97 protein-coding genes and 1 pseudogene (1 of these 98 running past the window's edge) are annotated in these 115,343 nt (G+C 69.7%); 54 read left to right on the forward strand and 44 right to left on the reverse strand.

Features of this window, described 5'->3' with window-relative positions; genetic code table 11:
• The 3 genes in view from AC07DC_RS14660 to AC07DC_RS14670 are tightly spaced (at most 34 nt apart) and all read right to left on the reverse strand, a layout consistent with a single transcriptional unit that may run on beyond the window.
• Positions 1–430: the start of a NifU family protein gene (locus tag AC07DC_RS14660; RefSeq protein WP_478914749.1), read on the reverse strand. 566 nt of this gene lie to the left of the window's left edge; only the first 430 of its 996 coding nucleotides appear in the window; it begins with the start codon at positions 428–430; its stop codon lies off the left edge, out of view.
• Complete coding sequence (locus tag AC07DC_RS14665; RefSeq protein WP_478914750.1) at positions 423–2,216, reverse strand: nickel-dependent hydrogenase large subunit; 1,794 nt, start codon at positions 2,214–2,216, stop codon at positions 423–425. Before AC07DC_RS14665 ends, AC07DC_RS14660 begins: the two co-directional genes overlap by 8 nt.
• Before the next feature lie 34 nt (positions 2,217–2,250).
• Complete coding sequence (locus AC07DC_RS14670; RefSeq protein ID WP_478914751.1) at positions 2,251–3,306, reverse strand: NADH-quinone oxidoreductase subunit B family protein; 1,056 nt, start codon at positions 3,304–3,306, stop codon at positions 2,251–2,253.
• Between the two features lie 288 nt (positions 3,307–3,594).
• Between AC07DC_RS14670 and AC07DC_RS14675 the strand changes: the two genes are divergently transcribed.
• Positions 3,595–3,924 carry a hydrogenase maturation nickel metallochaperone HypA/HybF gene (locus tag AC07DC_RS14675; protein ID WP_478914752.1) on the forward strand — a complete coding sequence of 110 codons (330 nt, stop codon included), beginning with the start codon at positions 3,595–3,597 and terminating at the stop codon, positions 3,922–3,924.
• A 3-nt stretch (positions 3,925–3,927) separates the two neighbouring features.
• Positions 3,928–4,728, forward strand: a complete 801-nt coding sequence (gene hypB / locus AC07DC_RS14680; protein WP_478914753.1) for a hydrogenase nickel incorporation protein HypB — start codon at positions 3,928–3,930, stop codon at positions 4,726–4,728.
• A 101-nt stretch (positions 4,729–4,829) separates the two neighbouring features.
• Here the strand turns inward: hypB and AC07DC_RS14685 are convergent, their stop codons facing one another.
• Both AC07DC_RS14685 and AC07DC_RS14690 read right to left on the reverse strand, forming a co-directional pair.
• Positions 4,830–5,405 carry a GNAT family N-acetyltransferase gene (locus AC07DC_RS14685; protein ID WP_478914754.1) on the reverse strand — a complete coding sequence of 192 codons (576 nt, stop codon included), beginning with the start codon at positions 5,403–5,405 and terminating at the stop codon, positions 4,830–4,832.
• Between the two features lie 103 nt (positions 5,406–5,508).
• Entirely contained in the window at positions 5,509–6,732 is a 1,224-nt protein-coding gene (locus AC07DC_RS14690) for a GDSL-type esterase/lipase family protein (RefSeq protein WP_478914755.1), read from the reverse strand.
• A 127-nt stretch (positions 6,733–6,859) separates the two neighbouring features.
• On the opposite strand from AC07DC_RS14690, the gene AC07DC_RS14695 reads away from it, so the two are divergent.
• From AC07DC_RS14695 to AC07DC_RS14710, 4 genes are all read left to right on the forward strand, one after another.
• Positions 6,860–7,129, forward strand: a complete 270-nt coding sequence (locus AC07DC_RS14695) for a hypothetical protein (protein ID WP_478914756.1) — start codon at positions 6,860–6,862, stop codon at positions 7,127–7,129.
• 154 nt (positions 7,130–7,283) lie between these two features.
• The gene (locus tag AC07DC_RS14700) at positions 7,284–8,531 is read left to right on the forward strand and encodes an epoxide hydrolase family protein (protein ID WP_478914757.1); all 1,248 of its coding nucleotides are present in this window, start codon (positions 7,284–7,286) and stop codon (positions 8,529–8,531) included.
• A gap of 40 nt (positions 8,532–8,571) precedes the next feature.
• Complete coding sequence (locus AC07DC_RS14705; RefSeq protein ID WP_478914758.1) at positions 8,572–9,195, forward strand: isochorismatase family protein; 624 nt, start codon at positions 8,572–8,574, stop codon at positions 9,193–9,195.
• Between the two features lie 129 nt (positions 9,196–9,324).
• The gene (locus AC07DC_RS14710) at positions 9,325–10,191 is read left to right on the forward strand and encodes an LLM class flavin-dependent oxidoreductase (RefSeq protein ID WP_478914759.1); all 867 of its coding nucleotides are present in this window, start codon (positions 9,325–9,327) and stop codon (positions 10,189–10,191) included.
• A 127-nt stretch (positions 10,192–10,318) separates the two neighbouring features.
• Here AC07DC_RS14710 and AC07DC_RS14715 read toward each other — a convergent pair whose 3' ends face one another.
• The 5 genes from AC07DC_RS14715 to AC07DC_RS14735 all read right to left on the reverse strand — a co-directional run bounded on the left by AC07DC_RS14715 (position 10,319) and on the right by AC07DC_RS14735 (position 15,006).
• Positions 10,319–11,095 carry a polysaccharide lyase family 7 protein gene (locus tag AC07DC_RS14715; protein WP_478914760.1) on the reverse strand — a complete coding sequence of 259 codons (777 nt, stop codon included), beginning with the start codon at positions 11,093–11,095 and terminating at the stop codon, positions 10,319–10,321.
• 350 nt (positions 11,096–11,445) lie between these two features.
• Positions 11,446–12,360 (reverse strand): SDR family oxidoreductase, encoded by a 915-nt coding sequence (locus AC07DC_RS14720; protein ID WP_478914761.1) that lies wholly within the window; start codon positions 12,358–12,360, stop codon positions 11,446–11,448.
• A 484-nt stretch (positions 12,361–12,844) separates the two neighbouring features.
• Positions 12,845–13,642, reverse strand: coding sequence for an NPP1 family protein (locus AC07DC_RS14725; protein ID WP_478915128.1), 798 nt, complete (start codon positions 13,640–13,642; stop codon positions 12,845–12,847).
• A 58-nt stretch (positions 13,643–13,700) separates the two neighbouring features.
• Positions 13,701–14,078, reverse strand: coding sequence for a hypothetical protein (locus tag AC07DC_RS14730; protein WP_478914762.1), 378 nt, complete (start codon positions 14,076–14,078; stop codon positions 13,701–13,703).
• Between the two features lie 31 nt (positions 14,079–14,109).
• The gene (locus AC07DC_RS14735) at positions 14,110–15,006 is read right to left on the reverse strand and encodes a LysR family transcriptional regulator (RefSeq protein ID WP_478914763.1); all 897 of its coding nucleotides are present in this window, start codon (positions 15,004–15,006) and stop codon (positions 14,110–14,112) included.
• Between the two features lie 223 nt (positions 15,007–15,229).
• On the opposite strand from AC07DC_RS14735, the gene AC07DC_RS14740 reads away from it, so the two are divergent.
• Positions 15,230–16,366 carry a M20 family metallopeptidase gene (locus tag AC07DC_RS14740; protein ID WP_478915129.1) on the forward strand — a complete coding sequence of 379 codons (1,137 nt, stop codon included), beginning with the start codon at positions 15,230–15,232 and terminating at the stop codon, positions 16,364–16,366.
• Between the two features lie 40 nt (positions 16,367–16,406).
• On the opposite strand, the gene AC07DC_RS14745 is transcribed toward AC07DC_RS14740, so the two are convergent.
• A complete protein-coding gene (locus tag AC07DC_RS14745) occupies positions 16,407–17,663 on the reverse strand; it encodes a YncE family protein (RefSeq protein ID WP_478914764.1) in 1,257 nt (418 codons plus the stop codon).
• Between the two features lie 297 nt (positions 17,664–17,960).
• On the opposite strand from AC07DC_RS14745, the gene AC07DC_RS14750 reads away from it, so the two are divergent.
• Positions 17,961–19,073, forward strand: coding sequence for an RsbRD N-terminal domain-containing protein (locus AC07DC_RS14750; protein ID WP_478914765.1), 1,113 nt, complete (start codon positions 17,961–17,963; stop codon positions 19,071–19,073).
• Between the two features lie 43 nt (positions 19,074–19,116).
• Here AC07DC_RS14750 and AC07DC_RS14755 read toward each other — a convergent pair whose 3' ends face one another.
• Positions 19,117–19,611, reverse strand: a complete 495-nt coding sequence (locus tag AC07DC_RS14755) for a DUF6328 family protein (RefSeq protein WP_478914766.1) — start codon at positions 19,609–19,611, stop codon at positions 19,117–19,119.
• A gap of 129 nt (positions 19,612–19,740) precedes the next feature.
• Between AC07DC_RS14755 and AC07DC_RS14760 the strand changes: the two genes are divergently transcribed.
• A complete protein-coding gene (locus tag AC07DC_RS14760) occupies positions 19,741–20,775 on the forward strand; it encodes a cation diffusion facilitator family transporter (protein WP_478914767.1) in 1,035 nt (344 codons plus the stop codon).
• Between the two features lie 45 nt (positions 20,776–20,820).
• Here AC07DC_RS14760 and AC07DC_RS14765 read toward each other — a convergent pair whose 3' ends face one another.
• The gene (locus tag AC07DC_RS14765; protein WP_478914768.1) at positions 20,821–21,228 is read right to left on the reverse strand and encodes a DUF2690 domain-containing protein; all 408 of its coding nucleotides are present in this window, start codon (positions 21,226–21,228) and stop codon (positions 20,821–20,823) included.
• A gap of 304 nt (positions 21,229–21,532) precedes the next feature.
• Between AC07DC_RS14765 and AC07DC_RS14770 the strand changes: the two genes are divergently transcribed.
• The gene (locus tag AC07DC_RS14770; protein WP_478914769.1) at positions 21,533–22,519 is read left to right on the forward strand and encodes an NAD-dependent epimerase/dehydratase family protein; all 987 of its coding nucleotides are present in this window, start codon (positions 21,533–21,535) and stop codon (positions 22,517–22,519) included.
• Between the two features lie 209 nt (positions 22,520–22,728).
• On the opposite strand, the gene AC07DC_RS14775 is transcribed toward AC07DC_RS14770, so the two are convergent.
• Positions 22,729–23,097, reverse strand: coding sequence for a chaplin (locus AC07DC_RS14775; protein WP_478914770.1), 369 nt, complete (start codon positions 23,095–23,097; stop codon positions 22,729–22,731).
• A gap of 367 nt (positions 23,098–23,464) precedes the next feature.
• Between AC07DC_RS14775 and AC07DC_RS14780 the strand changes: the two genes are divergently transcribed.
• From AC07DC_RS14780 to AC07DC_RS14805, 6 genes are all read left to right on the forward strand, one after another.
• Positions 23,465–23,737, forward strand: coding sequence for a WhiB family transcriptional regulator (locus AC07DC_RS14780; protein ID WP_478914771.1), 273 nt, complete (start codon positions 23,465–23,467; stop codon positions 23,735–23,737).
• Positions 23,738–24,104: 367 nt separating this feature from the next.
• The gene (locus AC07DC_RS14785) at positions 24,105–26,375 is read left to right on the forward strand and encodes a HAMP domain-containing protein (RefSeq protein WP_478914772.1); all 2,271 of its coding nucleotides are present in this window, start codon (positions 24,105–24,107) and stop codon (positions 26,373–26,375) included.
• A 57-nt stretch (positions 26,376–26,432) separates the two neighbouring features.
• Positions 26,433–27,668, forward strand: a complete 1,236-nt coding sequence (gene pgsB, locus AC07DC_RS14790) for a poly-gamma-glutamate synthase PgsB (RefSeq protein ID WP_478914773.1) — start codon at positions 26,433–26,435, stop codon at positions 27,666–27,668.
• Entirely contained in the window at positions 27,665–28,147 is a 483-nt protein-coding gene (locus tag AC07DC_RS14795; RefSeq protein ID WP_478914774.1) for a poly-gamma-glutamate biosynthesis protein PgsC/CapC, read from the forward strand. The genes pgsB and AC07DC_RS14795 overlap by 4 nt, the downstream gene beginning before the upstream one ends.
• Before the next feature lie 25 nt (positions 28,148–28,172).
• Entirely contained in the window at positions 28,173–29,276 is a 1,104-nt protein-coding gene (locus AC07DC_RS14800) for an NlpC/P60 family protein (protein ID WP_478914775.1), read from the forward strand.
• A 40-nt stretch (positions 29,277–29,316) separates the two neighbouring features.
• Positions 29,317–30,273, forward strand: a complete 957-nt coding sequence (locus AC07DC_RS14805) for a hypothetical protein (RefSeq protein WP_478914776.1) — start codon at positions 29,317–29,319, stop codon at positions 30,271–30,273.
• Between the two features lie 36 nt (positions 30,274–30,309).
• On the opposite strand, the gene AC07DC_RS14810 is transcribed toward AC07DC_RS14805, so the two are convergent.
• Positions 30,310–31,371 carry an alpha/beta hydrolase family protein gene (locus AC07DC_RS14810; RefSeq protein WP_478914777.1) on the reverse strand — a complete coding sequence of 354 codons (1,062 nt, stop codon included), beginning with the start codon at positions 31,369–31,371 and terminating at the stop codon, positions 30,310–30,312.
• A 114-nt stretch (positions 31,372–31,485) separates the two neighbouring features.
• On the opposite strand from AC07DC_RS14810, the gene AC07DC_RS14815 reads away from it, so the two are divergent.
• Both AC07DC_RS14815 and AC07DC_RS14820 read left to right on the forward strand, forming a co-directional pair.
• Complete coding sequence (locus tag AC07DC_RS14815) at positions 31,486–32,112, forward strand: GNAT family N-acetyltransferase (RefSeq protein ID WP_478914778.1); 627 nt, start codon at positions 31,486–31,488, stop codon at positions 32,110–32,112.
• An 89-nt stretch (positions 32,113–32,201) separates the two neighbouring features.
• Positions 32,202–33,020 (forward strand): PaaX family transcriptional regulator C-terminal domain-containing protein, encoded by an 819-nt coding sequence (locus tag AC07DC_RS14820; RefSeq protein WP_478915130.1) that lies wholly within the window; start codon positions 32,202–32,204, stop codon positions 33,018–33,020.
• Positions 33,021–33,064: 44 nt separating this feature from the next.
• On the opposite strand, the gene AC07DC_RS14825 is transcribed toward AC07DC_RS14820, so the two are convergent.
• Both AC07DC_RS14825 and AC07DC_RS14830 read right to left on the reverse strand, forming a co-directional pair.
• Positions 33,065–34,030, reverse strand: a complete 966-nt coding sequence (locus AC07DC_RS14825; protein ID WP_478914779.1) for an aldo/keto reductase — start codon at positions 34,028–34,030, stop codon at positions 33,065–33,067.
• A gap of 171 nt (positions 34,031–34,201) precedes the next feature.
• Entirely contained in the window at positions 34,202–34,324 is a 123-nt protein-coding gene (locus AC07DC_RS14830) for a hypothetical protein (protein WP_478914780.1), read from the reverse strand.
• 298 nt (positions 34,325–34,622) lie between these two features.
• Between AC07DC_RS14830 and AC07DC_RS14835 the strand changes: the two genes are divergently transcribed.
• Positions 34,623–35,555 (forward strand): GNAT family N-acetyltransferase, encoded by a 933-nt coding sequence (locus AC07DC_RS14835; RefSeq protein WP_478914781.1) that lies wholly within the window; start codon positions 34,623–34,625, stop codon positions 35,553–35,555.
• A 30-nt stretch (positions 35,556–35,585) separates the two neighbouring features.
• Here AC07DC_RS14835 and AC07DC_RS14840 read toward each other — a convergent pair whose 3' ends face one another.
• The 4 genes from AC07DC_RS14840 to AC07DC_RS14855 form a co-directional block, all read right to left on the reverse strand.
• On the reverse strand, positions 35,586–37,130 hold the full coding sequence (locus tag AC07DC_RS14840; RefSeq protein WP_478914782.1) for an ABC transporter substrate-binding protein: 1,545 nt from the start codon (positions 37,128–37,130) through the stop codon (positions 35,586–35,588).
• The gene (locus tag AC07DC_RS14845) at positions 37,127–39,205 is read right to left on the reverse strand and encodes a hypothetical protein (RefSeq protein WP_478914783.1); all 2,079 of its coding nucleotides are present in this window, start codon (positions 39,203–39,205) and stop codon (positions 37,127–37,129) included. Before AC07DC_RS14845 ends, AC07DC_RS14840 begins: the two co-directional genes overlap by 4 nt.
• Before the next feature lie 739 nt (positions 39,206–39,944).
• Positions 39,945–40,220, reverse strand: a complete 276-nt coding sequence (locus tag AC07DC_RS14850; protein ID WP_478914784.1) for a hypothetical protein — start codon at positions 40,218–40,220, stop codon at positions 39,945–39,947.
• Between the two features lie 90 nt (positions 40,221–40,310).
• Entirely contained in the window at positions 40,311–40,556 is a 246-nt protein-coding gene (locus AC07DC_RS14855) for an MmyB family transcriptional regulator (protein ID WP_478915131.1), read from the reverse strand.
• Between AC07DC_RS14855 and AC07DC_RS14860 the strand changes: the two genes are divergently transcribed.
• The 6 genes from AC07DC_RS14860 (at position 40,440) to AC07DC_RS14885 (ending at position 47,152) form a co-directional block, all read left to right on the forward strand.
• Complete coding sequence (locus tag AC07DC_RS14860; RefSeq protein ID WP_478915132.1) at positions 40,440–41,012, forward strand: aldo/keto reductase; 573 nt, start codon at positions 40,440–40,442, stop codon at positions 41,010–41,012. The genes AC07DC_RS14855 and AC07DC_RS14860 overlap by 117 nt on opposite strands.
• A 305-nt stretch (positions 41,013–41,317) precedes the next feature.
• Positions 41,318–42,700, forward strand: a complete 1,383-nt coding sequence (locus AC07DC_RS14865; protein WP_478914785.1) for a family 2B encapsulin nanocompartment shell protein — start codon at positions 41,318–41,320, stop codon at positions 42,698–42,700.
• Positions 42,687–43,955 carry a SufS family cysteine desulfurase gene (locus AC07DC_RS14870; protein WP_478914786.1) on the forward strand — a complete coding sequence of 423 codons (1,269 nt, stop codon included), beginning with the start codon at positions 42,687–42,689 and terminating at the stop codon, positions 43,953–43,955. The genes AC07DC_RS14865 and AC07DC_RS14870 overlap by 14 nt, the downstream gene beginning before the upstream one ends.
• 170 nt (positions 43,956–44,125) lie before the next feature.
• Complete coding sequence (locus AC07DC_RS14875; protein ID WP_478914787.1) at positions 44,126–45,298, forward strand: hypothetical protein; 1,173 nt, start codon at positions 44,126–44,128, stop codon at positions 45,296–45,298.
• Positions 45,276–45,968: a hypothetical protein gene (locus AC07DC_RS14880; RefSeq protein WP_478914788.1), complete on the forward strand. Its 693-nt coding sequence runs from the start codon at positions 45,276–45,278 to the stop codon at positions 45,966–45,968. The genes AC07DC_RS14875 and AC07DC_RS14880 overlap by 23 nt, the downstream gene beginning before the upstream one ends.
• 167 nt (positions 45,969–46,135) lie before the next feature.
• Complete coding sequence (locus AC07DC_RS14885; protein WP_478915133.1) at positions 46,136–47,152, forward strand: LacI family DNA-binding transcriptional regulator; 1,017 nt, start codon at positions 46,136–46,138, stop codon at positions 47,150–47,152.
• Positions 47,153–47,212: 60 nt separating this feature from the next.
• Here AC07DC_RS14885 and AC07DC_RS14890 read toward each other — a convergent pair whose 3' ends face one another.
• Positions 47,213–48,484, reverse strand: a complete 1,272-nt coding sequence (locus AC07DC_RS14890; protein WP_478914789.1) for a D-arabinono-1,4-lactone oxidase — start codon at positions 48,482–48,484, stop codon at positions 47,213–47,215.
• A gap of 114 nt (positions 48,485–48,598) precedes the next feature.
• Here AC07DC_RS14890 and AC07DC_RS14895 point away from each other — a divergent pair, with 114 nt between their 5' ends.
• Positions 48,599–49,648, forward strand: coding sequence for a LacI family DNA-binding transcriptional regulator (locus AC07DC_RS14895; protein WP_478914790.1), 1,050 nt, complete (start codon positions 48,599–48,601; stop codon positions 49,646–49,648).
• Between the two features lie 94 nt (positions 49,649–49,742).
• Here AC07DC_RS14895 and mmsB read toward each other — a convergent pair whose 3' ends face one another.
• The 6 genes from mmsB to AC07DC_RS14925 form a co-directional block, all read right to left on the reverse strand.
• Entirely contained in the window at positions 49,743–50,996 is a 1,254-nt protein-coding gene (gene mmsB, locus AC07DC_RS14900) for a multiple monosaccharide ABC transporter permease (RefSeq protein WP_478914791.1), read from the reverse strand.
• Between the two features lie 3 nt (positions 50,997–50,999).
• Positions 51,000–52,547 carry a multiple monosaccharide ABC transporter ATP-binding protein gene (gene mmsA / locus AC07DC_RS14905; protein ID WP_478914792.1) on the reverse strand — a complete coding sequence of 516 codons (1,548 nt, stop codon included), beginning with the start codon at positions 52,545–52,547 and terminating at the stop codon, positions 51,000–51,002.
• Between the two features lie 125 nt (positions 52,548–52,672).
• Positions 52,673–53,770 carry a multiple monosaccharide ABC transporter substrate-binding protein gene (gene chvE, locus AC07DC_RS14910; RefSeq protein WP_478914793.1) on the reverse strand — a complete coding sequence of 366 codons (1,098 nt, stop codon included), beginning with the start codon at positions 53,768–53,770 and terminating at the stop codon, positions 52,673–52,675.
• A 380-nt stretch (positions 53,771–54,150) separates the two neighbouring features.
• Positions 54,151–55,029 (reverse strand): hypothetical protein, encoded by an 879-nt coding sequence (locus AC07DC_RS14915; protein WP_478914794.1) that lies wholly within the window; start codon positions 55,027–55,029, stop codon positions 54,151–54,153.
• Complete coding sequence (locus tag AC07DC_RS14920; protein WP_478914795.1) at positions 55,029–55,553, reverse strand: SigE family RNA polymerase sigma factor; 525 nt, start codon at positions 55,551–55,553, stop codon at positions 55,029–55,031. The genes AC07DC_RS14915 and AC07DC_RS14920 overlap by 1 nt, the downstream gene beginning before the upstream one ends.
• A gap of 112 nt (positions 55,554–55,665) precedes the next feature.
• A complete protein-coding gene (locus tag AC07DC_RS14925; protein ID WP_478914796.1) occupies positions 55,666–56,067 on the reverse strand; it encodes a hypothetical protein in 402 nt (133 codons plus the stop codon).
• Between the two features lie 461 nt (positions 56,068–56,528).
• Between AC07DC_RS14925 and araB the strand changes: the two genes are divergently transcribed.
• From araB to AC07DC_RS15030, 21 genes and pseudogenes are all read left to right on the forward strand, one after another.
• Complete coding sequence (araB, locus tag AC07DC_RS14930; protein WP_478915134.1) at positions 56,529–58,178, forward strand: ribulokinase; 1,650 nt, start codon at positions 56,529–56,531, stop codon at positions 58,176–58,178.
• 45 nt (positions 58,179–58,223) lie between these two features.
• Entirely contained in the window at positions 58,224–58,937 is a 714-nt protein-coding gene (locus AC07DC_RS14935; protein WP_478914797.1) for an L-ribulose-5-phosphate 4-epimerase, read from the forward strand.
• Positions 58,934–60,439 carry an L-arabinose isomerase gene (araA, locus tag AC07DC_RS14940; RefSeq protein ID WP_478914798.1) on the forward strand — a complete coding sequence of 502 codons (1,506 nt, stop codon included), beginning with the start codon at positions 58,934–58,936 and terminating at the stop codon, positions 60,437–60,439. Before AC07DC_RS14935 ends, araA begins: the two co-directional genes overlap by 4 nt.
• A gap of 78 nt (positions 60,440–60,517) precedes the next feature.
• A complete protein-coding gene (locus tag AC07DC_RS14945; RefSeq protein ID WP_478914799.1) occupies positions 60,518–61,546 on the forward strand; it encodes an ABC transporter substrate-binding protein in 1,029 nt (342 codons plus the stop codon).
• Between the two features lie 85 nt (positions 61,547–61,631).
• On the forward strand, positions 61,632–63,161 hold the full coding sequence (locus AC07DC_RS14950) for a sugar ABC transporter ATP-binding protein (RefSeq protein ID WP_478914800.1): 1,530 nt from the start codon (positions 61,632–61,634) through the stop codon (positions 63,159–63,161).
• Positions 63,161–64,288 carry an ABC transporter permease gene (locus AC07DC_RS14955; protein WP_478914801.1) on the forward strand — a complete coding sequence of 376 codons (1,128 nt, stop codon included), beginning with the start codon at positions 63,161–63,163 and terminating at the stop codon, positions 64,286–64,288. The genes AC07DC_RS14950 and AC07DC_RS14955 overlap by 1 nt, the downstream gene beginning before the upstream one ends.
• Entirely contained in the window at positions 64,285–65,295 is a 1,011-nt protein-coding gene (yjfF, locus tag AC07DC_RS14960; RefSeq protein WP_478914802.1) for a galactofuranose ABC transporter, permease protein YjfF, read from the forward strand. The genes AC07DC_RS14955 and yjfF overlap by 4 nt, the downstream gene beginning before the upstream one ends.
• 232 nt (positions 65,296–65,527) lie before the next feature.
• Complete coding sequence (locus tag AC07DC_RS14965) at positions 65,528–68,761, forward strand: LamG-like jellyroll fold domain-containing protein (RefSeq protein WP_478914803.1); 3,234 nt, start codon at positions 65,528–65,530, stop codon at positions 68,759–68,761.
• Positions 68,762–68,995: 234 nt separating this feature from the next.
• The gene (locus AC07DC_RS14970; RefSeq protein ID WP_478914804.1) at positions 68,996–70,024 is read left to right on the forward strand and encodes a pectate lyase family protein; all 1,029 of its coding nucleotides are present in this window, start codon (positions 68,996–68,998) and stop codon (positions 70,022–70,024) included.
• A gap of 179 nt (positions 70,025–70,203) precedes the next feature.
• Positions 70,204–70,854, forward strand: a complete 651-nt coding sequence (locus AC07DC_RS14975) for a GntR family transcriptional regulator (protein WP_478914805.1) — start codon at positions 70,204–70,206, stop codon at positions 70,852–70,854.
• Complete coding sequence (locus AC07DC_RS14980) at positions 70,854–71,759, forward strand: dihydrodipicolinate synthase family protein (protein WP_478914806.1); 906 nt, start codon at positions 70,854–70,856, stop codon at positions 71,757–71,759. Before AC07DC_RS14975 ends, AC07DC_RS14980 begins: the two co-directional genes overlap by 1 nt.
• Entirely contained in the window at positions 71,756–73,477 is a 1,722-nt protein-coding gene (gene araD / locus AC07DC_RS14985) for an L-arabinonate dehydratase (RefSeq protein ID WP_478914807.1), read from the forward strand. Before AC07DC_RS14980 ends, araD begins: the two co-directional genes overlap by 4 nt.
• A 138-nt stretch (positions 73,478–73,615) precedes the next feature.
• Complete coding sequence (locus AC07DC_RS14990; protein WP_478914808.1) at positions 73,616–74,521, forward strand: carbohydrate ABC transporter permease; 906 nt, start codon at positions 73,616–73,618, stop codon at positions 74,519–74,521.
• A complete protein-coding gene (locus AC07DC_RS14995; protein WP_478914809.1) occupies positions 74,518–75,420 on the forward strand; it encodes a carbohydrate ABC transporter permease in 903 nt (300 codons plus the stop codon). The genes AC07DC_RS14990 and AC07DC_RS14995 overlap by 4 nt, the downstream gene beginning before the upstream one ends.
• Positions 75,421–75,425: 5 nt before the next feature.
• The gene (locus tag AC07DC_RS15000; protein ID WP_478914810.1) at positions 75,426–76,583 is read left to right on the forward strand and encodes a Gfo/Idh/MocA family protein; all 1,158 of its coding nucleotides are present in this window, start codon (positions 75,426–75,428) and stop codon (positions 76,581–76,583) included.
• A complete protein-coding gene (locus AC07DC_RS15005) occupies positions 76,583–77,413 on the forward strand; it encodes a DUF6807 domain-containing protein (RefSeq protein WP_478914811.1) in 831 nt (276 codons plus the stop codon). The genes AC07DC_RS15000 and AC07DC_RS15005 overlap by 1 nt, the downstream gene beginning before the upstream one ends.
• Before the next feature lie 177 nt (positions 77,414–77,590).
• The gene (locus AC07DC_RS15010) at positions 77,591–78,931 is read left to right on the forward strand and encodes an ABC transporter substrate-binding protein (RefSeq protein ID WP_478914812.1); all 1,341 of its coding nucleotides are present in this window, start codon (positions 77,591–77,593) and stop codon (positions 78,929–78,931) included.
• A 139-nt stretch (positions 78,932–79,070) separates the two neighbouring features.
• Complete coding sequence (locus AC07DC_RS15015) at positions 79,071–80,363, forward strand: pectate lyase family protein (protein ID WP_478915135.1); 1,293 nt, start codon at positions 79,071–79,073, stop codon at positions 80,361–80,363.
• Between the two features lie 84 nt (positions 80,364–80,447).
• Positions 80,448–81,566 carry a pectinesterase family protein gene (locus tag AC07DC_RS15020; RefSeq protein ID WP_478914813.1) on the forward strand — a complete coding sequence of 373 codons (1,119 nt, stop codon included), beginning with the start codon at positions 80,448–80,450 and terminating at the stop codon, positions 81,564–81,566.
• Positions 81,563–82,606, forward strand: a pseudogene (locus tag AC07DC_RS15025) (pectinesterase family protein); the annotation flags it as partial. The gene AC07DC_RS15020 and the pseudogene AC07DC_RS15025, both read left to right, overlap by 4 nt.
• A gap of 27 nt (positions 82,607–82,633) precedes the next feature.
• Positions 82,634–83,425 (forward strand): rhamnogalacturonan acetylesterase, encoded by a 792-nt coding sequence (locus tag AC07DC_RS15030; RefSeq protein ID WP_478915136.1) that lies wholly within the window; start codon positions 82,634–82,636, stop codon positions 83,423–83,425.
• A gap of 90 nt (positions 83,426–83,515) precedes the next feature.
• On the opposite strand, the gene AC07DC_RS15035 is transcribed toward AC07DC_RS15030, so the two are convergent.
• Genes AC07DC_RS15035 through AC07DC_RS15050 form a run of 4 tightly spaced genes read right to left on the reverse strand, consistent with a single transcriptional unit; the run spans position 83,516 to position 87,757 of the window.
• A complete protein-coding gene (locus AC07DC_RS15035; RefSeq protein ID WP_478914814.1) occupies positions 83,516–84,538 on the reverse strand; it encodes a LacI family DNA-binding transcriptional regulator in 1,023 nt (340 codons plus the stop codon).
• A 32-nt stretch (positions 84,539–84,570) separates the two neighbouring features.
• A complete protein-coding gene (locus tag AC07DC_RS15040; RefSeq protein ID WP_478914815.1) occupies positions 84,571–85,494 on the reverse strand; it encodes a carbohydrate ABC transporter permease in 924 nt (307 codons plus the stop codon).
• Positions 85,491–86,453, reverse strand: coding sequence for a carbohydrate ABC transporter permease (locus AC07DC_RS15045; protein WP_478914816.1), 963 nt, complete (start codon positions 86,451–86,453; stop codon positions 85,491–85,493). The genes AC07DC_RS15040 and AC07DC_RS15045 overlap by 4 nt, the downstream gene beginning before the upstream one ends.
• A 2-nt stretch (positions 86,454–86,455) precedes the next feature.
• The gene (locus AC07DC_RS15050; RefSeq protein WP_478914817.1) at positions 86,456–87,757 is read right to left on the reverse strand and encodes an extracellular solute-binding protein; all 1,302 of its coding nucleotides are present in this window, start codon (positions 87,755–87,757) and stop codon (positions 86,456–86,458) included.
• A gap of 177 nt (positions 87,758–87,934) precedes the next feature.
• On the opposite strand from AC07DC_RS15050, the gene AC07DC_RS15055 reads away from it, so the two are divergent.
• The 6 genes from AC07DC_RS15055 (at position 87,935) to AC07DC_RS15080 (ending at position 93,889) form a co-directional block, all read left to right on the forward strand.
• Entirely contained in the window at positions 87,935–89,944 is a 2,010-nt protein-coding gene (locus AC07DC_RS15055) for a beta-galactosidase (RefSeq protein ID WP_478914818.1), read from the forward strand.
• Positions 89,945–89,988: 44 nt separating this feature from the next.
• Positions 89,989–91,554 (forward strand): glycoside hydrolase family 53 protein, encoded by a 1,566-nt coding sequence (locus AC07DC_RS15060; protein WP_478915137.1) that lies wholly within the window; start codon positions 89,989–89,991, stop codon positions 91,552–91,554.
• Between the two features lie 255 nt (positions 91,555–91,809).
• Positions 91,810–92,214 carry a hypothetical protein gene (locus AC07DC_RS15065; RefSeq protein ID WP_478914819.1) on the forward strand — a complete coding sequence of 135 codons (405 nt, stop codon included), beginning with the start codon at positions 91,810–91,812 and terminating at the stop codon, positions 92,212–92,214.
• A complete protein-coding gene (locus AC07DC_RS15070) occupies positions 92,211–92,975 on the forward strand; it encodes a transcriptional regulator (protein WP_478914820.1) in 765 nt (254 codons plus the stop codon). Before AC07DC_RS15065 ends, AC07DC_RS15070 begins: the two co-directional genes overlap by 4 nt.
• Positions 92,976–93,054: 79 nt before the next feature.
• A complete protein-coding gene (locus AC07DC_RS15075; RefSeq protein WP_478914821.1) occupies positions 93,055–93,447 on the forward strand; it encodes a roadblock/LC7 domain-containing protein in 393 nt (130 codons plus the stop codon).
• Positions 93,448–93,514: 67 nt separating this feature from the next.
• Complete coding sequence (locus AC07DC_RS15080) at positions 93,515–93,889, forward strand: hypothetical protein (RefSeq protein ID WP_478914822.1); 375 nt, start codon at positions 93,515–93,517, stop codon at positions 93,887–93,889.
• Positions 93,890–93,951: 62 nt separating this feature from the next.
• Here AC07DC_RS15080 and AC07DC_RS15085 read toward each other — a convergent pair whose 3' ends face one another.
• The 7 genes from AC07DC_RS15085 to AC07DC_RS15115 form a co-directional block, all read right to left on the reverse strand.
• Positions 93,952–94,665 (reverse strand): glycoside hydrolase family 12 protein, encoded by a 714-nt coding sequence (locus AC07DC_RS15085; protein ID WP_478914823.1) that lies wholly within the window; start codon positions 94,663–94,665, stop codon positions 93,952–93,954.
• Entirely contained in the window at positions 94,623–96,935 is a 2,313-nt protein-coding gene (locus AC07DC_RS15090; RefSeq protein ID WP_478914824.1) for a glycosyl hydrolase family 95 catalytic domain-containing protein, read from the reverse strand. The genes AC07DC_RS15085 and AC07DC_RS15090 overlap by 43 nt, the downstream gene beginning before the upstream one ends.
• Positions 96,932–98,929: a beta-galactosidase gene (locus AC07DC_RS15095; protein WP_478914825.1), complete on the reverse strand. Its 1,998-nt coding sequence runs from the start codon at positions 98,927–98,929 to the stop codon at positions 96,932–96,934. Before AC07DC_RS15095 ends, AC07DC_RS15090 begins: the two co-directional genes overlap by 4 nt.
• A 25-nt stretch (positions 98,930–98,954) precedes the next feature.
• On the reverse strand, positions 98,955–101,129 hold the full coding sequence (locus AC07DC_RS15100) for a 1,4-beta-glucanase (protein WP_478914826.1): 2,175 nt from the start codon (positions 101,127–101,129) through the stop codon (positions 98,955–98,957).
• A gap of 65 nt (positions 101,130–101,194) precedes the next feature.
• The gene (locus AC07DC_RS15105; RefSeq protein ID WP_478914827.1) at positions 101,195–102,148 is read right to left on the reverse strand and encodes a carbohydrate ABC transporter permease; all 954 of its coding nucleotides are present in this window, start codon (positions 102,146–102,148) and stop codon (positions 101,195–101,197) included.
• The gene (locus AC07DC_RS15110) at positions 102,145–103,185 is read right to left on the reverse strand and encodes an ABC transporter permease (protein ID WP_478914828.1); all 1,041 of its coding nucleotides are present in this window, start codon (positions 103,183–103,185) and stop codon (positions 102,145–102,147) included. Before AC07DC_RS15110 ends, AC07DC_RS15105 begins: the two co-directional genes overlap by 4 nt.
• The gene (locus AC07DC_RS15115; protein ID WP_478914829.1) at positions 103,182–104,864 is read right to left on the reverse strand and encodes a type 2 periplasmic-binding domain-containing protein; all 1,683 of its coding nucleotides are present in this window, start codon (positions 104,862–104,864) and stop codon (positions 103,182–103,184) included. The genes AC07DC_RS15110 and AC07DC_RS15115 overlap by 4 nt, the downstream gene beginning before the upstream one ends.
• Positions 104,865–105,181: 317 nt before the next feature.
• On the opposite strand from AC07DC_RS15115, the gene AC07DC_RS15120 reads away from it, so the two are divergent.
• Positions 105,182–108,049, forward strand: a complete 2,868-nt coding sequence (locus AC07DC_RS15120; protein ID WP_478914830.1) for a glycoside hydrolase family 3 C-terminal domain-containing protein — start codon at positions 105,182–105,184, stop codon at positions 108,047–108,049.
• A 115-nt stretch (positions 108,050–108,164) separates the two neighbouring features.
• Here AC07DC_RS15120 and AC07DC_RS15125 read toward each other — a convergent pair whose 3' ends face one another.
• The 5 genes from AC07DC_RS15125 to AC07DC_RS15145 all read right to left on the reverse strand — a co-directional run bounded on the left by AC07DC_RS15125 (position 108,165) and on the right by AC07DC_RS15145 (position 115,066).
• A complete protein-coding gene (locus tag AC07DC_RS15125) occupies positions 108,165–110,201 on the reverse strand; it encodes a glycoside hydrolase family 31 protein (RefSeq protein WP_478914831.1) in 2,037 nt (678 codons plus the stop codon).
• A gap of 95 nt (positions 110,202–110,296) precedes the next feature.
• Positions 110,297–111,307, reverse strand: coding sequence for a LacI family DNA-binding transcriptional regulator (locus AC07DC_RS15130; protein WP_478914832.1), 1,011 nt, complete (start codon positions 111,305–111,307; stop codon positions 110,297–110,299).
• A 447-nt stretch (positions 111,308–111,754) separates the two neighbouring features.
• Entirely contained in the window at positions 111,755–111,937 is a 183-nt protein-coding gene (locus AC07DC_RS15135; RefSeq protein ID WP_478914833.1) for a hypothetical protein, read from the reverse strand.
• 262 nt (positions 111,938–112,199) lie between these two features.
• A complete protein-coding gene (locus AC07DC_RS15140) occupies positions 112,200–112,814 on the reverse strand; it encodes a hypothetical protein (RefSeq protein ID WP_478914834.1) in 615 nt (204 codons plus the stop codon).
• A gap of 176 nt (positions 112,815–112,990) precedes the next feature.
• Positions 112,991–115,066, reverse strand: a complete 2,076-nt coding sequence (locus tag AC07DC_RS15145) for an RICIN domain-containing protein (protein WP_478914835.1) — start codon at positions 115,064–115,066, stop codon at positions 112,991–112,993.
• Positions 115,067–115,343 lie beyond the last annotated feature (277 nt).

Below are 115,343 nucleotides of genomic sequence, written 5' to 3' on the forward strand. Positions count from 1 at the left end.
CCACACCGTCGTCGGACACACCGAGCAGTTCCACGTCGCCGCCGTGCGACCCAAGATAGGGCCGTACGCTCTCCAGCGCCTTCTCGACGCGGGTCTCCACGCTGTAAGGGTGCAGGCCGTGCACGAGCAGGAGGCTCGCCACCAGCTCGTCTGCGGCGAAGGAGGCCAGGACATCGTCGTTGAGATGCTTCTGCTCGTACAGGAGGTCGAGCAGCCGTTCCAGCCCGGCACCGTAGAAATCGGAGACCAGCCGGACCAGTTCCTCGCTCCGTTCGCGAGCGATGGCACCGCCCGATGCGCTGGCGGTGATCAGGGTGTCGATGCGCTCACCGGTCGCACGCCAGTCGGAGGAGGCGGGTTCGGACGGCGCCGTGTCGGACGGCGTCACATCGGGCGCGTTGGACGCGCAGTGCTCCGCCACTTCATTCACTGCCCGCGGACTGGGTGGGGGAGTGCAGCCGTTCCAGCTTCTTGCCCTCGCCGAGATACATGTGCACGCCGCACGGCAGACAGGGGTCGAAGCTGCGCACCGTGCGCATGATGTCGATGCCCTTGAAATTCTCCCGGTCGTTCTCCTCGAAGATCGGCTGGCCCTGCACCGCGTCCTCGTACGGTCCCGGTGTGCCGTAGGAGTCGCGCGGGCTGGCGTTCCACGGGGTCGGCGGATACGGGTGGTAGTTGGCGATCTTGCCGTCGCGGATCACCATGTGGTGCGAGAGGACGCCGCGCACCGCCTCGGTGAAGCCGCAGCCGACCGCCTCTTCCGGGACCTCGAACTTCTCCCAGGTCTTGGTCCGTCCCGCGCGGATCTCCACGAGGGCCTTCTCCGCGAAGTGCAGTGCGCAGGCGGCCGCGTAGGCCTGGAAGTAGGTGCGCGCCCGGTTGCGCTCAATGGTGTTGCTCCACTGCGGGATGCGCCATTCCAGTTCCACCGGACCTTTGAGCGCGGTCTTGGGCAGATTGATCTGCACGCTGCTGCCGGTGGCCTTGATGTAGCCGATGTCGACCAGTCCGGCCAGCGCCGTGGTCCACAGCCGTGCCAGCGGTCCGCCACCGGTGTCGAGGGCGAGATAGTCCTTGCCGTCGAACCAGCGCGGTGACATGACCCAGCTGTACTTGTCGTCCAGGTTCCGCTTCTGCGGCCGTGGGTTGGTGTGCTGGTTCCACGGGTGCCGACGGTCGACCGGATTGCCCAGCGGGTCGTGGGTCACGAACATTTCCTGCTCTTCCCAGTCGCCGTAGTACGACGAGCCGAGCAGAATGCGGATGCCCAGGTTGATCTCGACCAGGTCGGTGGTGACGAGTTTCCCGTCGACGACGACGCCGGGGGTCACGTACATCTTCCGGCCCCAGTCGGTCATGTCCTTGTACTCGAAGTTGCAGTGTTCGGGATCCTGGAACGAGCCCCAGCAGCCGAGCAGAATACGCCGGTTCCCAACCATCTCGTACCCGGGCAGCGCCTCGTAGAAGAAGTCGAAGAGGTCGTCGTGCATGGGCACGACCTTCTTCATGAACTCGACGTACCGCTGGAGGCGCGTGATGTAGTCGGTCATCAGCTGGATCGTCGCGACGGTGCCCACCCCACCGGGATAGAGCGTGGAGGGATGCACATGCCGGCCCTCCATCAGGCAGAACATCTCCCGGGTCATGCGGCTTACCTGGAGTGCCTCGCGGTAGAACTCGCCGGTGAAGGGGTTGAGCGAGCGCATGATGTCGCCGATGGTCTTGTACCCATGGGCGTCCGCGTGTGGAGAATCGGTCCGATTGGCCTTTTCCAGCACGCCGGGGTTGGTCTCGGCAACCATCTTCTCGCAGTAGTCGACCCCCACCAGGTTCTCCTGGAAGATGTTGTGGTCGAACATGTATTCTGCGGCTTCACCGAGGTTGACGATCCATTCGCCGAGATGCGGCGGCTTCACTCCATAGGCCATGTTCTGCGCGTAACAGGAGCACGTGGCGTGGTTGTCGCCACAGATCCCGCAGATCCGGCTGGTGATGAAGTGCGCGTCGCGCGGGTCCTTGCCCTTCATGAAGACCGAGTAACCGCGGAAGATGGAGCTCGTGCTGTGGCATTCCGCGACCACACGCTGCTTGAAGTCGATCTTCGTGTAGATGCCCAGGCTGCCGACAATGCGGGTGATGGGGTCCCACGCCATCTCCACCAGTTCGTCCTTGCCCTGGTTCCCGCTGCCACCCTTGCGTTGCGTCGCGGTCATTGCGCCGCCTCATCTTTCTGTCTGTTGCGGTGAGTCACCAAGTGCGGGTGGCACCGGTCGTGAGATCTTTTCCGGGCTTGCGCCACTTGGGCTCCCGGTCGAGCGTGTGCGTGGTGATGCGGCGCAGGCGCCGCATGGTCGAGCCGTACAGTCCAACCGCGTTCGTGGAGAGTTTGCCGCCAGGTGGCTCATCCATGAAGGGCATGAACTTGTCCGGGAATCCCGGCATGGTGCAGCCGATGCAGATTCCACCAACGTTGGGGCAGCCACCGATACCATTCATCCAGCCGCGCTTCGGAACGTTGCATTTGACGGTGGGGCCCCAGCAGCCGAGCTTGACGATGCATTTGGGCGAACCGTATTCCGTCGCGAAGTCGTTCTGCTCGTAGTAGCCGGCCCGGTCGCAGCCCTCGTGCACCGTCTGGCCGAACAGCCATGCCGGGCGCAACGCATCATCGAGGGGGATCATCGGAGCCTGGTCGGTGGCCATGTACAGCAGATACGTCAGCGTCTCCGACAGGTTGTCCGGCTGGATGGGACAGCCCGGGACACACACGATCGGGATTCCGGCCTTGGACTTCCAGTCCCAGCCCAGATAGTCCGGCACTCCCATTGCCCCGGTCGGATTACCCGCCATGGCATGGATACCGCCGTACGTGGCGCAGGTGCCGACCGCGACGATGGCGGTGGCCTTCGGCGCCAGCCGGTCGAGCCACTCGCTGGTCGTCATCGGCTGACCGGTGGCGGGATCGTTGCCGAAGCCCGACCAGTAGCCCTCCTCGTGCAGCTGCTCGTTGGGGATCGACCCCTCGACGACCAGCACGAACGGCTCCAGCTCTCCTCTGTCGGCCTTGAAGAACCACTCGAGGAAGTCATCGGCGCCGCCGGTGGGGCCGCATTCGAAATCGATCAGCGGCCAGTGCACGGCGACCTGAGGGAGGCCGGGCAGGGCGCCGAGCGCGATCTCCTCGATGCTGGGCTGGGTGGCGGCGGTCAACGCCACCGAGTCGCCGTCACAGCTGAGACCCGCGTTGATCCAGAGCACATGGATCAAAGTTTCTTCTGCCTTTATTGCAGCCTCTGTCGGCATAGTGCCGCCGCCTTCCGGGGCCGGTGGCCGATCCGTCGCGTCTGTCGGATCGCCTTCGGCTCACGCGTATGGTGTCGCTCAGATTGTTACCATCTAGACTCCGTCAGAGCGCTCTGTCAACACGAGAATCCGCCCGATGAGACCACCCGCAAGGGCGGGTTTACCGGTAACCACGGAGGCTCGGATTGGGCCGAACGAGTGATTCGCACAAGAAGGACGGCCGGTCGGAAGTAGAACGGTCGGCGACAGGTATTGCGACCTGGATAGCGACGCTGAAGCGAGGCGCTGATGCATGAATTGTCGATCACGCAGAGCGTCGTGGACGCGGTATGTGAACGCGCCGCTGGTCGGCCGGTGCATGTGGTGACGGTGCGGGTGGGAATGCTCACCGCGGTGGTGGCCGACTCGATGCGCTTCTGCTTCGATCTGGTTACTGCCGGGACGGTTGCCGAGGGTGCGCTCCTCGAGATCGACCAGCCCGCCGGAGCTGGACATTGCTGTGCATGTGACGCCGAATTCACTCTGGCCGACCTCATCCTGCTGTGCCCGTGTGGCAGTGCCGACGTGGAGATCACAGCGGGACAGGAACTGCAAATCATTTCGATGAAAGTGGGCTGACGTATGTGTGGTACCTGCGGCTGCGACGCGGAGGGCGGGACCGGAGGCGGGATCAGGGTTTCTCTGCCGTTGGCGGATGTTGTGTCGGCGCACAGTCACCCGCGTGGACATACGCCGGCACATTCGCATGCGGACGGGCACGGCCATCCGGCGAACAACGGCGAAACCATCACCCTCGAACAGAGAGTGCTCGCCAAGAACGAGACCATCGCGGAACGCATCCGCGACTGGCTCACGCTCCAGGGAATTGTCGCGGTGAATCTGATGAGTTCACCGGGAGCCGGAAAGACCACCTTGCTGGAACGCACCATCGGTGACCTCGCAGGCAGGCGAGCGGTGGCGGTCATCGAAGGCGACCAGGAGACCACGCTCGACGCCGACCGGATCAAGCGGGCCGGATGCGCGGTGGTCCAGGTGAACACCGGGGCGGGATGTCATCTCGACGCGGAGATGATGCACGGCGCCCTCATGTCCCTGTCGCCCGCCTCCGGATCGCTGATCCTGGTCGAGAATGTGGGAAACCTGGTCTGCCCTGCTCTGTTCGACCTGGGTGAGCGCAGCAAGGTCGTCATCATCTCGGTCACCGAAGGCACTGACAAGCCACTGAAGTACCCGTACATGTTCGCCGCCGCGGATCTGGTCATCATCAACAAGATCGATCTACTGCCCTACGTCGACTTCGACATCGAACGCTGCGAGGGATACGCACGTTCGGTGAATCCGAATGCGCGGGTGCTGACCGTGTCCGCGACGACGGGTGAAGGCATGAGTGACTGGTACGACTGGGTGGCGGAGCAGTACTGAGGGCCTTGCCGGGGCCGTCCCGCGACTGCTCCGGTGGTCGGCGCGCCCGGACGTCGGTGCCGTTGATCTGCCGGGTTCTCCGGGTTGCGGACGCTAGGGCCCTACTCCTTCGGCCGGGAGGGTTCGGCGGGACGCGCGGAACGCCATTCCGAGGCGAGCACGGACCAGATCTCCGTGTCCTGCCACACCCCTCGGTAGAGGGAGTTCTCGCGCTGCACTCCGTCGCGGCTCATGCCGAGCCGCTTGGCCACGTTGATGCTCGGAATGTTCTTGGAGGACACCAGCCACTCCACACGGTGCATTCCCCGTACCTGGATCGCCCAGTCGATGATCACGCCGGCCGCACGGGTGACCAGCCCGCGTCCGGAGGCGGCCGGCTCCAGCCAGCAGCCGGCCTCGCAGGTGCCGCCCGCCGCGTCGAAGACCCGGAACAGGACGCCGCCGACGAGGAGCCCGTCGAGCCAGATGCCGTACAGCCGGCCGGCGTCGGCCGCGGTCTTGTCGGCGTACGACTGGAGCCAGCTCCGCGCGGAGTCGAGGTCGGCCGTGACATCCGAGAGCCCCACATGTTGGCCGATGAATTCGCGGCCACGGTCCATGTGGGCGAGGAACTCCTCGGCCTGCCAGGGCTCCAGCGGCCGCAACTCGGCCCCGTCACCCAGCGATATCGCGAACATTCTCGTCCTCCTCGGCGGTCTTGCGCGGTCTCTGGATCCTTGCACGGCCACCCGTGCGCACCGGTGGCGCCCCGCGGGCCTGCTTAGTCAGGAAGCGGTCGCCTCAGGCAGGTTTCGCGGCGAACGGGCCGCCGGTGCCGAAGGCGAGGGCTGCGAACCGTTCGCCGATGCGGCGGTGGGTGGCGGCGTCCGGGTGGAGCTGGTCGGGCAGCGGCAGCTCGGTGATGTCCGCCTCGCCGTAGAGGTCACGCCCGTCGAGGTAGCGCAGGTTCGGGTCGTCGGCCGCCCGCTGCGCCACGACGCGGGCCAGCTCGTCCCGGATGACGTTGAGGGTCAGCTTCCCCGCAGCCCGTTCTGCGGGGTCGCCCGCGGCCACGAACCGGATCTTCCCCTCGCTGATGTCGCTGAAATCCGGGGCGCTGGGGCCGGGGGTGTCCTCGTGGATGGGGCACAGGATGGGCGAGACGACCAGCAGCGGCGTGGTGGGATGGCCCTCGCGGATGGTGTCGAGGAAGCCGTGCACCGCCGGACCGAACGCGCGCAGACGCATCACGTCGGCGTTGACCACGTTGATGCCGATCTTGACGCTGATCAGGTCCGCGGGCGTGTCCCGCATCGCGCGGGCGGTGAACGGGTCGAGCATGGCGCTGCCGCCCAGACCGAGGTTGATCAGCTCCACGCCGCCGAGGGAGGCGGCCAGTGCCGGCCAGGTCGTGGTGGGGCTCGCGGCGTCGGAGCCGTGGCTGATCGAACTGCCGTGGTGCAGCCACACACTGCGGCCCGTGTCCGGTGCGGCCTCGACCGGGGCGTCGGTGCGCAGCGCGACCAGCTGGGTGATCTCGTTGTACGGCAGCCAGATCTCGACGTCCTTCACACGGTCCGGCAGACCGGGGAACCGGACGGTGCCCACCGGGCCGGGCCGGGTTTCCACAGACCCGGTGGTCATGTCCACCATCAGGACGTTGCCGCCGGTCACGCAGGCCTGGCCGGCCGGACGGCCGTCGACGAGCAGGTCGTACACGCCGTCCGGACGGGGCGGGGCGCCGTCGTAGTCCAGCTTGGTGCGGAGGGTGTCCAGCTCGACAGTGGTGGCGCGGGTACGGAACGCCACCCGTACGCCGGAAGGCTGGGCTTCCACCATGGCCAGCTGCCCGTCGGAACACTGCGCGCGGGCCCACGCGGGCAACCGGTGCGGCAACACCCCGTGCTCCGTGCGCTCCAGGTCGAGCGCGCCGCGCACGAGGTCATCGGTTATGGGCGTGGTGGTCCAGTCCGTCGCCCGGGTGGGGAAGGCGGAGCCGGGGGAAGGGTCGGGCTGAGGCGTCATGATCCCAGACTGTCAACCGGATACCCGATCCGCACACGGTTTGCCGCTGGTCATGCGGATATTCCTCGGCCGCGACGACTGCTTCGCGCGCGACCACCCGTAGCGGGACCCGTTCCGGTCGGGGAGAGTGTGGGCCGTCACCTGTCTGATCACCCGCGCCGACTACCGGCGGAGCGGCGTCACGTACGCGCTCACGCGTGCTGCCGTCGACTTCGCGCGGGAGCGGGGTGCCCGTGCTCTGGAGGGGTACCCGATGATCACCCAGCCGGGGGTGGAGATCGCGTGGGGCGAGCTCCATGTCGGCAGCCGCAACGCTTTTGCCGCTGCCGGCTTCCAAGAGGTGAGCAGACCGACGAAGCGTCGGGTCGTGATGCGGATCGATCTCCAGGCGTCGTGACCCCGGGCGAGCGTAGACGTAGTTGATCCGGGGCAGATACCGGCCCCGTCCGCTCCGCGCCCTCGCCGCTGAACCGCACCTGGCTCGACGGCGGATGCGGACGCTGCACGGGCTCTGAAGAACTGACGTCCTGTCACAGAGGAAGGAATCGACCGTGGTGGACACAGCACGCTTCCCGCTGGATCCCACGCCCGTCCACGTACCCGACGCCGTACTGGACGACCTCAAGGCGCGACTGCGGCTCACCCGCTGGCCCGACGACGCCGGAAACAGTGACTGGTTCTACGGCGTCGGCCGTGCCTACCTCCAGGAACTGGCCGACCACTGGCTCCACCACTTCGACTGGCGCAAGGCCGAGGCCGCCATCAACGCCTACCAGCACTACCAGGTGCGCGTGAACGACGTACCGGTCCACTTCCTGCGCAAGCCCGGAGTCGGCCCCGCCCCGATCCCGCTGATCCTCACGCACGGCTGGCCCTGGACCTTCTGGCACTGGTCCAAGGTCATCGACCCCCTCGCCGACCCCGGCGCCTTCGGCGGCGACCCCGCCGACGCCTTCGACGTCATCGTCCCCTCTCTGCCAGGGTTCGGCTTCTCCACCCCACTGCCCGACCACCCGGACATGAACTTCTGGAAAGTCGCCGACATCTGGCACACCCTGATGACCGAGACCCTCGGCCACACCCGGTACGCCGCCGGCGGCTGCGACATCGGCGCCCTGGTCACCGGCCAGCTCGGCCACAAGTACGCGGACGAGCTGCACGGCATCCACATCGGCTCCGCCCAGAAACTCACCTTCTTCAACGGTGACCGGGCCTGGGACCTCAGCGGAGGCCAACCCATCCCCGACGGCCTGCCCGACGACATCCACGCCCGGATCCTCACCTTCGACCGCCGTTTCGCCTCCCATCTCGCCACCCACGTCCTCGACTCCAGCACCCTCGCCTACGGCCTGAGCGACTCGCCCGTCGGACTCCTCGCCTGGATCCTGGAACGCTGGGCCAGTTGGAGCGACAACCACGGCGACATCGAGAGCGTCTTCAGCAAGGACGACCTCCTCACCCACGCCACGATCTTCTGGGCCAACAACACCATCGGCACCTCGATGCGGTACTACGCCAACGCCAACCGCTATCCCTGGACCCCCGCCCACTCCCGCACCCCGGCCGTCGAAGCACCCACCGGCATCACCTTCGTCGGTTACGAGAACCCGCCCGGCGTCACCACCACACAGCAGCGCGTCGACAACTTCCTCGCCGGCGACCGCGCCGACTGGTACAACCACGTCAACATCTCCGCTCACGACGAAGGCGGCCACTTCATTCCCTGGGAGGTCCCCGACGCCTGGATCGACGACCTGCGCCGCACCTTCCGCAGCCGCCGCTCCGGGGGCGGTTCCTAATCATGTGGAGGCGGGCAGCGCCGCCCGTCATGATCAGGCCATGAGCAATCGAGCGTTTCCCGTGGAGAGCCTGATCGTTGTGGACGTCCAGTCGGCCTTCGTCGTCGGTGACGGGGCGGTACCCGCGGCGGCCCGGCTCCTGGACCGGACGACGGATCTGATCGCGCGGGCACGCGAGAGCGGAGCGCTCATCGTCCATCTTCAGAACGATGGGCGGGCCGACGCGGAGGACGAGCCCTATACACCGGGCTGGGAGCTCCACCACCCCATCGAGGCCGGCCCCACGGAGGTCGTGATCCGCAAGCCCAGGGACGACGGTTTCGACGGAACCTCGCTGCGGCGCCTGCTGACCGACTCGGGGGTGCGTGCGCTCGCCGTCTGCGGCGTGATGTCCGAGATGTGCGTGCAGGCGACGGCCCGCACGGCCCTGGCACTGGGGTATCGGGTGGTCCTGCCGCACGACGCCCACGCGACACAGGACATCCCGGCGGCACCCGGAATCAGTGAGGGGGTGCCGGCCGCCACGGTGTCACGGGTCGCCGAATGGGCCCTCGGCAGCGAGGTCGAGATCACCGCCCACGCCTCGGACGTCACGTTCGCGGCCCTGCCCGCACGGTCCTCCGATGGGCCGGCCTTCGGCTTGCTGCAGCCGGAACCACGCTGACGGCCCGGACCTCTGACGATCCGACACCACAACGGCCCCGGGTCACCCCGAGTTGTCCGGCGACGCGCCACGAGAGGGTCTTACCGTTAACTGATTGCTGCGCCTCTTGCGAAGGAGCAGTATGCGGGGATGCGCTTTTCGATCAACATTCCGAACTTCGGGGACTTCGCCGATGCCCGGACGGTGGCGGCGGTTGCCGTAGCGGCGGAGCAGGCGGGTTGGGACGGGTTGTTCGTCTGGGATCACGTGGTCCACGACAAAGTGCAGCGCCGCGGCCAGGCATTCGGGGATCCGTGGATGCTGCTGACCGCCGCGGCGCTGGCGACCTCCAGGATCAGACTGGGCACGCTGGTCACCCCGGTCGCCCGCCGGCGCCCCGAGCAGCTCGCCCGCCAGGTGGCCACGCTGGACGCGCTCAGCGGCGGGAGAGTGATCTTCGGTACGGGCCTGGGTGGGCCGGTCGAGGACGAGTACGGCAGCTTCGGGGAGACGACCGACCCGGTCGTGCTCGCCGAGCGTCTGGATGAGGGCCTGGACCTGCTGGAGCGCTATTGGTCGGGCGAGCCGGTGAACCATCACGGGCGGCATTACCAGGTCCGGGACGTGACCTTGCTCCCCGCCACGGTGCAACGCCCCCGTCCGCCCGTCTGGGTGGGCGGATTCTGGCCGAACCGTCCGCCGATGCGCCGGGCCGCCCGCTGGGACGGCGTGGTTCCGTTGTTCGCCTCTGCCAAACACGGACAGATCCCGCCTGTTGACGAGGTCATCGACCTTGTCGCCTACGTCCAGCAGCACCGTGACGACCGGCACGAGCCTTTTGAATTCGTCCTCGGCGGTGCCAGCCCCACCGACACCGCGAAGGCACACGACGTGATCGGCCCGCTCATCGACGCCGGTGCGACCTGGTGGGACGAGCGGCAGCTCCAGACCAGCGACGAGCTCGACCGGCTCGCACCGGTGATGCGCCGTATCGAGCAAGGCCCACCGCCCTTCTAGATGCCCCTCTGGGGACTGGCCGGGTGCGGGTGCAGGTGCACTCGAAAGGCCCGGTGTCGCGCACGGTGGACGACTCAGGTGAGTCCGCCCGGTCACCGGGCCTTTCGAGTGTCGTGCCGCGGACCGCTCAGCTGTGGGAGACGGTCAGCCCGTAGAAGGCGACTCGCGCGCCCTTGGTGGTGCTGCTGGAGGACGACTGGTTGTACGAGCCGGCCTTGAAGTACTGCTTGTACGCGTCGAAGGACGACGGGATGGCGTAGTGCGTCGTACTGCCGTTGACCGTCAGGTCGATCGTGTGACCGCCGGAGACAGCGATGGTGTAGGTCCACGTCTTGCCGACCGATACGTGGCCCACCGTGTGCGCCGTCTGGCCGCCCGACGGCGAGTTCTCGGTGCCCGCGACGATGTCGCCGTTCGCGTGGTAGTAGAGCTCGATCAGCGGCTTGGTGGACGAGCCGCCCGTGCCGAGGTGGATCTGTCCGACGCAGACGTTGGACGTCACGGACACCACGCGCAGCGTCGCGTTGAGCTTGTGGCTGCCGCTGAGGGACCAGTTCGCGGAGCTGCCGTTGGAGTTCATCTCACGGAGCTCGGAGCGGGCGTAGTTCGAGTTGGGGGTGGTGACGCCCTTCTCCGGTGCCCAGAAGGTCATCGCTCCGTCGCGCGTGTCGGTGTAGAAGTACGAGTCCTGGAACCCGTTCGGGCCCTGGAGCCGGGACGACGAGATGGTGGTCGGCGAGCCGGGGGAGCCGACCGGCTCCTGCAACTGCCAGAGGGACAGGTTGAAGTTGCCACCGGGCGCGACCGAGGGGGAGGCCGCGTGGGCGTTGGCACCCAGGATGCCGATCGTGCCTGCTATGCCTGCGGCGGTGGCCAGAGCCACGAATGTGGAACGAGATTTCATGTGGGGGGCCTTTCAGCGCTGTGTTCAAGGACGTGAACTAGGTCTAGTCCAACGGGGCGCCAGATCTGAATAGCACGGCCTGGTTTCGGCGTCAACGATCCGCTTCGCGCGTAGAGTTCATCGCTGCAGTTCAACGACTCCCGCTGGCTGAGAAGTCAGGCCATGGGGAGCGAGGATCCCCGGATTCGAGCGCGACGTGCTCTCGTCCGCGTGAGCTCGGCGAGGACTCCCCACGGTTCATGTCTGTGAACACAGAACTGCCCAACGGACACAGCGTGTTCATCGAGTGATCGGTGCGGTCCTGAGGCGGAAACCCCCGACGGCGTCCGACCGTCGAGTGACACCCGCTGTCACAGTGGCTCGCCGAGCGGCCCGTACTCCTTCTCCAGAGTCCGGGCCCAGTGGGCGGCGAAGTCCGGCTGCGTGCCGTCGATGTCCGTGAAGCCGTACTCCTTGTACAGGCCCCAGGTGGCCAGCGCCCGACCGCTTTTGGCCATGATGTCGGGGTCGGCCGCCAGCGCGACGACCGCCCTCCCCAGATAGGCCGGGGTCTCTGAGTACGCGAAGTTCGGGTCCTTGGCCGCGCCCTCGCGCCAGTTGTCCTCGGTGACCTCGAAGAGTTCCAACATCGCCTCGGAGCGCAGGAAGCCCGGCGTGATCGCGACGGCGGCGACGCCGTGCGGCTTCAGCTCGGCCGCTTGCGCGACGGCAAGGCGGATCACCGAGGACTTCGCCAGGTCGTAGAAGAACGACCCGCGATAGCGGGCGGTGTTGCCGTCGGTGACCTCGACGACCAGGCCACTCCTGCGCGCGACCATCAGCGGCAGCGCGAAGCGGCTGGTGATCACATGGGTCTCGACCGCCTGCCGCAGCAGTCGCATCCCCGTGTCGAGATCCTGCTCCCACAGCGGGTGTTCCCAGTCGGTGAGCGGATCCCCGCCCCATACCGAGTTGACCAGGATGTCCAGCCGGCCGCCCTGTTCCGCCGCGATCCGGTCGACCAGGGCGCGGACTTCATCCGGCCGGCTGTGATCGGTCCGAACGGGGATCCCGAGGCCGCCGGCCGCGGTGACCTTCTGCGCGGTCGCCTCGATGGTCTCCGGCCGGTCCAGATCGGAGCGTCCGGCCCCGCTGCTGCGGCCGGTGACGTACACCGTTGCGCCCGCGGCTCCGAGCGCGACAGCGATACCCCGCCCGCCGCCCCGAGTACCGCCGGCGACCAGAGCCACCTGCCCGGTCAGCGGCCGCATGTCATCGCTGCTCATGACGTCTCCAGAATGGACGGGTCGAGAGGCTGGAGGTGAGGGGAGAGCGCGGCGTCGATTTCCCGCCAGAGCCGCTGTGCCAGGCTGCCCTGACGATCGAGCGGTCGAGCGCTCACACCAGGCCCGTGCCGCGATGGCTGCCCGCACGGATCCGGTCAGGGCGAGGGTACCCGCCGCTGCGCGGAGCACGCCGGTGGACACGGCCTCGGGATCCCTCTGCGCCCAGGAGGACGGTTGCGGGCGAGTTAGCCGAGGTCCGGCCGTCGTTCCCCCCACGGGACGACGACCGGACCTCCGCTGTCGCTGCTGGCCATGTGCAACGAGAACTGAACGTACGCGAGTGCTCTACGCACGGCTACCGTTTCCGGGGAATGTGGCCGAGAATGAGCCGGAAAGACCCGAACATCTGCCCAACGCCCCCGGCTTCCCGCCCCCATGGCGGCAGGTGGCTCCTCCAGCGGAGCGCGTGGCGGCCGACCCGATGTCAGGCGTAGGGGTTGAACGGGATGCCGGCCGGCTTGGAGTTGTTGAGAGCGTCGTTGAAGGCGCTGTCCGAGATCTTGATCGTGGCTGAGCCGAAGTCCGCGTTCATGAGCTTGTCGCGCAGACCGGTCGGGTAACCGTTCCAGCCGACGAGGCGGGGATAGAACCAGCCACCGGTGACGTTCTCCGGCGGTTCGTCATTGCTGTTCGCGAGGCGGAAGAAGTGGGTCGAAGCGCCGTCCTTGTGGTAGACGACCTTCGGGTGGGTGCCGTCGAACCGCACCTGCGATCGGGGGTACCACTTCCAGCCGCTGTGCTGAGACGTCGAGACGTACTGGACCTCGTTGTTGTTGATCCACACCACGACGTGCTCCCAGTCGTGGCGGTGCCCGATGGCCGCGGGGCCGAGAGTGGCCTGATCCTTCTCGAAATAGCCGGCGTACACGACCGCGCACCAGTCGTTGTTGCACTTCTCGCGCGAGTACGTGTTGGAATTCGCCAGTTCGGGATAGTCGTGGCAGTGGCCGTTCACGTCTCCGCCAGGCTTCAGCCCGGGGTTGAGAGTGCCGTCGACGCCAATGGCGGCGGTTGCGTAGCAGCCGTCCCCGTCGTAGTCGTAGGCCGGGGAGAAGGACTGCTCGAGACCGTCGGCGTTCTGGGGCAGGGATTGCAGGATGGAGGCGTTCGCGTCCGTCGGGACCGCCATGACCAGGGCCGCGGCACTGAGGACGCTCGCGAGCACGGACCGGCGGAGCCTGCCAGGACGCTTCGGGCCGGCCGGCGCTGTGCGGGGGTGCATCGTCGACGACAGCATGCTGTGCACATCAACTCCATAGCAATACATATGGGGGCGAGACTCATCGCCTGAATTCCCTGCTGGGAATTCCGCAGACTCTACGGCGGTGGAGTCGACGGTGGCAGTCCCCGAGGCGAAAGGCCTGGTGTCCCCGACGTGAATTGCCTGTCTCCGCCGGGTTGTTGTCGTGGTCCGGCTGACGGGTCGTCGCGTCGTACGTAGCCGCACCGGCGATCATCAGGCCCCCGAGCACGCCGCCGGGCGGCGCGTCCAGCCCGGCCTCCTCCGCTCGGCGGCGGATGAGCAGCATCGCGGAGGGGTACACGGCGGAGCTGCCGATCACGATCAGCATCCGGGCCACGACCAGGGTGGTCAGGTCCTGACCCGCCCCGCCCACGATCCCGCCGGCCAGGACGATCAGGGTGCCGGTCAGGAACACCCGGCGCGGTCGCGGCCGCGTCGGACGGCTCTCAGCGGGCAGCGGCCCCGGCGTTGTCGTGGAGCTGATTTCGCAGGGTGAGGGCTGCGGGCAGGGGAGTGGCGGGCAGCGCGGTGTGGATGGTCCGGTGGGCGAGGGGGTCGGCCAGCGGGCGCAGGACGAGTTCGGCCGGGACTGCCCAGGCGGCCAGTGAGGGCACCAGTGCGACGCCCAGCCCGGCGGCCGCATAGCCGAACTTCCCGGTCCACTCCGCGATTCTGATGAGCTTCTTGGGAGTGAAACCCGCCCGGGCGCAGGCGTCGTCGAGGATGGTCGGTCGGCCTGCGGGCGGGTCCTGGAGCCACGCCTCGTCGCGCAGGTCGTGCAGCTCGATCGTTGCGGCCGCCGCCAGAGGGTGCTCGCGGGGCAGGACGACGAACAACTCGTCCTGGAGCAGCTCGGTCGTCGTCACACCGTCGGCCGTCGGGAGACCTGACGGGTAGTCGCTGACCACGGCCAGGTCCAGGGCCCCGTCCGCGAGGCGTTGCATCAACGCGTTGCTGCGGCCCTCCACCGATATGACGTCGATGTCCGGCCGGGACTGCCGGAAGGCCCGGAGGGCAGCGGGCATCAGCGAGATGTTCGCGGTCGCGAACGCGCCGACGCGCAGCGTCCCGCCGTGGCCCGCGTGGATCGCGGCGACCTCCCGCTCCGCTCGCGACAGCCGCTCCAGTACCTCCACGGCATGGCGATGCAGCGCATGACCTGCGGGATTCAGCCGCACGCCGCGGGGGAGCCGTTCGAACAGCGGACCGCCTGCCCGCTGTTCGAGCGATGCGATCCGGCGGGACACCGCGGACTGGGTGTAGTTGAGCCGGGCCGCGGCCCGGGTGAACGAGCCGGTGTCGGCGACGGTGACGAGCAGACGCAGTGCGTCGATCTCAAACACATTCCCCCCGTGCATGATTAGGATGCATTCTAGTCGCTGGTGGAATGCCTTGTCCGGCCCTAGCGTCGGATCCGTGGCCGTGACGTGGTCGTGCCGGCAGGATCGGCACGCAGCAACGTCGCCACCCCCACCATCGGATCCGAGGAGGCAGCGTGCGGTTGATACTGCGAGTCGAGCTGGGACCGGGCCGGTGACCGCGGGAGCCGCGATCGAGCTGCCGGCGATGCTGGCGGATCTGGAGCAACTCGTGGTCTGCGAGTCCTTCTCCGCCGACCATGCCGCCCTGGCCCGCAGTGCGGAGGTGGTCGGCGCCCTGGGTACCCGGCTGTTGGGGGCGGCGCCGGAAAGGATCGTGCTCGACGGTGTGACGCACCTGCGGTGGATGTTCGGTACGCCGCGGGTGTTGCTGGTGGGGCATCACGACACGGTGTGGCCCATGGGGTCGTTGCAGAGCCATCCCTGGTCGGTGGCGGGCGGAGCGGCTCGGGGACCGGGGGTCCTGGACATGAAGGCGGGGCTGGTGCAGATGTTCCATGCGTTGGCGTCGCTGCCGTCCCTGGAGGGGGTGTGCGTGGTCGTCAACGGGGACGAGGAAGTGGGATCTCCGACCTCCCGTGAGCTGATCGAACAGTCGGCGCGTGAGTGCGCGGCCACCTTCGTCCTGGAGGCATCCGCGAACGAACAGGGCGCACTGAAGACCGCCCGCAAGGGCACATCACGCTACGAGGTGATGGTGCACGGCAAGGCCGCGCACGCCGGTCTCGAACCGCACAAGGGGGTCAATGCCGCCATCGAGGCCGCCCACCAGGTGCTGGCCATCGCGGAGCTGGCAGCCTGCGTGAAGAGCGCCGGCTCCGTCCTGGGACCGGCGAGCATCACGCCCACCCTGCTGTCGGCCGGCAGCACGCTGAACACGGTGCCCGCGCTGGCGCGGATATCGGTGGACGTGCGGGTGCCGAGCCTGGCGGCGCAGGACCGGACGGACGCCCTGATGCGAGGCCTGAGCGCCCGAACGTACGGGTCACGGCTGGAGGTGTCGGGCGGCAGAGGGCGACCGCCCATGGAACCGGAATCCTCCGCCGAGTTGTTCGCTCTGGCCACCGAAATCGCCGCGGAACTGGGCCAGGAGCCGCTGCGAGGGGTTGCCGTCGGCGGTGCCTCGGACGGCAACTACACCGCGGGCGTGGGCTGCCCCACGCTGGACGGCCTGGGCGGCGTCGGCAGCGGAGCCCACGCGGACTCCGAACACGTCGTGGTCGCCCAGATCGTCCCCCGCACCCGGCTGCTGGCCCGACTGATCGCGCGGACATTGCCGGCCACGTGCACGGCGCCGAGGCGGCTCAGCAGATGGTCGAGATGAACACCCGTGAGCCGGCCCCGGCGCTGTGGGAGACGCGTGGTCAGCCGGTGGTCGGGCCGGTCCAGTCGGCGGGGACGTGGCCGAGGCGGACACGCTGGGGGTGGTAACCGACGGGGACGGAGAGGACCTTCTGGCCGGTCGCGAAGTCGATCGCGGTGATCTGGTTCGCTCCGCTCTCGGAGATGACGCAGTATTTGCCGTCGCCGCTGACCGTGGCCCAGTACGGCTTCGACGCCGGGACGAGCGGGTCCTCCTGCAGGGTGGTCCGGTCGACGACCGTCGCGTAGTTGTCCACGGTGCCGGCCACGCACAGCTTGGATCCGTCGGGGCTCATCGACAGGCCGTGGTCGCGGGAGTCGTTGGGCCAGGTGGTCCGGTCCGGACTGGTGGCCGGGTTCTCCGGCAGCGTCTTGACCCGGGTGATCTGGTCCGTGGCCACGGAGTACTCGACGAAGCCGTTGAAGAACGACACCTGGAAGTACAGCTTCGACCAGTCCGGGGAGAACGCCACCGGCCGTACGGAGTTGGAGAGGTCCGAGCGGCCGAACGCGTTGAGGCGGGCGCGCATGTCGATGGTCCGGACCGGCTGGTACGTGGTGCCGTCGACGACGGTGATGTGCCGGTCGCCCTTGGTCCAGTCCCACAGCGGGTCGTCGAGGCTGGTCTGCACCTCGCCGATCGACATGTTCCAGAGGTACTTTCCGTCCTCCGTGAAGACGTTCTCGTGCGGCTTGTCGCCGGTCTGGAACGAGCCGAGCTGCCGACCGGTCTGAATGTCGATCACGTAGGCCGCGTTCGCCAGGGAGGCGGAGACCACGACGCGCCGGCCGTCGGGGGAGAGCGCCATGTGGTCGGAGCGGTAACCGGCGACCGGGTAACGCCAGTTGACCTTCCCGGTGGCAAGGTCGAGCGAGACCACGTCTCCGAAACTGGGCCGCGAGACCACCACGGACTTTCCGTCGGGCGTTGTGTACATGTCGTCGACGTACTGGTCGTGGCCCTCGCCGGGTCCCTGCTGGATGGCGAGGTAGATGGCGAGCCGCACGGGGTTGAGGTAGATCTCGGCGAGCCGCAGGTTCTTGTCGGGGATCACATTGAGGTGCCCGATCTTCGCGAAGGTGCCGGTGGAGCGGACCACGTCGGCGGTGCCGTCCCAGTTGTTGCCGACGAACAGCACCTCTTTGAGGGGGTCGGGGGCACGAGTGTCGGCGCCGGCCGGGGCCGTGCACAGGCCGGCGAGGGCCAGGGTTGCGGCGAGCAGTACGAGAGTGGTCCTCGGGCGCTTGAATACGGTCATGGAAACTCCGGGTGGGGTGGGGGGTACTGCTGCCGCGACGACCGGTCGCGGAGGTGCGCCGGCCGGCCTGTTCGACGCGTCGTCGGCTCCGAACGGCGCGACGGGCGCGGCACACTGGTGTTACTTTCCGGTAGTCCAAAGGAAACCAACGGGGCTCTCACCACCGATAGGCACCGGTCGCCAATGACACGACGCTTGGTTGTGGATCGTTCCCAAGCGTCCCTGGATCCCGGGCGGAGGCGGTAGAACGTGGTGGCTGAACCGGGCCGTGGGGCCCTCAGTGCGGTGTTCCGGGCCATGGCGTTCGACCCTGCCGTGGTCGACGAGGTCGTCGCGGCGGCGCGTGCCGACTCCGAGGAGGTGGCCAGGCTTCCCCTCGCGGAGAACCGGCGGCACGTGACGGTGATGCTCGCCGCCGGGCTGGCCGCGTTCATCCGACCCGGGGAACCGAGCGAACCGGACTTCGAGGCGGCCGCTCTACTGGGCGCCGACCGGGCCGCACAGGGCGTGCCGATCACCGCCCTGCTGCGCGGCGTCCAGGCCGGCCGCATCCGCACGGTCCAGATCGCGATGGAGCGCGCTCGCGCTGCCGGCGTGCCGGCAGAGGTCATGCTGGAGGTGCTGCTGGAGTCGGACAGCTACACCGGTGCACTGGAACGGCATGTCATCACCGGCTACCACGACGCCGAGTTGGAGCTGGCGCGTACGGCCCGCGACGCCCGCACGCAATTGCTGCGCAGGCTGCTGCTCGGCGACGCCTGCCCGCTGTCCGCCGACGAAGTGGCCGAGACCGGGCTGCAACCGAAGGGGCAGTACCACTGTGTGCTGTCGGACGTGACCGACCCGGTGCGCGCCCGCGCGCTGGAGCGTCAACTCGCCACCAACCCCGGAATATTCGGCCTGGTGGACGGCAAGCTGACCGGGATCGCCACCCGGCTCCCCGCCTCCGGACTCCTCGACACCCAGGCGCTCGTGGTGGTCGCGCCCCAGGCCCCGCTGCACCGCATCCGCCCGCTGTACGCACTGTGTTTGAACGCCCTGGGAACCGCGGAGGAGTTGGGGTTGCGTGGTCTGCACCACGTCACCGACCTCGCCGGGCAGACCGCACTCGCCACCCAGCCCGCGATGGCGGACTTACTGAGCCGGACCCTGCTCGGCGCACTCGACCCGGCGGAGAGCTTCCACCGGCAGCTCGCGGCCACCGTGCTGGCCTATCTCGATCACGGGCAGCGGTTCGACCGGACTGCGGTGGCCCTGCACGTCCACCCGAACACCATCCGCTACCGGCTGACCCGGTTCGAGGAGATCGTCGGGACATCCCTGGAGGTCATCACTGTGGAGAGCCGAACGGCCGTCACGGACACGCTGCACTGGTGGTGGGCGCTGCGGACCTGGCTCGAGCGGCCTTGACCAGCGACAACCCTCTGCCACGGCGCTCGTCCCGGGGCGCGCTTCACGAATCGCTGCGCTCGCGGTGGCGCAGCCACACGGCCGGCACGAACCAGCAGATCGCGAACCACGCCACCATGACGGTGACCCACACCGCGGCGGCGGTGCCGGACGCGGTGATGCGCAGGATCAGCAGCAGTGCCGAGGCGACGGTGCCCAGCAGGAGAAGCAGCCCGACGAGGGTGAAGCGGGAGCCCCAGACCACCGCCTCGGGTTTCAGCCGGTGGCCGGTGACGATGCGGTGCAGGGAGACCGGTGCGATGAGCGCGCCGGTCGCGGCAGCGCCCAGCAGGACCGTCGTGAGGTAGATGTTCCGGTCGACGCCGTTCAGGTCGGCGAAGCGTGGCGTGAACGCCACGGTCAGCAGGAAGCCCAGCAGGATCTGCACACCCGTCTCGGCGACCCGGACCTCCTGCAGCAGATCGAGCCACTGCCGGTCGGCGCGCTGATCCCGATCCTCGTCGCGCCTCGTCGGCGCGCTGTCCCTGTGTGCGGTCATCCGTCCTCGCGTGGTTTCGGTCCCGTGTTCACGCCTTCCCGAGCGTGGCGAGACAAAACGGGTCAGGGTGTTCCATTGGACCGGACGGGTAGGCGAAGCCGACAGCCGCGACCCGAGTGGAGTCCGCCCATGTCACAGCAGTCCGAGAACGCGGCCACAGGCCCGTCCGCGGAGGACCGCAAGACCAAGGTCACTGTCCTCATGGCGCTCGGCGCCAATCTGGTCATCGCCGTCGCCAAGGCCCTCGGGGGGCTCTTCGCCGGTTCCCCCGCTCTGCTGTCCGAGGCAGCCCACTCGGTGGCGGACAGCATGAACGAGGTCTTCCTGCTGGCCTCCCTCAAACGCAGCAAGCGCGCCCCGGACGCCGAGCACCCCTTCGGCTACGGCAAGGACCGCTTCTTCTGGTCGCTGCTCGCCGCAGTGGGAATCTTCACGATGGGCGGCTGCTTCTCCGTGTTCCAGGGGGTGGAGGCCCTGCGGTCCAGCGGTGAGGAGAGCCGTTCCGGCTATCTGGTGGGACTCGGAGTCCTGGCCGTCGCGCTGCTCGCCGAGGGCACGTCGCTGGTGAAGGCGCTGCTCCAGGTGCGGGGTCAGGCCCGCGAGGCGGGCAGGGGTCTGCTCCGGCAGATCCGGGCGGCCGACGATCCGGCGCTGCGGACCGTCATGGCCGAGGACGCGACGGCCGTCATCGGCGTGCTGCTGGCCATCGCCGGCATGGCGCTGCACATGACCACGGGGCAGGTGCAGTGGGAGGCCGGCGCGTCGCTGGCCATCGGTGTCCTGCTCATCTACGTCGCCTACCGGCTCGGGAAGGACGCCCGTGGCCGGCTGATCGGTGAGGCCGTGGATCCGGGGCTGCAGCTGCGGATACGGTCCTTCCTGGCCGAACAGCCCGAGATCGACGCCGTCACGTCGCTGCTGACCATGCGGCTGGGCATGGATTCCACGCTGATCGCCGCACGAGTGGATCTGGTGGGCGGGCTGGACAGCGAGGAGGTGGAGGAGATCTCCGGGCGGATCAAGGACGAGATGCGGGAGAAGTGGCCCGCGGCCGACCAGGTCTTCCTGGACATCACCCATGCCTCGGAGGAGGACCGCTCGCGGGCCGGTCGGGACCGGGTGGCGCTCGACGGGGCGGCCGCGGAGCACCCCGCCGGCCGGTAGCGGCGGTCGGGCGCGGACTACGGCCGCGGTCCCGGCCACCCCCCGCTAGTACCAGCCGGTGCAGATGACCGTGCCGTTGTAGCCGCAGGCCCGCATGACGTAGCCGGCGTCGTTGAAGGCAGGTGTGTAGGTGCCCGTGCCCGATCGCAGGTAGGTCATTCCCATCGGCCCCGTCCAGGTGGCACCACCGTTGGACGACCGGTCCACCCACACCTGATTGCCCAGCTTCGACCTGCTGATCCGGCCCCACGCGCACCGGGTGGACGCGTTGTAGCGCAGCTCGATGATCATGTTTCCGTTGTGTGCGGTCTTCTTGGTCACCGCGCTGCTCGTCTTGCACACCACCGGCGCGCCGGCTGCCGCGTCGGCGCTGGGGGCAAGCGTGACCAACGCGCCCCCGATGACGGCGATGGCACCGAGTCCGGCGGCAATCCGGCGCTTGAACACAGACATCCACGGTCCTTTCGATAGCTGTCGGGCCCGGTCGGCACGGACCGACTCCGACAACGGCTATTCCCGAAATGAGGGATGAACGGGGATAAGTCTCTCTTATCGGGGGTCCCTTGCCCACTGAATCCGCCGCGTGTCACCCGCCCGAGCCACGGGCTCCGGAGCCACCCGGCAGCGGGGGTACTGAGGAGGTCGCGCGGTCGGAGTCCTCCTGGGTCTGCCGGGGGACCGCTCCGCTCTCGGCGTATCTGTCAGCTGTCGGCGAAGTACGGGCGCGCAGGCTTCCCGCCGGTGTTTGAGTGGTCCGATGGAAATCTTGGTCTTGGGTGGGACGGCATGGGTGGGTCGCGAGGTCTCGCGACAGGCATTGGAACGCGGGCACCGGGTGACGTGCCTGGCCCGCGGGGAGAGTGGCGAAGTGGCCGAGGGCGCGACCCTGGTCGCCGCGGACCGGCGCGACGCGTCGGCCTACGAGAGTCTGGCGGGCCGGGACTGGGACGCCGTGATCGAGGTGTCCTGGCAGCCGGGCTTCGTCCGTGGGGCGCTGGCGGCACTGGGCGAGCGGGCGGCCCACTGGGCGTACGTGTCGTCGGTCAGCGCGTACGCATCGCAGGGGGAGCCGGACGCCGACGAGTCGGCCGAACTGCTCCCGGCGGCCGACGGGGACGAGGTCGATCGCGAGGAGTACGGACAGGCCAAGGTGGCGTGCGAGCAGGCCTCGACGGCCGCGGTGGGGGACCGGCTCCTCATCGCGCGGGCGGGACTGATCGGCGGCCCAGGTGACCACAGCGGCCGTACCGGGTACTGGGTCGGGCGGGCGGCCCGCGAACCGCTGGCACCGATGCTGGTACCGGATTCGCCCGGCATCCCGACGCAGGTGGTCGACGCACGGGACCTCGCGGCGTGGCTGCTCGACTGCGCGGAGAAGGGGACGACCGGGACGTACAACGCGGTCGGCCCGATCGTGCCGTTCGGGCAGTGGGTCGCGCTGTCGCGGGAGATCGGTGGCCACACCGGGTCGGTGGTGGAGGCCGATCCCGGTTGGCTGATCGGACAGAAGGTGGTCGAGTTCATGGGCCCGGAGTCGCTCGCGATGTGGATGGTCGATCAGGACTGGGTCGGCTTCAGCGCCCGCAACGGCGCCGCGGCGAGCGCGGCCGGCCTGCGCCACCGGCCGCGTGCCGAGCTGCTGGTGGACACCCTGCGGTGGGAGCGGCAGGAGGGCCTGGACCGACCTCGTCGAGCGGGCCTGAGCATCGAGCGCGAGCGTGAGCTCCTCGCCGCACTGAAGTAGGAGGGCGCCACGGGGACCCGCCGCGGGACCGGGGCGGCGGGCCCCAACTGGCGTGCGGCGAACCGGACATGCGGGGCGCGTACCTGTGGTGGGAGGGCGGCCGGGCGCCGCACACTGGCGTCGGTGTGCCGGGTCGGTGTCCGCGATGAGAGCCTCGTCCGCAAGGTGGTGGCCGGACGAGGCTCTCCTGTCCGCGGACAGGCCGCGAATCAGTGGTGGCAGTCGTCCTTCTTGCCACCGTGGCTCTGGGTCGACTGGCTCGACTGGCCGGCCTGCTGACCGTGCTGGCGCGGACCGCCTGACGGGCCGTGCTTGTCGTCGCCGGTCATGTGGTGGCTGGAGGAGTTCTCGCAGCTGTTGCCGAACGCGGGGTTCAGCGCACCGATCACGTTGATGGTGTTGCCGCAGAGGTTGATCGGAATGTGTACAGGGATCTGCACCACGTTGCCGGACAGGACGCCGGGCGAGCCGATGGCAGCCCCCTGCGCTCCCGCGTCGGCGGCGGCCATGCCCGCACCGCCGAACAGGGCGGCGCCCATGACGGCGATGACAGTGGTGGCCTTGGTGAAACGCGACATCGACAACTCCTTGATCGTGAGAAAAGCACCGCACCGGTTGCGGCGCAGACCCCACGATCAACACCACACAAATACGATGAAGACCTGCCCAACACGCCCATTTTGCGTGGACGAGAACGGCATCTCACCGCAACAGCGCACTCTCACGGGGGTCTGGCGCACTCCGGATGCGACGTGCGCGCGGCTCGCCGCGCGGTACACACACGGTGGTCGGTGCCGTGCGCGCAGTGGTGCCGGGCTTGATCATCCGGATTGCCGGGCGTCCGCACCTATGGATCTTGAGAGTTGGGGCACGCGTGACACACGGCATCGAGCGGGATCCGATCGGCGGACCCGCCGCCCGCGACACGCATCGGAGGGATTCCCCATGAACTGGCGACACCGCGCGGCCTGTCGTGTCGAGGACCCCGAACTGTTCTTCCCCGTCGGCAGCTCCGGCCCGGCCCTGCTGCAGATCCGAGAGGCCAAGGCGGTGTGCCACCGCTGCCCTGTCCAGGAGGAGTGCTTGCGCTGGGCCCTGGGGGCCGGTCAGGACGCCGGCGTGTGGGGCGGGCTGAGCGAGGACGAACGGCGAGCGGCGAAGCGCAGGGCGGCCCGCGGCCGCACGGCTGCCTCCCGCAACCCTGAGCCCACCGTCTGAGAGCTACCGGCGCGACTCCGCAGCCGGCCGGTAGGCCGGCTCTGCCCGGAACAGCGCGAATAAGACATACCGCTAAATCCGGGATGTGCGATGACGTAAAGTCCCATTTATGGCATACGGGCGGGCCGAAGGTGTCCAAGCCTCAACTCCCCCCGTTTCCGGGGGACATGGGCGAATTCTGCAAAAGTGGTGAGAGATTCCTAACTCCCCGTTTTGCATTCTTTGGCTATCCGACACTTAAATGTGATCATATTCGGAACATCGTCAGGGACACTTCAACGTCGAACGAAGTGCCCCACCGCACGTCGCCGAACTGCATACCGTCCAACCGATCAGTGCGCGAAGCGCGCCCCAGAGGGAGCCCCTTGTGGTCAGCGCTTCGCGCGCACCGGTCCGCCGCCACCGCATCAGGCGGCGCGCCGACATGCCCCTTCTCGGCGGCATCCGGCCGCCGGTCGCCGCGTTGCTGGTGCTCCTGCTCTCGGTGGCGGCCGCGACCGCCCTGATCCTCGGCCGTACCGACTCCTCCGACGTCTCCCGGGCGGTCCTCGCCTCGCAGCAGCACGTGGCCGAGGACGGGGCGACCGCGCTGCGCGCCTCGCTCGACGAGTCCACCAGTGACCTGCAGCGCGCCGCCGCGCTGGCCAACGCGGCCGCTCCCGCCACCCCGGACGAGGTGCTCTCCACACTCGGATCCGTCTACCAGAAGTGGCGCGGCACGGCCGTGGTCGACCCCGCGGGCGGGGTGCTCCTGGCCGCGCGTGGCGAGAACGTGCCCCTGTCCGGCGTCGACGTGAACAGCCTTCCCGCTGGACTGCCGCCGCGCCTGGTCACCACCAAGTCCGGTGAGACCCGGCTGCTGGTCTTCGCGGTGCTCAGCCAGCCCGCCGGCAAGCGGCTGCTGATCGCCTCGGACACCTTGAGCGTGCCGAGCATCACCACCGGCGACGGTCGCTCGCTCATCGTCCTCGACTCGTCGGGCACCATCCTCGCCTCCGACGGACCCGACGCACGGGGCAGGGCCGCCCGGCAGCTCGCCACCGACGCCGCCCGGAGCGCACACGGCAAGCGGCCCTCCGAGACCGCCGCCTCCGGCGGGTTCGACAGCCCCAGCGGCAGCCTGGTCGGCGAGACGGTCGACGGACGCCGCACCGTCGCGGGGTACGCGTCCATCACGTCCGGAATCGACGCCAACGGCAAGACCACGCAGCAGAAGGCCGCCAGCTCGGGAGAGCTCGGCCTGAGCGTCCTCACCACCGTGCAGGTCGCCCAGGGCGCGGCGCCGGGCAGCCACCGGCTCTTCGCCGTCATCGCCGCCGGCGTTCTGCTCCTCCTGGCCGCTGCGGTCACCTGGGTGCTGTATGTCGTGCTGCAACGGCCCCTGCTGCGGCTGCACCTCGAAGCCCGCCGGCTGAGCAACAGAGAGCTGTCCCGGCCCGTCGACGTGCCCCGGTTCGCCGAGTCCGGCCGCATCGGGGCCGCCCTGGAGTCGATGCGCCGCGAGCTGACCGGCACGCCGCAGGCGCCCGCTCCCGAGGCGCGGGGCAGAAGGGGCCTCGGCGGGACCCGGGCCGTCCTGATCGTCTGCGCCGTCGTGCTGCTGTCGTGGGCCGCGCCCCTGCTGCTCCTGTTCAACCGGGCCGAGCAGGTGGCCGTGGTGCCGCAGCAGCTCGTCATCGACCAGCGGCAACGCACCGAGACCGCCGCCGACCGGGTCCGCGAAGGGCTCAACGAGGGGTACGCGGATGCCGCGGCCGTCGCCACCGTGGTCGGTGACGGAGCCAGCGCCGAGCAGGTGCGCCGCGTCCTGGTGAGCACGCTCGCCGTGCATGCGCGCTACCGCTCCCTGTACGTGGTCGACAAGGACGGCACGGTCGTGGCGCGGGCCGGCGACTCCCCGCACACGCCGACGGCGCTGCGGACGAAGCGCGGCGTCAGCCTCGTGGACGACACCCTCAATCAACCGGTCATCGCCGCTCGGGCGCCGGTCGCCGGCAAGGACCGGCGAACCGTCGTCGGAGAGTTCGACATCCCGTACCTCGGCGCGATCATGGACCGCCCCGGCCTCGGCAAGGTGTGGCTGGTCGACAACGACAACCGCATCGTCGCCTCCAACCAGGGGTTCCGTGCCTTCCAGGGCCTGGACTCGGTGCGGCTGGAGGGCCTCGCCAAATCCGCGTCGAGCAAGTCCTCCGGAGCGCTGCTGAGCAGCGGCGAGCACGCACTGGCGGCGGCCGCGCCGCTCACCGGCGGCGGTGAGGCGAACGGTCTCAGGACCTGGCATGTGGTCTCCGAGCAGCCCGCCGGATGGCTGGACCTGCCGGAGTACGTCACCCAGCGCCGTACCATGCTGGCCGGAATGCTGGGGCTGGCGGCAGCCGCGACCTGCCTGGGCTGGCTGCACATCGTCATCGTCCGGCCGTTGCGGGCCATGGCCGACAGCGCCGAGGCGCTTGCTCGCGGCGACCGCAAGACCGTGCTCTACCCCGCCAACCACGACGAGGTCGGGTCGGTGGTCCGCAGCCTGGAGCTGATAAGGCAGCAACTCGTGGAACGGCACCGGGCACACACCGCCCTGTTCGTCCCCGGGCAACGCGGCCCACACGCCCGCCGTCACTCGCGCGGACCGCACGCGTAGCGCCGGTCCGGCCCGTACCGCACGCCCAGACCTCACTGAAAGTACAACGAGACTCCTGTGCTGTTCCTCTACTGCGTCCTGCTGATCTGCTGCGCCGTGCTGCTCGTGGCCGGCATCGTCGAGCAGCGACGGCACTTCGTCAACCTCGACCAGATACCGACCCGGGTGCTGGTCAACGGCATCCGCGGCAAGTCCTCCATCACCCGCCTGTGCGCCGGAGCGCTGCGCGGCGGCGGTCTGGTGACCGTCGCCAAGACCACCGGTACCGCGGCCCGGTTCATCCACCCGGACGCGACGGAGGAGCCGGTCTACCGGAAGTTCGGGATCGCCAACGTCGTGGAGCAGATCGGCATCGTGCGCCGGGCCGCGAGCTACCGGCCGGACGCCCTGGTCATCGAGTGCATGGCCGTGATGCCCGCACTCCAGGAGGTCAACCAGACCAAGCTGATCCGCTCGACGATCGGCGTGCTGTGCAACGTCCGCGAGGACCATCTCGCCGAGATGGGGCCGACCCTGGACGACGTGGCACGTTCGCTGTCGCGCTCCATGCCGGTCGGCGGGATCTGCGTCACCGCCGAGCGCGACCGCTTCCACATCCTCAGGGAGGAGGCCGCCGACCGCGACTGCCAGCTGATTCTCGTCGAGCCGGAGACCGTGAGCGACGCGGAGCTGCGCGGGTTCTCGTGGTTCACCTTCAAGGAGAACGTGGCGATCGCCCTCAAGGTCGCCGAACTGCTCGGGGTCGATCGTGCCGTCGCCCTGCAGGGGATGTACGACGCCCCGCCGGACCCGGGCGTGCTCTCGGTGGAGCGCTATGCGACGGCGGACGGCAAGCGGCTGCGCTTCGCCAACGTCTTCGCCGCCAACGACCCCGAGTCGACGCTGATGAACGTGAACCAGTTGCTGTCGCTGGGCGCGATCCACCGGCCCCTGCACGTGGTGATCAACTGCCGTCCGGACCGCGTCGAGCGCAACGGTCAGATGGGATCGATCATCCCGCAGCTGGACCCGGACACCGTCTTCCTCATCGGCCACCCGACCAAGAGCGCCCGTGACGGCATCCCGGCCGGCTGGTCGGGGCGCGTCGTCGATCTGGGCGGCGACCGGCGCGACCCGGCGACGCTCACCAGGGAACTGCTGGCCGAGCTCGGCCCGGACTCGTCCATGGTGGCCATCGGCAACATCCACGGCCAGGGCGAGCTGCTGCTCGAGCACCTGGCGGAACTTCCCGCGGACGTCCCGGCCGACCCGCCGGCCGCAGCGGTCTCGTACGCCTACGGAGAGAACCAGTGATCCCCGCCATCCTCACCCCCGAGATCGCCGCCATCGGCATCGCGCTGGGGCTTCTCTTCTCGCTGGTCTGCTACCTGACGACCAACCTCTCCCCGGGCGGCATGATCACCCCGGGCTGGCTGGCGCTGACCCTCATCGAGGACCTCCAGCGTGCCGCCATGGTGGTCGGCATCACGCTGCTGACCTACCTGTGCACCCGGCTGCTCCAGCGGAACGTGATCCTCTACGGCAAGCGGCTGTTCGCCGCGGTGGTGCTGACCGGCGTCGTGCTCCAGGCCGGCGTCTACCTGGTCATGCAGACGCAGTTCCCGCTGATGTACGCCAACCAGACGCTCGGCTTCATCGTGCCGGGCCTCATCGCGTACCAGCTGGAACGGCAGCCCAAGGGCGCCACCCTGCTGTCGGTGTCCACCGTCACCCTCGCCAACTACGTGGTGCTGATGTCCGGGCTGCTGCTCGGCCTGCTGCCCAGCGCGTGATCGTTCCACGGACAGGAGTACGCCGATGAGCCCGAAGAAGCGCCGCAGCAAGAGCCGTGTCGTCCTGAACGCGGTCGTCCTCGTCGCCCTGCTCGCGACGAGCGGTTGGCTGACCGTGCAGATGAGGCAGCGCAACGACATCGGGCAGCTGCCCGCGCTCGGCTCGCTGCGGGCCGAGTCCACCGCATCGGACGACGGCACCGCCGCCAAGGCCGCAGCGGGTCAGCTGACGTATCTGCGGCTGGCCCATCCGGCGCGCACCGTGGCGCGCGACACCGACGGCGAGGTCGTGGCCACCTTCACCGACGGTGCCCGCACCGCCGTGCTCACCGGTCCCAGCCGGACCTTCGCCGAGCCGCGCACCACCAAGGCGACCGTGGTGACGGACAGTTGGGTGCGGCTGCTGCCGCGCGCCTGGGCCAAGGGCAGCGAACAGCAGAAGTGGTTCGCGACCTGGTTCCACCAGTACCGGGGCAGCACTGCCGACGACGTCTTCGCGATCGCCCTGCAGTACGGCGACGGGGCGAAGCCGGCGAAGAACGCCTTGGGCCTGCGCTTCCGGGGCGACTCCCAGTTCGGTCCCCCCGATGTGGCGAACCAGCGCAAGGAACAGTCCGACTTCTACGACTACCTGGGCACCAGCTGGAAGTTCAAGGACGGCCTGCGCGAAGCACCCGAGAAGAACAAGTACGGCGCCCTCGACTGCTCCGGCTTCGTCCGCATGGTCTACGGCTACCGCAGCGGCTACCTGCTCAACGCCACCGACGCGTCGACCGGTGCCGGATTGCCCCGCACCGCCAACGGCATCGCCACCGGCAAACCGGGGCTGCCGATCCTGCCGCTCGTCAAGACCGGCAACACCAGCAACCCGCTCTACTACTACGCCCGGCCCTCGTCCATCGACGTCCTGCAACCGGGCGACCTCCTCTTCTTCGAATTGGACAAGCGCACCGGGACCCGCCTCGACCACATGGCCATCTACCTCGGCCTGGACACCGACGGGCACGCCCGTTTCATCTCCAGCCGCAAGGAGGCCAACGGCCCCACTCTGGGCGACCTGGGTGGCGACTCACGGCTGGACGGCGACGGCTTCTACGCCAAGTGGCTGCGCAGCGCCAAGCGGATCTGACGACGTGGCGGCACGCACCCGCCGCCGAGGACGGGACCACATGACCCCCTGGAACCGAAGTGCCGATCCGCTCCGATCCGCCCTGCTGGGCGGTCTGGTGCTACTGGCGATGACCGTCGTCACCGTCTCTGTCGTCGTCCTGCCCCGGTCGCACGGAACACCGCCACAGGAAAGCAAGGGCGGCCCGCCGCCGGTCGACCTGGTCGACCGGATCGGCTCCTTCGTCGCCGGCTTCACCGGAGCCGACGGCTACCGCACCCCCGACGCGGCCGAACGCGCGCGCCTCAGCCGGGGCGTGGAACTCGTACTGGACGGCAGGACGGCCGCGGCGAACAAGGAGCTGTCGGGCGTCGGCTTCACGGTGCGCGTCCTGCACCTGACGGGATCGGGTCGTCAGGTCGCCGAAGTCGCCGAGGAGCGGACCACCGCACGAGGTTGGGGGCGGGTCTACGTGGATCTCAGCCGCCCGGCCAGGTGGAGCGTGCAGGTCCCCCACCCGCGCTCCGACCTGCGCAGCGAGCTGATCGGCGCGGACCTGTTCAACAGAGTCCCCGGTGGCGTCCTGGTGCTCGCCGGCGCGCCGCGTGACGTCGGCGAGGGAAACGCCGCGGATGTCGCGCACCGCCGGGACACCGCCTTCAACGCCGTCTGCGACCTGCTCGTCGCGCGCGGGTTCCCCGCCGTACAGGTGCACGGGTTCGCTGACGAGAGCTCGCCCGGTCATGACGTCGTCGTCTCTCCCGGCGCCGCGTCCGCGGGGTCCGACGTACGGCGGGCAGCCGACCGGATCGCCGCGGCCGGGGAGCGCGTGTGCCGTGTCTGGGAGCAGTCGTGCGGCCGGCTCGAAGGCACCACCAACGTGCAGAGCGCGGCCGCCGCCGGCCGCGGCGTCCCCTTCCTGCACGTCGAGAACAGCCGTGGGGTACGCGACGACGCGGCAGCCCGCGCGAGGGTCGCGGGCGCCCTGGCCGAGGTGGTCCTGCACTGGAACCGCTAGGAGGCCCTGCCGGACCGGTTCACCCGGCGGCGTGGATCACCGGGTGGTTCCGCCGGCGGTACGGAGATTTCGCAGGAACTGCCGCTGGTCGTCGAGGAAGCCGTCCGCGAAGAGAGCGCGCGGGGCGAAGAGCGCGGTGAGGGTGATCCTGAGGTCCGACCGTTCGACGGAGTGCTTGACCAGCGAGTGATTCGCGTCGGCGTAGCGCTGGACGGTCAGTTGGCCGGCCGCCGCCAGGACCTTGCGGTAGACGGCCTCCGTGTCGGCGGTGTCCACGTTGACGTCCTGGCCGGCGAGGGCCAGCAGCACCGGTATGCCGCGCAGCGCGTGCAGATCGGCCGTGGCGTCCGAGGTGTAGTTCCTGGAGATGAAGCCCCAGCGGTCGGCCGTCATCCCGTCCGCACCGCCCATGGTCCGCACGTACTGCTCGAAGGTCGCCCGCCGTTCCAGCAGGCGGCGTGTCGTGTCGCTCCTGGCGGTCTCCTGCTGGACGCGTGCGGGCGTGGCGCCCTCCGCGGCCAGCTCGGCGAGGAGGTTGAAGCGGCCCTGCCGCAGCCAGTTGATCGCGGGGGAGAGGGCGATGGCGAAGGCCACGGGTGTCCGTGCGGCGATCTTCGGCAGTACCCAGCCGGCCTGGCTGGCGCCCCACAGGCCGATCCGTCCGATGTCGATGTCCGGACGGGTGCGGGCCCAGGCGATGGCAGCCGCGGCCTCGTCCGCCCGGTCGTCCATCGACTGGCCGAGCCAGTTGCCGGGGGTGCCGCCGACGCCGGGCTTGTCCCAGGACAGGGACGCGTAGCCGCTTTGGGCGTACGCCTCCCACATGGGTTCGTACCCGCCCTCGTGGGTGGCGTCGACGGGACCGTCACCGTGGACGAACACCACCAGCCCGTGTCGGGTGCGGCCGTCCCTGGGTGTGGTGAGGACGCCGCTGAGGGTGTGGCCGCCCTGGCGGATCGCGACCCGGTGCTCGTCCATGTCGTAGGAGTTCTGCCACAGCACCACGCCGCCGAGGCCGGCGGCCACCAGCAGCATCGCGACGAGCGACCAGACGGCTGCGCGCAGCCGTCTGCGTGGGGGCCTGTTCCCTGACCGCATGGATCGCCTCCTGAATATCGAATGAGAAAAGAACTATCACATACGATACGATAGTCGCGAGTTAGATAGTTAGTGAAGTGCTGGTTGATGACGACGAGGGCGGGTGCGGACGGCATGGGAGCTGACGCGCGGACAGAAGTGACGATCCGGCGGGGTCTCGCCGCCGGTTCCGAGCGGCGGGCGGCCGAGCTGTACTGGGAGGCGTTCGGCCGCAAGCTCGGCCCCGCGCTGAATCCACGGGAGCGGGCGGTGCCGTTCATCGCGAAGCATCTGAACTCCGACCGGGCCGTGTGCGCCTACGTGGATGGGTGGCTCGTGGGCCTCGCCGGCTACCAGCACGGCGGCCGGGCGCTCACCGGTGGGACGGCCTGGGACGTCCTGCGCGAATACGGCCTCCTGGGCGGCCCGCACCGCCTCCTGCTCCTCTCCCTGTTCGAACGCCGGCCCACAGATCCCGGTCAGCTCGTCATGGACGGCATCGCCGTGGACCCCCAGGTTAGGAGCCGGGGTGTGGGCAGCCTCCTCATCGAGGAGATGGCCGCCGTGGCCGCGGATCACGGTTGCCACGAGATCAGGCTGGACGTTATCGACACCAATCCGCGCGCCGCGGCGCTGTACGGGCGGCGGGGGTTCTCAGCCGTTCGGACCGAGCGGACGCCCTACCTGCGGTCCCTCCTGGGGTTCGGCGCCGTGACCACCATGCTGCGCGCGATCCCGGCCTGTCAGGATGGGACACCGTGACAGATCATCAGCCGCCGCCGTCCCGGCCGGACCACCCCGGGTCCCCGTCCGACACCGGGCCGGCCGGCCCCGTCGAGGTCCCGACCCGCATGCTCGTCGACGCGTTGATCCGCGAGGACGGCACCGTGGACGCCGGCGAACTGTACGACGTCGCCAACGCGCTCGCCATGAGCGACCAGCAGGTACGCCTGTGCATCAAACGGCTCGTCACCGAAGGAGCCTTCACCCACGAGGGCCGCGGCCGTAAGGCGCTGCTGCGCGCCACCGCCGACACCGTCCGGTCGATCGCACCCGACGTCGACTTCGTCCGGTACGCCTTCCAGCAGGACGCCGGGCACGCGCCCTGGGACGGCATCTGGCACGTGGCTGCCTTCGCGGTGCCCGAAGCGTCCCGTACGGCCCGTGACACCCTGCGGGAAGCGCTGCTGCGCCTGGGCGGAGCGGTCCTGCAGGGTGGCCTGTACGTCAGCGCGAACGCGTGGGAACCCTACGTCGAGGACGAGGCGCGGCGGCTGGGCGTACTCGACCGCGTCACTTTTCTCACCACCGACGACCTGCGCAGGGGCGACCTACGGGAACCCGCCGACCTCGCCCGCGGACTGTGGCCCCAACAGGCCATCGCCGACCGGTACCACCGCCTCGACGCGGTTGCCCGGCCTCGTCTGGAGCGCCTCAGCGATCCCGCGGAACTCTCCTCCGCGGAGCTGCTCACCATCGCAGTGGAGATCGCCGCCGAGTTCACCCGCGCCATGGAACCCGACCCGCTGCTCCCGCCGGAGCTGCTGCCCCAGCCCTGGGCCGGCACCCAGGCCCGCCGACTGGTCTCCCGCTGCTGGTCGTTGCTCCGCGAACGGGGCCGCGGCGCGGCCGGGCCGCAGATCTTCCGGCTGTACGCGAACGTCATGTAGGAAGTCGCCGCGGCGGCGGGCGATCTACGCTCGCCCACCGCCGGTCAGGCGTAGAAGCTGCGCTGCCAGCGGTGCTTGGCGAGCACGGCGAGTCGGTCGGCGGTCAGCGGGCGTCCGTCGCTCACGGCGGTGTTGCGTTCCACGTTCCGCACGGTACGCATGCCGGGGATGACGGTGGACACGGCCGGTGCGCTGAGCACGAACCGCAGCGCCGTTTCCGCGATCTCGTCGGGGGCGATGCCGAGATCGGCGACGATCGCGTCGACATGCCGCTGGACCTGCGCGGGCCGGTCGCCGCGGAAGTAGCGGCTGCGGAAGTCGCCCTCGGGGAACGTGGTCCCGGCAGTGATGCGCCCGGTCAGGCCCCCTTCGTCGAGGGCCACCCGGACGATCACGCCGACCCCGTGTTCCTCGCAGGCGGGAAACAGGGCGTCGGCCGGGGCCTGGTCGAAGATGTTGTAGATCACCTGCACGGTGTCGACCACGCCGCTGCGGACCAGGGCGAGGGCGCTGTCGGGCTGGTGGTCGTTGATCGACACGCCGAACAGGCGGATCTTGCCCTGTTGCTTCAGGTCGGCGACGGTCCCCAGCCAGTCGCCCCGGCCGACCCATTCGTCGTTCCAGACGTGGAACTGCAGCACGTCGAAGTGGTCCAGGCCGCTGACGCGCAGGCTGGTCTCCAGGCTGTCGCGGATATGCGTGCCGGGGAAGGTCTCCGCGGGGTCCAGGCCGTCGGGCGCGGGCCAGACGCGGTTCTTCGGGGGCACTTTGGTCGCCACGTACACCTGGTCAGCGGCGCGTTCGCGCACCACCTGGCCTACGATCCGCTCGCTCTCGCCGTATCCGCGGGCGGTGTCGATGAAGTTCACGCCCTGGTCGATGGCGTGGTGCAGCGCACGTACGGACTCGTCCTCGGTGGCCCCCACCCAACCCGACTCGCCGATGCCCCAGGCCCCGTAACCGATCTCGGACACCGACATTCCACTGCGTCCCAGCTGACGGTTGCGCACAGTCGTCCTCCACGTCATCGTCGTAGCCCCGCTGCTGCGGATCGCTCCGCCGGGACGACCCTAGGCGACGGGCAAGGGCAACGGTCAAGGGAGTTAAGGGGCCGGGCCGAACGGTGGGCGGCGGCGCGCGCCCCCACTCGCAGGAGTGGGGGGCGCGCCGCGGTCGTGTTGTCAGTGGGTGTGCGGGATCCAGAGGGCGGCGTGATAGGTGGAGTTGACGGTGTCGGGGTCGGTGGTGGTCGCGGCGGTCCCGACGACAAGGCCGCGAGCGTGCGTGCCAGACCCCGCCGGCATGGGGGCACCTCCCAGCGGTAGCTGGGGGAGGGACTGTGAAGACACGACCTAGACGTCCACGGGAGCAGCGTGACAGGACCAGTGAACGCCCGAGTGGCCGCAGACCCAACATCCGAGGGCACCTCTCCCACACGCGTGAGAACGGCGACGAGCGCTACGGGGCACCTGCGCGATCCTCCCAGGTCGCGAGAGACGCTGGTCCGCGACCGGGTGTGCGCGCTAGGTTCGGCGGGCAGCAGCGATCTTCACGATCGTTCCTCTCGATCGAATTCGCGCCCCCGAACGGACAAGGCACTCCGTGACACTCATTCGCATCGCCCGCACCGACGAACTCCCCGCCCTGGTGGAGCATCCCAGTGATGCCGAGCGCAACGCCGGGACCCGCGAGTATCTCCGCGGGCTCCTCGACAGCGGGTGCACACGGCCCCAGTGGTGCCTGGTCGCCGAGAGCGGTGACGGGCAGCCGGCCGGCAGCGTGGTGCTGTGGACCATACCGGGGCATGAAGTCCCGCTCGCCATGGTGCTGTTCGAGGCGCCGGAAGACTCCCCGGAGACGGGTGTCGCGCTGCTCGACGCGGCGACCGCGAAGGCCAAGGAGCTCGGAGCGACCGAGCTGGAACACGTCGTGGACTCGCCCGCCCAGGCGCCGCAGTTCCAGCGAGACCCCCAGCGCAGGGAAGAGCTCCTGCGCGCCGCGGGCTTCGAGCTGATCCGTGACGGGCTGCGCTTCCGCCGCGACCGGTCCGGGGAACTGCCCGCAGATGACGACCGGCTGGACTTTCGTTCGCTCGCCGTCCTCGGCCGGCAGCCGTTCGTCGACGCGTTGCAGGAACTGCTCGCCGAGACAGCTGACGCGCGCCTGGCCGCCGACGTGCGCAAGCACGGGCTGCGGCAGGCGGCGGAACTGCTCTTCGAGGAGACGTCCGAGCTGCGGCACGAACCCGAGTGGTGGGAGATCGGCTACGACGCGGACGGCACCCCCGCCGTGGTCAGCCTGCCTGCCGAGAATCCCAGTGTGCCCGTGATCGGTTTCGTCGGAGTCACCCCGGCCCACCGGGGCAAGGGGTACGCGGTGTCGGTCGTGCGCCGGAGCACGCGCATTCTCGCGGCGAACGGCGCCACCGAGATCCGTGGTGACTGCGACCGCGCCAATGTGGCCATGGCCAAGGCGTTCCGCAGCGCCGGATTCGAGAACTTCGCTGGTCGACTGGAGTTCAGCCGTACCTTCTGATCCCGGACACGGGCGAGCGGGACCGCCTCCTCAGCCGCCGGTGCGGATCGAGCAGTTGGCGTCCGGGGCGCGCCCGGCGGGCCAGGCCAGACGGTCGAAGGCGGCGGACTTGGTGGCCGGGTCCAGGTGCACGATGGCGACCGCCTTGTTGTAGGGGTTGCCGTACTGGTCCAGACAGATCCACCCGCTGGCGCCGTTGACCCGGTTGCCGCCGTGCAGCCGGAGCCAGCTGTTGGCGACCTCGTCGAGGGTGGGCATTTCCACCTTGCCCACGGTGTCGTTGCGGATGCCGCTGATGGCGGTGGTGACGGAGTCGTACGTGATGATGGTGCGCGAGTCGGAGAGCGAGGTCGGGCCGATGCCGGTGGCCGCGGTGGTGCCGAACTTCGCCGCGAGGTCGGCGAGTTCCTTGTAGGCGGACCGGGAGCCGCCCGGTCCTTCGGCGCCGTCGCCGCCCCAGGCGTCGGGGTGCGCGAGAGCGGCGTAGCGGACGGTGATTCCGGCGCCCGCGGTGAGCGAGCCCCACTGGTCCCGGAACTTGCTGTCCACGGTCAGGGTGGAGGCGTGCGAGCCGCTGATGACCGTGTAGTGCTTGGCGCAGTTGCGGCGCCCCAGCTCGATCAGGAACTGCCGCAGCTGCACCGGCCGACCGGCGAAGTAGATGGTCTTGGCGTCGGAGGAGCAGATGTCCGGGACCATCTGGTGGAAGTCGTTGGCGAGGTTGCCCTCGTCATTGAAGTCGGTGGGTGACCGGAAGGTCTCCGGGGCATGCGGCGCCCCCTTCGCGAGCTTCTCGAAGGCTTGGCGCAGGGTGGTCAGATAGTTGTCGTCCTGCCGGACGTCCTCCACGACCATGGTCTCGGACGGTTTGATGCCCGAACCGAAGGAGCCCAGGGCGGCTGCCTGGTCGGAGTTGCTGGGAGCGACGCGGGCAAGGCCCGGGTAGGCGTGCGGACGGGCGGCGCTGTTCATGATGTCGTCTGCGGTCATGGGCCCGGCGACCACGGGAATGCCCTTGGCCGCGGTGAGGAAGGCGATGGCTTTCTCGGTCTCCTTGAGACTGATGTTGATGCCCGTGACGGCCCGGAGGTTCTCGGTCGGTGAGACCGCGGCGTCGGCGAGCTGCTGGGCCACCGGCTGCCAGAACTCGTAGTTGCGCCCGGGGTTCGCGAGCAGCAGCCGGATCGGCGGCCGCTGCCCGTTGGCCTGGTGGTTGGCGCGGTACTGGGCGAGATAGGCGCCCTGGACCTGCTCGGTGAACTCGTGCTGCTCGGCCGGGTTGTCCGAGATCATCGGGATCATCAGGGCGATCGTGGCCGGCGACTTGTCGGCGATGCTGTCGTTCTCGGCCTTGATGCGGTCGAAGACCGGTGCCAGTGCGTCGGCGAAGTGGAAGCTTCCGTCGGTGACTCCGGTGCATTCGCTCTTCGTACCGCGCTGCTCGACGCCGTCGGCGCACGAGGCGTCGTCCGTGACCAGAGAGGTCACGAGGAAGTAGATGCCCAGGCCGAGTACGAGGGCCGTGGCGCCGAGCACCAGGGCGCGGTAGAGCCTTCCGTCGGGCAGTAGCTTCATGTGCCGGACACTCCATAGGTCTGCAGGTTGGGCGCCTGGGTCCAGTGGTGCAGTTCTTGCGGCCACTCCTCGTGGGCGCGGAAGAAGATCTTCTGGGCCTCGGGTCCGCTGTTCTGGGCCAGGGTGAGCAGCTGCAGCCCGATGCTGTTGATCGTGGCCGCGGTGGGGATCGACAGCGGCTGGGACAGGTGCCACAGCTGGTTCACGAGGAGCCCCACGGACTGATGGACGAGGTCGGTCGTCCCGGAGGTGCAGCTCAGGCACGCCAAGCTGTCGGCGGCCGGGGCGGGCAGGCTGTCCGGGGGCCGGGGTGCCGCACAGATGAGGTTCACGGCGGACAGCCACTCCGAGGCGTCCTGCTCGGCGAACCGGTGGTGCAGGCAGCGCACGACGAGATCCGTCTCGCCCAGGGCGAGCGAGTGGTGCAGATAGCGCGTGTCGGGGCGGCGGGCCGCGCCGCCCTGGTCGTGGGGGTCGTACAGGGACCGGCAGCGCAGCTGGATGTTCTTCCACGGTTCGGCGCCAGGCGCCCGGCCGGTGCGGACGCCGAGTTCGTGCAGCAGCAGAAGCCGCAGCGGGGAATCGCCGACGAACGGCCCGTCGATGCCGGGCCACGGCAGTTGGGACCACTGGTTCTCCCGCAGGTGGGCCTTGGCCATCTGGACGGGGACACCGCCGGGGTCCTGCGGCGGGTAGTGGGTGCCGAGCCGGAACGCCGCCGTGTCGTCCAGAGCCGGCGCGTAGTAGGTGAGTCGCTCGCGGGCCACCTCGTCGGGTATCAGCCGCTCCAGGAGCCTGCTGCCCACGGTGGGCTCCGGATCGGCGGCGGCCGGGATGTCGAGGAGCTCCGTCAGGCTGATCGCCTCACGCAGGCGGACCCGCCGCGCGACGGCCGCGACCAGGCTGTGGGCGATACCCGCCCGCCCCCCGCTGAGGCGCAGGATGAGGTGGGCGGCGCCCAGCGGCGGGTGGTCCTCCTCGAACATGTCCTTGACTTCGTCAAGATCCAGTTGCGCGAGCCGCAGCGGCACGATCCAGTCAGCCGGCGCGTTCGGCCGGCTCTCCTGCCAGCAGGAGTCGATCACACGCCGTGTCGAAGGCTCGGTGTCGTCCTCCCGCACCGGCGGGACCTCCTGCAACGCCGTGGCGACGACGACCGGTCGCATCACCCGGCGGGAGCCTGCCGCCTCCTCGTGCCACACCCGCACCAGCTCGTCCAGGAACACCCGGCCGAGCGGGCTGTGGACGTTGTCCAGGAGCAGCAGTGGACGCGGTACGCCGTTGGCCACCTGAAGGAATCCGTAGTGGTCGGCGATGTCCGCGAGCAGCGCGGCTATCAGACACCGTTCGGCGAGCTGCCGGTCCTCGGCGTCGCCGCGGAACTTCATCGCCAGTTCGGTCAGTTGGTCGTGGGCGTCGCCCTGCTGGGCGACCCGCCGACCGGCCCACCACGCCAGGCCGCCCCGGTGCGCGCGGGGGCTGAACAGCTCCGCCGCGACGATCCGCATCAGGGCCTGCACCATCGCGTCCATGCCCGCGGGCAGTGGTAGCGGGCCGACTGCCTGGATGACCTCGTCGACCCAGGCCGCAGCCTTGTCCCTGCGCCGTTGCTGGTCCGGCTGGCTCGCTCTGAGCAGTTCCGCGAGCCGCCGTTTCGCGGCCGCCAGTTCCTCCGGCCGCACCGCGTGCCCGGGGTTGTCGGCGCCTTCCGCCTGCCACCCGCTGACGGCGAGCAGCCCCTGCGTCAGCCGGGGGAAGGACATCTTCCTGCCGAATTCCGCGGGTTTCCTGCTCAGTCGGAAATTGAGGTAGAAGAGCAGATCAGAGGTGCGGGAGGCGTTCGCCGTGGTGTCCTCGGCCAATGCGGCGAGCCCGGGTTGGCCGAAATCGATCGCTGCGAGATCCGCGTGTGCCTGCGGTATGCGCTGTGCGTACTGTTCCGCGAGGGCCGTCAGAACGGCGCTCTTGCCCGTGCCCCGGCCGCCGACGCACTTGATCAGCAGCGGGTGACCCTTCCGTGGTGGGTCGATGCGCCCGGTGCCGCTCGGCTTGAGCCCGACCAGCGAGGGCACCACGGTTTCCAGTAAAACCGTCCCCCCGTACAGCCTTGACATGATGCCCCCAGTCACCCGCCCCAATGATGCGCAGCTGCGGTGAAAGGAGAATAGGCGACCTGGCCATAGCCCGTACTTGGTACCGGAATTGACGCACGATCAGTTACCCATTTGTGACTCGTGGGGCAGCAGGGAGGACAGTGGTCAGAAATCGAACGCGGGTGGTCCCGTGCTGCTGGAGTTCCGGGCTCAGCAGGGTTCCGGTGGCCAGGATCTTCGCCCAGCGCCGCAGGTCGTCAACGGTGGAGACGGCCGCGCCCGCCGACCATGCCAAGGAGGCGGTGTCGTGCGTGGCGTTCCTGGGGTTGCCTGCCGACCAGTCCGCCCACGCCGCGTCCTTCCCGGTCAGCACCGGAGCGGTCAGGCCGCGAGGCCCGGACGGCGGCGGGCGGGACGGCGGCCGAGATTCCGGGGGTGGCGAGCGCGGGGGGCCACGGCGAGCGCGATCGCGCCGGTCATGAGCATCGCGGTCAGGGGGCGCGGCGACAGGCGGCGCCGCCCGGTGCGGGACCCGAGAGTGCCCGAGCCCGGTCCGCCGGGCACGGTCCGTGACAGTCGTCTGGCGTGTATGCGTGAGCCACGTCCGGTGCAAGGGAATGATCACGCATGATCTGGCACCGGCCTTGACCGTCGGCGCGGGTTCCACCGTCGGTGGGCGTGGCGTCGGGCGGTCACCCCGGCCGGGGGCCGGGGACCGGGGTCACTGATGTGGGACGGTGTCGGCCGTGCCGGCGCGCACCGCTGCGACCACGTCGTCGTGCAGTACCCGGCTCTCTGCCTCCGAAGGGCAGGGGATGGGGCTGCCGGTCATGGTGAACCAGTCCGATGAGCCGCTGTACTGCACCGCGACGCGCGCTTCATCACCGGACCACGTGGTGTGCACGGTGAGGTCGCCCGTCAGGACTCCCGCCTCATCGGTGTGCACGCCGCCGCGACCCGCGAAGACTCCTGTCGTAGTCCAAGAAGCCCAGCTCATGTCTCCACTGTCACACTTTCGGCGGATCCCTGCGAGCGGGGGTGCGGTCCGGGACGGACGAGATTTTGGCCGGGGTCGGCGCGAGGCCTGTCAGACGGCTCGGCGGTCCTGGGCGATGTGCCGCTCGATGGTGGACGTGCCGGTCCAGCCGGCGAGGAGGTCGAGCGCCTCGGCGGAGGGGGAAGCGGGCTCGGGGGTGTAGATGACGAGGCTCTGTTCCTGGTCCCCTTCGACCGTCAGGACCACGTAGTCGAGCGTCAGGTCGCCGACCAGCGGGGCAGCGACGCCGAGTCGATCCGCACCATCCACCGGGCACTCGACCTGGGCGTCACCCACCTCGACACCGCCGAGTTCTACGGCCCGTACACCAACGAGGAGCTGGTCGGCCAGGCCCTCAAGGGCCGCCGCGACCAGGTCGTGCTGGCGACCAAGTTCGGTTTCGTCTCGCACACGATCCGCTCCGTCGACGACATCGCCGACGACGACTGGCGCAGGACCAACCCGCGTTTCACCGGCGAGAACTTCCAGCGCAACCTGCGCATCGTCGACGAGGTCAGGGCCGTCGCCGCCGAGGCGGAAGCCACGCCGGCACAGATCGCCCTGGCCTGGCTGCTCGCCCAGGGTGACGACATCTCCCCGATCCCCGGCACCAAGCGGGTCGCCCGCGTCGAGGAGAACACCGCCGCCGACGCGATCCGGCTGACCGACGCACAGCTCGAACGACTCGGCAACCTCACTCCGGCCGCCGGCGAGCGCCACGACGAGGGGAACATGGCTGTCATCGACCGCTGACCGGCGGCGTCTCGGAGGGAGTCCGTGAACTGTGGTTCCTTGGGGCGGAAAGTCCTCCAAGCGGGCCTTTCAGGATCGCAAAGGTTCAATAATGGAGCAAATTACGTCATAAATAAGCGCCGAAAGAAAGGGTGCATCCGGCATTTCCGAGGCCACGAGGGTGCACCTTTCGCGAAACGCACATTTCACGCCCAGTGCTCACAATGCCGCCTTGTGACAGGCCGATGCCGAGACGACGATCACCTCGTTCCGGCGTCATACCGGGCCACCGTCCGGATGTGACGCCCGTCTTCGAGGAGGCTCCTGTGAACGATCGACTGACTCTCGGCCCGGATGCGGCACGACAGCTGGCCACCGCCACCAAGACCACTCCGCAGATGCGCGGCATCACCCCGCGCTATCTGCTGCGCGCGCTGCCCTGGGTGGACGTCGAGTCGGGTGTCTACCGCGTCAACCGCCGTCGCACCTTCGTCCTGGGCGACGACCTGATCAGCAGCTACACCGAGGACGGCACCCACCGCATCGTCCCGGAGGACCTGCGGGAGGTGCCGTATCTGCGGGACGCCGACGAAGCGCTGCTCACCGAACTGGCCGCCGCGTTCACGGAGGTCACCTTCGAGTCCGGACAGTTACTGGCCGCGGCGGGTGACACCGCCGACCGCCTGTGGGTGCTCGTACAGGGCCGGGCCGAGAAGCGTGCGACCGGTCGATACGGCGAGGACGCACTGCTCGAAGTGATCGGGGACGGCCAGTACTTCGACCTCGACGCCTGGACCCGCGCCGAGCCGATGACCTACAGGATCCAGGCCCTCACCCCCGGGGTGGCGCTCTGCGTCGACCGCAGCGCGCTGGACGGGTTGGCCACCCGGAGCGAAGCTCTGCGGGCGGGGCTCGACTCCTACCTGGCCGGCGACATGCCGGTGCCGGGTGCCGAGGTGTCGGTGGATGTCACCTCCGACCACGTCGGAGAACCGGTACTCCCGGGAACGTTCGTGGACTACGAGGACACTCCGCGGGAGTACCACATGAGCCTCGCGCAGACCGTGCTGCGGGTGCACACCCGCGTCGCCGATCTGTACAACGGGCCCATCGACCAGACCCGTGCCCAGGCCAATCTGACCATCCAGGCGCTACGGGAGCGACAGGAGTCGTCGATGCTGAACCACCCGGAGTTCGGGTTGCTCAACACTGTCGCCCCGGGACAGCGCATCCAGGCGCGCACGGGATCGCCGACCCCCGATGACCTGGACGAGTTGCTGGCGAAGGTGTGGAAGCAGCCCGGCTTCTTCGTCGCGCACCCCAGCGCGATAGCCGCCTTCGGGCGGGAGTGTACGCGGCGAGGGGTGCCCCCGTTGACCGACAGCAGGTTCGGCAGCCCGCTGCTGACGTGGCGGGGCGTACCGCTGCTCCCCTCCGACAAGGTGGGGTTCACCGGCCGGGGCGGCGCCGGCACCACCTCGATCCTGCTGATGCGGGTGGGCGAGGCCGAGCAGGGCGTGGTGGGGCTGCGGCCCACGAAGGTCCAGGACGAGGTCGAACCGGCGCTGTCCATGAGGAACATGGGCGTCGACCAGAAGGGCATCACCTCGTATCTGATGACGGCCTACTTCAACACCGCGGTGCTGGTGGAGGACGCCACCGCCGTGCTCCGGAACGTCGAGGTGCACAACTACCATGACTACTCCTGACGTTACGGAGCGCGCGGCCCCGGGCAGGAACCACGGCGCCTTCTCTCCCGAGATGGCGCGGCGGGACATCCCGATACTGCAGCGCCCCGTCAACGGCCGTCCGCTGGTCTGGCTGGACAACGCCGCCACCACGCAGAAGCCGCGCCAGGTGATCGAGGCGCTCACCGCCTACTACAGCGCGGCCAACTCCAACATCCACCGCGGCGCGCACACCCTGGCGCGAGAGGCGACCGAGGCGTACGAGGCGGGCCGGGCCGCGGTCGCCGAGTTCCTGGGCGCCGCTTCCCCGGAGAACATCGTCTTCGCACGCGGCACCACGGAGGCGATCAATCTCGTCGCCCAGAGCTGGGGGCGGGCCAACCTCGGCCCGGGGGACGACATCCTGGTGCCGGTCCTGGAGCACCATTCGGACATCGTCCCCTGGCAGTTGATCGCCAAGGAGACCCGGGCCCGGGTGGTTCCGGTCCCGCTCCGGCCGGACGGGCAGATCGACCAGGACGCCTACGCCGACCTGCTCTCCGCACGGACCCGGCTCGTCGCGGTCAGCCAGGCGTCGAACGTACTCGGCACGGTCCCGCCGGTGCGGGAGATGACGGCACTGGCGCACCGCTACGGGGCCAGGGTGCTCGTGGACGGGGCCCAGGCGGTCGCGCACTTCCCCGTCGACGTCCAGGAGTTGGATGCCGACTTCTACGTGTTCTCCGGGCACAAGATCTTCGCCCCCACGGGCATCGGTGTGCTGTACGGGAAGCCGGACGTGCTGGAGAGCATGCCGCCGTGGCAGGGGGGCGGCAACATGATCGAGTCGGTCAGCTTCGCCCGCACCGTCTACGCGCCCGTTCCGCAACGGCTGGAGGCAGGCACCGGCCATATCGCCGGTGTGGTCGGACTGCTGGCCGCGCTGAACTGGCTGACGTCGTTCGACCGGGACGCCGTCACCGCCTACGAGCAGCAGCTGATGGGTTACGCGCAACAGGCCCTGTCGATGGTTCCCGGCCTCGACATGGTGGGCGCCGCACCCGAGAGGATCGCCGTGCTGACCTTCACGCTCGCGGGCCAGGACCCGGCCGCGGTCGCCGACCGGCTGGACCGCGACGGCATCGCCGTCCGTGCCGGCCACCACTGCGCCCAGCCGGCACTGGCCCACTACGGCCTCGAATCCGCGGCGCGCGCCTCGCTCGCGCTCTACAACACGCCGGAGGAGGTGGACCAACTGGTGTCGTCCTTGCGTCGGCTCACCGGCAGCGCCTCCTGAGCCCCCCCTGCTTGTAACATCCTGGGCGGATGAGCACGGCGTCCGCCCAGGCCGCCGCATCGAGGGTTGGCGGGCGGTGTCGTCACGCGGTGCCGAGGGAAGGCTGAGGACGCGGCCCGGGCAGAGCGACACCGGGCACGAGGTTTTCGGGGGAGACGATGGAAGAGCCGGTGACGTACACGATTGTCACGCTGGGACCGTCAGGGGCCGGCAAGACGGTCTATCTCGCGGCGCTGTGGCACATGCTGAAGCTGGAACATCCGCAGCTCAAGTGCTATCTGAAGCCGGAGGGGCGGCAGCAGGAGCACAAGCTGGCCCAGATCTACAACGAGGTCGCGGGCCCGGGGGAGTGGCCGCTGCCCACCGACGGCAATGTCTTTCCCGAATGGACATTCTCGTGCAAGGTCAAGAGCCAGCACGGCACGTACACCGCGTTGAAGGTCCGCTACATCGACTATGCCGGTGACCGGCTCACCGACCCGCAGTCGGGCAGCAGCGAACAGGACCGGCTGGAGGACACGCTGCGGTCGGCCGACGCGCTGTTGGGCCTGCTGGACGGGCGCAAGGTCCTGAAACTCATGCAGGGCAACGGTGAGTTCCTCGATCGCGACATGACGCAGGTGTTCTCGCTCATGCAGGACTGTGACGGCCCGATCCACTTCGTCATCACCAAGTGGGATCTGCTGGCCGGCCACTACTCGCTGCGACAGATCCGCGAACGCCTCATGGAGCACCCGGACTTCGCGACCCTGGCCATGAGCAGGAAGGACTGGCAGGTCCGGAGGATGCCGGTCCCGCCGGGGCGGATGCGGCTGATACCCGTCAGCTCCGTGGGCCGTGAGTTCGCCGTTCTCGGCGCCGACGGAGGGATGCACAAGCGGCACAACGCCCGGCCGAGGCCGCTCAATGTGGACATGGCCTTCGCCGCGGTGTTGCCCGACCTCGTCTCCCGTGCCTACCGGGCCGCCAAGGCGGAGCAGGACCGGTTACGGCAGGAGGAGCGGGGCCGGCGGCAGGGGGGATGGTTCTCCGACCTCACCAGGATTCTGGCGTCGTCGGTCGCGACGCCCTTGTCGACCGTGCTGGCCACCAGCGGCATCCAGGTGCCCGTGCATCTGGTCGCCGCGCTCCTGTCCTCCGGTACGGGCGCGGTCGCGAACGCTGTGAACCTTCCGCCCAGCGAGCTGCGCAAGGCCCGCCGTCTGCAGAGGTCCTTCCGCAAGCGGAGTGTCAACGCGGTCACCAATGACGCCGCCGCGGCGCAGTTCGTCCTGCACCGGCTGGTCGAGGAGCTGCAGGCCTTCGAGAGGAGTCCGGAGAATGACGGCACAGTCCTCAGCTGAGGAGTTCTGGCCGTTCCTGATCAGCCGCGGCCATGTGACGACCTACCGGGTGGTCGTGGCCCCGCAGTTCCTCCGCGAGGCTGATCTGGCGGGCCTGCTGTACGACCTGGCGGGCGGTGAGCCCACGCCACCGGGCCATGCCAGGTACCGGGTCGTAAGCGGCACGGCCGCCGGTGACTTCGTGCTGCTCTTCCGGGTCCGGTTGGGCGAGCTGGAGGGGGGCGCGGGACGGCCGGGAGTGCCGCTGCGGGACGAGCACGGCCGGCGGATTCCCGTGATCGACGGCGTCGTGGAGCGCGTCCGGTGCTTCGACCCGACGACGGGTGCCGGCGTCCTGGACGAGGGCCGGCGCCGCTGCCGGCAGCGGTTCCGGGAGTTCTGGGAGAGCGGTGACGGCTCGCAGGCGCCCTACCCGTCCGCGGCGTTCGCCGCCTCCCGGGCCCAGGGCGGCGCCGTGCGCTGGGAGGCGCTCCCGGAGTATGTGGTGGCCCGGCTGACGTCCACCGATACGCCTTCCGGTACGGACCGCGAGCGCGAGCGCGAACCGGAGCCGGGCGAGTCGCCGGACGGCCCGGTCCGGTGGCCCCGCCGGCTGACGGTCGGCGCGGCGTTCGGGCTGGCGGCCGGTCTCGCGGGCTGGGCGGTCAGCTGGAGCCGCTCCCACCACTGAGTGTGCCGGCAGGCTCCGCGCCTGACCGGCGGTGGCGGGCCCGGTGGCCGCGCCTTGTTCTGTGATCGCGAACAAATAGACTCTCTCCTATACCCGTGCGAAGGTCCCCCCAGGGCGCGCAGCCGCGGGTACTCGCCGATGAGGGGCTGACAGTGGGCAGTGGACGGATGGATCCGGAAGAGCGTCCGCCGGTGATGGCGGACGTGGCTCGGGTCGCGGGGGTGTCCCACCAGACGGTCTCGCGGGTTCTCAACGGTGCGTCGCATGTGCGCGAGGAGACCCGGGACCGGGTGCTCGCCGCGATCCGCCAGCTGGACTACCGGCCCAATTCGGCGGCCCGCGCCCTGGTCACCCGCCGCTCCCAGACGCTGGGCGTCGTCAGCTTCGGCAGCGTCCTCTACGGGCCGGCCTCGATGCTCGACGGGATCGAGCAGGCGGCGCGCAGCGCGGGCTACTTCGTCAGCGTGGCGAGCCTGCGGTCCCTGGACAGCCGCTCGGTGCAGGAAGCAGTGGACCGGCTCCGCGACCAGGGCGTGGAGGGCATCGCGGTGATCGCGCCGCAGACCTCGGCGGTGAGCGCGATCGGCAAGCTCTCGACCGTCGTGCCGGTGGTCGCGGTCGGTTCCGGCAGCGAGTCCCGCGTGCCGATGGTCGCGATCGACAACGAGTCGGGTGCGCTCGCCGCCACCCGGCACCTGCTCGACCTCGGGCACACCACCGTGCACCATGTCGCCGGCCCGCCCGGCTGGCTGGAGACCACGGCCCGCCAGGACGGCTGGCGCAAGGCGCTCAAGGAGGCGGGAGCGCCGGTGCCGCCGGTCCGCAGCGGGGACTGGAGCTCCCGCTCGGGATACGAGGCCGGGTTGGGGATCGCCGCGGACCCCTCGGTGACGGCGGTGTTCTGCGCCAACGATCACATGGCACTGGGGCTGCTGCGGGCGCTCCACGAGTCGGGTCGCGCGATCCCGGGCGACATCAGCGTCGTCGGATTCGACGACATCTCCGAGGCCGCGTACTTCTCCCCGCCGCTGACCACCGTGCGCCAGGACTTCGGTGAGCTGGGCCGCCGCGCGCTGGAGCTCCTGGTGGAGGAGCTGGCCGGGTCCGGCCACGCGCCCCACCACATCCTGGTGGCCCCGGAAATGGTGCTGCGCCGGAGCACGGCCCCGGCCCCGTCCCGCTAGAAGTCGTAGCTCAGCCCCGGCCGGGTGCCGGGGCTGAGCTACGACCGGGCTACGACCGGGCTACGACCGGGCCGGGAACAGGCCGTCCACGAAGGCGTTTCGGAAGACCCCGGCAGGATCATGCGTGGTCATCAGCTGCCGGAAGTCGGCGGCCCGTTCGTAGAGCCCGATGACGTTCTCCGGCGCGATCGTGGTCAGCTTCCCCCAGTGGGGCCGGGCCCCGAGCGGAACGAGCAGGTTCTCGATGGCGGCGACGACCGGCAGCACGGCCGCCGTGTCCTCGGTCCAGGTGAAGTGCAGGGCAACGGAATCCTGCCGGTAGGCGGGGCTGAGCCAGAGGTCGTCCGCCGCGACGGTGCGGATCTCCGAGGTCTGCAGGCAAGGGCGCATCAGCGTGCCGAGGTGGCGCAGCACCGTGAAGGCCTCGCGGGCCGCCGCGCGCGGGAGGATCAGCTCGGACTGCAACTCCGCGCCGCTGCTCGGTGTGAAGTCCGGCCGGAAGTGCGGGAGCCGCTCGTGCCACGGTCCGGCGACGCCCGACTGCGCGGTGCAGGCAACCGCGTCCATGCCGGGGATCGGGTGGCACGCACGGTGGGCCGGCCGGGCGCCCAGCCAGTTGTCGCCAGGGTTCCCCGGGTTCGGGCGGTCCGTCCGCTTCTTGAGCCAGACCTGGGCATCATCGGTATGCCAGTCGGTGAACACGCTGACGCTGTAGGCGGCGCCCGAGATCTCCTCGAAGCCGGCCGACAGCCGGTCCAGAGTCAGCCCTTCGTAGACCCACTGCGCGATGTCGAAAGCCGGCTCGATGTCCAGCGTGACATCGGTGACGACGCCGAGCGCGCCCAGCCCGATCACCGCGCCGGCCAACCGGTCCTGCGGATTCTCGCGGCGCAGCTCCGTCACCCGGCCGCCGGGACCTACCAGGCGCAATCCCGCGACGGCCGCGCCCAGACCGGGCAGGGCGTTGCCCGAGCCGTGCGTGCCGGTGGCGATGGCGCCCGCGACGGAGATCTGCGGCAGCGACGCCAGATTCGCCAGGGCGAAGCCTTCCTGGTGCAGCCGCCCGGCGACCTGCGCGTACCGCAGTCCGCCGGCGACGGTCACGGTCGACGCCCGGCGGTCGATGTCGATGCGGCGCGGCAGGCCGTCGAGTCGCACGAGGTCGCCGTCGGTGTCCGCGACGAGGTTGAAGGAGTGCCCGGTCCCGAGCGCTCGGACGCTCTCCGACGAGGCCACGATGCGGCTCAACTCCTCGACCGAGGACGGGCGGTGCACCCGCCGGGCCCGGAAGGTTACGTTGCCGGCCCAGTTGGTCGGCGAAGTGATCGTCATCGGCTGTCTTCCTGATCGTTCTCGGCGGGCCGGCCCGCACAACCCCGGACTGGCAACTTTGTTATCGTTAACAACGCACATCCGTGCTTCATCGTGTCAGCTCCAGGAGGGTCTGTGCCGCTGTCTGCCGAAGACACCCGTCCCCCTACCATGGCGGACGTGGCCCAGCTGGCGGGGGTCTCCCATCAGACCGTGTCCCGGGTGCTCAGCGGCCATCCGAACGTGCGCGAGGTGACCCGGGCGGGCGTACAGAAGGCGATCGACGAGCTGGGCTACCGGCGCAACTCCACCGCGCGGGCCCTGGCCACCCGCCGTACCCGCACACTGGGCGTCGTCGCGGCGGACACCACGCTGTTCGGTCCCGCCAGCACGGTCGCGGGGTTGGCGGAATCGGCTCGGGCCGAGGGATACATGGTCTCGACCGTGAGCGGGCGGGCACTGAGCCGGCACAGCCTGACCGAGGCGTTGAAGCACCTCGGTGAGTGGGGCGTGGAAGGGGCTGTGGTGATCACCCCACAGCGCGAGGCGGCGGCGGCGCTCTTCGAACTCCGGCACCCGTTCCCGGTGGTGACCGTCGAGGGCGGCCACGACCTGGAGATTCCCAGTGTGTCGGTGGACCAGAACCTGGGTGCCCGGCTGGTCACCGAGCATCTGCTCCAGTGCGGTCACCGCACCGTATGGCACGTCGCCGGGCCGCAGGACTGGCTGGAGGCGGCGGCCCGCATGGCGGGCTGGCGCGCGGCCCTGGGGGACGCGGGCGCCGACGTGCCACCGCCGCTGATCGGGGACTGGAGCCCGCTCTCCGGCTACCGGGCCGGCCAGGTGCTCGCCGGCCGCGTCGGCCGCCGGGGAGCCGGCGGCTCCGATCTGACGGCGGTGTTCGCCGCCAACGACCAGATGGCGCTGGGCATCATGCGCGCCTTCCGGGAGGCCGGGGTGCGGATCCCGGTGGACGTGGCGATCGCCGGTTTCGACGACATCCCCGAAGCGGAGTTCTTCGCACCTCCGCTGACCACGGTCCGGCAGGACTTCGCCGCGGTCGGGAGGGCCAGCATCCGGCTGCTCCTGGACCGGATCGAGGGCGGCGACCGCGGAGCGATCCCGCACCATGTGATCGAACCCCAGCTCATCGTGCGCGGCAGCACGACGACTCCGGTGGTCTGAACCCGCCGGGGCGAAGACCGGCCGCGGCACGCCGCCGGCCCCCGGGAACAGGTCTCGGAGGCCGGCAGCGGTCACGGGGTGGGAGCGGGACAGGTCAGGAGCCGACCTTGCGCTTGTTGTAGACGTCGAAGCCGACCGCCGCCAGCAGCACCAGGCCCTTGATCACCTGCTGGTAGTCGGTACCGATGCCCACCAGGGACATGCCGTTGTTCAGCACTCCGAGCACCAGACCGCCGATGATCGCGCCGAGGACGGTGCCGACGCCACCGGCGGCCGAGGCGCCGCCGATGAAGGCCGCCGCGATCGCCTCCAGTTCGAAGTTGATACCCGCCTGCGGCGTACCGGCGTTGAGGCGGGCCGCGAAGACCATGCCGGCCAGCGCGGCCAGGACGCCCATGTTCACGAAGGCCAGGAAGACCACGCGCTTGCTCTTCACACCAGACAGCCGAGCGGCCGGCTCGTTCCCGCCGATCGCGTAGGTGTGCCGCCCGAGGATCGAGTTGCGCATGAGATAGCCGAAGCCGACCAGCAGGGCGCCCAGGATGAGCAGGACGATCGGGAAGCCGTGGTAGCTGGCGAGCAGCAGGGTGAACACGGTCACCGCCGCGGTGATGGCCGCCAGCTTGGCGAGGAAGAAGCCCAGCGGAAGCAGTTCGAGTCCGAAGTCGGCGGCCTGCCGGCGGCCGCGAACCTCCTGGAGCAGTGCGATGGCGAGCACTCCGATGCCGAGCAGCAGCGTCAGGTTGTGGTAGTTGGTGTGCGGGCCGACCTCCGGCATGAACCCGTTGCTGATCTTCTGGAAGCCGCGCGGGAACGGGGCCACCGACTGGCCCTGCAGCAGGATCTGGGTGCCGCCGCGGAACAGCAGCATGCCCGCCAGCGTGACGATGAAGGACGGGATACCGACGTACGCGATCCAGAACCCCTGCCAGGCTCCGGCGGCGGCGCCGATCAGCAGCGCGGCGACGAGCGCCACCGGCCAGGGCACCTGGTGCTTGACCATCATGACCGCGGCGGCCGCGCCGACGAAGGCGGCGAGCGATCCGACCGACAGGTCGATGTGGCCCGAGATGATGACGATCATCATGCCGATGGCGAGGATCAGGATGTAACTGTTCTGCTGGATCAGATTGGTGACGTTGAGCGGCTTGAGCAGGGTGCCGCCGGTCCAGATCTGGAAGAGCAGGACGATCAGCGCGAGAGCGACCAGCATGCCGTACTGGCGGATGTTGCCGCGCATGGCCTGGGCCAGCTGCTGCCCCACCCGGCCGGCGCCGCCCTCGGAGCCCGTCGGCTTACCGTCGGTCGGCGTGCTCGCCTCGATGCCGGAGGTCTGTGTCTGGGCCATGCGTCACACCTGCTCGTTCTGGGTTGCCGCGCTCACGGTCATGAGGCGCATGAGTGATTCCTGGGTGGCGTTCGCGCGGTCCGTCTCGCCGGTGAGCCGGCCTTCGGCCATCGTGTAGATGCGGTCGCACAGGCCGAGCAGTTCGGGCAGTTCCGAGGAGATGACCAGCACCGCTTTGCCCTGCGCGGCCAGATCGGCGATCACCGTGTAGATCTCGGCCTTGGCGCCGACGTCGATACCGCGGGTGGGCTCGTCGAGGATCAGTACCTCGGGCTCGGAGAAGATCCACTTGCTGAGGACGACCTTCTGCTGGTTGCCGCCGCTGAGCTTGCCGGTCTCCGCGAAGACCGAGGGCGCCTTGATGTTCATCGAGGCGCGGAACTTCTCCGCGACCCGGGTCTCCTCGTACTCGTTGACCCAGCCGCGCCGGGAGACCTTTCCGAGGGCGGTCAGCGAGATGTTGCGGCTGATGTCCTCGGTCAGGTTGAGCCCGAGCTGCTTACGGTCCTCGGTGACGTACGCGAGGCCGTGGCCGATCGCCTCCGGAACCGTACGGGTCCTGATCTCCACACCGTTCAGCAGCACCCGCCCTCCGGTGTACCGGCCGTAGGAGCGGCCGAAGACGCTCATCGCGAGCTCGGTACGGCCGGCGCCCATCAGCCCCGCGACCCCGACGATCTCGCCGCGCCGTACATGCACCGACACGGCGTCGACCACCTTGCGCTGGTGGTCGATCGGGTGGAGGACGGTCCAGTCCTCGACGGCGAAGGCGACGTCGCCGATGTCGGGGGTCCGTTCGGGGTAGCGGTGGTCCAGATCGCGGCCGACCATGCCGCGGATGATGCGGTCCTCCGAGATGCCCTCCTTGCCGACGGCGACGGTCTCGATGGTCCGGCCGTCCCGCAGGATGGTGACGGAGTCCGCGACGCGGGCGATCTCGTTGAGCTTGTGCGAGATGATGATGCAGGAGATCCCCTGCGCCTTGAGCTCGAGGATGAGGTCGAGCAGCTTGCGGCTGTCCTCGTCGTTCAGAGCGGCCGTCGGCTCATCCAGGATCAGCAGCTTGACCTCCTTGGCCAGCGCCTTCGCGATCTCGACCAGCTGCTGCTTTCCCACCCCGATGTCCGCGACCCTCGTCTGCGGGTTCTCCCGCAGACCGACCCGCTGGAGGAGCTTCTTCGCGTGGGTGAGGGTGCGTTGCCAGTTGATGAAGCCGCGCGAGGCGTGCTCGTTGCCCAGGAAGATGTTCTCCGCGATGGACAGATAGGGCACCAGGGCGAGCTCCTGGTGGATGATCACGATGCCACGCTGCTCGCTCGCCCGGATGTCCTTGAAGGCGCACGACTCACCCTCGAAGAGGATCTCGCCCTCGTACGAGCCGTGCGGGTACACCCCGCTGAGTACCTTCATCAAGGTCGACTTGCCGGCGCCGTTCTCACCGCAGACGGCGTGGACCTCGCCGGGCGCGACGCTCAGATTGACGTCGGAGAGGGCCTTGACGCCGGGGAAGGACTTGCTGATCGAACGCATCTCCAGGACGGGTCCGGCCATGATGTGCATCCGTTCGGGTCGGGTGGCGGGGCGGCCGGCCGGATCTTCGGGGGCCGCCCCGCCACGTGTTCTGGAGGCCCGGCGACGGGCCGCCGGGGACTGGTCGGGACAGGTGCCCCGGCCGGCTACTTGAGCTGACCGGCGGAGAGCTGCCCGCTGTCGACCAGCACCTTGAGGTAGTTGTCCTTGTCGACGCTGATCGGCTGCAGCAGGAAGGCCGGCACGACCTTGACCCCGTTGTTGTACTGCGTGGTGTCGTTCACCTGGGGCTTTCCGCCCGTGAGCAGCGCATCACCCATCTGCACCGCCACCTTGGCCAGCGCGCGGGTGTCCTTGGACACGGTCTCCGTCTGCTCGCCGGCGATGATGGACTTCACCGAGGCCACTTCCGCGTCCTGGCCGGTGACGATGGGCAGTTCCTTGCCCGAGCCGCCGTACCCCACGCCCTTGAGGGACGACAGGATGCCGATCGAGATGCCGTCGTAGGGGGAGAGCACGGCGTCGACCCGGGCTGTCGTGTAGGACTTGCTGAGCAGGTTGTCCATCCGGGACTGCGCGAGCCCGCCGTCCCAGCGCAGAGTGGCGACCTGGTTGAAGCTGGTCTGGCCGCTGCGGACGACGACCTTCTTGCTGTCGATGTACGGCTTGAGCACGCTCATCGCGCCCTTGAAGAAGAACGGGGCGTTGTTGTCGTCCGGTGAGCCGCCGAACAGTTCGACGTTGAACGGGCCCTTGCCGTCCTTGAGACCGAGCTTGTCGGCGATGTAGGTGCCCTGGAGGACACCGACCTTGTAGTTGTCGAAGGTCGCGTAGTAGTCGACGTTCTTGGTGCCGAGGATGAGCCGGTCGTAGGAGATCACCGGGATGTCGGCGTCGGCGGCCTTCTGCAGCACGTCGGTGAGCGAGGAGCCGTCGACCGCCGCGATCACCAGCAGCCGGGCGCCTTTGGTGATCATGTTCTCGATCTGGGAGACCTGGTTCTCCACGATGTTGTCGCCGTACTGGAGGTCGGTCTTGTACCCCTTGGCCTGGAACTGCTTGACCATGTTGGCGCCGTCGTTGATCCACCGTTCCGAGGACTTGGTGGGCATCGCGATGCCCACCAGACCGCCCTTGGCATCAGCGTCTTTCGCGTGGGCGCCGACGCCGTTGGTACTTTGCCCGCAGGCTGCCAACAGTGCTGTCAGCGCCACTATGACGAGGCCGATCGAAACTTTCCGCACACTTCCTCCAGTGATGTGCCGCGATCATCGGGGCCCGTGTACGGCCTCCGTATGACCCCGGTGTTCTCGGACCGGTCCGCTCCCCGTGTTTTCCGGGATGAGGGCGCAGGGGCCGCCGCACGGATCACGCTCGCCGACAAGGGGCGCAGCGGCTGTGGCGAGAGCCCCGCCGATGCTCGGCCGGGCCATGTCACTGGCCTGGCGTTACAAGAGTGTTAACGCTAACAGAAAGACCGTCAAGGCCCCGATGGTCACCGTTGTGTATCGCACCGCGGCCCAGGGCCCGACCGGCGTCGGGCCGCCCCTCCGCATGATGAGGGACTGGGCACGGCCGGGCACGGCCGCTGAGACCGGGCCCGCCCGAGGGAGCCCCCTCCCGGTCAGCTGCCGGGTGCGAAGGCGCCCCGGACCGAGGGTTTCGCGTCCGTCGTACCGGCATCCGCCCGGTAGGTGTCGCCCCTGGCGTCCCGGCCACCCGCGGCGTGGTCGTACTGGCCGGCGAAGACGTGCTGTCCCACGGGGACGGTCCTGCCGGGTTTGAGCGTCCAGCGGTAGACGAGTGCGCCGCCGTCCTCCCGTACGGAGAGGGTGAAGTCGTCGCCGGGCAGCGTCTGCCAGCTACCGGTGCTCCTGACGCCGCCGGTCTGGGTGATGCGGAGTTCCACGGCCAGCGCGGTCAGCGGCTTTCGCGTCTTGACGGTGACGTTGCTCTGGGCCCAGAAGCTGTTGCTGTGGGGATCGACGGACCCGTCCGCCCACAGGGGCCCGTCCTCGGTCTGCGCGGGGCCGGGTGGGGTGGCTGACGTGCGGCCGGGTTGGGGCGTGGTGGCCAGCGGGGACGGCCGACCGGACCCGGAGAGTGGCGGCGTGCCGGCCGGCTCCTGGGTCCCGGGGGCGTGGGGCGCAGCGGGGTGCGAGGAACCGGGTGAGGGGGACCGGGGTGTCCCCGGACTGCCGATGGCCGCCTCCTGCCGCGGTTCGTGGTTCCGTACCACGGCTCCGACGGCGAGGCCTCCGACACCCAGCGTCGCGGCGGTCGCGAGTGTGGTGAGCGCGATCTTCGGCCAGGACAGGGTGACCCGGCTGCGGTGTCGGGCGTTCCGGGCGTCGGCGCGATCGGCGGTGGTGAGATCGGGGGTCGTGAGGTCGGTGGCGGTGGAGTACGGGATCATGCTCCGTTGGACGCGGGCGAGGATGCGCGCCCGGTTCGGTTGGTGGGCGGCGGCGGCCTGTCGCAGCTGATCGTGCAGATCGTCCATCAGTTCCTCCTCCCCGCCAGTTCCTCGGTGGCGCGTCTGCTGAGTGTTCGTTCCAGTTCCGCCAGGCCCTTGGAGGTCTGGCTTTTCACCGTACCGACCGATATTCCCAGGGCGAGCGCGGTGTCCTTCTCGGAGAGGTCGAAGGCGTGCCGCAGGACGACGCACGCGCGTTTGCGGAATGGCAGCCGGTCGAGCGCGGCCCGTACGTCCATGACGGCTGCGATGTCCGGGTCCTCCGCCCGGTCGCTGTGCCGGGCCCAGAACAACGCGACGCGGCGGCGCTCACGGACCGCGCCACGGATGCGGTTGCGTGCCATGTTGGACACCACGCCCCGGGCGTAGGCGAGTGGGTGGTCCGCTCGTTGCACCCGGTCCCAGCGATGCCAGAGCGCGGTCAGCGCGTCCGCGGCGAGGTCGTCCGCGGCGTCCGCCTCGCCCGTCAGGAGATGGGCGAGGCGGGCCAGCTCGGCATAGTGGCGCTCGAAGAAGTCGTGGAACTCGGCGGATGCGTCTTCGAGAAGCATGTCCGGGGTGACCTCCTCAGGTATGTGAGCGTTCACATCAAATGGGGAGGCGGCAGCATAGCAACCAGTGAGCTCGGGGGCGGAACCTCGGGGGCACGTTCGGATGACGCCGTCAGGCGGTGCCTCCCGCCGCGGTGAGGATGCCCGCGCCCGCCGTCCTGGCGAGCTTGGCGGGCAGGCCGGTGGCGGGCTCCAGGCCCGCGGTTATGACCCCCTTGATCTGGATGATCCGCGGTGCGTCGGTGGGGCCGGCCTTGAGGGCCTTGGCCAGCTGGGGCCGGGTGGAGACGGTGAAGGTGTGGGCGGAGTCGGCGGCCTGTCCGCCCGTGGTGCCCGGGCCGCCGGCGGCCCAGCCGTCGTTGGCGGGCAGGGCCGAGTGCGCGAGGTCGACGGCGGCGGCGCCCGCACCCATGGTCAGTGGTATGGCGGCGAGGCCGGCGGTCGCCAGGGAGGCGGCGCCGATCAGAGCGACGAGGCGCCGGGAGGGCGGGCGGCGGTGCGAGGGGACAGACACGTGATGTCGTTCCTTTGGTGCGGAGGGACCGTCAGCCCTCCAGTTGCCGCCGCCGCTGTGAAGGTTGCCGCCGTCGGGAGACTTCTTCGGCGCCGGCGCCCGATGGGCGGATGGAAGGTGCCTCGGGGCTCCGGCCCGAAGGCGCCCGTTGCTGATTTGTGACCTGCTCAGAGCATTGACGACATCAGTTGTTAACGCTCACACTCTGGGGGTCGGAAACCTCCGTGCGCCCTGCGCGCCGAGGTGGCCGGTGTTCTGGTCGGGCTGATCGCATCGGGTTTTCGCCTGCCGGAGTGGCTCGCGCACCCCATTCGGGCGCGGGCAAGGCGCCCCAGCCCCATCATCGAACGGAGAACTTGACTGTGGTTGTTAACGCTAACAATCCTGTGGATGCTGCTGCACCCGCCAGCACGGGGGCAGAGGCTTCCGGGTCGGCCGACACCGCACCGACCGACTACGTCCTGGGTATCGATTTCGGCACGCTCTCCGGGCGCGCCGTCGTCGTCCGTGTCGCGGACGGTGCCGAAATCGGCAGCGCCGTCCATGAGTACTCCCATGCGGTCATCGACGACCGGTTGCCCGGCAGCAACGCCCCGCTTCCACCGGACTGGGCGCTCCAGCATCCGGAGGACTGGCTGGACGTGATCCGCCAGGCCGTCCCCAAGGCGATCACCGCCGCCGGGATCGACCCCGCCGCGGTGATCGGCATCGGCACCGACTTCACGGCCTCCACCTGCCTTCCCACCAGCGCTGACGGCACCCCGCTCTGTCTCCGTCCGGAGCTCGGGACCCGGCCGCACGCCTGGCCGAAGCTGTGGAAGCACCATGCGGCCCAGCCCCAGGCCGACCGGATCACCGCACTGGCCCATGAGCGCGGTGAGGAGTGGATCGCCCGCTACGGCGGCCTGATCTCCTCCGAGTGGCAGTATGCCAAGGCCCTTCAGGTGCTGGAGGAGGACCCGGACACCTATCGGCGGACCGACCGCTGGATCGAGGCGGCCGACTGGATCGTCTGGCAGCTCACCGGGGTCGAAACCCGCAACACCTGCACGGCCGGATACAAGGGGATCCACCAGAACGGCGGCTACCCGTCGGCCGAGTACCTGGCCGCCCTCAACCCCGGCTTCGCGGACTTCGCGCAGACCAGGTTGGAGCACCCGCTCTCCCCGCTGGGCGGCCGGGCCGGGGGCCTGACGGCCCGGGCCGCCGCCTGGACGGGACTCCCGGAGGGCATCGCCGTCGCGGTCGGCAACGTGGACGCCCACGTCACCGCCCCGGCGGCCAGGTCGGCCGGGGCCGGCGAGCTGCTCGCCGTGATGGGCACCTCCACCTGCCACATCCTCAACGGTGAGCAGGTCGCCGAGGTCCCCGGCATGTGCGGGGTGGTCGACGGGGGAGTGGTCGACGGGCTGTGGGGTTTCGAAGCCGGACAGAGCGGCGTCGGCGACATCTTCGGCTGGTTCGTCGAGCACGGCATCCCGCCGACCTACCACGCGCAGGCCGCCGCCGAGGGCATCAGCCTGCACGAGCTGCTGACCCGGCTGGCCGCCGGGCAACCGGTCGGCGGGCACGGACTGGTGGCGCTCGACTGGTGGAACGGAAACCGCTCGGTGCTGGTCGACCACCGGCTCTCCGGGGTGCTGGTCGGTGCCACCCTGGCCACCCGCCCGCCGGAGATCTACCGGGCGCTGCTGGAGTCGACCGCCTTCGGCACCCGGGTCATCGTCGAGGCCTTCGAGAACTCCGGCGTTCCTGTCACCCGCTTCACCGTGGCCGGCGGCCTCACCAGGAACGCGCTGCTGATGCAGATCTACGCGGACGTGCTGCGCCGCCCGCTGAGCGTTGCCGCCTCCGAGCAGGCGCCGGCTCTGGGCTCCGCCATCCACGCGGCGGTGGCGGCCGGGGCCTACGACAGCGTGCCGGCCGCCGCCGAGGTGATGGGCCGCGTGCACAAGGACCAGTACCTCCCGGACGCCGCCCGCGCCGACGCGTACGACCGGCTGTTCGCCGAGTACCGCGCTCTGCACGACCTGCTCGGAGGCGAGCACAGGGGCGTGCTGCACCGGCTGCGCGAGTTGCGCAACGAGACCAGCACCTCTGCCGCCAACTGACGCGCACGGAAGGCCGTTTTCATGACCGATCCCAGGAACGATCCCATGACCGATCCCACGTTCGTCCCCGAGACCGACGCAGCGATCAAGCTGATCCGGCAGCAGGTCAGTGATCTGCACCAGGAACTCGTCCGCTACCAGCTCGTGGTGTGGACCGCGGGGAACGTCTCGGCCCGCGTGCCGGGCCACGACCTGATGGTCATCAAGCCGAGCGGTGTCTCCTACGACGACCTGACACCCGAGAACATGATCGTCTGCGATCTGGAGGGCAAGGTCGTCGAGGGGGCGCACAACCCGTCCTCGGACACCGCCGCCCACGCCTTCGTCTACCGCCACATGCCCGAAGTGGGGGGCGTGGTGCACACCCACTCCACCTACGCCACCGCTTGGGCGGCCCGCGGTGAGGCGGTGCCCTGCGTCGTCACCGCGATGGCGGACGAGTTCGGCGCGGAGATCCCCGTCGGCCCGTTCGCGCTGATCGGCGACGACTCGATCGGCCAGGGCATCGTGGCCGCCCTCCGGGGACACCGCTCGCCCGCCGTGCTGATGAAGAGCCACGGTGTGTTCACCATCGGCAAGGACGCCAAGGCCGCCGTCAAGGCAGCCGTGATGTGCGAGGACGTCGCCCGCACCGTCCACATCTCCCGTCAGCTCGGGGAACCGGTCGGCATCGCCGCGCCGGACATCGACTCGCTCTACGACCGCTATCAGAACGTGTACGGCCAGCAGCCCGCCGGCCGCGAAGGAGCTCAGCAATGAAGTCGCTCGAAGGCCGTGAAGTCTGGTTCCTCACCGGAAGCCAGGGGCTCTATGGACCGGACACGCTCCAGCAGGTCGCCGAACAGTCCCAGCAGATCGCCGCGGCCCTCAACGAGAGTCCGGACCTATCGGTCCGGGTGAAGTGGCTGCCCGTGCTCACCGACGCGGAGGCGATCCGGCGGGTCTGCCTCGACGCCAACGCCGCGGACGACTGCGTCGGCGTGATGTCCTGGATGCACACGTTCTCCCCCGCCAAGATGTGGATCGCCGGCCTCGACGCGCTGCGCAAGCCGATGCTGCACCTGCACACCCAGGCCAACAGGGAACTGCCGTGGAGCTCCATCGACATGGACTTCATGAACCTGAACCAGGCGGCCCACGGGGACCGCGAGTTCGGGTACATCCAGTCCCGGCTGGGAGTGCCCCGCAAGACGGTCGCCGGACACGTCAGCAACCCGTCGGTGACCCTGCGCATCGGTGCCTGGGCCCGAGCCGCGGTCGGGCACAATGCCCTGCGCACGCTGCGGGTAGCGCGGTTCGGTGACAACATGCGCGACGTCGCCGTCACCGAGGGCGACAAGGTCGAGGCGCAGCTGCGGTTCGGCGTCTCGGTCAACACCTACGGGGTCAACGACCTGGTCGCCGTGGTGGACGCGGTGGCCGACGCCGACGTCACCGAGCTGACCAAGGAGTACCAGGAGAGCTACCGCCTCGCGCCCGAACTGCGCCTCGGAGCGGAGCGGCACAACTCGCTGCGGTACGCGGCGCGGATCGAACTCGGCATGCGGGAGTTCCTCACCGACGGCGGTTTCCAGGCGTTCACCACCAACTTCGAGGACCTCGGCGGGCTGCGCCAGCTGCCCGGTCTTGCCGTGCAGCGCCTGATGGCGGACGGCTACGGCTTCGGCGGCGAGGGGGACTGGAAGACCTCCGCGCTGCTGCGCACGCTGAAGGCGATGTCCGCCGGTCTGCCCGGTGGGACGTCGTTCATGGAGGACTACACCTACCACCTGGAGGCCGGCCAGGAGGTCATCCTCGGCGCGCACATGCTCGAGGTCTGCCCGTCGATCGCCGCCGAGGTCCCCTCGTGCGAGATCCACCCGCTGGGCATCGGCGGCCGGGAGGACCCCGTGCGGCTGGTCTTCGAAGCCACCCCGGGTCCGGCGGTGGTCGTGGGCCTCGCCGACATGGGGGACCGGTTCCGGCTGGTCGCCAACGAGATCGACGTGGTCGCCGCCGCCGAGCCGCTGCCCAACCTCCCGGTGGCCCACGCGGTGTGGAAGCCGCAGCCCGACCTGCGGACCTCGACCGAGGCATGGCTCACGGCCGGCGGTCCGCACCACACCGTGCTCTCCAGCGCCGTCGGGAGGGAAGAGCTCGAGGACTTCGCGGAGATGGCCGGAGCGGAACTCCTGGTCATCGACGCGGAGACCACGATCCGCCAGTTCACCAAGGAGATCCGCTGGAACCAGGCGTACCACCGTCTGGCGCGGGGCTTCTGAGCGGCTGCGGCCGCATTCGCAGTCGTACCACCAGGTCACACATCGCAGGGTTTTTTCCGGCTCAAAGGAGAGTGCACGATGTCCCTCACCGCCTCCACCCCAGCAAGACTCCGTACGCGCAACACCGCCGCGGCCCTGCTGGCCGTCGCTCTGTGCGTGTCCCTCGCCGCCTGCGGCGGGGCGGGCAAGAAGGCCGCCGCGGGCAGCGGCACGGACGCGAACGGTGCCAAGAAGCTGGTCTTCGGCTTCTCGCAGGTCGGCTCCGAGAGCGGCTGGCGCGCCGCCAACACCAAGTCCATCCAGGACGCGGCGAAGGCCGCCGGCTTCGAGCTCAAGTTCTCCGACGCGCAGCAGAAGCAGGAGAACCAGATAGCCGCGATCCGCACCTTTATCCAGCAGAAGGTGGACGTCATCGGCTTCTCGCCGGTGGTCGTCACGGGCTGGGACACCGTACTGAAGGAAGCCAAGACGGCCGGAATCCCGGTGATCCTCACCGACCGGGCGATCGACACGCAGGACAAGTCCCTCTACAAGACGTTCATCGGCTCCGACTTCGTCAAGGAGGGGACGTCCGCCGGCCAGTGGCTGCTGGACGCGGAGAAGGGCAACACCGGCCCGGTGAACATCGCGGAGCTCGAAGGCACCACCGGGTCCGCCCCGGCCATCGACCGCAAGAAGGGGTTCGAGGACCTGGTCCTCAAGGACCCCAAGTTCAAGCTGGTCGCGGACCAGACCGGTGACTTCACCCGTGCCAAGGGCAAGGAGGTCATGACGGCCTTCCTCAAGGCGCACAAGGACATCAACGTCCTCTTCGCGCACAACGACGACATGGCCATGGGTGCCATCCAGGCGATCGAGGAGGCCGGTCTCAAGCCGGGCAAGGACATCCGGATCGTCTCGATCGACGGCGTCAAGGATGCCTTCCAGGCGATGGTCGACGGCAAGATCGAGGTCGTTGTCGAGTGCAACCCGCTGATCGGCCCGCAGGTCATGGACCTGGTACAGAAGCTGAAGGACAAGGCCGAGGTGCCGGCCCGGGTCGAGTCCAAGGAAGGCGTCTTCACCAAGGACAAGGCAGCCGCCGAACTCCCCAACCGCCAGTACTGATCCGGTGATCCGGGTCGGGGGTGCCCGAGGGGGGCACCCCCGACCCCCGGCCGGACCGGCAAGCGGCCCGAGGAGAGGAGCTCCCATGTCGACGCCGCAGCTCACCCCCGCTCAACCCATCCTCCGGATGACCGGCATCACCAAGGAGTTCGCCGGCGTCCGGGCCCTATCTGAGGTCGATCTCGAGCTGTATCCCGGTGAAGTGCACGCCCTGATGGGCGAGAACGGCGCCGGGAAGTCCACGCTGATCAAGGTGCTGACAGGCGTGTACGAGGCCGAGGCCGGGACCGTCACGCTGGACGGCAGCCCGGTCCGGTTCGCCGGCCCGCTGCAGGCGCAGCGGTCCGGCGTCAGCACCGTGTACCAGGAGGTCAACCTCTGCCCGAACCTGTCGGTCGCGGAGAACATCTTCCTGGGCCGCGAGCCCCGCAGGCGCGGCCGCATCGTGTGGTCCGAAGTGCGCCGGCGCGCCCGTGAGCTGCTGTCCGACCTCGACCTGGACATCGACGTCCGCGCTCCGCTGGACACCATCCCGCTCGCCCTGCAGCAGATGGTCGCCATCGCCCGCGCCGTGGACATCCGGGCGAAGGTGCTGATCCTCGACGAACCCACCTCCAGCCTGGACCGCGAGGAGGTGACCCAGCTGTTCAAGGTGATCCGCCGGCTGCGCGGCGAGGGCGTGGCGATCCTGTTCGTGACGCACTTCCTGGACCAGGTCTACGACGTGTCCGACCGGATCACCGTGCTCCGAGACGGGCGTCTCGTCGGGCAGTACCGCACCGCGCACCTGCCGCAGATCGAGCTGGTCTCCGCGATGCTCGGTCAGGAGCTCGGTGAACTCACCGACCGTGGCCGGGGTGACCGCGCCCGGCCGGCCGGGACCCCGTTCACCGAGGCGCACGCTCTGGGACGCAAGGGCGCCGTCGCACCGTTCGACCTCACCGTGCGCCCGGGGGAGGTACTGGGCCTCGCCGGGCTGCTCGGGGCCGGGCGTTCCGAGACGGCCCGGCTGCTGGCGGGCGCCGACCGTGCCGACACCGGCAGTCTCACGGTCGACGGTCGGACCGTCGTCCTGCGCAGTCCGCGCGCCGCCATCCGCCGTGGCATCGCCTTCTGTTCGGAGAACCGCAGGACCGAGGGCATCATCCCCGACCTGACGGTCCGGGAGAACATCATCCTCGCCCTCCAGGCCGCCCGCGGTTGGATCAGACCGCTTCCCGTCCGCAGGACGGAGGAGCTGGTCGCGCACTGGATCGCGGCGCTGCACATCCACCCGCAGAACCCGGAAGCGGTCGTCCGCAACCTGAGCGGCGGCAACCAGCAGAAGGTGCTGCTCGCCCGCTGGCTGATCACCGAACCCAAGCTGTTGATCCTCGACGAACCGACCCGGGGCATCGACATCGGGGCCAAGGCCGAGATCCAGCGGCTGGTGGCCTCGCTCGCGGAGGACGGCATGGCGGTGGTCTACGTCTCCGCCGAACTCGAAGAGGTGCTGAGCCTCTCCGACACGGTCGCGGTACTGCGCGACCGCGAGCTCGTGGCGACTCTCGCCAACACCGCCGATCTCACCCTGGACCGGCTGATGGAGACCATCGCGACCGGAGGGACCCACTGATGCCGCCCATCGTCGGCAGGCTGGCCGGCCACCGGCTGTTCTGGCCTCTCGTGCTGCTTGTTGCGCTGCTGATCACCAATGTCATCTACACCCCGGACTTCTTCTCGATCCAGATCCGCGACGGCCACCTCTTCGGCAGCCTGATCGACATCCTGCGGCTCGGCTCCCCGCTGTTGCTGGTCGCCGTCGGGATGACCCTGGTCATCGCGATCGGTGGGATCGATCTGTCGGTCGGCGCCGTGGTCGCCATCTCCGGCGCCGTGGCCTGTCTGAACATCAGCGAGCTCACCGACCAGAAGAGCGTCGGCGGTGTCGTCGTCGCGGTGCTGCTCGCACTCGCCGTGTGCACCGCTCTGGGAGTGTGGAACGGCGTGCTGGTCGCCGGGATCGGCATGCAGCCGATCATCGCCACCCTGATCCTCATGGTGGCGGGTCGCGGCGTCGCACAGATGATCACCAGCGGCCAGATCATCACGGTCAACAGCGAGCCCTACCACCTGATCGGGGGCGGGTACGAACTCGGCCTCCCGCTGTCGGTACTGATCGCCGCCGCGGTGCTCGTACTGACCGGCCTCGCCGTCCGGCGCACCGCACTGGGGCTGCTGCTCGAGTCGGTCGGCGGCAACCGGGAGGCCAGCCGGCTGGTCGGAATCCGGGCCCGGGGGCTCACCATCGCCGTCTACGCGTTCTGTGCGCTGTGCGCCGCGGGCGCCGGACTGATGATCAGTTCCAACGTGGCCGCCGCCGACGGCAACAACGCGGGTCTGTGGATCGAGCTCGACGCGATCCTCGCCGTGGTCATCGGCGGGACCTCGCTCACCGGTGGTCGGTTCCACCTCGGCGGGACCGCGATCGGCGCCCTCGTCATCCAGACGCTCTCCACCACGGTCTACACCGTCGGCGTGCCGCCCGAGACGACGCTGGTGTTCAAGGCGCTGGTTGTCATGGCGGTCTGTCTTCTGCAGTCCCCGGCGTTCCGCGCCAAGGTGCTGTCACGCAAGGCGCCCCGCACTCCAGGCACCAGCGGTGGCGTACTCACGGACGCCACCAAAAACGGCTCCGACTCCTCCCGGAGCCACGCACCGGCGAACGCCGCCCAGAGCCCGAAGGAGGCGACCACCCTGTGAGCGCGACCCAGCCCCGCGCAGCCGCCGGCCGCGGCGTGCGCACATTCCTGGCCCAGCACCGCGACTACGTCCCGGTCATGGCCACCGCTGTCCTGTTCGCGCTGACCCTCGAAGCGGGCAACTACCGTTACCTGGACTTCCTGGCCGGCCAGACCATCGCCAACCTGTTCGTGGACAACGCGTTCCTGCTGGTCATCGCGGTCGGTATGACGTTCGTGATCCTCACCGGTGGCATCGACCTCTCGGTCGGAGCCGTCGCCGCGCTCTCCACGATGCTGTGTGCCACGCTCGTCCAGCAGCACGGATGGCCTCCGGCCCTGGTCATCCCGCTGGTGTTGGTGGTCGGGGCCTTGATCGGTGGCGCCATGGGCTACGCCATCCATCACTTCGAGGTACAGCCCTTCATCGCGACGCTGGCCGGGATGTTCTTCGCGCGGGGCCTGTGCTACCTGATCAGCACCAACGCGATCCCGATCGACAACGCGGTCTTCACGACCCTGGCGCAGTCCCATGTCACCTTTCCCGGCGGAGTGTTCATCTCCTGGTCGGTGGTGATCGCCCTGGCCGTCGTCGCCGTGGCCTTCCTGACGCTGCACTACACGGGCTTCGGCCGCGCGGTGTACGCGGTCGGCGGCAACGCGCAGTCGGCGCTGCTGATGGGTGTCCCGGTCGGCCGGACGGTGATCCGCGCCTACACGGTCAGCGGAGTGTGCTCGGCCCTCGGGGGGGTGCTGTTCACGCTCTACACGCTGTCCGGCTACAGCCTGCACCTGGTCGGAACGGAGCTCGACGCGATCGCCGCCGTCGTGATCGGCGGGACGATCCTGGCCGGCGGCTCCGGCTACGTCCTGGGAACCCTGCTGGGCGTTCTCGTCCTCGGGGTCATCAAGACCATCATCACCTTCGAGGGCACGCTCAGCTCCTGGTGGACGAAGATCGCGGTCGGCACGCTGCTGTTCGCCTTCGTCCTGCTGCAGCGCCTGATGACGTCCCGTCGCAGAGCCTGATGATGTCCGTCACCGAAGGTGATGACGTTCCGTCACCGTGCCTGATCGACGGGACGGTGGACGCCGCAACGGCCGTGCGGTAAGGCACGCGCGGCCGTGCGGTACGGGGGCGTGCGGGGAGCCGGGCGGAGATAGCGCCGGGCTCCCCGCACGGCACCCGCGCCCGTCACGGAACCACCCGAAACCGAACACGCCATGGAATCCACCCTTCCCCACCTTTCAAGGGAGACCCATGCACTTCGCCTGGTCCCACAGGCCACACCGTCATCGCCGGCAACGGCTGCGTACCGCTGCCGCTCTCGCCGCGAGCGCGGCGCTCCTCACCGTCGGTTTCGTCCCCCTCGCGGCCACCCCCGCAGCCGCGGTCACCGCCCTCGCCGGGCACTGGGCGCTGGACGAGGCCACCGGCAGTACCGCGGCCGACGATTCCGGCGGTGCGCACCCGGGCACCCTCGCGGCCGGCGCCACCCACGCGGCAGGACAGGTCGGAGCCGGGAGCGTCGCGACGAACGGCACCGGCACCGGGAACATCGACCTCGGTGCCCCGATCGTCGACACCTCCGCCTCCTTCAGCGTCTCCGCCTGGGTGAAGCTCAACAACACCGACGGCTACCAGACCGCCGTCAGCATCGACGGTGCGAACGTCAGCGGCTTCTACCTCGGGTTGCGCGGCGACACCGGGACCTTCGCCTTCGCCCGGCTGTCCTCCGACGCCACCGGGACGGCCGCGGTCGCCGCCGCCGGTGACGGCCCGGCCGTCGGTACCTGGTACCACCTCACCGGCGTCCAGGACTCCGCCGCCGGCACGCTCTCGCTGTACGTCAACGGTAAGCTGCAGACGGCCGTTCCGTACACCACCCCATGGAAGGCCACCGGGCACGCGGTGGTCGGCCGCGGCAGGTACGCCGGGAACCCCGTGGACTACCTCAACGGCGGCGTGGACGACCTACGGTTCTACACCGGCGCCCTGGCCGCCTCCGAGGTGACCGCGCTGGACCAGCCCGCGCACTGGGCCTTCGACGCGGGCACCGGGACATCTGCCGCGGACACCTCAGGTCACGGCCATCCGCTCACGCTGGGCGCCACGGCCGCCTGGACCACCGGCAGGACCGGCGCCTACGCGCTGCAGTCCAACGGCACGGCCGCCTCGTCCGCGACCTCCACCTCCGCCGCGACGGACACCTCGCAATCCTTCTCGGTCTCCGCCTGGGTCAAGCCCAACACCCTCACCGGCTACCAGACCTTCGCGAGCCTCGACGGTGTCGGCGTCTCCGGCTTCTACCTCCAACTACGCGGTGACACCGGGAAGTTCGCCTTCACTCGGTTGGCGTCCGACAGCTCCACGGCCACCGCTCGTCACGCCGACGCGACGGCGGTCCCGACTGCCGGAACCTGGTACCACCTCACCGGCGTCAGCGACAACGCGGCCGGCCAACTGAGGCTCTACGTCAACGGCATCCTGCAGTCCACGGTCGCCTACACCACTCCGTGGAAGGCCTCCGCCGGCACGGCGGTCGGCCGCGGCAAATTCAACGGCAACCCGGTCGACTTCGCCAACGCCGCCATCGACGATGTTGTGCTCTACGACCACCCCGTGACCGCTCCCGAACTGGAGACCCTCCTCGGACAGGGCAACGGCACCCTGTCCATCAACGCGGCGAGCGCGGCCCACACCCTGCCGAGCGACTTCTTCGGCCTGATGACCGAGGACATCAACCACTCGGGCGAGGGCGGCCTCTACGGCGAGCTGCTGCAGAACCGCTCGCTGATGGCCAGTTCCAGCAGCCCGACCTCCTGGTCCGCCGTCAGCTCCACCAGCGGATCGGCGAGCATCGCACTGGACACCACCAACCCCCTCAACACCGCGCTGACCCGGTCCCTCAAGGTCTCGCTGACCAGCGCCTCGGCCGGCAACCGGGCAGGCGTCGCCAACAGCGGCTTCTGGGGCATCCCGGTCAAGCCGTCCACCACCTACACCGCCTCGCTGTACGCCAAGGCCGCCGCGGGCTTCACCGGACCGCTCAAGCTCTCGCTGGAGAGCACCGGCGGTACGGCCTATGCGACGGCCACCATCCCCGCGCCGACCACGGCCTGGAAGAAGTACACCGTCACCCTCAAGACCGCGGCCGGCGCGCCCACCGGCTCCGCCAACCGCTTCGTGATCTCCTCAGAAAGCGCCGCGGGTGCCACCTTGTGGCTGGGCAACGTGTCGCTCTTCCCGCCCACCTACAACAACCGCCCCAACGGGCTGCGGGTCGACCTGATGGACAAGATGAAGGCACTCAAGCCCTCCTTCATCCGGCTCCCCGGGGGCAACTACCTCGAGGGCAACACGGTCGCCGAACGCTTCGACTGGAAGAAGACCCTCGGCGCGACCGAGACCCGGCCCGGACACCAGGACCCCTGGGGCTACTGGTCCACGGACGGCCTCGGCCTGCTGGAGTACCTCGAATGGTGCGAGGACCTCGGCGCCCAGCCCGTCCTCGGGGTCTACGCCGGCTACTCGCTGCAGCACGACGTCGTCCCGCTCGACCAGCTCTCCCCGTACGTCCAGGACGCCCTGGACGAGATCCAGTACATCACCGGGGACGTCACGACCACCTGGGGTGCCAGGCGCGCCGCTGACGGGCACCCCGCGCCGTTCGCCCTCAAGTACGTCGAGGTCGGCAACGAGGACTGGTTCGACACCACCGGCAGCTACGACGGCAGCAACGGCCGCTACGCCCAGTTCCACGATGCCATCAGAGCCGCCTATCCGGCGCTGAAACTGATCGCCACCACCACCGTCTCCGCACGCACCCCCGATGTGCTGGACCTGCACAACTACCGTTCGCCCGGCTGGTTCAACGCGAACGCCAACGCCTACGACACCTACTCGCGCAGCGGCCCGAAGGTGTTCGAGGGAGAGTGGGCATCGCAGGTCGGCCGGCCGACCCCGACGCTGGCGGGCGCCATCGGTGACGCCTCGTGGCTGACCAACCTGCAACGCAACTCCGATGTGGTGGCCATGGAGGCGTACGCCCCGCTGCTGGCCAACGTCAACAGCGTCCAGTGGAACACCAATCTGATCGCCTTCGACGCCTCGACCAGCTACAACTCTCCCAGCGCCTACGTCCAGCAGATGATGGCAGCCGCACACGGCGACCAGATCCTGGCCGCCTCGTACGCCGGCACCAGCACGGTCAACCAGGTGGTCAGCCGCTCGTCCAGCACCGGGAAGTACTACATCACCGTCGTGAACCCGGGCGGCAATCCCCAGTCGATCACCGTCCACCTGACCGGGGCCGGCGCGGCCGTCCCGACCACCGGCACCGCGGTCACCCTGACCTCCACCAGTCCGTCCGACACCAACACCATCACCGACCCCCAGCACGTCACCCCGGTCACGACGGCGGTGACCGGACTGGGAGCCACCTTCACCCGCACCTTCCCGGCCTACTCGGTCACCCAACTCACCATCGGCTGAGAGGACGCACCTCCCGCACGGCGTCGGCCGACCACCTCCCTGGTCGGCCGTCGCCGCATGCTCGAGGACAAGCGCTTGCTCCTCAATTCCCTTTGAACAAAAGGATGTCCACGTCATTGACATGTATGCGCTTGCTCTCTAATTTCGTCACCGGCCCCATCGTTCACGGACATGAACATCGACCTTGAACCGTGAACGCGGTGGAGCAACCGCATCCCCCCATGGAGGACCGACATGGCATCACGTACCTTGCCCCGGCGGGCTGTCCCCGCCGTCCTCGCGCCCTTAGCGACCCTCGCACTGGCGGTGACCGGACTGGTCACCGCGCCCGGAACCGCAACCGCCCCGGCCGCGACCGGATCCGCGCCGGCCGCGGCCGTGGCGGCGGCCTTCGAGAGCGCGCCCCTCGGATACGGCGCCGGTACGACCGGCGGCGCGGGCGGCACCACCGTCACCGTCACCACGATCGCCCAGCTCACCACCGAAGCCGGGTCGGCGGGCGCGAAGACCATCAAGATCTCCGGAATGCTGCGGGGCAGCGACCAGATCTACGTGACCTCGGACAAGACCATCGTCGGTGTGGGTGCCAACTCCGGTCTCACCGGGGCCGGGCTCTTCATCAAGAAGGCCCACAACGTCATCGTCCGGAATCTGCGGATCTCCCTCGCCAAGGCACCCGTCGACCTCATCCAGATCCAGAAGTCCGACCATGTGTGGATCGATCACAATGAGCTGTTCAACGACCGCCTGCACGACAAGGACTACTACGACGGTCTGCTCGACATCAATCACGGCTCTACCGACGTCACCGTCTCCTGGAACCATCTGCACGACCACTTCAAGGGCTCGCTCGTCGGCCACAGCGACAAGAACGGCAGCGAGGACGCGAGCATCCGCGTCACCTACGGCCACAACTGGTTCAGCAACGTGGAGGCGCGGCTGCCGCGTATCCGCTTCGGTCATCTGCACGCTTACAACAACCTCTTCGAGAACGCTCCGACCAGTGGCATCCACTGCCTGATGGAAGCCCAGTGCCTGGTCCAGAACAATGTCTTCGTCAACGTGAACCTCCCGGTGTGGACGACCGAGGACAGTCCGGTCGACGGGTACGCCAACGCCGGCGGCAATGACTACGGCGGCGCCACGCCCGTCATCACCCGCACCGGCACCTTCACCAGCCCGCCCTACGCGGTCACTCTCGACCCCACCGCGCAGGTGGCCGCCGAGGTCCGTGCGGGCACGGGCACCGGCAAGGTCGGCTGATCACAGGCCCGTTGACCCATGATCCGGCCCGTCGCGGGAGCCTCCTGCGGCGGGCCGGTCCGGTGCCGGAGCTGTTTTTGTTCAAAGCATTGACGAACCTCCGACGCGGCTCTAACTTTCATCGCGTCGTACTTCGTACGTCATATATGAGACGCGATACGTGAGATCTGAGAGCGCACATGACTTTTGCTCCCGCCCCGATCCCCTCCCGGACGCAGTACGTGCTGGAGGCGATCAAGCACGGAATCCTGACCGGGCAGTTGAGCCCGGGACAGCCACTGGTCGAGGCCGATCTCGCGGCGCAGTTCGGGGTCTCCAAGACCCCGGTGCGCGAGGCGCTCAAGACCCTGGCCGGTACCGGGCTCGTCGTGATGAGCCAGTACAAGGGCGTCACCGTGCGGACCGTCGATGCGGCCATGGCGCGCGAGATCTACGACGTACGGCTGCTGCTGGAGCCCGAGGCGCTGCGCCGCAGCATCGTCAGGAACGAGTCCCTGGCGGCGGCTCAGGACGCGCTGGTACGGGCCGAGGGAGCGGAGGACCGGGCCGACCGGAGCCTGGCGAACCGGGACTTCCACCGGGCGCTGTACCTGCCCTGCGGCAACCCGCTGCTGGCGCGGATGCTCGACGAAGTACGCGATCAGGCGGCTCTCGTGTCGACCGTCGCCTGGGCTGCCTCCCCTTCCTGGGAGCAGGAGGCGCGCGAGCATCAGGAGATCCTGCGGACCGCGCTCGCCGGCGACGCGGACGGCGCGGCCCGGCTGCTGCACACCCACATCTCGGACTTCGTCCGCCGCGCGTTCCCCGACGACGAGAAGGCGGGCGCCTGATGGACCGCTTCGAACTCCAGGCCGCGCTCGCCGATGTCGTCGCGATCCCGGTGACCCCCTTCGACGCCGACGGGGCGATCGACCGCTCCGCGTACCGGCTCCTGCTCCGCAGGCTCCTGGACGGCGGCGTCAGGACGCTCACCCCCAACGGGAACACCGGCGAGTTCTACGCTCTCACCCCCGCGGAGCGGCTCACGGTCGTCGAGGACACACTCGCCGAGACCTCCGGACGGCGGGCCGTCGTCCTGGTGGGTGTCGGTCACGACGTGCCGACCGCCGTAGCCGCCGCCCGGCACGCGCGGGACGCCGGCGCGCAGATGGTGATGGTGCATCAGCCCGTCCACCCTTACGTCTCGCACGACGGATGGGTGGACTACCACCGCGCCATCGCCGAGTCCGTTCCGGAACTGGGAGTGGTTCCGTACATCCGCAACCCGCTGCTCGGCGGCGACCGCTTGGCCCTGCTCGGCGACCTGTGCCCGAACGTGATCGGCGCGAAGTACGCCGTGCCGGACGCGGCACGCTTCGCGGCCTTCGCTCGTGACGCCGGGCTCGCCCGCTTCGTCTGGGTGGCGGGACTGGCGGAGTTGTACGCGCCGGCCTACTGGGCGATGGGCGCAACCGGCTTCACCTCCGGCCTGGTCAACGTCGCCCCGTCCGTGTCACTGGGCATGCTGGAGGCTCTGCGCGGCGGCGACCGTTCGGGCGCGATGAGGATCTGGGAACAGATCCGGCCCTTCGAGGATCTGCGGGCGGCGCAGCAGTCCGCCAACAACGTGACCGTGGTCAAGGAGGCGCTGGCCGCGCTGGGCCTGTGCCGCCGGGAGGTTCGGCCGCCGAGCCGTCAGCTGCCCGAGTCGCAGCGTGCCGAAGTCGCCGCCGTCATCAAGGACTGGGCGATATGAGGAAGTCTCCGGAGGACCTGCGCAGCCACCGCTGGTACGGCACCGACGGCCTGCGCGCGTTCAGCCACCGGGCCCGTACCCGGCAGCTCGGCTACCTTCCCGAGGAACACCTCGGGAAGCCCGTGATCGCGATCCTCAACACGTGGTCCGACATCAACCCCTGCCACTCCCACCTGCGGGAGCGCGCCCAGGCGGTGAAGCGCGGGGTGTGGCAGGCGGGCGGCTTCCCGCTGGAGTTCCCCGTCTCCACCCTCTCGGAGACCTTCCAGAAGCCCACCCCGATGCTCTACCGCAACTTCCTCGCCATGGAGACCGAGGAGCTGCTGCGTTCGTACCCGGTGGACGGCGCCGTGCTGCTGGGCGGCTGCGACAAGTCCACCCCGGCCCTGCTGATGGGCGCGGCCAGCATGGACCTGCCCGCCGTGTTCGTTCCGGCCGGACCCATGCTGCCGGGGCACTGGCGCAACGAGGTGCTCGGCTCCGGTACGGACATGTGGAAGTACTGGGACGACAAGCGGGCCGGGCTGATCGGCGACTGCGAGATGGCCGAGCTGGAGAACGGGCTCGCGCGTTCCCCCGGCCACTGCATGACGATGGGCACCGCCTCGACGCTGACGGCCGCGGCCGAGGCGCTGGGCGTCACGATGCCCGGAGCGTCCTCGATCCCGGCGGTCGACTCCGGCCACGAGCGGATGGCGGCGGCTTCCGGCGCGCGCATCGTGGAGCTGGTGTGGCAGGACCTGAGACTGTCGAAGATCCTCACCCGTGCCGCGTACGAGGACGCGGTCGCCACCGTGCTCGCCCTGGGCGGCTCCACCAATGCCGTGATCCACCTGATCGCGATGGCCGGACGCTCCGGCGTCGAGCTGACCCTGGACGACTTCGACAGCATCGCCCGTACGGTCCCCGTGCTGGCGAACCTGCGGCCCGGCGGCCGGTATCTGATGGAGGACTTCCACTTCGCGGGCGGCCTGCCCGGCTTCCTCGCCCAACTCACGGACGTACTGCAGCTGGACCGTCCGACGGTCGCGCACTCCACCATGAGGGAGCAGCTCGACGGCGCTCTCGTCCACAACCCGGACGTCATCCGGCCCCGCGACAACCCGCTGGCCGCTGAAGGTGGTCTCGCCGTGCTGCGCGGGAATCTCTGCCCGGACGGCGCCGTCATCAAGCACATCGCCGCCGAGCCCCAGCTGCTCAAGCACACCGGCCCCGCCGTGGTCTTCGACGACTACCGGACCATGCAGGCCACCATCAACGACCCGGCCCTCGACATCACCGCCGACAGTGTCCTGGTCCTGCGTGGCTCCGGCCCGCTCGGCGGCCCGGGCATGCCCGAGTACGGGATGCTGCCGATCCCCGACCATCTGCTGAAACAGGGGGTGCGCGACATGGTCCGGATCTCGGACGCGCGGATGAGCGGCACGAGTTACGGCGCCTGCGTCCTGCACATCGCACCCGAGTCGTACGTCGGCGGCCCGCTCGCCCTGGTCCGCACCGGCGACCTGATCACCCTTGACGTGGAGGCGCGACGGCTGCACCTGGAGCTGGACGACGCCGAGTTGGAACGCCGTCGAGCCGCCTGGCAGCCGCCCCCGCCCCGCTTCACACGCGGCTACGGGGCTCTCTACCAGGAGCAGATCACCCAGGCCGACACCGGATGCGACTTCCGCTTCCTGGCCAGGCCCGGGGAAGTGCCCGAGCCCTACGCGGGCTGATCGCCCGACGCAGCCGTTCCCGCAGCCCGCAGCCGCAGCCCGCAACCCGTAGCCCGCACCCGCCCCGCTGCATCGTTCCGCGCGGGGCGTCGCACACCATTCGGCAAGCGCTTACCCCGTAGTGAAGGAGTTCCGGTCATGGCCATCGCCGTGGCGAAACCACCCCGGCGGCGCAACCGGCGCCTCCCGTACCTGCTGATAGCCCCGGCAGCCCTGCTGATGCTCGGGTTCATCGCCTACCCGATGATCAGCGTTCTTTACTACAGCCTGCAGGACTACAACGTCACCAAGCCGTGGCGGAACGGCTTCGCCGGCTTCTCCAACTTCACCAGGATCTTCACCGACGACCCGCTGTTCTGGCAGAGCCTGGGCTTCAGCGCCCAATGGGTCGTTGTCGAGGTCAGCCTGCAACTCGCCCTCGGACTGGTGCTGGCGCTGCTGGTCAACCAGACCTTCATCGGCCGGGGCATAGCCCGCGCCCTGGTCTTCTCGCCCTGGGCGGTCTCCGGCGTCCTCACGACCACCATCTGGATGCTGCTCTACAACCCGTCCACCGGTTTCAGCCGCTACCTCGCCGACGCCGGCATCGGCACCTACGGCACCTCGGTGCTCTCCGACACCGGCACCGTGTTCTGGGCCGCGGTCCTCGCCGAACTCTGGCGCGGTGTCCCCTTCTTCGCGATCCTCATCCTCGCCGACCTCCAGTCCATTCCCAAGGAGCTGTACGAGGCGGCCTCGGTCGACGGCGCCAACCGGTACCGGCAGCTGTTCCACATCACGCTGCCGCACCTGAGGGACGCGATCGTGCTGTCCACGCTGCTGCGCGGGGTCTGGGAGTTCAACAACGTCGACCTGCTCTACACCCTCACCGGCGGCGGACCGGCCGGCCAGACGACCACGCTGCCGCTGTACGTCGCCAACACCGGAATCGACGGACACGACTTCGGCTACGCGTCGGCGCTGACCACCGTCGCCTTCGTGATCCTCCTCTTCTGCTCGATTCTCTATCTGCGCCTGAGCAAGTTCGGAGGCGACCGCACATGACCGCCGCACTCGCGGAGAAGGGCACCCTCGCGATGCCCCCCGCCGGCACCACTCCACCGCGCACCGTCCGGCGGCGCAGGCGCGCGGTGGACGACGGCACACCCCGCTGGCAGATCTATCTGCCGCTCGGCCTGTATCTGCTGTTCACCCTGATCCCGTTCTACTGGATGCTGCTGTTCGCGGTGCGCCCGACGGGATCGACGTCGTTGGTGCCCTGGCCCGCCACGACCGAGCACTTCGCGAAGGTCTGGAACGAACGCTCCTTCGGGATGTACTTCCAGAACAGCATGCTGGTCGGCGTCGCCACCCTGATCACCACCACCGTGGTGGCGCTGTGTGGTGGATACGCGCTCGCCCGCTTCCCATTCCGGGGCAAGAACGCCTTCATGCTGGGACTGCTGTGCTCCCAGTTCATCCCCGGCGCGCTGATGCTCGTTCCGCTCTTCGAGATCTTCAGGAACCTGCAGCTGATCAACTCGCTGTGGAGCGTGATCATCGCGGAGACCGTGTTCCAACTGCCGCTCTCCATCATCCTGATCAGCGGCTTCATCAAGAACGTGCCCATGGCGCTGGAGGAGGCCGCCTGGGTGGACGGCTGCTCGCGCTTCCGGGGGTTCTGCGCGGTGGTGCTGCCGATGCTGCGTCCCGGCCTGATCGCGGTCGGCTCCTTCGCCTTCGTGCACAGCTGGAACCATTTCCTGTTCGCGCTGATGTTCCTCAGCTCGCAGGACAAGCAGACGATCCCGGTCGGCCTCAACACCCTGATCGGCGCCGACAGCGTCGACCTGGGGGCGCTGGCCGCGGGCGGTGTCGTGGCGGCGGTGCCGGTGGTCATTGTCTTCGCCTTCATCCAGAAGTGGCTGATCACAGGCTTCAGTGCCGGCGCGGTCAAGGGGTGAGCGGCATGGGAGCGATACCCGTCGTACTGGCCGGCGCGCACGGCCACGGGCACTGGCACCTGGAGAACCTGCGCCGGCTCACTGCCACCGGAGCCGTACGCCTGGCCGGGGTGTGCGATGTGACGCCGCTGGAGAAGGAACGGCTCGCCGGACTCGGAACGCCGGTGCAGGGGGCCGATCTGGGGGAGCTGATCGATCGGACGGGCGCCGTCGTCACGATCGTCTGCACTCCGATCCACACCCATGCCGACCTGGCACTGACCGCCGCCGCCCATGGCGCGCACGCGTTGCTGGAGAAGCCCCCGGCGCCGTCGTACGCCGAGTACGAACGGCTGGTCACCGGTATGGAGGAGAGCGGGAAGGCCTGCCAGATCGGCTTCCAGTCGCTCGGCTCGCAGGCCGTGACCGCGGTGCGCGATCTGATCGCCGACGACGCGATCGGCTGCGTACGGGGCATCGGCGCGGCAGGCAACTGGGTGCGTGACGAGCACTACTTCACCCGTGCCGCCTGGTCGGGGCGGCGCACCCTGCGCGGCGTCGACGTGGTCGACGGCGTGCTCACCAACCCTCTCGCGCACGCCGTGGCCACCGCCCTGCGACTGGACGGCAGCGACCGCGCGACAGACGTGGCCGCGATCGAGACCGAGCTGTTCCGCGCCAACGAGATCGAGTCCGACGACACCTCCGTCGTCCGGATCAGGACCGCGCGCGGCACCCCGGTCACCGTCGCCGCCACGTTGTGCGCCGAGACCGCGGCCGAACCGTACATCGCCGTGCACGGAACCAAGGGGCGCATCACGTTCTGGTACAAGCAGGACCGGGTGCTGCTGCAGCGCGCCTCCCACGGCCCCGAGGAGCGCGTCCACCCGCGTACCGACCTGCTGGAGAACCTCCTCGCGCACATCGCGCACGGCGAGGAACTGCTCGTCCCGCCACGCGCCACCGGTGCCTTCATGAAGGTCGTCGAGGCGATCCGCACCGCCGCCGATCCGCTGCCGGTCCCCGGCCGGCTGTGGCGTGCCGTTGCCGGGGAGCGCTCCCACCGACGCGTGGTCCCGGGCGTCGACGGTCTGGTCGAGGCCGCTGCCGAGCGGCTCGCACTCTTCTCCGAACTCGGCGCGCCCTGGGCCGTGTCGCGGGCGGCGCGGGAGGTGCACTGCTGATGCCACCCTCCCTCGCACTGCGCTGCGGCCGTCGCGTCGTCGGCCGGTATGTCCACCGGCCCGAACTGGAGATCGGGCTCTCCCCGCGCCCGTATCTGCACCCGCTCCTGACCCTGGGCGGCGTGGCGGTCACCGAGCTGATGCCGGAGGACCACCCTCACCATCTGGGCGTGAGCGTCGCGGTCCCGGACGTGGAGGGACACAATTTCTGGGGCGGCCGGACCTTCGTCCGCGGCCAGGGACCCGCCGAGCTGGACAACCACGGGGTGCAGCGGCACGGCGGCTGGCTCCGCCGGACCGGCGGCGGTTTCGTCGAGGAGCTGTCCTGGATCGCGAGCGGCCGTGAGCTGCTGTACGAGCAGCGCACCGTCGGCGTCCGCCAGGTCGACGACACCGCCTGGGCGCTCGACTTCACCTTCGCGCTCACCAACACCACCGGCCGGCGGCTGAGCGTCGGCAGCCCGGCCACCAACGGCCGGCCCGGCGCGGGATACGGCGGCTTCTTCTGGCGGGCACCGAAGAGCGGCCGGCCCCCGCAGGTGTTCAGCGCGGACGCCGACGGTGAGGAGGCGGTGCACGGCCGCCCGGCCGACTGGCTCGCGCTCGCCGGCGAGGACTGGACGCTGGTGTTCAGCGGACCGGACCCGTGGTTCGTGCGCACCGGTGAGTACCCCGGCGTCGGCTCCTCCCTCGCCCCGCGGGAGCGGCTGCCGATCCCGGCCGCGGCCACCCTCACCCGGCGGATCGTGACCGGTGTCGCGGACGGCCGGCTCGGCCGCGACGAGGCCGCGGCGCTGGCTCGCACGATGACCGGAGGGCGGGTCGTATGAAGCGAGCGTGGACCGCCGACCTCGGCGCGCAGCTCGGACTGTTCGCCACCGCACCTGAAGGGCGGGGCCCGGCAGGAACGGCCGGGTTCACCGCCTTCCGCATCACCCCTTGAATCCCAGCCCCCTGAATCCCACAACCGAATCCGACGACCGGATCCCACGACCGAAAGAGCCGCCATGTCAGAACCGAAGAAGCCGCACCGCAGAGCCCGTCTGATCACCGCCACGGCGCTCTTCACCACGCTCGCGCTCACCGCCACCGCCTGTGGCGACTCCGGCAGCACGTCCGGCGAGGAGGGCAAGGGCCAGGGGAAGATCGTCTTCTGGGACAACAACGGTGGCGTGCGCACCGCGGTCTGGAAGCAGATCATCGCCGCGTTCGAGAAGAAGAACCCGGACATCAAGGTCGAGTACGTCGGCATCCCGATCGCCGATGTGCAGAAGAAGTACGACACCGCCATCGCGGGCGGGGGACTGCCCGATGTGGGCGGCGTCGGCACGGCCTATCTGGCCAACATGGTCGCCCAGAACGCCCTGGAACCGCTCACCGATCGCATCGACGGCAGCGCGCTGAAGGGCAAGCTCGTCACCGGCATGGTCACCAGCGTCCTGGCGGCCGGCGGTGATGCCAAGCAGCTCTACGAGGTGCCGACCTCGGCCAACCAGGGCACGCTGTGGTACCGCACGGATCTGTTCACCGCCGCCGGGCTGCAACCGCCGACCACCTGGGCGGGTCTGTACGCGGCGGCCGACAAGCTGACGGACGTCAAGAACAACAAGTTCGGGTTCACGCTGCGCGGCGGGAAGGGCTCGATCGCCCAGGCGCTGGAGATGATGTACGCCCAGTCGGGGATCGACACCTTCTGGAACGGCGACAAGACCACGGTCAACGACCCGAAGAACATCACCGCGTTGGAGAAGTACACCGGTCTGTACAAGAAGGCGACGCCCGAGGCCGACCTCAACAACGACTTCGTGAAGATGGTCGCCGAGTTCGACCAGGGCAGCATCGGGATGCTGCAGCACAACCTCGGCTCGTACAACGACCACGTGAAGGCGTTCGGCAAGGACCGGATCGACGGCATCCCGTTGCCGCCGTCCACCGACGGCGGGGTGCGGACGGTCGTGTCCAACCCGGTCGACGGGCTCGGGCTGTTCAAGTCCGGCACGAACAAGGCCGCCGCCTGGAAGTTCATCGAGTTCGCCGCCTCGGCCGAGATGAACAGCCTCTGGAACGAGTCGGCGGGCGCGATACCGGCCAACATCGGCACCGCGGGGGACAAGTGGATCACTGACGCCAAGCCGACCAAGGCCGCGATGGACTCACTCAACGACCCCAACACCAAGATCGTGCAGTTCCCGTACTACCTGCCGGACTGGAACAGCATCACCAAGGCCGACTCCGAGCCGGACTTCCAGAAGCTGCTGCTCGGCAAGACCTCGGCCAAGGACTTCGCCGACAAGCTCGCGAACAAGCTCAACGCCGCGCAGGCGGACTACAAGAAGCACAAGAGCTGATCTCCGCGGCGGGGCGCGCGCTCCAACCGCCGCCCCGCAGCGGTCCCATCCGCGTCACCGGATCCGCTCGGCGCACCGTGCAGCGGATCCGTTCAACCACCCGGTTCACTTCCTTTCAGCGGGAGCCGCAATGAGAAGAATGTGTCATGCCCATGTAATTGCTGCACTGGTCGGCTGCGCTTCCCTGGCGCTGGCCGTGCCGGCGCAGGCAGCCCATCCGTCCCCCGCCCGCGCCACACTGCCCGCAGGGGACGGCTGGGCGTCCGCCGGCACCGGGACCACCGGCGGCGCTGCCGCCGACGCGGCCCACGTCTTCACCGTCAGCACCCGCGCGCAGCTCGCCGCCGCCCTCAACGGCGGCGATGCCACCCCCAAGATCATCCAGATCAACGGCACCATCGACGGCAACACCGACGACGCCGGGCAGCCGCTCGCCTGCGCGGACTACGCCACCGGCGGCTACACCCTGGACGCCTACCTGGCCGCGTACGACCCGACCACCTGGGGCGCCGCCACCGTGCCCACCGGGGCGCAGGAGGACGCCCGCGCCGCCTCCGCCGCCCGTCAGGCAGCGCGCGTCGAGCTCACGGTCGGCTCCAACACCACCATCGTGGGCCTCGGCAAACAGGCCAAGCTGCTCGCCCTCGATCTCCAGGTCAAGGGCTCGGACAACGTCATCGTCCGCAACCTCACCTTCGAGGACGCCTTCGACTGCTTCCCCCAGTGGGACCCCACCGACGGCGCCACCGGCAACTGGAACTCCGAGTACGACAACCTCGTCGTCTACGGCGCCACCCACGTCTGGATCGACCACAACACCTTCACCGACGGCCGCCGCCCCGATGTCGCCCAGCCGTTCTACTTCGGACGGATCTACCAGCAGCACGACGGTGAGCTCGATGTCGTCAAGGGCGCCGACCTCGTCACCGCGTCCTGGAACGCCTTCACCGAGCACGACAAGACCCTGCTGTTCGGCAACAGCGACAGCGCCGCCGCCACCGACGCGGGCAAGCTGCGCGTGACCCTTCACCACAACCTGTTCAAGGGCATCACCGAACGAGCGCCACGGGTCCGCTTCGGCCAGGTCGACGCCTACAACAACCACTACGTCGTGACCTCGGGCCAGGAGTACGTCTACAGCCTCGGAGTCGGCTACCAGTCCCAACTCGTCGCCGAAGCCAACGCGTTCACGCTGCCCGCCTCCGTCGGCGCCGACCGGACCATCGCGTACTGGAAGGGCACCGCGATGACGGAGGACCACAACGTCGTCAACGGCAAGGAGACCGATCTGCTCGGCGCGTTCAACGCGGCCCACCCCACCACGACCATCGCCGGTGACGCGGGCTGGACCCCCACGCTGCGCACGCGCGTCGACCGCCCGACCGCGGTCCCGCACATCGTCGACTGCGGCGCGGGCGCCGGGCGGCTGTAACGCGATCGCATGCTCGAACGCCGGGTGGGCCGACAGAATCCGGCCCGCCCGGCAAACCGCTCACCCCACCGAAGGAGTGGCCCCATGTCCCTCACCCGCAGAGCCGCCGTCCTGGGCGCCGCCGCGGCGGCCGTCGGCTCCGTCACCGGATTCACCGGCGCCGCCCCGGACCCCGCGCGGCCGATCGGCCGCTACGGCTCGCCCGCCCGACGCCGCGACGACCACACTCTGTATGTCGACCCGCGGGGCCGCGGTGATCACACCACCGTGCAGGCCGCCGTTTCCGCCACCCCGGACGGCCCCGCAGCGCCATGGACCCTCGTCCTCGCCCCGGCGGCCTACCGCGAGACGGTCAACGTTCCCGCCACCAAGACCGGCCTCACCCTGCTCGGCGCGACCGGCGACGCGCGGGACACCGTCATCGTCTACAACAACGCCAACGGCACGCAGAAGCCCGACGGGTCCGGTACCTACGGCACCTCCGGCTCCGCCACCACCACCGTCCAGGCCGACCGGTTCACCGCCCGCCATGTCACCTTCGCCAACGACTGGCTGCGCGCCGACCACCCGGAGATCACCGGCACCCAGGCCGTCGCCCTCAAGGTGACGGGCGACCGCGCCGCCTTCCACGACTGCCGATTCCTCGGCCACCAGGACACCCTGTACGCCGACACTCCGGCCAGGACCACCATCGCCCGGCAGTACTTCCACCGTTGCTACGCCGAAGGCGACATCGACTTCGTCTTCGGCCGTGCCACCGCCGTCTTCGACTCCTGCCGGTTCCACACCCTGGACCGCACCGACCTGGCCTCCGCCCCGTACGGTTTCGTCTTCGCGCCCAGCACCGCCGCCGCCACGCCGTACGGCTACCTGGCCGTCCGTTCGCAGATCAGCAGCGCGGCCCCGGACGGCTTCTACCGGCTCGCCCGCCCGTGGGTGCCCAGCTCGGACACCACCGCCGTGCCGATGCTCACCGTCCGCGACAGCCTGCTCGGCCCCGGCATTCACGCGCCCGAGCCGTACGCCAACATGTCGGCCTCCTACCCGTGGCAGAGCCAGCGCTTCCGCGAATACCGCAACACCGGCCCGGGCGCGTTGATCCCGGTCCCCGACAACCGGCCGCAACTCACCGCCGGCGAAGCGGCCGTGCAGACCCGCGCGAACTGGTTCGGCGACTGGGCTCCGTGGGGCGAGTGCCGATGACGACCAGCCGCCGAACCTTCCTCGCCGCAGGAGCCCTTGCGGCAACGGCCGCACTGGGTGGTACCGGCACGGCGTTCGCCGCCGAGGCCCGTCGACGCACTCTGCTCATCCGACCTGGCGACTCCGTCCAGGCGGCCGTCGACGCGACCCCGGACAGCCCTGACCGGCCTTGGACGATCGTCCTCGCCGCCGGTACCTATCGGGAGACCGTGAACATCGGCGTCTCCAAGACCGGGCTGACCCTGACCGGCGCCACCGGCGACCCACGCGATGTCGTCATCGTGTACGACAACGCCAACGGCATGCAGAAGCCCGACGGCAGCGGTACCTACGGCACGGCCGGCTCCGCGACCCTCACCTCCGCCGCACCGGGCCTGGCCGTGCGCGACCTCACCATCGCCAACGACTGGCTGCGCGCCGACCACCCGGACATCACCGGCACGCAGGCAGTCGCCGTCTACGCCACCGGCGATCGCACCTTCTTCGACCACGTCCGGCTGCTGGCCCACCAGGACACCCTCTTCGCGGACACCGGCTCCCTGAACGCCTTCGACCGGCACTACTACCGGGACTGTTACATCGAAGGCGACGTCGACTTCGTGTTCGGCCGGGCCGCAGCGGTGTTCGACCGGTGCCAATTCCACACCCTGGACCGGGCCGTGAACTTCACTCCCTACGGCATGGTCTTCGCGCCGAGCACTGCCCGCGCCAACCCACACGGCTTCCTGGCTCTGCGCTCGCGGATCACCAGCGGCGCCCCGGACGCCGCGTACAAGATCGCCCGCCCTTGGGTGCCCTCGTACGAGACGACGGCCTGGCCGATGCTCACCGTCCGCGACACCTGGCTCGGCACCGGCATCGACGCCGCGACCCCGTACACCGACATGCGAGAGGCCTACCCCTGGCAGACCATGCGCTTCCGCGAGTACGCCAACATCGGCCCGGGGGCGGTCATTTCGCTCCCCGCCAACCGGCCCCAGCTCAGCGCGGCGGAGGCCGCGGAGCAGACCGTCGCGGACTGGCTCGGCGAATGGACCCCGCAGCTCACCCCACGCCGCACCGGTCCGGTGAGGAAGCACGGATTCACCGTCTATGCCGCAGGTGACTCGACCGCCTCGATCTACGCCACCGATACCGGGCCCCGAACCGGATGGGCCCAGGCGCTGCCGGTGTTCTTCGGGGGTTCGAGTTACAGGGGTCGCCCCCTGGGAGAACGCAATGCCCCGCACGGAGTGACGGTCGACGACCGGGCCCTGTCCGGCTCCAGCTCCAAGAGCTACGAGGACGCGGGCCTGCTCGACCACATCCTGCGCGACATCCGGCCCGGTGACTGGCTGCTGATCTCCTTCGGCCACAACGACGAGAAGACCACCGACCCGGCCCGCGGCACCGACCCGTACACCACCTACCAGGCGTACCTGCGCACCTATCTGGACGGCGCCCGGCAGCGCGGCGCTCATCCCGTGCTGGTCACCCCGGTGGAGCGCCGCCGCTTCGACGCCGCCGGCCGCGCAGTGGCGTCGCACGGCGATTACCCCGCCGCCATGGCCGCACTGTCCGAGCAGGAGGGCGTGCCGTTGGTCGATCTCCAGGCCCGCAGTCTCGCCCTGTGGGACACGCTCGGTCCGGACACCACCAAGGAGCACTTTCTTTGGCTCGCGGCGGGCCAGAACCCCAACTACCCCGATGGAGTGTCCGACAACACCCACTTCCAGACACACGGGGCCATCGAGGTCGCCCGCCTGATCGCCCTTGACCTGCACGCGCAGCGCTTGCTGCCGGACGGCGCGTTGTGCGGACTGGACCGCGACATCCCGGACGTCGCGGTCACCCGCCCCGCCCAACTGCCCGAGCTGTAACAGCGACAGCAGTGCCATGAGAGAGGTGTCCCCAGGAGTTCGGCCGGGACCCCCGGGCTCCCGGCCGACCGGCCCGTGCACCCCGCCCCGTCAGGCGGACATCCGGACGACGAGTTCTGTCGGCAGGATGACCGTCGAGGGCTCCTCGCCCGCGATGCGGGCGAGGAGCACCCGCACCATCTCCGTGCTGATCCGGTCCCACGGCTGGCGGACGGTGGTGAGCGGGGGACGCGTACCCAGCGCGGCGGGGGAGTCGTCGAAACCGCCGACGGCGACGTCGTGCGGGACGCGGCGCCCGGCCCGCTCCAGGGCGTTGAGGGCGCCCTGCGCCATCAGGTCGGAGGCGACGAAGACCGCGTCGAGGTCCGGCGCCCGCTCCAGCAGCGTGTCCATCGCGGACTCGCCGCCCGCGCGGCTGTAGTCGCCCTCGGCGATCAGCAGTTCGTCCACGGCGAGCCCGCTCTCGGCGAGCACCTCGCGGTAGCCGGCCAGCCGGTCCACGCCGCCGGGGGTGTCGAGCGGCCCGGTGACGGTGGCGATGCGGCGGCGGCCGGAGTCGAGCAGATGGCGGACCATCTCCCGTGCCCCGTCCCGGTCGTCGGCGGCCACATAGCTGACCTTCGACGTGTGGCCGAGCGGCTTCCCGCAGGCCACCAGTGGTACGCCCGCCTGCTGCAGCCGCTCGGCCATCGGGTTGCCCGAGTGGCTGGAGACGAGCAGGACGCCGTCCACGTGCCCGGCGGTGATGTAACGCGTTATCCGTCGGCGTTCGGACTCGGTGCCCGCGATCATCAGCAGCAGCGGGATGTCGTTCTCGGCGAGCGCCTGGGTGCAACCGCGGAGCAGCACGTTGAAGTTCGGGTCCTCGAAGAACCTCTCCTGCGGCTCGGTGAGCAGGAAGCCGACCGAGTCGGAGCGGCCGGTGATCAGGCTGCGGGCATGCCGGTTGACGACGTAACCGGTCTTGCGGATGGCCGCGTTGACCGCTTCGAGTGCCGCCGGGCTGACGTTGTGGCCGCCGTTGAGCACCCGCGACACCGTGCCACGCGAGACTCCGGCCTCATGTGCCACGTCATGGATCGTCGGGGGGCGTCGCCGGTCTGTACGGCTCATGCAGAGTGTCCTTCACGAAGGTGCAGTGCTGGTCAGGACTTTACGGCGCCGGAGAGCAGATCCAGGCTCCAGAACCGCTGAATGACGAGGAACAATGCGATCAGCGGGACGATCGCCAGCAGCGCGCCGGTGATGACCAGCGTGTACAGGGCGGGCGCGGACGCACCCTGCTGCAGCAGGGTGTAGAGGCCCAGGGTCACCGGGAACTTCTCGTCGTCGCCGAGCATGATGTACGGCAGCAGGAAGTTGTTCCAGACGGCCACGAACTGGAACAGGAAGACCGTCACCAGTCCCGGCACCATCACCGGCAGCGCGATGCGGGTGAAGATCCCCCACTCGCTCGCCCCGTCCATCCGGGCGGCCTCGATCACATCGTCCGGGACGGCGGCGGCCGCGTAGATCCGCGCGAGATAGATGCCGTACGGGGACAGGATGCTCGGCAGCAGCACCGAGGTGTAGCTGTCGGCGAGTCCGGCCTTGGCCATCAGCAGGTACTGCGGGATCGCGAGGATGACGGGTGGCATCAGCACGCCCGTCAGCAGCACGTTGAAGATCGACTCGCGGCCCAGGAAGCGGTACTTGGCCAGCGCGTAGCCGCTGAGCGCGGAGACCGCCGTGGACAGCAGTGCGCCCACGCCCGCGTAGAAGAGGGAGTTGAGCATCCACTGCCAGTACACGCCGTCGCGGTACGCCGACAGGTCGGCGACGTTCTGGGTGAATCCGCTGCCGGGCAGGAAGGTGAAGGTCGAGAAGAGCTCGCGGCTGCTCTTGGTCGAGGCGACCAGCACCCAGGCGACCGGCAGCAGGCAGTACCCGGCGCCGGCCAGCAGGACGACGGTGGGGATCAGCCCCGGGCGGCGCGAACGCCTGTTCTTCGGCGGGCCCTGTGCGGTGCCGGGGGTGGTACCGGCGGTCGGGACGGTGCTGCGGCCGCCGGGGGCGATGGTGGCGCTCATCGTGGGGCTCCCTGGGTGGTGCGGGAGTTGGCGGCCTTGAGGAAGCCGAAGGACAGGACGAGGGTCACCACGGCGATGACCACGGAGGTCGCGGCCGCCGAGTAGATGTCCCCGCGGACGAAGGCGTCCTGGTAGACCTTCATCAGCGGACTCCAGGTGGTGGAGATGGAGTTGGTGAGCGGCTTGAGAGTGGTGGGCTCGCTGAACACCTGGAGGGTGGCGATCACCGAGAAGAAGAAGGTGAGGACGAGAGCGGGCGCCACCGTCGGGATCTTGATGCGGAGCGCGATCTGCAGCTCCGAGCAGCCGTCGATACGGGCCGCCTCGTAGATCTCCACGGGGATCGCGCGCAGCGACGTGTAGATCACGATCATGTTGAAGCCGGTGCCGCCCCAGACCGCGATGTTGGCCAGCGAGCCGAACATCGCGCCGCCGGAGAGCAGATCGGGTTCCGGCAGGCCCATCCTGCCGAGCAGGTAGTGGAACGGACTGACCGTGGGCAGGTACAGGAACCCCCACAGCAGCGCCGCGACGACGCCGGGGACCGCGTACGGCAGGAAGATCGCCAGTCGTGTGAAGCCGCGCAGCCGGGTCCGCTGGGCGTCGAGCATCAGGGCGAAGACGAGGGCGAGTCCGAGCATGGTGGGGACCACGATCGCCCCGTACCCGGCGATGCGCAGGGTGCCGTCGAGCAGCTCGCTGTCGTGGAGGACGCCGGTGTAGTTGGACAGGCCCGCCCACACCTCGTGCCGGGCGTTCCTGCCCAACCCCAGGCCGCTGATCTCCACCTTGTGGAGGCTCAGGTAGACCGCGTAACCGATGGGGAGGGCGAAGATCAGCGCGAACAGGACGGCCGCGGGGACGAGGAAGCCGTACGGCGCGATGCGGGGCCCCGCGCTGCGCACATGTGACGCGCGCGCGGGGGTGGCCTTCGTGGCGGCCGGTCGAGTGGAGGTCATGATCAGGAGACCTTGAACCCCTGCTTGGTCATGTCGCCGACGGTGGTTTGCTGCATGGTGCTCAGCGCGGCACCGAAGTCCGACTTGTTCTGGGCGGCCTTGCCGAACGCGTCCTTGAAGGCGCTGTAGGCGACATTGACGTTCGGTCCCCAGGCGCCGGGGGCGGTGTTCTTCGCGATCTGGGCGGCCGTGGTGTAGAAGTCCGGCTGGTTGGCGAAGAAGTCGGGGGCCGTGGCGAGCGCGCTGCCGGTCTGGGCCGCGGTGGCGGCGGGGTAGATGCCGCCCTCCTTCACCAGGGCGGCGACCGCCGTGGGGTCGGTGTTGAGCCACTTGGCGAACTTCGCGGCGGCGTCCTTGTGCTGCGAGTCGTTGGTGACGCCGGTGGTCGAGCCGCCCCAGCTGCCGGTCGTGCTCTGGCCCTTGACCCACTGCGGGAGCGGGGCCATGGCCCACTTGCCCTTGGTGTCGGGGGCCGCGGAGGTGAGTACGCCGGGCGCCCAGACGGCACTGACCCAGGCGATCTGGGTGCCGGTGTTGAGCGCCTTGTTCCACGCCGGGGTGTACATCGGCTGGTTGTCTATCGCGCCCTCCTTGACCAGGTCGCCCCAGAATTCGGAGACCTTCCTGGAGGCTGCGTCGTCGATGCCGACGCTCCACTTGTCACCGCTGGTCGTCCACCACTTGGCGCCGGCCTGCTGGGACAGGCCCGCGAACAGGCCGGGGTCGCCGCTGGAGAAGGTGGTGAGGGACTTTCCGCGGTCCTTCTGCTTCAGGGCGCGGGCGGTCGCCGCGAACTCGTCCCAGGTCGTCGGGACCGTCAGGCCGTACTGCGTGAACAGGTCCTGGCGGTAGTAGAACATCAGCGGCCCGGTGTCCTGCGGGATCGCGTACAGCGCGTCCGAGCCGAGGGTGGCCTGCTGCCACACGCCGTCCGCGAAGTCCTTCTTCGCGTCGCCGGCCTGCTTCGAGATGTCGGCGAGTACGTCATTGCTGACCAGGGTGGGCAGCGCCTGGAACTCGGCCTGCACCAGGTCGGGAGACTTGTGGGCCTTCGCAGCCGTGATGATCTTGGTGACCAGGTCGTCGCCGGACGCCTGCTTCTTCACCGTGACCTTGATCTCCGGGTGCTGCTTGTTCCAGATGTCGACGACCTTGTCCAGGCCGGGTGCCCAGGCCCAGTAGGTGAGGCTGACCGGTCCGGTGTCCTGTGCCTTGCTGCTGCCGTCCGAGCTGCTGCCGCAGCCCGTGAGGAGGGCCGCGCCAACCGCGGCGGCCATGACCTTGGCAATGAGAGAGGTACGCATGGGCTCGCTTCCCTGACAAGGGCGGCCGCATCGGTGCGGCTGCCATCCATGCACTGTGAGCGTTCACAGTAGAGAAACCTCTAGGACACTTGTCAATGGTTGTTGCCATGCGGTTATCTAGGCTGAGTCGCTGATCGAGCGACTGTGCACGTTCCCAGAAATGATCCAGGAGTTCGCATGCTGCCTCGTGTCCGTGGCCTGTCCTACGGCGGGGACTACAACCCCGAGCAGTGGCCTGAGGAGGTCTGGCAGGAGGACGTCAGGCTGATGCGCGAGGCCGGGGTGACCATGGTCAGCGTCGGCATCTTCTCCTGGGCGCTGCTCGAACCCGAGCCTGGCGTGTACGACTTCGGCTGGCTCGACCGGCTCCTGGAGCTGCTCGACGCCAACGGCGTCCGCGCCGACCTCGGTACCCCCACCGTCGCGCCGCCCGCCTGGTTCTACGCCGCCCACCCCGAGGCGCTGCCCGTGTCGCGGGACGGCGTGCGCTACGGTTTCGGCTCGCGCGGCGCCATCTGCCACAGCTCGCCCCACTACCGCCGCGCCGCCGCCCGGATCACCGAGCAGCTCGCCCTGCGCTACGGGCAGCACCCGGCGGTCACGATGTGGCATGTTCACAATGAGTACGGTGTTCCGGTCTCCGCCTGTTACTGCGAGACCTCGGTCGAGGACTTCCGGGGCTGGCTGCGCGCCCGCTACGGCACGCTGGACGCTCTGAACGCCGCCTGGGGCACCACGTTCTGGGGCCAGCGCTACGGCGACTGGGCGCATGTCGACGCCCCCCGGCTGACTCCCACCGTCGCCAACCCCGCGCAGCAGCTCGACTACGCGCGCTTCACCGACGAGACGATCCGCGGCAACTTCACCGCCGAGCGCGACCTCCTGCACCGGCTGTCTCCCGGAATCCCGGTCACGACCAACTTCATGACCGCGCTCAGCCAGTGCGACTCCATGGACTACTGGGCCTGGGGCCGTGAGGCCGACGTCGTCAGCAACGACCACTACCTGATGACCGACGGCCGCCGCACCCAGGTGAACCTCGCCATGACCGCCGACCTCACCCGCTCGGTCGCGGGCGGCGCCCCCTGGCTGCTGATGGAGCACTCCACCAGCGGCGTCAGCTGGCAGTCGCGCAACCCCGCCAAGCGCCCCGGCGAAATGGCCCGCAACAGCCTGGCCCATGTCGCCCGCGGCTCTGAGGGCGCGATGTTCTTCCAGTGGCGGCAGTCCCGGTACGGCGCCGAGAAGTTCCACTCGGCGATGCTCCCGCACGCCGGTACGGACAGCCGCGTCTGGCACGAGGTCGTGGAGCTCGGCGCGGACCTGGCCGCACTCGCCGAGATCGCCGGCACCCGCACCGTCCCGGACGCCGCGATGGTCTGGGACTGGCAGTCCTGGTGGGCACAGAAACTGGAATGGCGCCCGACCGAGGACCACGACGCCCGCGAACGCGCCGACGCCTTCTACGAAGCGCTCTACGACCGCCACCTGACCATCGACTTCGCCCACCCCGAGGCCGACCTGTCCGGCTACCCCCTGGTCGTGGTGCCCGCCCTCTACCTCACCACCGAATGCGCGGGCGAGAACCTGCGTGCCTACGTGGAAGGCGGCGGCACGCTCGTCGTCTCGTACTTCTCCGGCATCGTCGACGAGCACGACATGGTGCACCCCGGCGCCTACCCGGGCGCGCTGCGCGAGGTCCTCGGCCTGACCGTGGAGGAACACGCGCCGCTGCTCGCGGGGGAGCGGGTGCGGATCGAGGCCCGGGACGGCTCCGAGCTGGAGGCCGATGTCTGGACCGAGTTCGTCGTCCCGCGCGGCGCCGAGCCCGTGTGGACCTACGCCGACGGTCCGGCCGCGGGACATCCGGCCGTCACCCGCCACGAGCTGGGCGCGGGCACCGCGTGGTACGTCTCCGCCCGGCTCGGCGCGGACGCGCTGGACGCGGTCCTGGCCGCCGCGTCGGCCGACGCCGGGATCGACCCGCGCGACGAGCTTCCGCGCGACATCGAAGTGGTCCGACGGACGGGCGAGCACGGCTCGTACCTCTTCGCCATCAACCACACCGCCACGGAGGCCAAGATCCCGCTGGGGTCCGCCGGCACCGAACTCCTCACCGGCGAGCGCGCCGTGGGCCTTCTCGCCGTCCCGGCGGGCGCGGTCCGCGTCGTGCGGCTCGACGGCTGAGGCCGCAGGACCCCCACCCGCCCATCGTCGAAGGGACCTCGATGATGCACCACGCGAGACGCACGCTCCGCCAGGCCGCCGGAGCCGTGGTCGTACCACTGCTCGCCGCGTTCACCCTGCTCGCCGCCCCCGCCCAGCACGCGGCCGCGGCGAGCACGCTCACCAACAGCGGATTCGAATCCGGTACGACCGGCTGGAGCACCTACTCCGCGGCCGGCCAGAACAGCGCCTCGTACCAGGAGTCGGGCGGCCGTACGGGCTCCTACCGGCTCACCCACTGGTCGGCGGCCGCCTACAAGGTCGAGACCTACCAGTACCTGTCCGGGCTGACGAACGGACAGCACACCCTGACCGCCTGGATCCGCTCCAGCGGCGGCCAGAACTCCGCCTACCTCGCCCTGAAGGGCTGTGGCAGCGGCGAACAGCGCACCGATCTGCCGCCCACCCCCAACGGCGTCTGGCTCCGGCTCGTCACCTCCGTCAACGTGACCAACAACGCCTGCACCGTCAGCATCAACTCCGACGCCAACGCGGGCAACTGGCTCAACGTCGACGACCTGTCCTTCACCTCCGGCGCCACCGGCCTGGCCATCAAGGGCGGTGACGTGTCCTCCTTGAAGAAGAGCGAGGACAAGGGAGGCGTCTACCGCTACAGCAACGGCACCGCTGCCGACGCGCTGACGGTCCTGAAGTCGGCAGGCATGAACTACGGCCGCCTCAAGGTGTGGGTCGACCCGGCCGACGGCTACAACAACAAGGCCCGCGTGCTGACCATGGCCAAGCGCATCAAGGCGCAGGGCATGAAGCTGCTCGTCGACTTCCACTACTCCGACATCTGGGCCGACCCCGGCGCCCAGGCCAAGCCCGCCGCCTGGGCCTCGCACAGCTACAGCCAACTCAGGACCGACGTCTACAACCACACCTACGACGTACTGAACGCGCTCAAGGCGCAGGGCACGACGGCCGACATGGTCCAGATCGGCAACGAGATCAACGCCGGCGTGCTCTGGCCCGAAGGCTCCACCGACAACTGGGACCAGCTGGCGGGCCTGCTGACCTCCGGCGCCAACGCCGCCAAGGCCGTCTCCTCCTCCACCCAGGTCGCCCTCCACCTGGCCAAGGGTGGCGACAACGCCGGCACCCGCGGGTGGTTCGACAAGGCCGTCTCCCACGGCGTCCCCTTCGACGTCATCGCGCTGTCCTACTACGGCTACTGGCACGGCCCGCTGTCCGACCTCCAGAGCAACCTGGACGCCGCCGCCTCCCGCTACGGCAAGCCGGTCTTCGTCGCCGAGACGGCGTACGCCTTTCGCCTGGACAGCGAGGACTCCCTGACGAACATCATCGACACCACCGGTGAACTCGTCTCCGGCTACCCGGCGACCGCCGCCGGCCAGGCCGGCTGGCTGCGCGATGTCATGAACATCGTGGAGGCGGTGCCCAACGGACGCGGCCTGGGCGTCTTCTACTGGGAGCCGACCTGGACGGCCGTCAGCGGAAACGGCTGGGATCCGGCCGACTCCGCATCGGGCAACGGCTGGGAGAACCAGGCCCTGTTCGACTACGGCGACAGGGCGCTCCCCGCGATGAGCTGGTTCTCGCACCGCTGACCTCGCGGCTCGATCGGCACGGCACGGCGTCCGCGCGTTTCCGCCCTCCGGGCAGAGCGCATGCCAAGGCGCCCGCCGTGCCGGTCTGTCGTTGCGGGCGACTATGCGTTTGGCAAGAGCGGAGCATAGCTCAACGCTCTGTGGTTTCGCGGAAAATCATCTTACGTCCGCATCCGGTGCACTGCCGTGCGTAGTCTCGCGGTCACCGAAGTGCAGCTGAGGTCCTCAACTGCCGCGAACGGAGAGGGAATCCGCGTGCCCGGAATCGATGAGTGCTTACTCGAAGCGATGGGCTTGCCCGGCGCACGCGGCGCCGCCGTCGTCGAGTGGACCACGGGACTGGCACTCGGCACCCTCGGCGCATCCCCCACGAACGACCACGAGACCACCGCGGTCGAAACGGCCGAACTGGCGCGTATGGCGGCCGAACACACCTCCTTCGCCGCGGCCGGGAACTACGGCGAAGCGGAGGCCGCCAAGGGATCCCCGGTCGAGGACGTCATCGTCACCACCCCCACCAGTTATCACCTGCTGTGCTTTGTCGACACCACCTTCGACAGCAGCGTCTTCTTCCATCTCTGGCTCGACCGCGACGAGGGAAATCTCGCCCTGGCGCGGATCCGGCTCCAGGGCCTGGCCGAGCGTCTGGTGCTCGGATGAGAACGCTGAACCCCTCGATGCTGGTCCGTATGGCCGGGGACGGGGCCACCGGCGCCCTGCTGAGGGAGACCGGCACGGTCTATCTGCTCGACGGCGAGGTCGTGCACGCCGAGAGTCCCGCCGCGCCGGGCATGGACGTCCTGCTCCTCGCCCGCCGCCGGCTCTCCGCGGCGGACTGGCAGGAGACGATCGACCGGGCCGGGACACGGTGCAGGGTCGGGCGGACCCTCGTCGAGAGCAACCTGCTCACCAGCGGGGAGCTGGAGATCTGCCACCTGGGCGCGGTCTTCGACGCCGCCTTCTTCACACTGGCCCCCAGGACCGGCCCGACCCGCTTCCGCTACGGAGCCACCCACTGGTTCGGGCCCGTACGCCCGCTGCGCGCCGAAGCCGTCGAGCGCGAGACCCGGCGCCGGCAGGAGTTGCTGGACCGGATCTGGCCGCACCCCGAGGTCGACAGCGCCCCCGTCGTGCGCCACCAGGCGGCCGACAACCCCGCGGTCACCCGGCGGCAGCGCGCCGTTCTGGATCTGGCGGACGGCGTACTGACCCCCTTCGCGATGGCCCGGCTCCTGGGCCGACCCGCCTTCCACACGCTCATCGACGTGCGCCGGCTGGCCGCCGCCGGGCATCTGCGGACACCGCGTCGGCAGACGACGGCCGGGCCGTCCCCCATCCCCGCCTGGGTCGCGGACCTGTCCGCCGACCCCGACATATCCCTGCTGCGCCGACTGCGTGACGCATTGGAGGCAACCCTGTGATCTTCCGGCCCGCCCATGAGGCACCGGCAACGCCGTCATGAGACGCGCACTGAGACAGCGCGCCGAAAGGAGACAGTTGATGGCGACGGAGGCCGATGTCCTGGAAGAGCTCCGAAGGTTACGGGCCCGTGTTCCGCATCTCACGGGCGCGCTCGCGGCGAGTATCGACGGTCTGGTACTGGCCCAGGACCTTCCCACCCCGGAGGCCGAGACCGTCGCCGCGCTCAGCGCGGCCGTGCTCTCGGTCGCGCTCCGTCTGGCGGACGCCACCGACCGGGGCACCTTCCGGGAGCTGCTGGTCCGGGGCGAGTACGGCTATGTCGCCAGCTATGCGGCGGGCACCACCGTCGTTCTCACCGCATGGGCGGGGACGGACGCCAACGTGGGCCGGCTCCATCTGGAGGCCCGCCGGTGCAGCGCGCGCATCGCCGAACTGACCGACGGCACGCTGACCCGATCCGAGAACACCTGACCGCACCACCGTTCCGACCCACCACACACCGAACAGCACAGAAGAGACCGGAAGGAAGTACCCGCTCATGGCGAACATCGAGACCTCCCTCAAGGAAGCCACGACATCGATCGAAGGCACGCTGGGTGCCGCGCTCGTCGACTACACCAGCGGCATGGCACTGGGCACTCTCGGCGGTGGCAAGGACCTCGATCTGACGGTCGCCGCCGCCGGCAACACCGACGTGGTGCGCGCCAAGGTGCGCACGATGGAGATGCTCGGCCTCAAGGACGACATCGAGGACATCCTCATCACCCTCGGCAACCAGTACCACCTGATCCGGCTGATCAAGGGCCGGGGCAAGAACGGCCTCTTCCTCTATCTGGCACTGGACAAGGGACGGGCCAACCTGGCGATGGCCAGGCATCAACTCAAGAAGATCGAGAGCGACCTGGAGGTCTGACGCGGCTTGCGCACCGCCGGCCACGCGGCGGAGCCTGTGCAGGCTCCGCCGCGTGGCGATGTTCAGGACGAGGTGACGCTGTAGCTGTTGGTGTTGAAGTTCAGGCCGCCGGAGGACGAGGTGATCTCGTAGCCGAACTGGACGTTGCCGAGGGTGATGTTGGAGAACCAGCCCTTGGTGTTCTTGATCCAGTTGAGGATGGCGAGGATGTCCACCGTGCCGGAGCCGGTGTTGCCGGTGCGGACGAAGGAGAAGACCGCGTTGGAACCGTTGCTGCCCTTGTAGACGGTCCAGGTGTGGCCGCCGAGAGTGACGTTGCCCTGGGAGGTCCCGAGGGGTCCGACCGCGCCGGTCTTGTTCATCCAGAGCATGATCTCGTAGGCGTTGGCGGAGTCCCAGACGTCGTACGCGGTCTCGGACGCGCCACTGCTCGGGACGGTCACGTTGAAGCTGCTCTTCACGCTGGAGAGCGAGGACAGCGGCTTCCCGACGTACTTGGTGACGTTGGGGTAGGACTTGATGCCGCCGGTGTTGGGATGGTTCGCCCAGACACCCCAGTTGCTGTACGAGTTGGCCCAGATGGTCTGGGCGCCGGCTCCGCTGCCCCAGACGTCGTTGTAGAGGGTGTAGCCGCCGTTGGACCAGCTGCCCCACTGGTCGGAGGACGACCAGGTGGCGGCCTGGGCGGGGGCGGCGAGAAGGCCGAGGACCGCGAGGAACGCCAGGATCGGCGTCAGCAGTGTGGTCCTGAGGAACGGGCGCGCGGCTCTGCGCATGGAGGAACTCCCTTGGGATGTGGGGGGTTGGTGGGGGGAACCCCGCCGACGGGGAGATTCAGGATCAGGTCCCGGCCGGCGGGGAGACTGTGGGGGCGGGCAGCGCCGTCCGTGCCCGTCTGTACCGTCACCGTGAGGTCGGTGGCCGCCCGCAGTACGGCCCGCAGCCGCCGTGCCGGCAGGGACCAGGACAGTTCGGTGACGGTGACGCCGCAGCGGGTGCGGATGCCGCGCAGCGTGCCCGACGGGAGGAAGGTCGGCAGCGCGGGGAGGAGCACGATGCGATCGGGTGTCGAGTGGACCAGCGATTCGATGAGCACGGAGGGCAGGGTGTGTGCCGCGTCGGCGTTGTACACGGCGCGCTGCGGGTAGTGCGAGCTCATCAGGCCGGTGTGGAAGAAGTCCTGGTCGAGTACGGCGAGCAGGGCGGCGGCCACGCGGTGTGGGTCCCCGAGCCGGGCGGCGACCAGTGCCGTGTGCAGGTGTCCGTGGGCGGAGTCGTTCTCGGCGCCGCGCAGGTCGAGAGCGCGCCGGGCCGCGCGGGCGAGATCGGGGGTGTCGTGCGGGTTGATCTCGTCGAGCGGCCAGACGGGATAGAGGTGACTGATGTGCCGGTGGTCATAGGCGTCGGGGGTGCGCCCCGGGTCGCCGGGCCAGGACCATTCGGCCAGTGCGCCGTCACCGTTGATCCGGTAGGGCGGCAGCCGGTCGGCGAGGGCGGCGTGCCCGGACTCGCCGGTGGCGCGCAGGGCGTGCCGGGCGGCGGCGATGTCCATGGTGGCGTTGGCCGTGACGGGGCTGTCGGCGCCGGACGGGGTGTTCTCGGGGGAGTAGGAGGGGACGAGGACGAGCTTCCCGTCGGGATCGCTACGGGTCAGGAAGTCCTCGTAGAAGGCGGCCGTCTCGGCCAGCAGCGGGGTGAGGACCTCGCGGGCGAAGACGTGGTCACCGGTGACGGCGGCATGGTCGAGGAGCGGGTGCAGCAGCCAGTCGGCTCCGGCGGTCCACAGATGCAGCGGATAGTCGTCGGAAAAGTGGTACGCGCGGCCGGACAGGCCGTCGCTGTGGGCGGGAGCGACGATTCCGCGCGTGCCGAAGAGCCGGGCCGCGTTGTCGCGCCAGTCGTCGAGCTGGCAGCGGACGAGCGCGGCGAGGGCGAGGGAGACCTCGGGCAGCGCGGCCACCGCGGCGGAGGAGATCTGCAGGTTGAGGTTGGCATCGCAGGTGAAAGCGCCCTGCCAGGCCGTGTCCCAGTCGCCGGTCCAGATTCCCGTGAGGCGGGGCGGCAGCAGACCTGAGGAGGAGAGCAGATGGTAGCGGCCCGCGTCGAACAGCCGCTCCAGGAGGGCGAGTCGGTACGTCGCGGGGTCGGCGATCAGCGTCGAGGCGGGCAGCGCGCGATGCTCCTGCGGCGCGTCGAGGTCGAGTTCCACCCGGTCGTACGGCTGCCGGTGGAGCGGTAGATGGCGCGCGAACAGCGCCTCGTAGGACTCCGGCGCCGCAGGCCCGCGGGGGGCGCTCCAGGGCGCGACGCGGGTGAGGAGGGTGAGCTCCGTACAGCCCTCGACGGACGTCGTCCCGCCCGAGGTGCGCAGCGTGCCCGCCCGGGCCATGACGCGGGTCCAGCCGGAGTATCCGAGGTCGCTGTGCGGGTAGCACACGGAGGTGGAGATCAGTGCGTCGGACGTGACCGGCCGGGTGTCGCCGACCGCTGCGGTGCTCAGTACGTGGAGGTCGTCCGGGGCTCCGGGGAGCCGCAGGTCGTGGATGATGTCAGCGGTGATCGTGCCGTGGGCGGGAGGGGTGAGGCGGTGGACGATCACGTCGTCGGCGCGGGAGACGAAGCATTCGGAGGCCCAACGGCCGCCGTCCTCCGTCCAGGTGGTGCGGACGGTGCCGGTGCGGTAGTCGATCGCGCGGCGGTAGCCGGTGTGCGGGGCAGCGGGTCGCCGGACGCGGACGGCGAAGGCCGGGTGGAAGGGCCGGACCCACTGCAGGGGCCGGTCGGCGACGGTGCGGTGGACGGCTTCGGCGGCGCGCCCGGCCAGGATGTCGTCGCGCAGCCGCTCCAGCCCCTCGGCCAGCTGCGGCGCCCGGCAGTGCTCGGCGCCGTTGGGCCGGACGAGCAGGTGATGGTTGACCACGACCCGTTCGTCGGTCGGATCGCCGTGCAGCATCGCGCCATGGTGTCCGTTGCCCGCCAGGAAGGCGTCCTCCCAGCGGGCAGCGGGCACGTTGTCCCAGTTGCCGCGCAGGCGGGGCGCGGTCACGATCCGGCCTGCCGCAGGACGGCCACGCCGTAGCGGTCGAGGACGAGCTCGTCCTGGAGGTCGTGGCCGGTGAGCAGATCGGTGTGGGCGCCGGGGACGGGGACGGTGGCCGGGTGCTGTCCGTGGTTGAGGAGGAAGAGCAGGCCGCCGCGGTGCACGGCCTCCACTGCCGCGGGGAGGTCGGGCAGCGGAGGCCGTACACCGGTCTCGTCGGCGGCGCGGGTGAGAAGCGATCGCAGCGCCGCGGGTTCGGGGAGGGCGGACAGGTACCAGGCGGTGCCGTCCCCGTACGGGTGGCGGGTAACGGCGGGCCGGCCGTCCAGGACACCGCCCTTGTAGAGGGCCACCGGCTCCGCAGTGGAGGGCTCGATGTCCTCCGACCAGAGCGTGCCGCCGAAGGTGCCGAGGGCGGGCTCTTCGAGGGTGACCGTCTCCCCGTCGTCGAGCGGCCACCATTCGTGGACCATGGCCAGGCCGAGGAGTTCGCGCAGCCGGGCGTCCACTCCGCCGGCGCGGATGCGGTCGTCCTGGTCGGCGACCCCGGTGAAGAAGCCGCAGACCAGGGTGCCGCCCGCGCGGACGTACGCGGCGAGATTGTCCAGCGAGGCGTCGGTGAGGAGGTACAGGTGGGGGACGAGAACGAGCCGGTAGCGGCTCAGGTCCACTTCGGGATGGGCGAAATCGGTGGTGATGCCGCTGTCCCACAGGGCCTGGTGCCAGGAGCGCAGGACCTGCCCGTAGTCGAGACGGGTGGAGGGGCGGCCGGACTGCTCGCCGGCCCACCAGGCGTTCCAGTCGTGCAGGATCGCGGTCTCGGATTCGACGCGGCCGCCGACGGCGGCCGCCAGTCGGTCCAGGTCCGTGCCGAGGCCTTTGACCTGCTGGAAGGTGCGGCCGTGCTCACCGGCGTGGGTGAGCATCCCGGAGTGGAACTTCTCGCTGCCCTGGCGGGACTGCCGCCACTGGAAGAAGCACACGGCGTCGGCGCCGCGCGCGACGGCCTGCAGCGACCACAGACGCATCAGCCCGGGCGGCTTGGGGTGGTTCACCCCCCGCCAGTTGACCGGGCCCGCCGCCTGCTCCATGAGCATCCACGGGCCGTCGGCCTGCGAGCGTGTCACGTCCTGGACCATCGCGCCGTACGCTCCGGCCTGCGGGTCCTTGGGATCGGGGTAGATGTCGACCGAGACGACGTCCTCCTGGTCGGCCCACGTCCAGCCGTCCTGGCCGATCCACATCGGCATGAAGTTGGTGGTGACCGGTACAGCGGGTGAGTGCCGGGCGACGATGTCGCGTTCGGCGGTGAAGCACTCCAGCAGGGCGTCGGAGGTGAAGCGGCGGAAGTCCAGGCCCTGGGTCGGGTTGACGATGTACTGGACCTTGCGCGGTGGGACGATCTCCTCCCACGCGTCGTAGTGCTGGCTCCAGAAGGCCGTCCCCCAGGCCTCGTTGAGGGCGTCGAGCGATCCGTAACGCGCGCGCAGCCAGCGGCGGAAGTGGCGGGCGGTCTCGTCGCACCAGCAGCTGGTGCCGTACTCGTTGTTGATGTGCCACATCCGCAGGGCGGGGTGGCCGCGGTAGCGCTCGGCGAGGTCCTCGGTGATCTGACGGGCGTACTCGCGGTAGACGGGCGAGCTGGCGCAGAACTGGTTGCGCGAGCCGTACCAGACCACCGACCCGTCCTCGGTGCGGGGCAGCGTCTCGGGGTGCCGGGCACCCATCCAGGGCGGCGGCGAGGCGGTGGGGGTGGCCAGCACCGCGCCGATGCCGTTCGCGTCCATCAGATCCAGCACGCGGTCGAGCCAGCCGAAGTCGCGTGCTCCGGGACGGGGTTCGAGCCGGGCCCAGGAGAAGACGCCGACGGTCGCGGTGTTGACCCCCGCGTCGCGCATCAGGCGGACGTCCTCCTGCCACACCTCCTCGGGCCACTGCTCGGGGTTGTAGTCGCCGCCGAAGAGGATCCGGCCGCGCGCGGCGTCGTTCAGATCGGGCATGGGAGCCACTCGCTTCGTCGGGGTGTCAGAGCGCGTCTGCGTACTGGATGCCGCGGCCGTTGGTGCCGAGGTAGACACGGCCGTGGATACGCGGGTCGCCGGTGATCGTCTGGCCGGTCCAGCCCCACTGGTGTGCGTCATCGTTGATCCGCAGCCAGGTGGCGCCCGCGTCGTCGGAGCGGAAGACGCCCGTGATCCCGGCGATCCGGGCGACGTGGAAGAGCGCCGGGAAACCGCCCGGGGCCAGGGCCCTGCCGAAGCCGAGGGCGTAGGAGGCCTCCACACCGGGGACCTTCGCGAAGGTGGCACCGCCGTCGGTGGACCGCAGCAGGCCGCCGTCCTTGGCCGACAGCCACAGATCGCCGCGGCGTCCGGGTGCGGCGCCGATGCGGTACTGGGTGTCGCCGGAGGGCAGCTCGGTGGCGGCTGCGGTGAAGGCGGCGCCGGCGTCCGTGGAGACGAACAGCGTTCCGGACGCGGTGTCGTAGGCGTAGCAGCGCGCCGGGTCGACAGGATCGGCCACCGGCGTGGCGCCCTGCGGGAAGGTGCCCACCTCCGTCCAGTTGGCGCCGTTGTCCGTGGAGCGCTGGGTCGGATACGTGGTGCCGCTCCAGTGGATCAGCGACCACAGCAGCACACCGCCGTCGGCGCTGACGGAAACGGGGCCGGGCGCGTTCGCGGCCTGTTCGGGCTGGGTGGCGAAGGGTGTCCAACTGCGGCCGCCATCCGTGGAGTACGCGCCGTTCCGTGCCGATGACCAGCCGGTGCGCACCACGTACGAGGGCTTGAGCGCCGCCTGGTCCAGGCCGGTGGTGGAGCCGAAGACGGGGCTCGCGTACATGCCCGCGGCGGGGGAGGAATCGAGGGTGTCGTGGTAGAAGCCACCGATGTCGCCGAGCGCGGACAGCAGGTGGGCGGTTCCGGTGGGAGGGGAGATGAGTTTGGTGACGGCGGTCTCCTCCAGGCCGCGGATCTGCGGCGCCCAGTGGACGAGGTCGCGGGTGCCGAACAGGGTGGCGCCGGTGCCGTAGACGACATGCCGGGAGTCGTGCGGGTCGATGCCGACGGTCTGGATCCACCAGCCGAACTTCGGCGCGGCATCACCCCACTTGAGATAGGGCGTCTCCGTGACGTCGAGCACGGCGGTGTCCTTGAGCGAGGTCCAGGTCAGTCCGCCGTCGGTGGTGCGGAAGAGCGTGTCGACAAGACTCCAGCGGTTGTTGGTGGAGACGACGACCGCGCCGGGGTGACGGGCGTCCGCGGCCAGGCCCGCATAGCCGAAACTGTCTCCGGCGGTGGGCTTCACGGGAGTGATGTCGCTCCAGGCACCCGATGCGGTGTTGAGCGCCCACACCGAGCCGTCGGCCATGCCGTTGGGACCGGGAGCGTCGGCGTAGGTGACGTACAGCGTGCCGCAGGAGTGGACGGCGTGCTGCGGAACCCTGGCGCTCGCCCCGACGGGCTGTCCGGGTACGGCCTCCCAGGCCACGCCGTCGGTCGTCCGGTACAGCGCGGCGCCGCCGTCGCCCCAGCCCGCGTAGAGGACGCGCCCGGCAGCGGCGAGGAAGGTGACGCCCTGCCCGGAGCCGGAGGGCACGCCGGGGAAGGCCTCGGCGCGGGCCCAGCTCGCACCCCGGTCGGCCGACCTCCACAGCCCGTCGTGCCGGGTCCCGAGCCACAGCACACCGCTGTCGCGCGGGTCGACGAGGAGGCGTTCGCCCGTTCCCCGCCCGTCCTCGTTCGCGCCCAGCCGCACGCTCAGATCGGTACGCGCCCAGGTCGCGCCCCGGTCGTCGGACCGCAGCACGGCGCCGGGGGAGGCCCACGACTGCGCATAGGTGCCGACAGCCAGGTAGAGGCGGTCGGGGTGGGACGGGTCGACGGCCATGGCTTCGACACCGAGGAGGTTCCAGTCGTCCCAGCCGAGCGAGTCGGTCAGCGCGGTCCACCGCGCGGTGCGGTCCTCCCACCGGTAGGCGCCCCCGATGTCGGTGCGGGCGTAGGCGAGTCCGCGGACGGCCGGGTGGAACAGCACGCCGGTGACGAAACCGGTGCCGCCGATGGCCACGGTGCGCCAGCGGTAGGGCCGTTCCTGACGTCCGTCGGGTTGCCCGGCGTGTGCCGGGACCGCGGGCAGGGCGGCGGCGGCCGCGCCGGCGGCCGATCCGAGCAGCACACCGCGTCGGCTGGGCAGGGGCATGACGAAGACCTCACTGTGAGGGGGGATTCGAGCGGGGAGGTGCGAGCCGGGGGAGCGGTCGCGGGTCAGCCCTTGACGGCGCCGATGAGCATGCCCTTGTGGAAGTGCTTCTGGACGAACGGCGAGAGCACCGCGACCGGGACCAGCGCCAACACCATCACCGCCATCTGCACGGAGAGGCTGGAGATCGCACCGCTGCTGACCGCCTGCCCCATGGCGCCGGGCGGGACTTCCTGCTTGAGCACGATCTGCCGAAGGATCATCTGCAACGGGTACTTCTCGCTGTCGTTGATGTAGATGCTCGCGTTGAACCACTGGCTCCAGTAGCCGACCGCGTAGAACAGCGAGACGACGGCGATCACCGCCCGGGACAGCGGCATGATGATCCGGAACAGGATCCGCCACTCACCCGCCCCGTCGATGCGGGCGCTGTCGATCAGCTCCGGTGCCACGCCCATGAAGAAGGAGCGGAGCACCAGGATGTTGAAGACGCTGATCGCACTGGGCAGGATCATCGACCAGTAGCTGTCCTGCAGCCCGATCCCGGTCACCAGCAGGTAGGTGGGGATCAGGCCGGCGCCGAAGAACATCGTCAGCATCAGCGTCATGAGGATCGGCCGGTGGGCGAAGGAGCCGGTGCGCGACAGTCCGTAGGCGCACAGGACGGAGACCGCCATGCTGAAGGCCGTACCGACCAGGGTGACCACGATGCTCACCAGGGCGGCGCGGGTGACGATGCCGCCGCTCAGTAGTTCGGTGTACGACCGGAAGGTGATCGTCTTGGGCCAGATCACCAGGCCGCCGGCCTCGGTGATGGTCCGGCTGTCCGACAGGCTGGTGATGATCACCACCCACAGCGGCGCGAGGATGGACAGGCAGACGACCACGAGGGAGAGCCCTTTGACCCCCTGGCCGATGGCGCTGGGTTCCTCCTCCCACACCGGGCGGTTGCCGGTGCGGTCGATCTTCTGCAGGGGCGTGGCACCCCGGGATCCTGGGTCGGTGAGTATGGCGGTCACTTTTTGGAGTACACCCCCTGCTCGCCCAGCAAGTGGGCGGCCCGGTTGGCGAGCAGCACGAGAAGCACGCTGAACACGCCCTTGAAGATTCCGGCGGCGGCCGCGTAGCCGAAGTCGCCGGTCTTGATGCCTGTCCACCAGACGTAGGTGTCGAGGATCTCCGAGGCGCCGGGTCCGACCGCGTCGCGCTGGAGGAGGATCTGTTCGAAGCCGGCGTTGAGCGAGTCCCCGACGCGCAGCACCAGCAGCAGCGCGATCACCGGGCGCAGCGCGGGCAGCGTGATGTGCCACATGCGGCGCCAGCGGTTCGCGCCGTCGACGGCGGCGGCCTCGTACAGATCCTGGTTGACGGCACTGAGCGCGGCGAGGAAGACAATGACGCCCCAGCCCGCGTCCTTCCAGACCGCCTGCCAGGTGACGAGGAACTTGAACAGCGCTGGGTTGGTCATCAGGTCGAAGCCGTCCACGCCGTGCTGGCGCAGGTGTTGGGCGATCAGCCCGGCGCCGCCGAACATCTGCTGGAAGACGGTAATGACCAGTACCCAGGAGAAGAAGTGCGGCAGGTACACGATCCCCTGCACCCAGGCGCGGACGCGGTCGCTGAAGACGCTGTTGAGGAGCAGGGCCAGGGCGATGGGGATCGGGAAGAAGAGGATCAGCTGGGTGAAGGTGATGCTGAGGGTGTTGCCGATCACCTCCCAGAAGCGGTAGTCCTCGAAGAGCCGCTGGAAGTTGTCGAAGCCGACGAAGGGGCTGCCGGTGATGCCGGCGCCGTAGACGTCGTACTCCTGGAACGCGACGACGTTGCCGAGCAGCGGCACGTAGTTGAAGATCAGCAGCAGTACGACGGCCGGCACCGTCATCAGCAGGAGTGTGCGGTCGCGCCGGAAGCGCTGCAGTCGGGTGATGCCGCGGGCGGGCGGCCGCTCGGGTGCCGGGGCCGCCGCCGGGGTCGTCGCCCCCTGCTCCTTCCGGGCCGTGTCGTCGGTGTCCGGCTGCCGGGTGGGCACACCGGCGACACGGACCCGGGTCCTCACGCCCCGCTGCCGTTCTTGTCGAGGATGTCCTGGTAGAAGGCGCGCAGTTGCTCGCCGCCGCTCTTCTTCCAGGTGCTGACGGCGTCCTCGATGGCACTGACCGGCTTGCGGCCGCGCCGGATGTCCTTCTGCAGGTCGTCGAAGCCGGTGTAGAGGGAGGCGTACCGGGTGGGCTCGACGATCTGCATGCCGTAGAACATCGGCTTCTTCAGGTGGGGGGCCTGGCGGGCCATCCAGCCCGCGTAGTCCTTGACCATCTGCGGCTGGTCGGGGTGGGCGATGGACGGCGGCGGGGCGGCGAGGAAGTAGAGCGTGGCGGGCTGGGCCTCCTGGACGCCCTGCTCGGTGAAGACCGGGGCGCCGTTCTGGAGGTTGTAGTGCGTGCCCTGGACGCCGTAGTTGACGAGCTGGAACTCCTTCGAGCCGAACGGGGCGGCCGCGTAGTCGGCGATCGCGAGCAGTTCCTCGATCTTCTCCTTGGGGAGGTTCTTGTTGATGAAGCTGAAGATTCCGGCCTGGTCGTCCTGCCAGAGCAGCGGGGCGCTGCCGTCGGCCGCGAAATAGTCGAGGGCCTGCATGTCGAACTTCGGGTTCTGCTTGGCCTGTTCCGATGCCATGCCGTACCAGCCGCCGGTGCCGTCCTGGTACATGACGGTCTGGCCGGAGGTGAAGCGGATCTTCGCGTCGCCGTCCTTGCCCGCGTCCGCGTCGGGGTGGACCAGCTTCTGGTCGTGCAGCTTGCGGGCGAAGGCGAGTGCCTCGCGGTACTCCTGGGTCTCGATCTTGTGGACGAGCTTGCCGTCCTTGAGCTGCCAGTAGTGCGGCGCGTCGGGCAGGACGCCGTAGAGCTTCTGGATACACACCCACAGGTCGTCGAAGGCCCAGCGCTTGTTCTTCGCGTCGGTGACGGACTTGCCGAAGGAGACGATCTCGTCCGCTGTCTTCGGCAGCGCCACACCGGCGGCGTCGATGAGGTCCTTGCGGTAGAAGATCGCGTTGCCGAGCACGCCACCGGAGTTGGGCAGGCCGCGCAGTTTGCCGCCGAAGACCGACATCTGCCAGGCGCCGGTGGGGATGGCCGCGAGGTTCGGGTACTTCTTGACGGCGTCACCGGACAGGTACGGGCCCAGGTCGGCGAACTTGTTCTCGATGGCGTTGCGGATCTGGCCCTGCATGTTCCAGCCGGGGATGGTGACCAGGTCGGGGATACCGCTCGACGCGAGCACCGCGCCGATCTTCTCCTGGTAGGTGGTGCCGTCCAGCGGGTCGAACTCCAGGGTGGCGCCGAGAGCTTCGTCGACCGCCTTGTAGTAGGCGTTGTTCTTCTTCGGGACCGTGCCCCAGATCGGGGTCATCGCCTTGAAGGTGCTGCCCTTGCCGGGTGTGGCCTTGACCGAGACGACCAGCGGGTCGGGGAGCTTGGTGAAGCCGGGGCTCGAACCGTTCACGCCGGGGATGTCGGGGGCGACCAGCGTGGAGGGGACGTAGGTGGGGAGCAGTTTCTTGAGGGCGTCGCCGGTGGCGACGCTTCCCTTGTTGGCGGTGCTCTTCGACGGTGAGCAGGCGGCGAGCAGCGGGCCGCCGGCGGCGATCGCGGCTACGGAGATCGCGCCGGTGAGGAAGGTTCTCCGGCTGGGAGCGGCTGGTTCGGCCGGAGCCGGGGCCTGGGAGTTCGGCATTGCGTCAACCCTTCGTGGCGCGCCAGGACACGCGGCGGAGCACGCCGGCCGGCATCTCAATGGGGGTTTGGTAAGGGGTCTGGCATGGGGGTCTGGCGTCATCGGTCGAAGCGCTTCGATGTTGCGATGAGGTTAAGTGGGCGTGGCGGGGCGCGCAAGAGTCTGCAGTGCACCGAGTTGAAGACTCCATGCCCGAAGGACCGGGAACTTTGGGCCGTTACCGTCGCATGCCTTGACAGTGCCAAGCCCTCGCACCAGCATCGAAGCGCTTCGAAACCGATACTCGATCCTCGCCTGTTCCACCCGAAGGGGCCTGTGTGACCACCGACGACCTGCCGTTCCGCGATCCGCAACTCCCCCTGGCCGCCAGGGTGGAGGACCTGATCGGACGGCTTGCGCCCGACGAGCGGATCGCGATGCTGCACCAGTTCGCCCCCGCGGTGCCGCGCCTGGGCCTCGACGCATTCCGCACCGGACAGGAAGCGCTTCACGGTGTCGCCTGGAGCGGACCGGCCACCGTGTTCCCGCAGGCCGTCGGACTCGGCGCGAGCTGGGACCCGGCACTCGTACGCGCCGTCGGCGAGGCCGTCGGCACCGAGGTGCGGGCCATGCGCTCGCGCAACCCCCGGGTGGGGCTCAACGTCTGGGCGCCGACCGTCAATCTGCTGCGCGACCCGCGGTGGGGGCGCAACGAGGAGGGGTACTCCGAGGACCCGCAACTCACCTCCGACCTCGCCACCGCCTACACCTCCGGGCTGCGCGGCGACCATCCGGAGCAGTGGCGCACCGCACCCGTCCTCAAGCACTGGCTGGCGCACAACAACGAGACCGCCCGCGACACCACCTCCTCCTCCGTACGCCCGCGCGTCCTGCATGAATACGACCTGCGGGCCTTCCGCGGACCCGTCGAGGCGGGCACCGTCGCCGGGGTGATGCCCGCGTACAACCTGGTCAACGGCCGCCCGAACCACGTCTCCCCGCTCCTGGAGGAGCACCTGCGCCAGTGGACCGGCCAGGATCTCGTGGTCTGCTCGGACGCCGGCGCCCCCTCCAACCTGGTCGATTCCGAGCACTACTTCGACTCGCACGAGGAGGCCGTGGCCGCCGCACTGCGCGCCGGAGTGGACAGCTTCACCGACCACGACCAGGACTCGTCGAAGATCGTCGGCCGGTTGCGCGGCGCACTGGCGCGCGGTCTGATCGACCAGAAGGACATCGACACCGCGGTGCGCAGACTGCTGGCCATGCGGATCCGGCTCGGCGAATTCGACCCGGGCCGCGGCCCGTACGCGGCCACCGACCTGAGCTCGTACGACACCCCCGCCCATCGCGCGCTCGCGCTGCGCGCGGCGGAGGCGGCCGTGGTGCTGCTCAAGAACGACGGGCTGCTGCCGCTGGACGAGACCGGTACGCGGACGGTCGCGATCGTCGGCCCGCTCGCCGACGAGGTGAAGACGGACTGGTACAGCGGCAGCCTGATCCGCCGCGAATCGCTGGTGGACGCGGTGCGCGAGCGCCTCGGCGCCGACCGGGTGATCTTCGCCGAGGGCGCCGACCGGGTACGGCTGCGGACCGACGACGGCTGGGTTCAGGTGCCCGAACCCGACCTCGACATCGCAGCCCCCGCGGGCGAGGCCTCCCTGAACCCGGCGCAGCTCACCGGCCGCACCGACCTGCCGCCCCTGCGCATCGGCGACCGGCCCACCGAACTGACGCTGGCCGACTGGGGCGACGGCCTGTTGACGCTGCGTGCGCCCTCCGGCCGCTGTCTGACCGTCGCCGAGGACGGCTTTGTGCGGGCCGCCGCCGAACAGCCCGGCGGCTGGATCGTCCAGGAGACGTTCAGGCTTGAGCAGCACGGCGACGCGCACCTCCTTGTGCACCCGGGGACCGGCCGGTACATCCAGGTCACCGCCGGCGGGCTGAAGGTTGCCGCGCAGGGCACTCCTTTCGTCGTGGAGTTCACCGCGCGCGGCGTGGAGGAGGTGGCGCGCGCCGCTGCCGCCGCCGACACCGTGATCGTCGTGGCGGGCAATGACCCGCACATCAACGGCCGCGAGACCGAGGACCGGCGGACGCTCGCCCTACCGGGCCGGCAGGAGGCCCTGTGGCGCGCCGCCCACGCCGCCAATCCGCGGACGGTCCTGGCCCTGACCTCCAGCTACCCCTACGCGGTCGCCGAGGCGGACACGGCGCTCCCCGCGCTGCTGTGGACCGCGCACGGCGGCCAGTCGGCGGGCACCGCCCTCGCCCGCGTGCTGTTCGGCGACGTCTGCCCGTCCGGCCGTCTGCCCCAGAGCTGGTACGCCGCCGACGACGACCTGCCGGGCCTCCTCGACTACGACATCATCAGCGCCGGCGCCACCTATCTCTACTTCCGGGGAACGCCCCTCTACCCCTTCGGCCACGGGCTGTCGTACACCTCCTTCGACTACCGCGAACTGGACCTGGCGCTCGACGGTGAGACGGTAAGGGCCACGCTCACGGTCGCCAACACCGGCCGCACGGCGGGCACCGAGACCGTCCAGCTGTACGCCGGAACGCGCGACACGGGGATGACCCGGCCTGCCCGCACCCTCGTCGCACACGGCCGGCTGCCACTGCTGCCCGGCGAATCCACGACCGTCTCGTTCACCGTGCCGCTCGAACGGCTCGGCTTCTGGGATGTGGCACACGGCCGCTGGACCGTCGGCCCGGGCACGTACGACCTCCAGGCCGGCGCGTCCAGCACCGACGTCCGCCTGGTGCGCACCCTCACGCTCGACGGCGAGCCGCCCGCCCCGCGCGCTGTGTGCGAGCGGGGCCTTGCGGGGGCGGACTTCGACGAGCAGAGCGGTGTGGTGCTGGTCGACCGGACGAAGGAGCGCGGCGACGCCGTCACTCCCGGCGGTACCGAACCGGGACGGCTGGTCTTCCGCGGCTGCGACTTCGGCATGGACGGACGGAACACGGTGGTGCTGCGGGTCGCACGGGAGGAGCTGGGCGAGCACGGGAGCGGGGCATCGGTCGAGCTGCGCCTCGGCGACGGCACGGTCCTGGCGACCGCCGACGTGCTGGTGACCGGCAGTCGCTACGCCTACGCGGACGTTCGCGTGCCGCTGGAGACCGCTCCGGCCGGCGTCCACGACCTGCACCTGACCCTGCACGGGCCGGTGCGCCTGGACCGCCTGGACTTCCCCGGCTGATCCCGCGAGCCGGATCCCCGAGGCGAACCGGCGAACCGAGGCCAGCGAACCGAGACCAGCGAACACGACAGTGCCCCCGGCCTGACCACAGCCGGGGGCATTGTCGATGGGGTCACTACGCCCGAATCGGCAGCATCGCTCCGTCCCGCAGGAAGAGGGGGATCCGTTCCAGCGGGGCGGCCACCGTCACCGATCGCCCGCCCTCGTACTCGTCGCCCGTCCACGCATCGGTCCAACGCGCACCCCGCGGGAGGTACACGGTGCGCTCCCGGGCACCGGCCTCCAGCACCGGGGCGACCAGCAGATCAGGCCCGAAGAGGAAGGCGTCACCGATGCCCCAGGCCGCCTCGTCCCGCGGGAACTCCAGGAACAGCGGGCGCATCGGCGGGATGCCGTCCTCGTGCGCGGTGCGCATCTGTGCCAGCAGGTACGGCTTGAGGCGCTCGCGCAGCTGCAGGTAGTCGGTGAGGATCCCGTAGGCCTCCTCGCCGTACGACCAGACCTCGTTGGGGCCACCGGTCATCTCGGGGCCGAGCGGCATCCCGGGATCGCGGTAGCCGTGCAGCCGGAAGAGCGGGCTGAAGGCGCCGTACTGGAACCAGCGGACCAGCACCTCCTGGTAGGCGGGATCGTCCGGGTCACCGCCGTGGAAACCGCCGATGTCGGTGTTCCACCAGGGGATGCCGGACAGGGCGACATGCAGCCCGGCGGTCACCTGGTCGCGCAACGTGGGGAAGTCCGTGCCGATGTCGCCCGACCACAGCGCCGCGCCGTAGCGCTGGCTGCCCGCCCACGCGGAACGGTTGAGGGTCACCACTCCCTCCTCCCCGGCCGCGAGCAGGCCCTCGTGGAAGGTGCGGGAGTTCTCGCGCGGATACAGATTGCCGACTTCGAGGCCGGGGCCGGCGTGGTACCGCAGGTTGGCGGCGAATCCGGGCTTGAGCTCGGGCTCGCAGGCGTCCAGCCAGAACGCCTTGATGCCGTAGGGGGTGAGGTAGTTGTCCTTGACCCGTTGCCAGACGTACTCGCGGGCCTGCGGATTCGTGGCGTCGTAGAAGGCCACCTGCACCGGCTCCGCGACCTGCTTGTCGGGCCAGTCGGCGTGTGCCATCGGTCCGTACTCGGTACCGATGAAGTGCCCGGCCTGCTCCATCGGCTGGTGCGTCTCGCTGAGCGGCGAGACGGACGGCCAGACGGACACGGCGAGCTGCACGCCCATCTCGGCCAGTTCGCGGGTCATCGCGGCGGGGTCCGGCCACTCGGCGGGGTCGAACTTCCACTCTCCCAGGTGCGTCCAGTGGAAGAAGTCGCAGACGATCACGGCGAGCGGTAGGCCGCGGCGCTTGTACTCGCGGGCGACACCGAGCAGTTCGTCCTGCGTGCGGTAGCGGAGTTTGCACTGCCAGAAACCGGCGGCCCACTCGGGAAGCATCGGGGTGCGGCCGGTGACAGCGGTGTAGCGGCGCTGCGCGGCGGCGGGATCGCCCGCCGTGATCCAGTAGTCGGTCTGCCGTGCGCTGTCGGCGACCCAGCGGGTGCCGGTAGCGGCCAGTTCGACGCGGCCGATCGCCGGGTTGTTCCACAGGAAGGTGTAGCCACGGCTGGAGGTGAGGACGGGAATCGTCACCTCGGCATTGCGCTGCACCAGATCGATGACGGCGCCCTTCTGGTCGAGCAGGCCGTGCTGGTGCTGGCCCAGCCCGTACAACTGCTCGCCGTCGTAGGCGCGGAAGCGCTGCTCGATGCGGTGGTAGCCGTTGCCGGTCGCGGTGCGCAGCCGCGGGCCTGGCCACCAGAAGTGCGCCCGCTCCTCGGCGAGGAGCTCCTCGCCGCTGTCGGTGCGCAGGAAGCTGACCATGCCCTCGGCGTCGACGGTCGCGGTGATCGCGCCGTTGACCAGCAGCGCGTGGCCGTTCTCGATCTTGACTGCGACGGACGGGGCGGGTGGCGGCTCGTCGAGGAGGGCTCCCGGCAGGTCGTCGAGGAGCGGACCGCCGAGCCGGGCCCTGACCCGTATCGCGTCCGGGCCCCAGGCTTCGAGGCGCAGCGTCTCCTGGCGGCCGGTCCACTCCAGACCACCGTCACGTTCGCTGAACGTGCCGGCCGTGGGTGAGGACTGGGCGAGGGACACGGCGGGCGGCGGCTGGCTCACAGCTTGTCTCCTTCGGGGAGCGAGGGATATCAGGGCGTGCCGGATCGCGGCCCGGCGCGGTGTGCTGCGGGGACCGGTGGGGCTGCGGTGGATGGTCAGACGGCGGGCGCGGGCCCGGTGCTGCCGCGGACGGTGAGCTGCGGCGGGAGCAGCGTGAGCGGTTGCGGCTCACGGCCTTCCAGCTTGCCCATCACCAGCTCGACGGCCCGGCGTCCCATGTCCTGGGCGGGGATGGCCACCGAGGTGAGCCGTACCGAGGCCTGTTCGGCGACCTGGTCGGGACAGATCGCGATCACCGAGACGTCCTCGGGGACCGCCCGGCCCTGCTGCTGGAGCAGGCTGAGCAGCGGGCCGACGGACGACTCGTTCTGCACCACGAGGGCGCTGGTGCGGGGCCGCTCCTCGAAGATGCGCGAGAGGACCCCTGCGGTGGATTCGTAACTGCCGTCGCAGGGACGGTGGATGAGCCGCAGGTCCCGCTCGCGGGCGCGTCGCCGCAGGCCGTCCATGGTGCGCTCGGCGAAGCCGGTGTGCCGCTGGTAGACGGCGGCCGCCTCGCCGATCACCGCGATGTCGCGGTGCCCGAGGTCGGCGAGATGGTCCCCGCACAGCTCCCCGGTGGCCGCGAAGTCCAGGTCCACACAGGTCAGTCCGGACGGATCGGCCGGCAGCCCGATCAGGACGGAAGGATGGACCGAATCCCGCAGCAGCGGGACGCGTTCGTCCTCCAGCTCGACATCCATCACGATCATGGCGTCCGCCAGCCCGCTGCCCACCACCCGCCGCACGGCGGCCGGCCCCTCCTCGCCCGTCAGCAGCAGTACATCGTGTCCGTACTGCCGTGCCGTGGTGGCCACGGCGATGGCGATCTCCATCATCACCGGCACGTACATGTCCCTGCGCAGCGGCACCATGAGTGCCACGATGTGCGACCGGCTGCTGGCGAGTGCCCTGGCCCCCGCGTTGGGGTGGTAGCCGAGCTCCCGGATGCTGCGCTCGACGCGGTCGCGGGTCCCCTCCGAGATCGAGCGCTTGCCGCTGAGAACGTACGACACCGTGCTGGCGGAAACGCCGGCGTGCCGGGCGACCTCGGCGAGCGTGGCCATAGAGGGTCTCCATCCGACGAGGGGGAAGGGTTGCACGGGACAACCTATCGATTGAAGCGCTTCGATAACACTCGCGACGCCGTCTGTTGACAGCTGCCGCGTATCGACACTAGACGTGGCCTAAGCTGCTGTCCAGAGATCAGTCGAAGCGCTTCAACGCAGTCACCGGGACGAGCCTCGGACCTTGCACCACGCGACACCTGAATCGCAGATCGGCCGGTCCGACTCGGTTCGTCAACACCTCACCCGCGGCCGGCTCCGCGAGGATCTGTCCTCGGGCCGCTCTCCGCGGGTGGGACCTCATCGGTAGTGCGTGCGTCACCTTGGTGCCGTCCTGACGCCCGGTGGGGTGATGGACGGCCGAAGAGGGTTGCCGGGCGGCTGCGCGGTCGTTGGCCGGGGGTGACACTCATGCAGGGGCCCGTGCCGACCGGCCGGCGGCGGAAGTCAGCCGGCGACGGCGTGGGCGAATCGGTTCTGCTCGCGGATGAACCGCCGATCTATGCGGCGTTGGCCGAGCGGTGGCGGCAGGCCGGGCGGATGCTGCCGGGCCAGGCCGACCGCGAGTGGTCCGAGCTGGTGGCCCGTGTGCCGGACCTCGGCGTGGGGTCCTGGCAGGAAGTCGGCCATGCCTCCGGCGTTCTGCCGTTGCCGGGGTGGGCGGGCGCCGTCGGCGCCCGCCCGGCCCCCGTGAGGCCGGCCGGATCGGGCGGCCTTGGTTGGGCCCCGTCCGATCCGGCGCCTCAGCCCGGGGCCGGCCCCGCGCGGGCCGTGGCCCGTGCGGGCCGGTAGGGGTCGCTGCGGGGTGCCTGCGTCGTCTACGTGAACAGGCACGCAGACGAGCAGGATGCGGACGGACGTGCTGCCCCGCATGCTGCCCGCGTTCCCGGTGCTACCGCTGGAGACCGGACCTGCGCCGACGGAGGACCAGGACCACGGCGGCGGCTGCCACGACGACCACTGCGGCAGCGGCTGCCAGAAGCAGGGTGGACGACGAGCCGTCGGTGTCGGCGGCTGCGGTCGGTCGGGCGGCCGGGTGGCTGGTGGCCGGGGCAGCGGAGACCGGGGGAGCGGCCGTGGTGGCGGTGGAGGAAGAGGGCGCGGGACGGCCCGGAACGGCCGTGACCTTGAGGGTGGTCTTGCCTGCGCCGATGGACGGGAACGCGGATTCCGCCGCGATCTGCCAGGTGCCGGGCGGCAGCGGCAGGGCGACGGTGTAGATGCCCTTCGCCACGTCCACCGGGGTGAGGGACCAGGGTCCGACCTGCCGGCCGTCCGCCGCCGTCGCCTGCAGGCTGGCGGCAACCTTCTCGTCCACCGGGTCGTGGTCCTCGTCCCAGGTGGCCTTGATCGTCAGGCGGCCCTCCGCGTTGCCGGTGATCTCCAGGTGGATGGTGTCCCCGTGGGCCGATGCCGGCCGGACGGACAGCAGCGACAGCAGGGTGACGAGGACGATCAGCAGTGCGGCCACGGGCGGCCGGAGCAGGCGGAGGGACGGGAGAGGCATCTGGGACCGGCTTTCGGGAGGTTCGGGGCAGGCGGCGGGAGTCGGCAGCAACGGGCGCCCACGAGAGTGCCGACGGGCCCGGTGGGGGGCGGGCCCGTCGGCGCATGTGGGGTTGGACGTCCTACGCCCGGGTGGTGGCGCGGAGCGTCACCGGGGCCGAGCGGCGGACGGCCGGGTCAGGACGTGGACTGCTGGAACGTCCAGCGCTGCCAGCCCTGGTTGCCGGGCTGCTGGAGTTCCAGCAACGCCCCGCCGTAGTAGTCGCGGTTGCTCACGCCGAGGACGAGCTGGGAGCCCTTGGCCCCGAGCGTGTAGCCGGTGGCGTTGGCAGTGATCTTCCACGCCTGCGCGGTGGCAGCGCTGCACGGCTGCTGGGCGATCCACTGGCCCGCGACCGGCTTCCCGCCGAGCTGCAGGCACTTGCCGGACACCACGGACTTGACCCGGACGTAGCCGCCGCCGACGTTCTCGAACAGCCACTGCTGGTTGGTGTAACCGTGCCGCTGGTAGCCGATGAGCACCGCGCCATTGGCTCGGGAGGCGCCGTACACGTCGGCGGCCTGTCCGGTGAAGCTGTTGAGCATCAGGTAGCGCTTGCCGGGCTCGACCGGGCCGGCCGTGCCGCTGGCCGGCTGGGTGCGGAACGCCGCCTGACGACCGGGTGCGGAGACCTTGCCGTTCGCGCCATGTACGGCGACGGCGACCTTGTACTGCGTGCCGGGCCGCAGGCTGACGACGCGCACGGTGGTGGCCTTGACGGTGCCGATGGCCTTCTGGTCCAGCAGCAGGTCGTACCCGGTGGCGGCGTTGACCGGCTTCCAGGTGAGCACCGCGGAGTTCTGGGTCACCTGGCTCACGACGACATCAGGACCGGTCGTCGGGTTCGGGTTCGGCGTCGTCGACGTCGGGTTCGGTGTCGGGCCGGTCGTCGACGTGGGGGAGGGGGTGGGGGTGGGCGACGGATTGGGGTTGGGGTTGGTGCCGCCGTTGCTGAGCAGGAACTGGTTGTTGGCGATGTTCCAGTGCGTCGTCAGGTAGCTGCCCGGCTGCGGGTTGGTGTTGAAGTAGTCGTCGTGATTGCAGTCCAGCCGGTCGTCACTGGCGCGGTTCGGGCAGTGGATCTGCATCTGCGGGTAGTACGGCGTGTCCGAGTAGCACATGATGTCCCACTCGTCCACGCAGTGGCCGCCACGGCTGGTGTGCGGGGCACTGTTGTTGACCGCGCCGAGGTTGTGGCCCAGTTCGTGGGCGGGCGTCGAGCCTCCCCAGCAGCCGGAGTCCGTCCGGCCGTAAGAGGGGCCGAAGTTGCTGGAGTTCTCCGGGCCGGGACGCTCGTCGCCCGCGAAGCTGCCGATGCCGCAGTAGACATTGGAGTCGGCGAAGATCATGTACTTGCGGTCGCGGCGGTTCAGACCCTGGGCCGCCAGCGCCTGGTTGGTGGCGCTGAAGTCCTGCATCGCGGAAGCCGGCACTTCGAGGTTGAGTACCGCGACGGTGCAGTCGGATTCGGTGACGTAGCGGATGTGACGCACACCGCCGGTCTCCGTCGCGCTCGCGTTGTAGATGACGTCGGAGTCGTGCGCCCACTTCTTGAACGAGGGCAGGTACTCGGCGAACCGGTTCGCGCCGGGGCCGTGCGCGTAGACGACCTGGACGCGGTTGCCGGTCGATCCGTCACCGTCGCAGACCACGGCAGACGCCGCGTCCTGCGCCGCGGTGCTCTGGGCGGTGGAGCCGGTGGAGCCCGTCGAGGCGGGCGGCGCCGAGGCGATGGCCTTGCCGGGGTGGGCGGCGTCCAGCGTCGCCGGCACGTCCGAGAGCAACTCGGCGCCGCCCGGGGCCTTGCCGCCGCCGGCCTTGGGTATGGAGGACACCGCGGCCGCCTTGACGGCAGGAGGCGTGTCCTTGGTGATGTCCACGCCCTTGGGCGGCGAGTCGGGGCCGTGCGTGCACTGCTTGACGCCCTCGACCTCGAAGCCGCCGACACATGAGCTGTCCTCGGGAGCGGCGTCCAGGCCCTTGTAGACCATGCCCTTGCCCGGTTCGTCCCGCGGAACGGATTCCAGTGCCTGCGGGGATGCGGAGTCCACCTGCTGGGTGTTGGCGCCGCCGATGCCGCCCGTGGTGGCGAGTGCGGTGACCCCACCGGCGACCAGCGTGGCGGACGCCAACGCGATCGCGAGGACCGTTCGTCTCTTGGCCGCCGAGCGGCGCCGGTGAGCGCCTCGATCGTTGAGCTGCAACAAGTTCATCCCATCCTCGGGTCTGGACTGCGTTGCGGCGGGACACTGCCACATCGAACACCCGTCCCTCGACACGGATTTCGTTGTCGTGCGACGGACAAAAGCTGCCAATGGGCCACCGGCGGGCCGAACTGACGCCCGGTCATGGGCGCGGACCGTTTGCCGCACCCCGGGTATTGCAGTGACATTGCACTAGAGGTCTAGACCTCTGAAAATCGAACCCCCGCGCCAGAATCTTCACAGCAGCATGAGCTTGGCTTTAGGAATCCTTATGCTTCGCCGAAAC

It is taken from the genome of Streptomyces sp. NPDC045021 (assembly GCF_056432645.1).

What these genes read in the sequence shown, in the direction of transcription:
- AC07DC_RS14755 (WP_478914766.1), bottom strand. Translation starts at nt 19,611, where the DNA reads ATGACCGCACACAGGGACAGCGCGCCGACGAGGCGCGACGAGGATCGG.
- AC07DC_RS14775 (WP_478914770.1), bottom strand. Translation starts at nt 23,097, where the DNA reads ATGTCGCGTTTCACCAAGGCCACCACTGTCATCGCCGTCATGGGCGCC.
- AC07DC_RS15080 (WP_478914822.1), top strand. Translation starts at nt 93,515, where the DNA reads ATGGCGAACATCGAGACCTCCCTCAAGGAAGCCACGACATCGATCGAA.
- AC07DC_RS14690 (WP_478914755.1), bottom strand. Translation starts at nt 6,732, where the DNA reads ATGACGCCTCAGCCCGACCCTTCCCCCGGCTCCGCCTTCCCCACCCGG.
- mmsB (WP_478914791.1), bottom strand. Translation starts at nt 50,996, where the DNA reads ATGGCCCAGACACAGACCTCCGGCATCGAGGCGAGCACGCCGACCGAC.
- AC07DC_RS14870 (WP_478914786.1), top strand. Translation starts at nt 42,687, where the DNA reads ATGACTACTCCTGACGTTACGGAGCGCGCGGCCCCGGGCAGGAACCAC.
- AC07DC_RS15115 (WP_478914829.1), bottom strand. Translation starts at nt 104,864, where the DNA reads ATGCCGAACTCCCAGGCCCCGGCTCCGGCCGAACCAGCCGCTCCCAGC.
- AC07DC_RS15145 (WP_478914835.1), bottom strand. Translation starts at nt 115,066, where the DNA reads ATGAACTTGTTGCAGCTCAACGATCGAGGCGCTCACCGGCGCCGCTCG.
- AC07DC_RS14820 (WP_478915130.1), top strand. Translation starts at nt 32,202, where the DNA reads ATGCTCGTCGACGCGTTGATCCGCGAGGACGGCACCGTGGACGCCGGC.
- AC07DC_RS14665 (WP_478914750.1), bottom strand. Translation starts at nt 2,216, where the DNA reads ATGACCGCGACGCAACGCAAGGGTGGCAGCGGGAACCAGGGCAAGGAC.
- AC07DC_RS14915 (WP_478914794.1), bottom strand. Translation starts at nt 55,029, where the DNA reads ATGGACGATCTGCACGATCAGCTGCGACAGGCCGCCGCCGCCCACCAA.
- AC07DC_RS14740 (WP_478915129.1), top strand. Translation starts at nt 15,230, where the DNA reads ATGCTGGCGGATCTGGAGCAACTCGTGGTCTGCGAGTCCTTCTCCGCC.
- AC07DC_RS14970 (WP_478914804.1), top strand. Translation starts at nt 68,996, where the DNA reads ATGGCATCACGTACCTTGCCCCGGCGGGCTGTCCCCGCCGTCCTCGCG.
- AC07DC_RS14670 (WP_478914751.1), bottom strand. Translation starts at nt 3,306, where the DNA reads ATGCCGACAGAGGCTGCAATAAAGGCAGAAGAAACTTTGATCCATGTG.
- AC07DC_RS14750 (WP_478914765.1), top strand. Translation starts at nt 17,961, where the DNA reads ATGGCGTTCGACCCTGCCGTGGTCGACGAGGTCGTCGCGGCGGCGCGT.
- AC07DC_RS14805 (WP_478914776.1), top strand. Translation starts at nt 29,317, where the DNA reads ATGACCCCCTGGAACCGAAGTGCCGATCCGCTCCGATCCGCCCTGCTG.
- AC07DC_RS15130 (WP_478914832.1), bottom strand. Translation starts at nt 111,307, where the DNA reads ATGGCCACGCTCGCCGAGGTCGCCCGGCACGCCGGCGTTTCCGCCAGC.
- AC07DC_RS15135 (WP_478914833.1), bottom strand. Translation starts at nt 111,937, where the DNA reads ATGGCCGACTTCCTGCCAGGACCCCACGCCGAGGTCCGGCACACGGGC.
- AC07DC_RS15085 (WP_478914823.1), bottom strand. Translation starts at nt 94,665, where the DNA reads ATGCGCAGAGCCGCGCGCCCGTTCCTCAGGACCACACTGCTGACGCCG.
- AC07DC_RS15005 (WP_478914811.1), top strand. Translation starts at nt 76,583, where the DNA reads ATGCCACCCTCCCTCGCACTGCGCTGCGGCCGTCGCGTCGTCGGCCGG.
- AC07DC_RS14995 (WP_478914809.1), top strand. Translation starts at nt 74,518, where the DNA reads ATGACCGCCGCACTCGCGGAGAAGGGCACCCTCGCGATGCCCCCCGCC.
- AC07DC_RS15140 (WP_478914834.1), bottom strand. Translation starts at nt 112,814, where the DNA reads ATGCCTCTCCCGTCCCTCCGCCTGCTCCGGCCGCCCGTGGCCGCACTG.
- AC07DC_RS14945 (WP_478914799.1), top strand. Translation starts at nt 60,518, where the DNA reads ATGTCCCTCACCGCCTCCACCCCAGCAAGACTCCGTACGCGCAACACC.
- AC07DC_RS15055 (WP_478914818.1), top strand. Translation starts at nt 87,935, where the DNA reads ATGCTGCCTCGTGTCCGTGGCCTGTCCTACGGCGGGGACTACAACCCC.
- AC07DC_RS14765 (WP_478914768.1), bottom strand. Translation starts at nt 21,228, where the DNA reads ATGTCTGTGTTCAAGCGCCGGATTGCCGCCGGACTCGGTGCCATCGCC.
- hypB (WP_478914753.1), top strand. Translation starts at nt 3,928, where the DNA reads ATGTGTGGTACCTGCGGCTGCGACGCGGAGGGCGGGACCGGAGGCGGG.
- mmsA (WP_478914792.1), bottom strand. Translation starts at nt 52,547, where the DNA reads ATGGCCGGACCCGTCCTGGAGATGCGTTCGATCAGCAAGTCCTTCCCC.
- AC07DC_RS15050 (WP_478914817.1), bottom strand. Translation starts at nt 87,757, where the DNA reads ATGCGTACCTCTCTCATTGCCAAGGTCATGGCCGCCGCGGTTGGCGCG.
- AC07DC_RS14965 (WP_478914803.1), top strand. Translation starts at nt 65,528, where the DNA reads ATGCACTTCGCCTGGTCCCACAGGCCACACCGTCATCGCCGGCAACGG.
- AC07DC_RS15010 (WP_478914812.1), top strand. Translation starts at nt 77,591, where the DNA reads ATGTCAGAACCGAAGAAGCCGCACCGCAGAGCCCGTCTGATCACCGCC.
- AC07DC_RS15075 (WP_478914821.1), top strand. Translation starts at nt 93,055, where the DNA reads ATGGCGACGGAGGCCGATGTCCTGGAAGAGCTCCGAAGGTTACGGGCC.
- AC07DC_RS14710 (WP_478914759.1), top strand. Translation starts at nt 9,325, where the DNA reads ATGCGCTTTTCGATCAACATTCCGAACTTCGGGGACTTCGCCGATGCC.
- AC07DC_RS15040 (WP_478914815.1), bottom strand. Translation starts at nt 85,494, where the DNA reads ATGAGCGCCACCATCGCCCCCGGCGGCCGCAGCACCGTCCCGACCGCC.
- AC07DC_RS14990 (WP_478914808.1), top strand. Translation starts at nt 73,616, where the DNA reads ATGGCCATCGCCGTGGCGAAACCACCCCGGCGGCGCAACCGGCGCCTC.
- AC07DC_RS14950 (WP_478914800.1), top strand. Translation starts at nt 61,632, where the DNA reads ATGTCGACGCCGCAGCTCACCCCCGCTCAACCCATCCTCCGGATGACC.
- AC07DC_RS14705 (WP_478914758.1), top strand. Translation starts at nt 8,572, where the DNA reads ATGAGCAATCGAGCGTTTCCCGTGGAGAGCCTGATCGTTGTGGACGTC.
- AC07DC_RS15100 (WP_478914826.1), bottom strand. Translation starts at nt 101,129, where the DNA reads ATGCCCCTGCCCAGCCGACGCGGTGTGCTGCTCGGATCGGCCGCCGGC.
- araA (WP_478914798.1), top strand. Translation starts at nt 58,934, where the DNA reads ATGAAGTCGCTCGAAGGCCGTGAAGTCTGGTTCCTCACCGGAAGCCAG.
- AC07DC_RS14920 (WP_478914795.1), bottom strand. Translation starts at nt 55,553, where the DNA reads ATGCTTCTCGAAGACGCATCCGCCGAGTTCCACGACTTCTTCGAGCGC.
- AC07DC_RS15000 (WP_478914810.1), top strand. Translation starts at nt 75,426, where the DNA reads ATGGGAGCGATACCCGTCGTACTGGCCGGCGCGCACGGCCACGGGCAC.
- AC07DC_RS15015 (WP_478915135.1), top strand. Translation starts at nt 79,071, where the DNA reads ATGTGTCATGCCCATGTAATTGCTGCACTGGTCGGCTGCGCTTCCCTG.
- AC07DC_RS14975 (WP_478914805.1), top strand. Translation starts at nt 70,204, where the DNA reads ATGACTTTTGCTCCCGCCCCGATCCCCTCCCGGACGCAGTACGTGCTG.
- AC07DC_RS14685 (WP_478914754.1), bottom strand. Translation starts at nt 5,405, where the DNA reads ATGTTCGCGATATCGCTGGGTGACGGGGCCGAGTTGCGGCCGCTGGAG.
- AC07DC_RS14770 (WP_478914769.1), top strand. Translation starts at nt 21,533, where the DNA reads ATGGAAATCTTGGTCTTGGGTGGGACGGCATGGGTGGGTCGCGAGGTC.
- AC07DC_RS14885 (WP_478915133.1), top strand. Translation starts at nt 46,136, where the DNA reads ATGGATCCGGAAGAGCGTCCGCCGGTGATGGCGGACGTGGCTCGGGTC.
- AC07DC_RS15035 (WP_478914814.1), bottom strand. Translation starts at nt 84,538, where the DNA reads ATGAGCCGTACAGACCGGCGACGCCCCCCGACGATCCATGACGTGGCA.
- AC07DC_RS14675 (WP_478914752.1), top strand. Translation starts at nt 3,595, where the DNA reads ATGCATGAATTGTCGATCACGCAGAGCGTCGTGGACGCGGTATGTGAA.
- AC07DC_RS14840 (WP_478914782.1), bottom strand. Translation starts at nt 37,130, where the DNA reads ATGAAGCTACTGCCCGACGGAAGGCTCTACCGCGCCCTGGTGCTCGGC.
- AC07DC_RS14760 (WP_478914767.1), top strand. Translation starts at nt 19,741, where the DNA reads ATGTCACAGCAGTCCGAGAACGCGGCCACAGGCCCGTCCGCGGAGGAC.
- AC07DC_RS14715 (WP_478914760.1), bottom strand. Translation starts at nt 11,095, where the DNA reads ATGAAATCTCGTTCCACATTCGTGGCTCTGGCCACCGCCGCAGGCATA.
- AC07DC_RS15070 (WP_478914820.1), top strand. Translation starts at nt 92,211, where the DNA reads ATGAGAACGCTGAACCCCTCGATGCTGGTCCGTATGGCCGGGGACGGG.
- AC07DC_RS14725 (WP_478915128.1), bottom strand. Translation starts at nt 13,642, where the DNA reads ATGCACCCCCGCACAGCGCCGGCCGGCCCGAAGCGTCCTGGCAGGCTC.
- AC07DC_RS15020 (WP_478914813.1), top strand. Translation starts at nt 80,448, where the DNA reads ATGTCCCTCACCCGCAGAGCCGCCGTCCTGGGCGCCGCCGCGGCGGCC.
- araD (WP_478914807.1), top strand. Translation starts at nt 71,756, where the DNA reads ATGAGGAAGTCTCCGGAGGACCTGCGCAGCCACCGCTGGTACGGCACC.
- AC07DC_RS14935 (WP_478914797.1), top strand. Translation starts at nt 58,224, where the DNA reads ATGACCGATCCCACGTTCGTCCCCGAGACCGACGCAGCGATCAAGCTG.
- AC07DC_RS14890 (WP_478914789.1), bottom strand. Translation starts at nt 48,484, where the DNA reads ATGACGATCACTTCGCCGACCAACTGGGCCGGCAACGTAACCTTCCGG.
- AC07DC_RS15060 (WP_478915137.1), top strand. Translation starts at nt 89,989, where the DNA reads ATGCACCACGCGAGACGCACGCTCCGCCAGGCCGCCGGAGCCGTGGTC.
- AC07DC_RS14830 (WP_478914780.1), bottom strand. Translation starts at nt 34,324, where the DNA reads ATGCCGGCGGGGTCTGGCACGCACGCTCGCGGCCTTGTCGTCGGGACC.
- AC07DC_RS14780 (WP_478914771.1), top strand. Translation starts at nt 23,465, where the DNA reads ATGAACTGGCGACACCGCGCGGCCTGTCGTGTCGAGGACCCCGAACTG.
- AC07DC_RS14745 (WP_478914764.1), bottom strand. Translation starts at nt 17,663, where the DNA reads ATGACCGTATTCAAGCGCCCGAGGACCACTCTCGTACTGCTCGCCGCA.
- AC07DC_RS14980 (WP_478914806.1), top strand. Translation starts at nt 70,854, where the DNA reads ATGGACCGCTTCGAACTCCAGGCCGCGCTCGCCGATGTCGTCGCGATC.
- AC07DC_RS14810 (WP_478914777.1), bottom strand. Translation starts at nt 31,371, where the DNA reads ATGCGGTCAGGGAACAGGCCCCCACGCAGACGGCTGCGCGCAGCCGTC.
- AC07DC_RS14880 (WP_478914788.1), top strand. Translation starts at nt 45,276, where the DNA reads ATGACGGCACAGTCCTCAGCTGAGGAGTTCTGGCCGTTCCTGATCAGC.
- AC07DC_RS15095 (WP_478914825.1), bottom strand. Translation starts at nt 98,929, where the DNA reads ATGCCCGATCTGAACGACGCCGCGCGCGGCCGGATCCTCTTCGGCGGC.
- AC07DC_RS14720 (WP_478914761.1), bottom strand. Translation starts at nt 12,360, where the DNA reads ATGAGCAGCGATGACATGCGGCCGCTGACCGGGCAGGTGGCTCTGGTC.
- AC07DC_RS14800 (WP_478914775.1), top strand. Translation starts at nt 28,173, where the DNA reads ATGAGCCCGAAGAAGCGCCGCAGCAAGAGCCGTGTCGTCCTGAACGCG.
- AC07DC_RS14955 (WP_478914801.1), top strand. Translation starts at nt 63,161, where the DNA reads ATGCCGCCCATCGTCGGCAGGCTGGCCGGCCACCGGCTGTTCTGGCCT.
- AC07DC_RS14815 (WP_478914778.1), top strand. Translation starts at nt 31,486, where the DNA reads ATGGGAGCTGACGCGCGGACAGAAGTGACGATCCGGCGGGGTCTCGCC.
- AC07DC_RS14850 (WP_478914784.1), bottom strand. Translation starts at nt 40,220, where the DNA reads ATGAGCTGGGCTTCTTGGACTACGACAGGAGTCTTCGCGGGTCGCGGC.
- AC07DC_RS15045 (WP_478914816.1), bottom strand. Translation starts at nt 86,453, where the DNA reads ATGACCTCCACTCGACCGGCCGCCACGAAGGCCACCCCCGCGCGCGCG.